We start from the raw sequence: 115,343 nt of genomic DNA, 5'->3' as shown, positions 1-115,343 counted from the left end.
TGCTACACATGTGGTATAATCACCGCAGAGTGCGGCATAACAGTGCCGCACAATTCGTTAGCGTGTTATGATAGACAGGGCCTACGAAGATAAATTGTAGCGAATACCTAAATTCGCAGGTGCCTTCCGTTACAACGTGCCAAAGGGTTGCGCGACACGGGTATGTCGCGCCTGCGGAGACGGAACCGCATGTGTAGCAACAGAGTATCTGGCACTGCGTATAGGCAGGGGAATGGGAGCACATTGTGCTCCCCAACGGAAGAAAAAATCCTCTGCCGTTCCCCTTTTCGGAGCGGTCTCGTCTCTCCGATTTTCGCCGTGCCCTCTAAGGGAAAGAGGAAGATTCACAAGAAGGAGAAAACCGCAGGTTGTCTCCTTCTTGTGCCCTCGCCGGGCAGGCGAGTTAGGTTCGCTTCGCAAGCGACCACACGATACAGCGGCACAATCCAGATTTTATAAATTAAGTATAGAATACATCCACGTTAAACGCAACCGTCAAAACTGTACAAAGTGTCCGTTAAATAAAAATGAACCGGCCTGCCGCTTCGCGGCTCTTATACTCGGGTGCGTCAAAGGACGCGGATTTCACCGAAAATAAAATGAACCGAATCCGGAGTGGCTGCTCTTATATACAGACGCACCCAGGGAAAGGATAGAAAGTTATGAACGATAAAGAGCTTGTCAGCCGCATGCAGCACGGCGATATGCAGGCGTTCGACGAGCTGTACGAGCGCTACAAGGACGATGCATACCGCCTTGCGTGCCTAATCACCGGCAGCAGGACGGACGGCGAGGATCTGGCGCAGGAGGCCTTTGTCACCTGTGCGCAGTCCATCAAATCGCTGCGGGACGGCAGCAAATTCCGGCCGTGGCTGCTCAGAACGCTGTCGCGCGCGGCATGGAAGTACTGCCGCAAAGCCAAGCGGGAAACGCCGGTATCCGAATTTTTCGATGCAGGTGAGAGCGAAAGCGCACTGTCCGCCGTGCTGCGGACGGATGAGCAGCGCCGACTGTATGCCGCCCTCGACACACTGGACGAAAAACGCCGCGTGACCGTGGTGCTGTATTACTTCGATGATCGCTCGGTGCGTGAGATCGCGCAGGCGACCGGCGTGACCGAGGGAACGGTGAAATCCCGCCTTTTTTCCGCTCGCCGCCATCTGCGGCAGGCGCTGACCGAAGAACGGAAGCCGAAGGAGGCTGCAAATCATGGATGAAATCAAAATGGAACGTGAAATCAAGGAAATGCTGCATCAGTGTGCAGATGAGCTGCATGCACCGGATTCGATGCAGACGCGCGTCAAATTCGCACTGAACAATGCACCGGCACGCAAGCGTCATCTGTGGAGCAAACGCTTTGTGGCGGTTGCCGCTGTCGCTGCGATTGCGGTGACCGGCGCATTCGCAGCCGGCGGCATGGGCGGCATTTTCAGTGAGGGCTGGTCTGACCAGCGGCTGGATCTGTCGAGCACGCAGGCGCATCTGGCTGATGCCGGTGTAGTGCTCACGCTGCCGGACAAGATTGGCGAGTATACGTTCAGCTACGGCTCTGATGTGGATACCACCGCACGGAATGGTGTGGGTGAAACGGAGAAAATCGCCGAGGTGGACGCAACCTACACGAAGAATGGCGCGGAGCTGAATCTGTCCGCGCACAAGAGCTACACCGTGTTCACCGAGGACGAGATGGAGAATCCGGTTCCGGCAACGACTGCCGAGGTAAACGGCGTTACGCTGACCTATCGCGATGCACACTACCGCTTCGTACCGGACGACTACGAGAAGTCTGACGAGGAAAAGCAGCAGGAGAAGAACGGCGAACTCGTTATCAGCTATTATGGCTCGGACGAGGTGGAGGATAAGATGTTCCAGTCCGTGCTCTGGGAGCAGGACGGCGTAACCTACCTCATCAGCGGCTTTGATACCGGTCTGGACGCACAGACCATGTTCGATATGGCAGCTGAGCTTGTAAAGTAAATCGCAGCAGACGAAATTTCACGAAAAAAGCATCGGAAACGCAGTTTCCGATGCTTTTTTATGCTTAGAGGATGGTTTACTCCACCGAAATGATGTAGTAGTAAACCGGCTGACCGCCGTCGATGACGTTGATCTCCATCTCCTTGTTTTCCTTATGCAGCAGGTTCTCAACCTCAGCGGCCTGCTCCTCGGTAACGCCCTCGCCGAAGATAACGGTCGCAAATGCACTGTCGTCGGAGACCATCTCGCGAGCCAGCTTTTTGAGGACCGAGGTTTCCTTGCCGTTGGCGCACAGCTTGCCCTCGCACAGCGACAGATACTCACCCTGCTTGATCTTCTTGCCGTCAAACTCGCTGTCGCGGGCCGCGTAAGTCACCTGACCGCTGCGGACGTGCTTTGCCGCGTCCAGCATAGCAAGCGCCAGCTCGCTGTCCTGCTCGGCTTCCGGATCGACCGCCAGCATGGCCGAAATACCCTGCGGGATGGTCTTGGTCGGCACGACGATCACCTTTTTCTCCTCGGAGAGATGAACCGCCTGCTCGGCAGCCATGATGATATTCTTGTTGTTCGGCAGCACGAAAACGATCTCTGCCGGAACGGCATCGACAGCGTGCAGAATATCGTCGGTGGACGGGTTCATGGTCTGTCCGCCCTGTACGACAACGTCCGCGCCGAGGTCGGTAAACAGGGTTTTGAGACCCTCACCGGCCGCAACGGCTACAAAGCCAAACTTCTTCTCTGCCGGAACGATCACGCGCTCCTTGGGCGCGTCTGCCGTGCCCTCGATTACCTTGGCGGTGTGCTGCTCGCGCATGTTTTCGATCTTAACGGTCAGCAGCGGACCGAATTTCAGACCCTCCTCGAGCGCCTTGTTCGGCTGGTCGGTGTGAACGTGTACCTTGACGATATCATCATCCTCGACAACAACCAGCGAATCGCCGATTTCGTTCAGGATAGAGCGCAGACGGGCAACATTGCGCGCCTTGTCCTTGCGGGATGCGATGAACTCGGTGCAGTAGGTGAAGGTGATGTCCTCGTCGTTGATCGCAGCGAAGTCTGCGGTGGACTTGGTCGGCTCTGCCGCAACAGCACGTTCCTTGTGGATGCCGCGCAGCGCGTCCAGCATGCCCTCGAAGATGGTGATAAAGCCGAAGCCGCCGGCGTCAACCACGCCTGCCTTTTCAAGCACCGGATTCTGGTGAACGGTCTCCTCGAGTGCGGTGTGGCCCTGCTCGAGGATCGCTGCCAGAACCTGCTCTGCGGTGAGCGTCGGCTCGGCCTGACACAGCTCGACCGCGTGCTGTGCCGCAACGCGCGATACGGTCAGGATGGTGCCCTCAGCGGGCTTCATAACCGCCTTGTAGGCGGTGTCTACGCCCTCGCGCAGCGCAAGCGCGAGTGTGCGGCCGTCAGCCTCGTCGGTCTCGCGCAGCTTTTTCGCCATGCCGCGGAACAGCAGCGACAGGATAACACCCGAGTTGCCGCGCGCGCCGCGCAGCAGCGCGGAAGCGGTCGCATCCGCCGCTTTGGCGAGGGTCGGCTCAGCGAGCTTTTCCATCTCAGCCATCGCGGAACCCATCGTCATGGACATATTCGTGCCGGTATCGCCGTCCGGCACCGGGAATACGTTCAGTTCGTTTGCCTGTTCCTTCTTTTCGGCAATGGCGAGTGCGCCCTCGATCACCATGGACCGGTACAGCGCACCGTTGATTTTCTGATCTGCCATTTATCTAACTCTCCTAAAAGTAAAAGGTGTTGCCGCAAGCCAAATGCGGCGGAAAAGGGCATAGCGACCCTTTCGATATGGCGGAAGTCAGTCCGCCTTGATGCTCTCTACATAGATATCGACGTTCTTTACGTCCACACCGGTCAGGCGCTCAACGTTGTAGCGTACCTCACCGATGATAGAGCGGCAGACGGTGGCGATATTCACGCCGTGCTCGACTGCAATGTGCAGGTCGATGTTGACACCGCCGTCCACAGCCTCGGTGACCTTTACGCCGCGCGACTGGTTTTCCAGTCCGAGCAGGTGTGCCAGTCCGTCCGACATGGAGCGGATGGTCATGCCTTTGACACCGAAGCAGGAGGATGCTGCGTAACCGGCAATGCCGGCCAGCACCTCGTTGGTAATGTCGATATATCCGAGATCGGTCTTGATGGTCATATAAAAACCTCCCTGCGAGTTAGGGGTGCAGAATGCGGGTCCCCTTGCAATAATCAATACTTTTGCTGTTTATATGATATAACAAAATCATGTAAAATACAAGCAATGCGGTGATGAAACTGCGTTATTTTTCAACACAACGGCAGAAAATGGATAAATTGAAGGATAGTGTCGAATAACGCGGAAAATTCGTGCAGGTTAATGCAAACAAATGTTTGCTTATTGCAGCGGATTGCGGTATAATAAGGATAAAATTACGAACGTATGTTCCGACGGAAACAGCGAGGAGTGCCGAAAATGAAGAAGATTTCCGCCAAACAACAGCAGATACTGGAGTATATAAGCAGTTATTCCCTCGAACACGGCTATCCGCCTTCGGTGCGCGAGATTGGTGCAGAGATGGGACTGCGGTCGCCGTCCACCGTGCATGCGCACCTGAAAAAGCTGCAGGAGGCCGGTTATCTGGAGCCGAATGAGCATAAATCGCGTGCGCTGACGCCGGTCAGCGGCCCTTCCATGGTGCCGCGCGTGCCGATTCTGGGCCGCGTCACCGCCGGTATGCCGATCCTCGCGGTGGAGGAGCATATCGGCTATGTGCCGTTCGAACCGGCAGCGGGAGGCGGCGAGTATTACGCGCTGCGCATTCGCGGCGATTCGATGATCGGCGTGGGCATTATGGATGATGATCTGGTCATTATCCGGCAGGATGTGCAGGCGTGCAACGGCGACATCGTAATCGCGCTGCTCGAGGATGAGGCCACCTGCAAGACGCTCAACATCACGCCGGACGGTGTATGGCTCATGCCGGAGAATCCGGCGTATCCGCCGATCAACGGCACCGGGTGCCAAATTTTAGGCGTGGTGAAGGCGGTTTACCGCGAGTATTAAGAGCAGCCTTTTTCAGTACCGGCTGAGCGGGGGACGCGAACTGCCGCAGGCATGTTCGCCCCTAACGGGCGGGAGGTTTTTCGCTTGAAATCAAGCGGGGGATTTGCCGCTCCCGCAGCGAGGGCAAGAGGGTAGACACCTACGGTTTCTACCCTCTTAACTCCCGTTTCCCTTTGTTTATTAGTCTGGCGCAGACCAGAGAGCGGCGACCGCTTCGAAAAGGGGAACGGCAGTCGGGTTACCACAGCGTGTCTTTCGCAACCTGTTCGCAGTTCACAGATAGCGTACTGCTACGCAGACGGTTCAGTCTCCGCAAGCGCGACATACTCGTGTCGCGCAACTCTTTAACACGTTGTACCGCACGGCACCTACGGATTAGGTGTTTGGTACAATTTATCTTCGCAGAAACTGTCTGTAGCAACGCGCTATCGAATTGCGCGGCACCGTCATGCCGCGCCTGCTGGAAATAGCCGATCTGTGCAGCAGAATGGTATCTGACACTGCGAACAGGTTGAGAAATATACGGAAGAAAAAATCCTCTGTCGTACTCTTATTTTCGAAGCTGTCGCCGGTCTCTGGTCTGCGTCAGGCTATCAAATAAGGGAAAGGTAGGAGTTCAAAGAGGAAGGGCACTCATTTAATCCGCGCACGGCGCGGGAACAATGTTTAGCAGCCTACGGGCAAACCGCAAGTGTCCCTTCCTTTTTGTCCCCGCCGCGGACGCGGCAGTCTCCCGTGCTCCGCAGAGCGCAGCTCCTTCACTGAGGTTCAGCGAAAAACGCTCCGCCCGTTAGGGCGAACCGCCTGAGCGGTTCGTGCGCCCCGGTCAATTGGTGCAGAAAAAGGGTGCCGCCCAGAATGGGCGAACCGCCTGCGCGGTTCGCGCGTCCCGTAAGGCGGGTGCTTTGTAAATCAAAATTCCCAAAGGAGAGTCCACATGCCATCGGTTGATGACAGCATCCAGTTCGTCAGGGGCATCGGCCCGAAAAAGGCGAAGCTGCTCGAAAAACTGCATATTCGCACGCTCCGTGACGCGCTCGAGACCTACCCGCGCGACTATGAGGACCGCACCCACATCACGCCGATTGCGGAAATCGACATGGAGGACAAGTACGCCGTGCGCGCTGTGGTCGGCACCGAACCCAAGGTCAACCGTATCCGCAAGGGCCTGACGTTGGTTAAGTGTACGATTTACGATGAAACCGGCACGCTGAACGTCACCTACTTCAACAATCCGTATGCTGCGGCGCAGCTGCGCGTCGGACAGGAGTATGTGTTCTACGGCAAGGTACAGGGCTATGGACGCGGCCGCACAATGGTTTCCCCGCAGTCCGAGAAGGTCGCACCGGACGCTGACCACCCGGGACGCATCGTGCCGGTCTATCCGCTGACGGCGGGACTGACCCAGCGCGATCTTGAGCGCGTAACCGCTGCCGCGCTCGACACGCTGACCGGTGAATGGCCGGATCCGCTGCCCGAACTTTTGCGGGCGAAATACCGCCTGTCGGACGCAGTAGACGCACTTTCTGCAATTCACCGACCGAAAACCAAGGACGATGTGGCGCAGGCGCGCCGACGCATGGTATTCGAGGAGCTGTTTTTGCTCTGCTGCGGCCTGCAGCAGCTGAAGGAGCGTCGAAAGGCGGATTCCGGCATTGTTTTCACCTCAAATGGATTGGATTCGTTCTTTGAAGCCCTGCCGTTTACGACGACCGGTGCACAGCGGCGTGCGATTATGGAGATTGCGGCAGACTGCGCCTCCGGACGGCCGATGAACCGGCTGGTGCAGGGCGATGTCGGCTCGGGCAAGACAGTGGTAGCGGCCGGATTGTGTGCGCTGGCCGCGCAGAACGGCTGGCAGGCGGCTTTCATGGCGCCGACCGAAATCCTCGCTGCGCAGCACGCGGAGACGCTTGCACCCATGCTGGATAAGCTGGGCATCTCGTGCACGCTGCTTACCGGATCGATGACTGCCGCGCAGAAACGTGCGGCACTGGCCGCCATCGAGACCGGCGCGGCGCAGGTGGTCGTGGGCACACACGCGCTCATTCAACAGGGTGTGCAGTTTCATCGGTTGGGTGCCGTTATCGCGGATGAGCAGCACCGGTTCGGTGTGGCGCAGCGTGCCGCGCTGTCCGCGAAAGGCGGCTCGCCGCATGTGCTCGTCATGTCGGCTACGCCGATTCCGCGTACGCTCGCACTCATCATGTACGGCGATCTGGATGTGTCCGTGCTGGACGAGATCCCGCCCGGCAGAAGTCCGGTTGAGACCTACGCCGTGGGCGAAAACATGCGCAAGCGTATTACTGCCTTCATCGACAAGCAGGTCGGTCTTGGCGGACAGGCTTACGTTGTGTGTCCGCTTATCGAGGACAGCGAAAATGCGGAAACAAAGCTGAAAAGCGCGGAGCAGCATGCAAAAGACCTGCAGAAGCTGCTTCCGCACCGGCGCGTGGCTGTACTGCACGGACGCATGAAAAACGCGGAAAAAGATCAGATCATGCGCGATTTTGCAGCGCAGAAATACGATATTCTGGTCGCAACAACGGTTATCGAGGTCGGTGTGGACGTGCCGAACGCCAATCTGATGGTGGTCGAGGACGCAGACCGGTTCGGTCTGTCGCAGCTGCACCAGCTGCGCGGACGTGTCGGCCGCGGTACACGGCAGTCGTACTGCGTGTTCTTCGGCGCGGATAAGGGACAGGTCGCGCGGGAGCGCCTGCGCATCCTGTGCAAAACCGGCGACGGCTTCGAGGTCGCACGCGCAGACCTCGCACAGCGCGGTCCGGGTGACTTTTTCGGTCAGCGGCAGCACGGCCTGCCCGCACTGCACGTTGCGGATTTGGCGGCTGACCTTGCGCTCATGCAGAACGCCCGCGAGGAAGCGGAAGCGTTGCTGGCTGCCGACCCAACACTCGCCGGCTATCCCATCCTGCTCGACCGTGTGCAGCGCATGTTCGCCGAACAAAATGATGAAGCGTTCAATTAAATAAAAACAGGAGAGAACCTCGGTTCTCTCCTGTTTCAGTCTGTCAATAAAGTCCGGTTTCTCGACAGTTATTTATACGGGTCGTCCGGCTTGAGGTAGCAGCATTTCTTATACTTCTTGCCGCTGCCGCACGGGCACGGATCATTCGGGCCCGGCTTCTTGCCGGCACGCTTGGGCTCTGCCTTGACAGAGCCGTCGGTTGCGCCTGCTGCGCCGGTCTCCTTGGCTACCTGCTCACGCTTGGGTTCCTCACGGGTGCGAACCTGTGCAAGGAAAATCATGCGGACGGTATCCTCGCGGATAGAATCGATCATCGCGTCGAACATATCAAAGCCTTCGCGCTTATACTCGACCACCGGATCGTACTGACCGTATGCACGCAGGCCGATGCCGTTGCGCAGCTCGGTCATAGCGTCGATGTGGTCCATCCACTTGCTGTCTACGTTCTTGAGCAGTACAACGCGCTCCAGCTCACGCATGATGGGCGAGCCGAGGGCCTGCTCCTTAGAGTCATAAACCTTATGCGCCTGATCTGCCAGAATGTTGGTCAGCTGGTCAGCGGTCAGGTCGTCGCACTCCTCGGGCGTGAAGGTGCAGTCCTCCGGACGCAGGAATACGCCGATGAACGGACGGCGCGCCTGTTCAACCATCTCGGTCGAAATCAGGTTATGCTCGCCGATGGCGGCATGAACCGCATGGGCGATGGTCTCGTCGATCATCTTGACGATGTTGTCCTTAACGTCCTTGCCCTCGAGCACCTGCAGACGCTGTGCGTAGATGGTCTGACGCTGGGTGTTCAGCACATCGTCATACTCAAGGACGTGCTTACGAACGCCGAAGTTGCGGGATTCGATCTTCTTCTGAGCATTTTCGATCGCGCCGGACAGAATCTTCTGGTCGATCGGCTCGTCATCGGCAATGCCGAGGGTGTCCATCATGTTCTGGATACGCTCGGAGCCGAACAGACGCATGAGGTCATCCTCCAGCGAAATGTAGAAGCTGGATTCGCCGGGGTCGCCCTGACGGCCGGCACGGCCGCGCAGCTGGTTGTCGATTCGGCGGGACTCGTGACGCTCGGTGCCGAGGATATACAGACCGCCTGCCGCACGAACCTTTTCGGCTGCCGCGTCGGTCTCGGTCTTGAACTTGCTGTACAGCTCCTCAAACTTGGCACGGATAGCGAGAACCTCCTGATCGTCGGTATCGGCATGGCCGTTTGCCTCGTAGATCATATGGTCGATGTAGTCGTGCGCAACGCGCTCGTCCATCTCGCCCTTCTGCACACGGTCCTCGACCTCGTGACGGAGATACTTCTTAATTTCATCCAGCGCCATGGTCTCGGCGTTGCCGCCGAGCATGATATCGGTACCACGGCCTGCCATGTTGGTTGCAATGGTAACTGCGCCCGGCTTGCCGGCCTGTGCAACGATCTCTGCCTCGCGCTCGTGATACTTTGCGTTCAGGACGGTGTGCTTGATGCCCTTGGCCTTCAGGATCTTGCTCAGTTCCTCAGACTTTTCGATGGAAACCGTGCCGACCAGAATCGGCTGACCCTTTGCGTGGCACTGCTCAATGCGGGCAATGGTCGCCATGATCTTGCCGCGCTCGTTCTTATAAACCGCATCCGGATTGTCCTTACGGGCGATCGGCTTGTTGGTCGGGATTTCGATAACGTCCAACTGATAGGTGTGGCGGAACTCCTCCTCCTCGGTCAGCGCGGTACCGGTCATGCCGGACAGCTTACCGTACAGACGGAAGTAGTTCTGGAAGGTGATGGTTGCCAGCGTCTTGCTCTCGTGCTCGACCTTTACGCCTTCCTTGGCCTCGATCGCCTGATGCAGACCCTCGTTGTAGCGGCGGCCGAACATCAGACGGCCGGTAAACTCATCAACAATGATGACCTGACCGTCACGGACAACGTAATCTACGTCGCGCTGCATAACGCCGCGTGCCTTGATGGCCTGGTTGATGTGGTGCTGCAGCGTGGTATTCGCGGGATCGGACAGATTTTCTACCTTAAAGTAAGCCTCGGCGCGCTTCTGACCGTGGGGGGTCAGCGTCGCGGTCTTTGCCTTTTCATCGACGATGTAATCGGCATCGATGTCGTCCTGCTCCTCCTTGGCATCCACTTCCTTGACGCGCAGGCAGGAAAGCTGAGCGGCAAAGCGGTCCGCGATCTCGTACAGCTGAGAGGACTTCTCGCCCTGACCGGAGATGATCAGCGGGGTACGCGCCTCATCAATCAGGATGGAGTCAACCTCATCGACGATGGCGAACGCATGGTCACGCTGAACCATTGCATTTTTGTAGATCGCCATGTTGTCGCGCAGGTAGTCGAAACCGAACTCATTGTTCGTGCCGTAGGTGATATCAGCGGCGTACATCGCCTTGCGGGCCTGCGGCGGAACCTCGTGAATGACAAGGCCAACCTTGAGACCGAGGAAGCGGTATACCTTGCCCATCCACTCACTGTCTCGCTTGGCGAGGTAGTCGTTGACGGTGACAATGTGAACGCCCTTGCCGGTCAGTGCGTTCAGATAAGCGGGAAGGGTAGCCACAAGGGTTTTGCCTTCACCGGTCTTTATCTCTGCGATACGGCCCTGATGCAGGACGATACCGCCGATGATCTGTACACGGTAATGACGCATACCGAGTACGCGCCATGCTGCTTCACGGCAGGTGGCAAATGCCTCCGGCAAAAGCTGGTCGAGCGTTTCGCCGTTCTGGTAGCGCTGCTTGAATTCGTCTGTCTTGGCGCGCAGCTCGTCGTCGGTCAGCTTTTTGAACTGCTCTTCGAGTGCGTCCACTTTATCCGCAATGGGGTAGATCTTTTTCAGCTCGTGCGACGAGTGCGTGCCGAAAATTTTGGTCAAAAAATTAGCCATTACTTTTCTTCAGCCTTTCAAAAGGGCGCAATAGCCCCATTTGTTACATATACGATAATATTATAGCATAAAGTGGACAGGATATAAATAAATTTTTTGTGAATAAGCAAATTACTGATATTATAAAGCTGTTAAAGCGGCGGCTGTGGCGGCAAACACGGCGGCGGACGGGTCGTTTTCCCGTTCGGACAGGGGATGCCACAGGCGGTCTACACGCGCCATGCCGCCGGAAAGCCGGGTGTAGACTACCACCTGCTCCATGCCGAGCCGCACGCCGGTCAGCCGCAGGTGCATCATGCAGCGGTTCTCGCTCAGATAGATGGGCTGGGTGCGGTGCAGTGCAACGTAGCCGCGCACGTTGGCCCAGCGGTAGATTTCGCTTTCAGCGAGGTCGTGGATGCTGCCGTGCTCACCGAGATGGACGGCGGTGCTGCTCAGCACCAGACTGCGGTCCACCGAGGTGACTTCATCGTGACCGGTCAGCGGCCGTTCGTCTGCACCGAGCGTGCACAGCGCGATATTGTTGCGTAACGGGTAAAATCGCAGCGGAAGCGCGTTTGTTTTAGCCGCTGCGGTGAAAACTGCTGTCTGCGTAAAAACTCCTCCGTTGCGGCGTGATTTTGCACGGATTTATCCACAGACTTGTGGATAATTAGATGACTCCATGCCGGTGCCGCGGAGTGTTATTGTATCACGCGGAATGCGCGGGATTTGTCAAAATGGAAATTTCAGCAAGCGGGATTTTCCGGGTGGAACCTTTTCAGCACCGACTGTGCGGGGAGCACGAACTGCGTGAGCGTGTTCGTTCCTAACGGGCGGGGAGTTTTTTGCTTATATCAAGCGGGGGAGTTGCGCTCTGCGGAGCGCGGGAGACTGCCGCGCCCGCGGCTGGGGCAAAGAGGAAGGGACACCTGCGGTTTCCCTTCCTCTTTGAACTCCTACCTTTCCCTTGGGGATAGCACGGCGAAAATCGGAGAGGCGGGACCGCTCCGAAATAGGGGAACGGCAGTCGGGTTACCGCTGCGTGTCTTTCTCCGCCTTTTCGCAGTTCACAGACAGCGTACTGCTACACAGACGGTTGAGTCTACGCAGGCGCGGCATGACCATGCCGCGCAACCCTTTTGCACGTTGTAACGGACGGCACCTGCGAATTTAGACGTTCAGTATAATTTATCTTCGCAGGTGCTGTCTATCATAACGCGCTAACGAATTGCGCGACACTGTCATGTCGCGCCTGCGCAGAGTAGCCGATATGTGTAGCAGTAGGGTAACCGAACTGCGAATAGGTAAAAGAAAAGGACGGACCCGAAGTAGGTCCGTCCTTATGAGAGGAAAAATCCTCTGTCGTTCCTCTTTTTCGAAGCGGTCGCCGGTCTATGGTCTGCGCCAGACTAAGAAATAAAGGAAACGGGATTCACAAGGGTGGAAACCTTGGTGTCCATCCTTGTGCCCACCGCCGTGGGTACGGCGGTAACGCGAAGTGCGGTAAATTACATATTACCGCCCTTGCTGCCTTCCCACACGCCGGTAGCGAGTGCAGACAGGTATGCGTTGATAAAACCGTCAATATCGCCATCCATTACAGCGTTGATATTGGCATTTTCAAAGCCGGTACGCGTATCCTTGGCAAGCGTATACGGCATGAAAACGTAGGAGCGAATCTGGCTGCCCCATTCAATCTTCTGCTGAACGCCTTTGATGTCCGAGATTTTCTCAAGATGCTCGCGCTCCTTGATCTCAACCAGCTTGGAACGCAGCATGCGCAGACAGTTCTCCTTGTTCTGCAGCTGGCTTCGCTCGGTCTGGCAGGCTACAACAATGCCGGTTGCCTTGTGAATCAGTCGAACCGCAGACGAGGTCTTATTGATGTGCTGACCGCCTGCACCGGACGAACGGTAAACCTGCATTTCGTAATCATCCGGCTTGATCTCAAAGTCCGTGGAGGTATCCGGAATATCCGGAACGACCTCTACAGCCGAGAACGAGGTCTGACGGCGGCCGGATGCATCAAACGGAGAGATACGGACCAGACGGTGTACGCCGTTTTCACCCTTGAGGAAGCCGTAGGCGTTTTCGCCCTCAATGAGAATATCGGCGGACTTGATACCCGCGGTATCGCCATCCTGGTAGTCCATGATCTTATAGGTAAAGCCGTGACGCTCTGCCCAGCGGGTGTACATGCGGTACAGCATCGCGCACCAGTCCTGTGCCTCAGTGCCGCCGGCACCGGCGTGGAAGGATACGAGCGCGTTGTGGCTGTCGTACTCGCCAGTCAGCAGCGTGCGCAGCTTCTGCTCGGCAATGCCGTCTTCCAGCTCCTTGTAGCCGCTTTCCAGCTCCTCAAGCATGGATTCGTCGTTTTCTTCGATCGCCATTTCGCAGATGGTGAGCAGGTCATCGCACAGCTCGGTCATCTTGTTGTACGCTTCAACCTTGCCCTTGAGCGAGCCCATGCGGGAGACAATCTTCTGGCTCTCCTCCGGATTATCCCAGAAACCCGGCTGAGAGGACTTGATCTCCAGCTCCTCTACCTCACGCTTCGCCTGCTCCAGACCGAGCGAGGTGTACAGCTCCTCAAGCTCGGGCTTGAGGTTGTTCAGCTTGACCTTGTATTCCTCAAATTCCAGCATGAAAATGCTCCTTCACTTTCAGATTGTTCAAAATTTCAGTACCTTATAGTATATAGGTTCACGAGGGACTTGTAAAGATTTTTTCGTGAATTATAGCAGTTTAGATAAATAATGCGGCAAAAGTAGCGTATAAAGCGCGCAAAGAGCAAGGAAATTTTATGAAGCCATGCTGGGCGCATGGCGAATGAAATTGACGATGCTATTTGCGTGCTGTATGCGCGCACTTGTTGCAGTATTTGTCTGAACTGCTATAAGGGGTTGTCCCGTAAAGATTGTGTACATTTCCACAAGTTCGGCTTGACTAATCGCTTTTTTTCCCATATGATAGTTACTGTAAAAGGGAGTAGCTCACGCGAGAGCGCGTGGTCGGTGCCGACAAGCCCGATTGACGAAAAGTCAATCCGTACCGAGCCGTAAGCAGCAAGACTTTTACCGCAGTATGCGGTAAAAGTCTTTTTTTGTGCTCTGCAGCCGGAAATCGAGCGAAAACTCCCTCGTAAGCATGTACACTGTTGGGGACGAGGGCATTGCCGTGAAGGTGCGGTGCTGCCCGAGATTTTCCGGAAACGAAGGAGGAACCTGTATGCTGTCATTTGTATTTCTGGTGATCGGCTTTGCACTTATGATCTGGGGTGCGGATAAGTTTGTTGCGGGTGCATCCGCACTGGCGCGCAAGCTGGGCGTATCACCGCTGCTGATCGGTCTGACCATCGTTGCGTTCGGCACATCCATGCCGGAGCTGGCGGTCAGTGTCACCGCGGCCCTGCGCGGTGCAAACGAGATTGCGGTCGGCAATGTTGTCGGCTCGAACATTTTTAATCTGCTGGTGGTGGCCGGTCTGTCCGCCGCTGTCTGTCCGCTTGTGATGGATAAAACGCTGCTCCGCCGTGACTGGCCGCTGTCCATTCTCGCGTCTGTACTGCTGTTGGGCGCCATCGCACCCGACCTGACCATCGCCCGTTGGGAAGGCGTTGTACTGCTGATTATATTCGCATTCATTCTGACGCACCAGATCCGCACCGCACTGCAGAACCGCGAGCAGCTTGCTGCCGCAGCAGCAGAAGCTGAGGCCGAGGCAGCGGAAGCACCCATGTCCACTGCGATGATCTGGGTGAATATCCTGCTCGGTCTGGCGTGCATCGTGATCGGCGGTCAGCTGGCCGTAAACGGCGCGACCGGCATTGCTCGTATGTTCGGCCTGAGTGAAACGCTCATCGGTCTGACCATTGTGGCCATGGGCACCAGCCTGCCTGAGCTTGTCACTTCCATCGTGGCTGCACGCAAGGGACAGAACGACATTGCAATGGGCAATGTTATCGGCTCGAACCTGTTTAATATTTTCCTGATTCTCGGCGTTTCGTCGGTTATCACGCCGATTCCGGTGCAGGCGACCTCTATCGTTGACTGCCTGTTCCTGATTGCCATCAGCGCGGTATTTTATCTGCCGGCGCGCAAGGGCAAGCTCGGACGCGTGCCGGGTATCGCCATGGTGGCAATGTATGCTGTCTATACAGTGTATCTTATTATGCGATAAGGTATCGCGGTCTCTTGCCTGCCCGGCAGGGGCACAAGGGTGGACACCAAGGTTTCCACCCTTGTGAATCCCGGTTCCTTTATTTCTTAGTCTGGCGCAGGTCAGAGACCGGCGACCGCTTCCATATAGGGAACGGCAGAGGAAAATTTACCATGACTTTCGGAGAAAAGAACGTAGACAAGCCGATTCGCAGTGCTGCCGTTGAGAAGAAGGGGGCGTCTCAGACTTGGCGCGCTGCCCCGAAAGGTGAACGGATGGATATCCGCGTGTTCAACACCGCACCTGCGATAAAATCTCTCTTAGACATAGAAAACACCCGATAGGATATTCCTGTCGGGTGTTGCCTTAATTGTAACGCAAAATCGTCATTCCGGCGGGCAAGGTGAGTGAGAACCATGCCTGCGCTCAGCACATTGGAGATAACGGTCGCAATCGGCACACCGGCCACACCAAGCTGCAGCGCGAATAAAATCAGCTTGTCCGCCAGACCGCCCTTGTGTTTGGTCTGTGCCATGAAACGATGATTCTCCTTGCATGAGAGCTGCGGCATTATCTTATCATGCGGCGGGCAGCGGCGCAATACGCGGGAAACGGATTTCATCATTGTAATTTTTCCTCGAAAATTGTATAATATTTTTGTATAGAAAAGCAATTTGCGTGCCGAATCTATCGTTTTGCGCCGCAGAGGAGGATAGAGGACATGAAATTTTTTGAAGCCGTGCCGGACGAGCTGTTTTCACCGCTGGCGTCACCGAACCGTGCGCTGTACGCGGATGCGCTCGATGTGCTGTACACGGCGTACCGCGAAAAGCTGAAGCTGCCCGAGGATATGCTGTATTCCATGCTGCGGAGCAGACTGGAGCAGCAGCTGGCCGAGGCTACCTTCGAGGGCGAGGATATCGACGAGGACGAGCTGCGCGATATTTCCGGCCGTGCCCGTTTCCTCATCCGCAAGCTGGGCAGCAAGGGCTGGTTTGAAAAGGAGCGCGGCACAGACTTTCGGGAATATATTACTGTGCCGGGCCACAGCAGCCGTCTGCTCGAGCTGTTCCACGCGCTGCGCGAGGACACGCCTGCACGCGGCTATTCGTATGTGTTCGGCACCTATTCCACGCTCAAGGTCGCGCATGAGTCGGACAGCGTGTATGACAAAATGGCTGCTGTCTACGGCGCATATGACAACACGCGCGCGCTCATCAACCTGCTGCAGATGGTATATCACAACGTCAAGCATTATTTTCAGATGCAGATCGACATGCACAATGTCGGGGAAGTGCTCGCATCGCACTTTGATGATTTCGGGCAGAAGGTGATGGAGGCGTACATCCGTCCGCTCAAGATCAAGGATTCCGTGCCGAAATATCGTGTGCCGATACAAAATGTGCTGACAGACTGGGCGGAGAACGATGATCTGCTCATCGCCATGGCGAATGCCGCTTTGGCTGACCGCCGAGGGGACACGCCGGAGAACTGCCGCGCCGATCTTCTTCGCAAAATTTACTGGATACAGGAGTGCTACGACAATCTCGAGCGTGATTATCTGGATGAGATCGACGCACAGGTGCGCCGCTACACGCGTGCGGCTACGCAGAAGATCGAAAACCTGACCAACCGAGATCAGAATATCCGCGGCAACCTGCACACGGTGCTGACCGCGCTGTCGCGCAACCGGCGAGCCGCCGATCTGGTGGACACGATTCAGCCGGTGTTCCGGCTGTGCGAGCAGACCTATCTGTCCGAGAGCAGCCTGTGGTACCGCAAGCGTCCGGGCAAGCGAACAAAGGCCGCGCCTGTGCTCGTGCAGGAAACCGAAGCGGATACGGCAGCCGCCGCAAAGGCGGCTGCACTTTTGCGCTCGGAGTATGGCCGCGGCGCCATCGCGGCGTATGTGCAGGGCTGGCTCGGTGAAAGCGATGTGTGCCGCTCGGAGGATATTCCGCTCAAGAATGATAAGGACTATGTGATGAGCCTGCTGGCGGTGCTGACCGGCGGCGACCGCTCGGCGGATTTCACGGTGCAGGAGCTGGACGGCGAACGCCGGGAAAACGGCTATGCTATTCCGGAGCTGCAGATCAGCCGGAAGGAGAACAACGAATGAATTTGGAATTTCTGAATACCGCTACCGCAAAGGAGCTGGAGCAGTTCAAAGCGGTGTGCAATCAGCTGCTCAGCCGCACCTATGTGGTGCGCACGCTGTACCGTCCGGGCAGGGGACGGGTGAGCAACCCGGACTACACCTTTTTGTCCATTCATTATGAGTCCGTGCGCGAGTATCTCAGCCTGCTCGACTGGGATTTGCGGCGCGACGACATAAACGGCTACTTTTATGTGCTGAACACAGATGAAGCCAACCGGTGCATCCTGTCCAAACGCGAGACCGCGATTCTGCTCGCTCTGCGCATGCTGTACGACGAAAGCCAGGAGCGCCTGGGACTCGAGCAGGACGCGCTCTGCACCGTGCGCGAGGTGCTCGAAAAGGTCGTAACCGACTACGCTATCCTGCCGGCCAAGCCGAATATGGAGGAGGTCAAGCGGGCGCTGACCGTGTTTGAAAACCACTCGATCCTGCAGCGCATCGAGGGGAAATTTAATCAGGCTGACTGCAGATTTGCCATTCTGCCGACCATTCAGACCGCTGTTTCGAGCGAACGATTGAATGAGGTCGCAGCCGTGCTGCGAAAGGAGGAGACCGCCGATGAAGAAACTGAAGAAGATTCTGCTGATTAACTGGCTGTATTTCAGCAAGGAGATCATCGAGGTCGGCGACGTGAACTTTCTGACCGGCAAAAACGGCGCAGGCAAGTCCACGGTGATTGACGCGCTGCAGATCGTTCTCCTGGGTGAGACCAATGCGCGCAACTTCAACCTGGCGGCGAATGAGCGCTCACAGCGCACGCTGGACGGCTATCTGCGTGCCGATATGGACGAGAATAACCCGTATTCCCGCCGAGGCAAGGACTTTTCGACCTATATTGCCTGCGAGTTTGAGGACGATGTGGAACACAATAGTTTCGTGTGCGGCGTGATGTTCGATTGCCGCAGTGACGGCAGTAAGCACGATCATTTCTTTATCTATGTCGGAAAACTGCCGGAAAACTGCTTTATCGAGGACGGCGAGGCGATGGATATTCACGATCTGCGCAAATTCCTCAAGCAGAATTTCTCCCGCGCCGAGGTGTACGATACCCAGTGGGAGTACCGCCGCAACATGCTCTCGCGGTGGAACGTGCACAACGAGCAGGTGCTCCGCATGATGAAAAAGGCGGTGTCGTTCCGCCCAATCGTGGATATTCAGCAGTTTATCACCGAAAATATCTGCGATATTCCGGATAAGCCGGATATCGAAGCCATGCAGCAGAACATCCGCAACTACAAGCGGCACGAGCAGCTGGCGCAGCAGCAGCAGGAAAAGCTGACCGCGCTGCAGGAGATCAGCACTCTGTACCGCGAAATGACGCGCTCGGTGGACCGCTGGCGCGTACAGTCCTTCCTCGTGCAGTGGGCGCAGAAGGAGGACATGCAGGCGCAGATTGACAGCCGCGAGCAGGAAAAGCGCAGCTGCCTGTCCGAGCTGACCGCGGCGGACACCGCGATTGAGGATTTGGCCGGGCAGGTGCAGGCGAAGGAGGAACGCCGCCGTCAGCTGGACCGCGATTATGCGCAGAGCGACACTTATCAGGAGCGCGAGCGGCTGGAAAATCAGAAGCAGTCGCTGCTGACCGAGCAGAGCAAGCTGGTGCAGGAGATGGAGCGCGACGCACTTGAGATCAAGCGGGAGGCGCTGCGGCTGACGCACCTGTGCGAGACCGCGCTTGCGTGGGACGCCGAGGATGTGCTCGTTCCGGTGCAGCAGGCGGCAGAGCAGGTGCAGCGCACCTACGCACGGCTGTCGAGCGGCGAATGCGCGATCTTCTCGCAGGAGCAGACCGTATTCGAGGACGCCCGGCAGGCGGCAGCGACCCTGTCGGACGCGCTGGCGAAGGCGGCGCATCAGCTTGGCGATAAGGTTGCAGAGCTGCAGCAGCAGCTGACCGAAAAGCAGACTGCGCTTGCCAATCTGCGCAGGAATATCAAGGATTATCCGCGCGGACTGCTGCTGTTCCGTGCCAAACTGGCGGAGGAACTGGAGCAGCAGGCGGGAGTGCCGGTTGCGGTAGATATTCTTGCGGATGTGCTGGAAATTGAGGATGAGCGCTGGCGCGGAGCCGTGGAAGGCTATCTCAACAACCAGAAGTTTTATTTTCTGGTCGAACCGGCGTATTACGAGCAGGCTTTGCGTATTTACAACAAACTCAAGTGGGAAAAGAGCCTGAACGCCTACGGTCTGGTCGATATCGGCACGCTGCGCGAGCGTGAGCATATCGACCCGCAGAGCGGCAGTCTTGCGGAAAAGGTGGAGACCGGGAACGCGCTTGCGCGAACCTACATGGATTATCTGCTCGGGCGTGTGATGTGCTGCGACACGGTTGAGCAGCTGCGCGGGTATCGGACCGCCATCACGGATGAGGGTATGCTGTATCAGGGCTATGTGGCGCGTGCGCTTCGCAGAGACCGTATGGAGGATGCGTTCATCGGCCGTCATGCGGTCACGCTGCGTATCGCTCGTCTGGAGGAGGAGGCCGCTGGTCTGCAGACCGAGATTTCGCACCGGAAACCCATCTGGCAGGCAGTTTCTCAGCAGAAAGCGCCCATGCTGACACCATATTATGTGCGAAACATCGTACCGCAGCGGCAGGCGGATTTTCTGTACCGCGCGGAACTGGAGGAGGAGATCAACGCGATCGACGAGCAGGTCTCCCATCTCGACCTGCTGTGGCTGGATCAGCAGAAGCAGCTGATCGCCGAGATCAGCGACGAGATTGCGGCGCTGAGTCATCAGCGCGAGGTGCAGATCGCGCACAAGGCAAGGCTGGAGGAGCGTATTCGTCAGCTGGACGAGGAAATTCTGCCCGAGCAGTACCGCAGCCGCACCGAAATGGAGCGCAGGCTGGCGGAAACCTTCTCGGAGACCTACCGCGACGATATCGGTCTGCCGCGCTACCGGCAGGAGCTGGAGCGTCTGCACCGGCCGGATATCGTGTACCGCAATTTCAGCAGCCACCATGCACAGGTTGTCAACGAGATGGAGAACGCACGCGCGGCACTCCTGCGGGCGCGCCGAGAATATGTCGAGCGGTTGGGGCCGTGCTCGTTCCGCGTGGAGGCAGATGACAATGCGGAGTTCGATGCGGAACGCCGTGTGCTCGAGGAAAGCGAGCTGCCGCAGTACCGCACCAAAATCCGTGCCGCACGCGAGAGTGCGATGGAGCAGTTCCAGAACGACTTCCTGTCCAAGCTGAAAAGCAGCATCGAGCAGGTGCAGGATCAGGTAAAGAACCTCAATCGGGCACTGCGGCAGGCGCAGTTCGGCACGGACAGCTACCAGTTCCGCGTGGACCGCAATCCGGATTATGCCGAATATTACGACATGATTATGGCGCCGGAGCTGATGGAAGGCGATATTACGCTGTTTTCCGCACAGTTTCAGGAGAAATACGGTCCGCTGATCGACAAGCTGTTCAGCCAGATCACCATGGCGGACGATACCCAGCTCAACGCCCGCAAGCAGAGTGAGCTGCAGGAGAACATCGAGCGGTACACCGACTTCCGCACCTATCTGAAGTTCGATCTGGAGACCACCGATCAGAACGGCTCCAAGCAGCTGCTGTCGCAGACGCTCAACACCAAGTCGGGCGGCGAGACGCAGACGCCGTTCTATATCGCGGTTCTGGCCTCGTTCGCGCAGCTGTATCGCGTGAGCGATACGTCCAGCTTCGGCAACACGGTGCGTCTGGTCGTGTTCGACGAGGCATTCAACAAGATGGACAGTGAGCGTATCATCGAAAGCGTGCGTCTGCTGCGCAAAATGGGTCTGCAGGCGATCATCTGCACCCCGCCGGATAAGGTTTCGGATATCATGCCGATCGCGGATAGAACGCTGCTGGTTGATAAGCATAAGTATCGGATGCACATTCTGCCGTTCAGCAAGGAGAATGCACAGTAAAGAAAAATCCCGCTTTCTCGCGTGAGAAGGCGGGATTTTGTGTTATTTCGGACAGGCTGGCGTATTCTAAATTGTACGCTGCGGGCAGAACATCTTACAATTCACCGCACATGAGTGCGCCGAGCGCGTCCTCGAAGGTACGGCTGCCGAGAGAAATCGCACCGAGTGCTTCGGCACGGCGTCCAACCTCGTATTTGTGCAGGTGTACGCCGCCTTCCAGGCACTGCGTGGTGATATACACGCGCGTGCCGCTTTGGATCAGATCACGCACGGCGGCTTCCAAACGGGCGGGTACGCCGCCTGCGCCGAAGGCTTCGAGTACAACCTTGGGGTAGCCGAGCAGCACGGAGAAGAATGACGGGTCGAGATCGGGGGTCAGGCGCACCGGAAGGATGTGGGTGTCGATGTGTTCTACGAGTTTCGGTTCACCGGAGGGGACAGACGCAGGTGTGTTCCAGTGTACTTCACTCTCACGGATTTCGCCTGCCGGTGCGGCATTTGCCGAGAGAAATGCGTTAATCTCGGTCGAATGCTGCTTGAAAACGTGGCTGCCGTGCAAAATCTGACCGTTCATTACGGCGTACACGCCTGCGCGTCCGTCTGCCGCAGTGCGGAACGCATCCAGCAGATTGCGCGGCGCATCCGAGTCCGACACGCCCATTGGCAGCATGGAGCCGGTCAGCACGAGCGGCTTATCGAAATGCGGCAGCAGGTGGGTGAGCAGCGCGGCGGTGTATGCGAGCGTGTCCGTGCCGTGCGTGAGTACAAAGCCGTCGAATTCCTCACGGTTTTGCCAGACCGCCCGGGCCATGCGCTGACGGTCGGCGGCGGTCACGTCGGTCGAGTCCAGCTGCATAAGATCGAGCGTTTCAACTGTGCACAGTGCAGACAGTTCGGGCAGTGCGCCGAGCAGTGCGGCGCTGTCCAGAGCGGGGGAAAGACCGTGTGCGGTCTCACAACATGCAATTGTGCCGCCGGTGGCGATCATTAAAATATGAGGCATGATTTTCCTCCTGAAAGTTGTTTTTACGGATAGAAAGCCGGATTAACGGCACTGTGCCTGATAATTTTCTCCCCATTTCCACAGAGCGTCCATCACGGGTTTCAGGCTGTACCCGAGTTCGGTCAGCGTGTATTCTACACGCGGCGGCACCTCGGCATAGACTTTGCGTGTCAGCAGACCGCTGGCCTCCATCTGGCGCAGCTGTGCGGTCAGAACCTTCTGCGTGACGTGCCCGATGGATTTTTTCAGTTCGCCGAAACGCAGGGTGCCGTTCATCAGGTCACGCAGGATGAGCACCTTCCATTTATCGCTGATGAGCGTCAGCGTGGTCTCGACAGGGCAGGCGGGCAGCTCCTGTTTTGCGGTCGATTCGGTCAGTTCCATGAGAAAAACCTCCTTGTTAACGCGATTTTCGCCAATAGTATCTTTTAGGTAACTACACCACAATATTGTGCTTACTTTACAGATTGTCACTACGGCTTTATTATAGAATCACCGAAAGGGAAAAGCAATCCCAATATAGAAAAAGAAAATAAAATTTTCATGGAGGTATTTATCATGAGCAAGGTCGTAGAATTTCTGCAGGCAAATCCGGTACAGTATCTGGCAACCGTAGGCCGTGACGGTAAGGCAAAGTGCCGTCCGTTCATGTTCTCGGGCGAGATGGACGGCAAGCTGTGGTTCTGCACGAACAACACGAAGGACGTTTACAAGGATATGCAGGCAAATCCGGAGATCGAAATCTCGGTTTCCAGCCCGGAGTACGCATGGATTCGCCTGCACGGCAAGGCTGTTTTCGAGAACAACATGGCTGCCAAGGAGATGTGCATCGCAAATCCGATCGTCAAGAGCCAGTACGGCGAGGCGACCAACCCGATCTTCGAGGTGTTCTATCTCGAGGATGCACACGGCAGTATCGCTGATTTCTCCGGAAATCCGCCGTATGAATTCTAAAATCTGCTGAAACCCTCTGAATCAGCCTGTACACAGCGTACAGGCTGATTTCTTTTGCCCTTTGCCGAAACTAAGTATTGAACTGCACCGCCGAGATAGTGTATACTGGTATTCGGCTTATGAAAGGGGTAAAACAATGGAATTTCTTAAGAAAAACGGCGCCGGACTGTTGCTGTGCCTGTGCATTGCGATTCCGGCATGGCTGCTGGGACAGGCGGTGCCGGTTGTCGGCGGACCGGTATTCTCCATCCTGATCGGCATGGTGCTCACGCTGTTCTGGAAGGACAAGACCAAGGTGCAGCCGGGTATCGGCTTTACCTCGAAAAAGGTGCTGCAGTACGCGGTTATCCTGCTCGGCTTCGGTCTTAACCTGTCCGAGATTGCCAAGGTCGGCGCACAGTCGCTGCCCATCATCGTTTCAACCATCGGCACCTCGCTGATCGTGTCGTTCGTGCTGTGCAAGGCAATGAAGGTACCGTCCAATATCTCAACGCTGGTCGGTGTCGGCTCGTCCATCTGCGGCGGCTCGGCAATCGCGGCAACCGCTCCGGTCATCGGTGCGGACGATGAGGAGATCGCGCAGGCGATTTCGGTCATTTTTCTGTTCAACGTCATCGCGGCGCTGACCTTCCCGACGCTCGGCGGCATGCTTGGCATGACCGACCACGGTTTCGGTCTGTTTGCGGGCACGGCGGTCAACGATACCTCGTCCGTAACGGCAGCCGCTTCCGCGTGGGACGGCATTCACGGCAGCAATACGCTGGAAATCGCCACCATCGTCAAGCTGACGCGCACGCTGGCAATCATTCCGATCACGCTCGTACTGGCGCTGTGGCGCACCCACAAGGCCAAGACCGAGCAGAGCAAGGGCGGCGAAGCCTTCTCGCTCAAGCGCGCGTTCCCGATGTTTATTTTGTATTTTGTGCTCGCGTCCATCATCACCACGGTGTGCACCACGGTCGGCGTACCGGCAGGCGTGTTTACGCCGCTCAAGACGCTGTCCAAGTTCTTCATCGTTATGGCGATGGCGGCTATCGGCATGAATACCAATATCGTAAAGCTGGTCAAGACCGGCGGCAAGCCGATTTTCATGGGCTTTTGCTGTTGGGTCGCTATTGCGTGCGTCAGCATTGCAATGCAGCATTTGCTTGGTTTTCTCTAAGCGGAATGAAAAAGCACAAAGGACTAATGTCCTTTGTGCTTGAGGCTGTCGAAAAACTAACGTTTTCCGAACAGCCTCTCGATCGAAACCACGTTTTCGATCGAATTCCGAAGAAAAACCGCGTCCTCCGGACACATTTCTTCTTCCCTTGTATAAAAACCGAGGTACACGCCCCCGGTTTTTATGAATTTGCTGCGCAAATTCTATTTTATGCGTGCTGTCGCACGAAGCACAAAATAGAAATCTGACTTTTTCGACAAGCTGAGCACAAAGGACTAATGTCCTTTGTGCTTTTCGCGTTTTTGCTGCTGTTTGAGTGCATAAAGCCGTTTGGCATCGGCCTGTTTGCGCGCACGGCTCCGGCGCTTGCGCACCTGCTTGTTCTGCTCCTGCTGGAGCTGCAGCGCCTGCTGCGATTTGGTGCCGATGCCGACTTGCGCGGTCTGCCGTCCGGCTTCCCGCTGTGCCCGTTTGGGATTGCGGTGTGCAGGCTTTACGGCAGTCTCAACAGCCGGACTGAATTGCAATCGGTAGTAGTGCCGCAGCAGGTACATCAGCAGCTCCGGCTCCTTCGGCTCTGCGCCGAAGGTTACCTTTGCCGCGGATAACCTGCCGTTTTCGATCCGCTCGAATACACCGACCCAGAACGGGTCCTCAAAAAATACGGTCAGTTTGCCAATTACTTTGTCCATTGTTTTTCCCTCCTGAAAAATAAATGAACAAAGAATGGACAACCCGGAGGGGCAGGTTACTTACCCTGCAAAAGCAGGACGGCCGGGCTACCTACCGGCTCTGGTGCACGGAGTGCACGTTGCGTTTTTATCTTTGCGGTTTTTATTATAGCATGAAAATGCAGAGTGCGGTCAAAGATTTTGATTTGCGGATTCTATCAGCCTGTGTATGGTATCGCAGGGGCGGACCGGTGTGTTCGCACTGTCAGTCGGAACGTCAATCCCTCGAAAGGACGCGCAATGTGCGCCCCTGCAAAAAGCTGATATGACCGAATGCCTGCTTCATAGTATAACAGAAGTCCCTGTACCATACAGCACAGGGACTTGAAAGAAAGAGAGATTTAGGCGTTTTCCATGATGGCCTTAACGGCAGCTGCGGTATCGGTCAGCGGGAACAGCTCATAGCCGACACGGCCGGTGTAGCCGCACTCCTCGAGGTGACGGATAACCTTCTTATAGTTGATCTCACCGGTGTCCGGCTCATGACGGCCCGGAGCATCAGCAACGTGAATGTGGCCGAAGGTGTCGCCGTAGTTGGAGATGGTATCGCAGATGCAGCCCTCGTTGATCTGCATGTGGTATACATCATACAGCAGCTTGAGACGCGGAGAGCCGATCAGACGAACGATTTCAGCGCCCATCTGGGTGGTAGCGAGGAAGTTGCCGACGTGGTCGGTGGTGATGTTCAGCGCCTCGAGGTTGAGGTTGATCTCTTCCTTCTCAGCCAGCTCAGCGCAGGCGAGCAGCGTGTCGTACATCGAGCACAGCTTTACGGTGTGGGAAAGGTTATCGTAGTGGTTTACTACAATGCCGCCATCACCCAGTGCGTTGGAGTGGATGGTAACGCTGGCTGCGCCAACCTTCTTAGCCGCCGCGATGGACTCCTTCAGGTAGTCCAGATACTTCTGCTTGTGGGTCGGGTCTACGAGCGAGTAGTCCGCATCGCCGTTGAAGCCGGAAATGGCAATGCCGGCCTTCTCAGCAGCCTCGCGGGTCGCATCCAGATCGCGGATACGCCAGTCCCAGAACTCTACGGCCTCAAAGCCGTCGTTCTTTGCAGCCTGGAAACGGTCGAGCCAGTCCAGCTCGGTGTAAAGGGTATCAATGCAAGCGCATTTTCTCAGTGCCATAATAAATTACCTCCAAATTTTCTTGTTTCGGTTGTCTTACTCTTTTAAATTGATGATACATCAAGCGCAGCGGATATGCAACGCTGTTTTCCAAAAATTATGCTCCGATGCCGAGCGGCGAGAATGCCAGATAAACCAGCACAACGCATACGATAACGATCACGCTGACGATATTGCGGTACTTCCACGGCGTCAGGTCTACCGCGCCGACGTCCTGCTGAACCCAGACCTCAGCACCCTTGCGCTTATTGTGACGGTGCATGAGGTACATGATCAGCATTTCAAGCGGCCACAGAACGGATACGGCGTACAGATAGTGCATGGTGCCCTCGTTGCCGCCGAACAGCGAATAGCTGGGAGACAGGAGCATGAAGCCGCCATAGCAGATGATGTGGAATACCATGATGAAGCGTGCGCTGTACTTCGGCAGGCAGTTGAAGAAGAAGCCGCCGAATACACCGGACAGGACCGGCAGACCGACCAGCATAACGAACGAATCGAGGAAGGTCTTGAGTCCGGCAGGGAAGAAGTAGACCATCGGACCGACGATCATCGAGAAGATCGCGAACACAATGCCGATATTCTTGCCGACCGAGACCAGCTTTTTATCGCTGGCGTTCTTGTTGATGAATTCCTTGTAGATGTCCATCGTGAACATGGTGTTTACCGAGTTGAGCACCGAGTTGAACGAGGACAGGATCGCGCCGAACATAACGGCTGCGAAAAAGCCCATGACCGGCTGGGGAACAACGCGGGTGATCAGTGCCGGATATGCGTCATCCATCATGGATACCTGCGTGCCCTCGATGTTGAAGATTGCGTAAGCGATAACGCCCGGCAGCGCAAGGAACATAAAGCCGAGGATTTTCAGGAACGCGCAGTAGAGTGCACCCTTCTGCGCCTCCTTGAGGTTTTCAGCAGCGAGCACGCGCTGGATGAACGACTGATGCGTGCACCACGACTGGAAGCCGAGGAATACCAGACCGAGGAATACGGTCGGCCACGGAACCGCCGGTGCTTCGCTCTGTGCGGGTGCGATGGAGTTGAGCATATCGGCGTGGTTGTGGATCAGGTAGCGCACGCCGTCCATGATAGCAACGCTGCTTTCACTGCCGGAGGCATGGCCGAGCACGTTGAGCGCGAGGAACGGGATCATCAGTCCGCCGATCAGCAGACCGACGCCGTTGATGGTATCCGATACCGCAACCGCCTTCAGACCGCCGAAGATGGCGTAGATCGAACCGATGATGGTGATCAGAATGCAGAGAATAACGATAGACTGGAACTTGGTAATGCCGAGCGTGCCGGACAGGTTGAAAATGTTTTCAAATACCAGCGAACCGGAGTACAGAATGACCGGAATCTGCACGAACAGGTATAGAATAATGTACGCGATGGAGAACCACAGCTTGGTGGGGCGGTCGTAGCGCTCGCCGAGCAGCTGCGGAATGGTGGTGATGCCGCTTTTGAGATAGCGCGGCGCGGCAAACAACGCCAGCACGATCAGCGCAGTGGCTGCCATGACCTCGAATGCCATCGGGCTCATGCCGATCGCCCAGGTCTGTCCGTTCGTACCGACAAGCTGCTCTGCGGAGAGGTTGGTCAGCAGCAGCGAGCCTGCAATGACAATGCCCGGTAGACCGCGTCCTGCCAGAAAATAGCCGTCGGCGGTGGTCTGGTCATCGCCCTTGGTCTTGACGTAGGAGATGACCGCAACTAAAATGGTAAAAAATACAAAGGTTACGCAAGTGAATATCATTTTCTCTGTTCTAACTCCCTCGATTTGCATAAAAAACCGTTGGTGCATAGCGCACCAACGGTTTTAGCACATTGCTTAGACTGTGTGCGTGGTGTGAAAATGAAGCTGTGATTAAGCCTCGATCTCGGAGATCTTGACCGGGCGGCCCTCATGCAGCGACTTGGTAGCAGCTGCTGCCATCAGTACCGGATACAGACCGTCCTCGCCGGTAACCGGAGTCTCCTTGTCGTTGATAACGGCATCTGCGAATGCCTGCATTTCTGCAACGAATGCGCCGGTGTAGCGGTCCCACATTACCTTGTAGGCTACGCCGTGTACCGCGCCGTCTGCGGTGGACAGAACAGCGGTGTTCGGGGTGTCGTTCTGGTCCTCGGCACAGCCTTCGGAGCCGAATACCTCAACGCGCTGGTCGTAACCGTAAACTGCCTTGCGGCTGTTGTCGATCACGCCGATCGCGCCGTTTGCGAACTTGAGGGTAACGAGCGCGGTGTCAACGTCGCCGGCCTCACCGATGCCCGGATCGACCAGAACGGAACCAACTGCATTTACCTCGGTAACTTCGCTGCCTGCGAGGAAGCGGGCCATATCGAAGTCATGGATCATCATATCATAGAAGATACCGCCGGAAACCTTGACATAGGATACCGGAGGCGGCTCCGGATCGCGGGAGGAGATCTTGATGATGTTGACCTTGCCGACCTTGCCGTCACGAACCATGTCGTAAACTGCGCGGTGGTTGTGGTCGAAGCGGCGGCAGAAACCGATCTGCAGCTTTACGCCGGCTTCCTTGGCTGCGTTGATGGCAGCGTGAACCTTCTCCAGATCATAATCGATCGGCTTCTCGCAGAAGATGTTCTTGCCTGCGTGAGCAGCCTCGATGATGTACTTGGAATGGGTGTCGGTAGAGGAGCAGATGAGAACTGCCTCGATCTCGGGATCGTTGAGAATGTCATTTGCGTCCTTGGTGGTGTTCGGAATGCCGCAGGACTTGGCAAATGCCTCGGTCTGCTCATTCATAAACGGGTCAGCGATGGTCTTGATCTCCATCTCCGGTACGAACATGGAAATGTTCTTTGCGTGTACCTTACCGATACGACCCGCACCGATAATACCTACTTTCATGGGTGTTCCTCCTTAAATGAACATTTGGAATAAAAAGAGAGGTTTGTATGAAGCGTTGGAGCGCGTTTCCATACATAATTTCCGCCGCAGGCGGTATTAAATCGTGAAGGCGTTGCCTTCACAAAAAAACGCGGAGCATGTATCTGCGTTTTTTTACAAGTAAGAAAATCGGTGTGCCGCTGTGCGACGCGCTGATTTTCGCCCGGGAATCATCCGCGGCAAAGCCGCGGTGTTTCCCATCTCCTTGAAATGCGTGCCTTTCAAGGAATTATTTCAGCCAGTTTGCGAAGTTGTCCAGACGAGCCTGTGCGTTGTCCTTGGTGATGATCTCGGTGCCGGTGTCTACGTCGCCGTACTCCTCGCCGTTCAGGATCTTCACGATGGTCTCAACTGCCTTGTAGCCGATGTCGAAGTTGTTCTGTGCAGCGGTCATGGTCAGCTCGCCGTTCAGAACGGCTTCTACTGCGGACTTCTGGCCGTCAAAGCCGAGGAAGATGGTTTTTGCGTAGTTCGGATTGTCCTTTGCGGTACGGGCAGCTGCCAGCGCCATATCGTCGTTGTTGGAGCAGATGATGGCAACGCCTTCCGGATACTTGCTCATGATGCCTTCCATCGCGGTTACAGCGAGGTCAGCGGTTGCGTTAGCGTACTGGGTTTCGTTATCAAGGAACTCGCCGCCGGCTTCGTTTACGCCTTCGCGGTAGCCTTCCATGCGGGCGGTGTTGGTTGCGTCACCCTGAACGCCTGCAATCTCGATGCACTTGATATCGGTCCAGCCGGCTGCCTTTGCAGCTTCAACAGCGGCCTTGCCGCCTTCCTTGGCTGCTTCCTTGTTGCCGGTGCCGACGAATGCGAGGCACTTGTCGGAATCAATGCGGGTATCGTATGCTACGACCGGCTTGTCGGTGTTTGCGATAGCGGTTGCAACAGCCTCGGACTGCAGCGGAGCGATCAGGTAGCCATCGTAGGACTCAACCGCAAGGTCGGTCTGGATGGTGTTGAGCTGCTCCTCGTAGTAGGTCTCAGCCGGAGGACCCTTGATGTCCAGGCTGACCTGATCTGGATGCTCATCCTCATAAGCCTCTGCGCCTGCCTGAACGATGTTCCAGAACTCGGCAGCGTTGGTCTTGAGCACCATGCTGATCCTGTACGGGCCGTCATGGGTGGAGGCGGTGTCGCCGCCGTCGGGTGCTGCAGAAGAATCGGTGCTGCCGCCGCAAGCGGTCAGGCTGAGTGCGAGGGCGCTGGTGAGCAGGGCTGCTAACAGTCTCTTTTTCATAGTGAGTCTCCCTTTCTTTTCTCGTTTTTCTTCTCGTGTCTCTCTTTCAGCACTGTGCGTTTGTGTGCTCTGTGCTGTTTATGTGCTTATTATAGCGAGCGGGTACGGGAATGTCAACAGGCAATTTGCCTGTGTGAAAATCGTTAAAATGGAAATAACGTCAAAATAAATGGATAAAATGCGTGTAAATGCGTATAAACTGAGAAATACAAAACAAATATGTGGAAAGCGAGGGTGGTCACAAGGTTTGGTGTGTGCAATTGTATATGTCGCACAAAGCACACATTCTGTGAAAAACACAGAATATCGCACATGGTTTTGGAAAAATGGAAAATAGAGCATAAAACACAAAATATATCGGAAAATTCGTACCGAAAACTATGTGTGCAAATGCACGGAAAGAGGGAAGGCACAGATTGCGTCTTCACAAAGCACAGAAATATGGTATAATAAGCACAGAGAAAAGAAACATTGCAGAGAGATGCAGGATAGTATAAAGAGCAATTACGAAAAGGTGAAGGATTATGAACAAAAGACCAACCATTCAAACGGTTGCCGAGCTTGCGGGCGTCTCCCGCGGCACGGTAGACCGTGTATTAAATAATCGTTCGTATGTGCGCGCGGATGTGCGTGCGCGCGTGCTGAACGCCATTCAGGAGACTGGTTATCTTTCTCCGAAGGAGGCACATCGGCAGGCCGCAGAGGCAAAGCTGCCGCTCAAACCTGTGCGTTTGGGTGTGCTTTTGCCAAACTGGAGCGGCCCGTTCCACGAGGACGTCCCGAGAGGCATTCAGGCTGCGCGTTCTGAGCTGGAAAAGCGCGATGTCGAGGTGCGTGTGTGCACTTGTGATACAGATATTCCGCGCGAGACCATCGAACTGCTGGACGAGCTGGTAAACTGGGGCGCGCAGGGCATCGCACTGTGTGCATTAAATGATATTTCGATCGAAGCACGCATCGGAGAACTGGCCGAACGGGGCATTCCGTGCATCACGTTCAACTCTGATCTGCCGAACAGCCGCCGCTTGTGCTTTGTGGGTCAAAATTACGCACAAAGCGGCCGTATCGCCGCCGAGCTGCTCAGCAAGTGCGTGCCGAAAAACGCGCGTGTGCTGGCGATGGCGGGGAATCTGGAGTACGACGGCCACCGAACCCGTTTAGACGGCTTCTGCGAGCATCTTAAGAAAAAGGGCTTCTCTTCCTCGCAGATCGAGATTGAGGAGACCTATAACGACTACCGTTTGACCTATAACCGCGTCACGGCGGCGCTGCAGTCGGACAATCCGCCGGCGGCCATCTATATGGCAAACCGCAGCGTTACCGGCTGCGTGGACGCGCTCAAAGCTGCAGGCATGGATCAGCAGGTGCGTGTGATCGCACATGATATGTCGCTGAGACGCAAGCAAATGCTGCTTGACGGCTCGCTTGATCTGACCATCACACAGGATATGTTCCGGCAGGGCAGCCAGCCGCTGCGTCTGCTCGCAGATCTGCTGCAGAAGAATATTCAGCCGGAAAACAGTAATAAGGGGTCGGAAATTTCCATTATCTGCGCACAGAATATCGAATAACGCAAAAAAGACGCTGTATCAAGCTGATACAGCGTCTTTTTTGCTTGTTCGGGGTGTTTTTGCTGTTATGCGATAAGAACTCCGCCAAATGAGGCGGGCTGAGGGCAGCCCGCCCTACGGGATTGCAGAACCGGCTTTTATCGCGGATTCTGCGGCATCTGCCAGGCGAAATGGTCGCAATGCAGCAGCTCCTCCGCTCTGTGCGAGCACGGCTCATCCAGATACTCGCGGTACAGTGCCTGAACCGCCGGATTTTCATGCGAAAAACGCAGCGGTGCATTCTGATCGAGTCGGAACAGAACCTTGCCGCGGTCGGCGGCCTTTTCGCGGTCGGTGCCGTCCACCGGCTGACCGCCGCCGCCTGCACAGCCGCCCGGGCAGGCCATAATCTCCACAAACTCATAGTGTACCTCACGGCGCTGCAGCGAGCGCAGAAGCTGACGCGCGTTGCCCAGTCCGCTCGCTACCGCGCAGCGCACAGTCCGGCCTGCCAGCTCGAACGTCGCTTCGCGCCACGGCAGCGGAGAGATCGTGCCGTCGTCACGTACCTCGCGGAACGCATCCGGAGACGGATTTTCGCCGGTGGTGAGGAAGTACGCCGAACGCAGCGCAGCCTCCATAACGCCGCCGGTCGCGCCGAAAATAACGCCTGCGCCGGTGCCGTCACCCAACGGAGAATCAAACGCGGATTCCGCGATGTTTTCCACATCGAGGTGCTCGGCACGCGCCATGCGCGCCAGCTCTCGGGTGGTGATGACCAGATCGACATCGCTGCCGTGACCGGCCGAATCCATGCTCGGCAGCTCGCGTTCGGCCTTTTTTGCGATGCACGGCATGATGGAGATGCTGTAAATTTTGTCCGCATCCACGCCGAGGTTGTGTGCCAGCCAGGTCTTGCCGACCGCGCCGAACATCTGCTGCGGCGACTTAGCGGTGGACAGACGGCCGGTCATTTCCGGAAACTGCGACTTCAAAAAGCGCACCCAGCCCGGGCAGCACGAGGTAAACATCGGCTGGTTGTCCAGATCGCCTGCCTGCAGGCGCTGGAGCAGCTCGGTGCCCTCCTCCATGATGGTCAGATCGGCGGAAAACGTGGTGTCGAACACATAATCCGCGCCTAATTTGCGCAGAACGGACACCAGCTGACCGACGGTTGCCTTGCCGGTCGGCATGCCGAAGGCTTCGCCCCATGCAGCGCGCACGGCCGGAGCAATCTGCACAATGGTCACGCGGTCCGGATCACCGAGCGCAGCATACGCCTTCTGCGTGTCATCGCGCTCGCGCAGAGCGCCGGTCGGGCAGTGCGTAATGCACTGACCGCACAGCGAGCAGTCCGCCTGCTTGATTACGCGGTTTTCCGAAACATCAATGGTGGTGCGCGCACCCGAGCCGCTGATATCCCAGACGGACAGCGACTGCACCTTGTCGCATACCTGAATGCAGCGCATGCACTTGATGCACTTGTTTACATCGCGGTAGAGCGGGAACGTGGTCGTCCAGTCGGCCTTTTTGCCGCGTGCAAGGTCGGTGGGGTAGGAAACACCCAGAATGCCCATATCGTTTGCAATCTTCTGCAGCTGGCAGGTGCCCGAGCGGATACAGGTCGCGCACTTGTTGTCGTGCTGCGAGAGGATAAGCTCCATATTGACACGGCGCGCCTCGAGTGCACGCGGAGAATTGGTGCGGATGACCATGCCTTCACGCACAACGTTGTTGCACGAGGGAACCAGCTTGCCTTCGCCCTCTACCTCGACACAGCAGACGCGGCAGGCGGAGATTTCGTTCAGCTCTTTTAGGTAGCACAGGCTGGGAATTTCGATATCGACAGAGGCGGCGGCATCCAGAATGGTGGTGCCTTCCGGTACAGTCACCGGGATAGAATTGATCGTCAGATTTACCATTTAGAAGAACGCCCTCCCTTGAAAATACCGTAGCCGAAGTGGTCGCAGCGCAGACAGCGGGAGGTCTCCTGATGAACCTCCTGCTCGGTCATGCCGCACTTTACCAGATCAAAGTTGCCGACGCACTCCTCGGCGGGTCTGCTGCGCAGCTCGATGCGGCCGCAGGCCGGCATATTGGTCAGATGCGGTGCCGGAATCTCAACATCGCTCTTGATAACGTGACGGAAGCCGAGGTGTGCGTCAATGTTGGCCGCAGCCACCTTGCCGGCGGCTACCGCGCGGATAACGGTCGCCGGACCGGTAACGGCATCGCCGCCCGCGAATACATGCGGGGTGTTCGGCACAAATGCGTCGGATTCGGCCTGAATCTTGCCGCGCACGACCGGAGCGATCTGCTCGAACGGCTTTGCGTCGATGGACTGGCCGATGGCTACGATAACGACATCGCACGGTGTGCGGAGCAGCGGCTGATCGGCATCGTAGGGACGCGGACGACCGTCCTTGCCGTAGGCACCGATGACCTGCGGACGCGTCCACAGAGCGGTAACGCGGCCCGTTTCATCGGTCTCAATGTGATCGGGTGCCTGCAGCGAGAGAATCTGGCAGCCTTCGCTCTGTGCTTCCTCGATCTCCTCTGCGAGTGCGGTCATATCGGTCACGCGCCGGCGGTAGACGCACGTTACTGCGGAGGCACCGAGACGGATTGCGGTTCGGGTTGCATCCATCGACACGTTGCCGCCGCCGATGACGCAGACGCGCTTGCCCTTGAAGTCCGGCACGCGGCCCTCGCCGATGTCGCGGAGCAGCTGCACCGCGGAGTGTACGCCGACTGCGTCCTCGCCGGGAATGCCGATCTTCTTGTCGTTATGCGCACCGATGGAGATGTAAACCGCGTCGTACTGGTTCTCAATCTCAGCGAACGAAATATCGCGGCCGATGGAAACGTCGGTATGCACCTCAATGCCGGTGGACAGGATGAAGTCGATATCCGCATCCAGCTTGTCCTGCGGCAGACGATAATCCGGAATGCCGTAGCGCAGCATGCCGCCGAGCTTGGGACGCTGGTCATAGACTACGACCTGGTGACCCATCAGCGACAGGAAATACGCCGCCGACAGACCGCCCGGTCCGCCGCCGATGATGCCGATGCGCTTGCCGGTCGAAGGTGCGGAATCCGGCGGCGTGGTGTTGTCCGCGTGGTCGCACGCGAAGCGCTTGATGCCGCAGATGTTGACCGCATCGTCCACCATACTGCGGCGGCAGTGTGCCTCGCACGGGTGCTCGCAGACATAGCCGCATACGGTCGGGAAGGGGTTGTCCTTGCGGATCAGGCGCACGGCGTCGTTGTAGCGGCCGGCACGCACGAGTGCAATATAACCCGGAATATCCACACCGGCAGGGCACAGTGCTACACACGGTACCGGATGATCCCAGCCGAACAGACAGCGGCCGCTTTCCACATGGGAGAGGTAGTCATCGCGGAAGCCCTGCACGCCCTGCAGAACCATGCGGGCAGCCTCATAGCCGATGGCGCAGTCCGCCGTATCCTGAATGACACGGGCGGTTTTCTCGATCAGGTCAATGGTCTCCGGTGTTGCGGTGGAGTCCAGCACCTGCTCGAGCAGAGTGGTCAGCTGCCCCAGACCGATGCGGCACGGAACACATTTGCCGCAGGTCTGTGCATGGCACAGACGCAGGAACGACAGCGACATATCCACCGGACACAGGCCCGGAGGACTGGCGCTGATGCGCCGCTCGATATCGCGGTACAAGCCGGCAATGACGGTCTCAGCCTTGCCCGGCGTTTCAATGGATAAACGACTCAAAAAAGTCCCCTCCCTTTCTTGTAAAAACATATAAAAAATAATAGAACTTTTGGGCGGGTAAGTCAATTGCAACTCAGTGATTTTGGAGAAAATACCAATAAAAAGCTGCTTGCAGTGGCAGCTGGAGGACGGATATGCTATACTGCCAGAAAAGAGAAGGAGAGCGAAGCTGTGCGCATCATCAATTTCGGTTCGCTGAATATAGATAAGGTATATCGGGTGGAGCAGTTTGTCCGGCCGGGACAGACCATCACCGTGAAGGACTGCGCCGTAGCTGCGGGAGGCTTCGGCGGTATCCGCCATCGCTGTCTCGCGCGCAGGAACGCATAAATCATCGGAAACGGGGCAAACTGAATCTCCGAAAGGAGTGTATCGGTATGCACATTACAATCGAACGAGGCGGCTGTATTTCCTGCGGCCTGTGTGAAGGAACCTGTCCTTCCGTGTTCCGCATGGCGGAGGATGGCCTTGCCGAAGTCCATCATCAGCCGGAAACCGCAGAGGAGCAGGCGGGCGCGCAGGAGGCTGCAGGCGGCTGTCCGGTGGCCGTCATTCATGTCAGCTGAACAACGTAAGCGTAAAGGCAGACCGTCGGGTCTGCCTTTTTGCATCGACCGCAAGAATTTGAAAGTTTGCCCGGGAGTCCCGCTCATATCCCGCAAATAGGGGCGTTCTTTTCGCAAGAATGCTCTGTTTTTTCAGCCCCCGAAACGCTACAATAAAATCATCAAATGGAGAGCGGCAAAACCGCCGCGTAAGAGTGAGAGTTACATATAAAAGGAGAGAATATACCATGAAAACTGTTAAGGTTGGTTCGGTAGGTCTGGGTCGTCTGGGTTATGAGCACGCAAAGAACCTTGCAACGCAGGTTCCGGGCTGTGAGCTGGCAGCCATCTGCGACGTAGATGCGAACCGCGTAGAGGAAGTTGCGGCAGAGCTCGGCGTGCCGAATACTTACACCGATTTTGAGGAAATGTGCAAGAATCCAGAGCTGGACGCGATCGTTATCGTTTCCCCGTCCTTCCTGCACTGCCAGCAGATTGAAATTGCCATGAACCACGGTAAGCACGTTTTCTGCGAGAAGCCGCTCGGCACGGATGTTGCACAGTGCAAGGCTGCCGAGAAGGTCATCGAGGCACATCCTGACCTGATTTTCCAGCTTGGCTTCATGCGCCGCTTTGACAAGTCCTACGCCGAGGCAAAGCGCAAGATTGACAACGGCGATATCGGCAAGGTTGTTCTGGTTCGCTCCTACACGCAGGACCCGCGTTCCACCATCGAGTCTACCCTCAAGTTTGCACCGCACTCCGGCGGTCAATACCTCGATATGTGCGTACATGATATCGACCTCATCCGCTGGTTCACCGGCTCGGATGTCAAGAATGTATGGGCAATCGGCGGCGTATTCGAGTTCGACCTGTACAAGGAGCTGAACGATGCGGACAACGCAGCTGCTACCATCCAGATGGAGAACGGCGCAATGGGCTTCATGTTCACCAACCGCACCCATGCCGCAGGCTCCAACGTTGAGACCGAGATCATCGGCACCCACGGCACGCTGCGCATTGCAAACGTCGGCGCAAAGAACCTGCTGAATATCGTGGATGAGCACGGCTCCCGTGAGGAGTATTATCCGGACTTCATGAGCCGCTGGCACGAGGCTTTCGTAGCCGAGATGGTTGCCTTCACCGGCCATGTCCGCGACAACACCAAGCCGGCGGACCTCACCGTTTATGACGGCACCGCCGTTTCCGAGGCTGCTTACCGCTGCAAGGAGTCCTTCGAGACCGGCAAGATGCTGCCGATTCGATAAAATCAGCATAGAGAAAGCCTGTCACCGTAGTGGCAGGCTTTCTTTTATCCGCAGCCCTGCCGGGCTGCAGTGGGCGAAGCGCTGCATTGAGTTTTCATCACAGGAGCGCTATAATAAATTTATCTTAGTATGCAGGTGATTCTATGTACCGCGATCTGACAAAAGGCAGTATCGCCAAAGGTTTGCTCTGGTTTGCGCTGACAGGGCCGGTCGGTGAGATCGGTATCCGGATTGCTATCCCGACCGGCTGGTTTTTCGCGGATACTATCTCCGCCGCAGAAAGGCGATTTTGCCGCAGAATTGAGGAAAAAGGAGCGTTTTTATGATTCAATGCTTTGTGAAAAAGGAATATGAAGCGCCATTCGGCCTGACGCAGATGCCGCGTCTGTTTTCGGTCAGCCGCACGGACGAAAAGGCATCGGCGCATCCGCGCGTTATGCACGCGCATGACGATTTAGTGGAAATCGTGCTCGTGAGAGGCGGCGAGAGCCGCTATTTTGTCGGCGGCACGCCGTATGAGGCACGCCGCGGCGATCTGTTCATCTTCAACAGCCGCGTCGTGCACGATGAGCCGTCCGGACCGGATCGTCCGGTGGCAACCTCGAGTCTGGCGCTTGGCGGACTGGCTGTGCCCGGACTGCGCGAAAATACGCTGATCGCGGAGGATTCGTGTCCGGTGTGCCGCCTGACCGAGCCGCAGACCGTGCGGCTGGAGCATCTGTACGACGTGCTTTACGATGAGCTGACCGAGGGCAACGACGACGGTGCGCATCATCTTCTGCTTGCGATCCTGACGCTCGTGCAGCAGTTCCGCGCAACCGCAGCCGAGGGCAGTACGCACAGCGGCAACGCCTTTGCACAGCGCATCAAGGACTACATTGACAAGCATTTTGCGGACGAATTTTCTTTGCAGCAGATGGCGGATGCGCTGCACGTCAGTCCGTACTATCTGGCGCATATCTGCAAGGAAGTGACCGGATATTCGCCGCTGCAGTATGTTCTGCGCCGCAGGATTGGCGAAGCGCAGACGCTGCTCATCACAACTGATTTGCCGGTAACACGGATTGCATCGCAGGTGGGGTATGACAACCCGAGCCATTTCAATGCGCAGTTTTCCAAGGCGGTGGGTATGGCGCCGAGGACTTTCAGAAAAGAGTATGTTTTCCACAAATGAGTTTGTTTGCCGGGTGTAAACGGTGGTTTGCCGTTCGCCTCTCAGGCGAAAACCCTGCGTATCAGCACAGACGATATGGTATACAAAAGACTCCCGTTCCAATCGGACGGGAGTCTTTCTATATAAAATGTGCAAAGAGTATGCATTATTCGGTCTTCATATACAGCATGCGGATCGAATTGAGCACGCACAGCATAGCCACGCCGGTATCAGCGAATACGGCCAGCCACATGGATGCGATGCCGAACAGGCCGAGGAGCATAACAAGAATCTTGATCGCGAGTGCAAACGCGATGTTCTCCTTGGAGACGATATTCGCCTTGCGGGCGATCTTGATCGAGATCGGGATGGAGGCCAGGTCGGCGTTCATGAACACCACGTCTGCAGCCTCGATTGCCGCGTCTGCGCCGCTGCCCATTGCCGCGCCGACATCTGCACCGGCGAGTACGGGAGCATCGTTGATGCCGTCACCGACGAACATAACCGCACCGCGCTTCTCGCGGATATCGGTCAGCGCCGACAGCTTATCCTGCGGGAGTAGGCGGGCACGCACTTCGTCGATACCGACTTCCTGTGCGACTGCATCCGCGCTGGCCTGACCGTCACCGGTCAGCATGGCGGTGGTGAGTCCCTGAGCCTTCATGCGGCTGATTGCGGATTTGGCATCTGCCTTAATGGTATCGGCAATGTCAACATGACCGAGGAAGTGACCGTCCATCGCCAGCAGCACTTCCGTGCTGCCCGGGGTGCCGTGGTAGCCGGAAAGGTCGATATTATTGCGTTCCATCAGTTTTACGTTGCCGCAGAGTATAGTTTTGCCTTCCAGCTCGGCGGAAATGCCTTCGCCGGCCTGCTCGCGGATGTTCTCAACCGTTGCACCAACGGCAACAAGAGAAAAGTCGCCGGCCTTTGCCGCGGACGTTTTGCGCTCCTCGTAGGAGTTGATGATGGACTTGGCGATCGGGTGGGTGGAAGCGCCCTCGCAGGCGGCAGCCAGCCACAGAAGCTCATTCTCATCGAGCGGAACGCCCTGCGCCGGAACGACCTTCTGTACCACAAAGTTGCCCTTGGTGATGGTGCCGGTCTTATCCATAACAATGGTCTTAACGTTATTCAGTGCTTCCAGAGAAGCGCCGCCCTTGAACAGGATACCGCGTCTGGAGCCTGCGCCGATGCCGGAGAAGTAGGTCAGCGGTACGCTGAGTACCAGTGCGCACGGGCAGGAGATTACAAGAAAGGTCATCGCGGTGTAGACCCACTTGTGCCACTCGCCGGTAACAAGGCTCGGGATAATGGCGGTCAGCAGGGCAATCGCAACAACAGCCGGGGTGTAAACGCGGGAGAAACGGGTGATAAAGCGGTCAATCTTCGGCTTGCGGGCCGCTGCATTCTCCACGCTGTCGAGAATGCGCTGTACCATGCTCTCAGCGAGAATGTGGGTGACACGCAGCTTGATCGCGCCGTCGGTGTTGACACAGCCGGAGGTTGCCTTGTCGCCGGCAGCGACACGAACCGGAACCGGCTCACCGGTAACAGCCGAGGTATCCAGACGGCTTTCGCCTTCGACAACCTCGCCGTCCAGCGGAACGCGGTCGCCCGGGCGCACCAGAACAATGTCGCCCTCCTGTGCGTCCTCAGCGGGAATAACCTCGATTTTGCCGTTGTCCTTGACCAGATTTACCGTCTCGGGACGCAGGTCGATCGCGTCCATGATCTGCTTGCGCGAACGGTCAACCGCACGATCCTCAAAGTATTCGCCGACACGGTAGAACAGCATAACGCCGACGGCCTCGTCGAACGAGCCGACCGCCCATGCGCCGATGGTTGCAACAGCCATCAGGAAGTTTTCGTCAAATATCTGACCGCGGCCGATGTTCTTGACAGCCGTCAGCAGGACATGGCGGCCGAGCAGCAGGTAAGCCGCGATGAGCAGCACCAGCTTGACAGCCATGGCCGGAATGAGCAGACCGGCAACGAACAGCGCTGCACCGATGAGCATTTCGGCAAGCGGATGGCTGCTGCTTTCTTCCTTTTCCTCCTCGGGAGCGATTACCTTGACTTCGCTCTCGATATTTGAGCAGATTTTACGGATTTCGGGAAGCAGTGCATCAGGATTGTCGCCCTTGACGCGCAGCTGCTTGGTCTCGTAGACCAGCACGCAATCGTCGATGCCGTCCAGCTGGCTGATCTGGTGCTGCATTTTCGCAGCGCAGTGTGCGCAGCCGAGGTTTTCGAGCGTGTAAACGCGCTGACCGTCCTTGCCGTAGTGCTTGGACTTGGGTGCAATGACCTTGGCTTCACTCTCAATGTCGGAGCAGATTTTGCGGATTTCAGGCAGGAGTGCATCCGGATTTTCGCCGGTTACGCGCAGCTGCTTGGTCTCAAATACGAGAACGCAGTCCTCCACGCCCTCGAGTTCGCTGATGCGCTGCTCCATTTTTGCCGCGCAGTGTGCACAGCCGACATTCTGCAGCGTGTAAACGCGCTTGACGCTGTGCGCGCCTGCAGAATGTTCGTGGTGATGGTGGTGCTCGTGTTCATCCTCATCGTGGTGGTGATGGTGTCCGCAGCCGCAGTCGCAGTCATCGTCGTCGTCATGATGGTGGTGGTGCTCGTGCTCCTCGTCCTCATCATGGTGGTGATGGTGTCCGCAGCCGCAGTCGCAGTCATCGTCGTGGTGGTGGTGCTCGTGCTCCTCGTCCTCATCATGGTGGTGATGGTGGCCGCAGCCGCAGTCGCAGTCATCGTCATGATGATGGTGATGCTCGTGCTCCTCATCCTCGTCGTGGTGATGATGGCCGCAGCCGCAGTCGCAGTCATCGCCATGATGATGGTGATGCTCGTGCTCCTCATCCTCGTCGTGGTGATGATGGCCGCAGCCGCAGTCGCAGTCATCGCCATGATGATGGTGATGCTCGTGCTCCTCATCCTCGTCGTGGTGATGATGGCCGCAGCCGCAGTCGCAGTCATCGTCATGATGATGGTGGTGGTACTCGTGCTCCTTATCCTCGTCGTGGTGGTGATGGTGACCGCAGCCGCAATCGCAGTCATCGTCATCGTGGTGATGATGGTGATGCTCGTGCTCCTCATCCTCGTCGTGATGATGATGATGGCCACAGCCGCAGTCGCAGTCATCGTCATCGTGGTGATGGTGGTGCTCGTGCTCCTCATCCTCGTCGTGGTGGTGATGATGGCCGCAGCCGCAGCCGCAGTCATCGTCATGATGATGGTGATGCTCGTGCTCCTCATCCTCATCGTGGTGATGATGATGCCCGCAGCCGCAGCCGCAGTCATCATCGTGTTCGTGATGATGATGTTCGTGCTCATGCACTTCTTCATTTAATAAGGTATCCTCATGCTTGTGTTCGTCTGCCATTTCGGATCGCCTCCTGTCGGTGATAGTCAATAACATATGAACGATTGCTCATATGTTCATGTATTCATATTATAACCGAAGAAAGGGAAAGTCAATAGCGGTATACGAAAAATGTGCACAAAAGGCAGAGGGCAAAACTTCGCATTTTGCGCGCATTTCAGCCGGTTTTGCGAAAAATGCAAGCCGGAAAGGGAATACCTGCATCCGTCTAAACTGACCGAACCCGAGCGTTATTCACAAAGAAAAAGCGGATAAAAATGATAGACTTAACAAGATGTACAAAGTTTCCCTGTATTTTATTCGATTTTTTTTTGCTTTTGGTCTTGCCAATACTGTACAAAAACCAGTATAATCTATACTGTAAGGCTATGCTTCATGCGTAGCCAGCCAATTTCTGAAGAAGAGGAAGCCGGGCGTGCGTCCGGTTCTTCTTGCGCAAAATATTAGAGAGGTGAAAGAAATGGCGTATTCGTTCCGTGGCGGCATACACCCGGGTACTCACGCAGACCCGGGCTATAAATCCGCGACAAACACCAAGCCGATCGAGAAGCTGGCATTGCCCGATGAGGTAATCCTGCCGGTTTCCATGCACATCGGCGCACCGGCAAAGCCGATCGTTTCGGTTGGCGACACCGTGGACCTGGGACAGCCTATCGCGGAAGCCGGCGGCTTTGTCAGCGCTCCTGTCCATGCTACCGTTTCCGGTAAGGTAAAGGCAATCGAGCCTCGCCTGCATCCGAACGGCAGCAAGGTTCTGTCCATCGTAATTGAAAATGATGGCGAGGACCGCAAGCACGAGTCCGTGCATCCCTACGACTTCGCTTCCATGAGCAATGAGGAGCGTATCGAGTGCATCCGTTCTGCCGGTATTGTCGGTCATGGCGGTGCAACCTTCCCGACCCATGTCAAGATCCAGTCCGGTATCGGCAAGTGCGACACGGTCATCATCAACGCTGCAGAGTGTGAGCCGTACATCACGTCCGACCATCGCCTGCTGCTCGAGCGTCCGGAAGAGACCATCGGCGGCCTGAAGATGCTGGCCGACATCATGGGCGTACAGACCGCGATCATTGCAATCGAGGAAAACAAGAAGGATACCTTCGCCAAGATCGAGGAGCTGATCGCGGACGATTCCCGCCTCAAGCTGTATCCGCTGACCTGCAAGTACCCGCAGGGCGCTGAGAAGCAGCTGATCAATGCCTGCACCGGCCGTGAAGTTCCGTCCGGCAAGCTGCCGGCAGACGCCGGCTGCGCGGTATTCAACGTAGATACCGCAGGTGCGGTTTACCGCCGCTTCACCACCGGTATGCCGGTCATCCGCCGTATCGTTACCATCTCCGGTTCCGCTGTTGCTGAGCCGAAGAACCTCGAAGCACGCATCGGCACCCCGATCGAAAAGCTGATCGATGCCTGCGGCGGCTTCAAGGAAGCTCCGAACAAGCTCCTTGCCGGCGGCCCGATGATGGGCAACGCCCAGTTCTCTCTGGATGCCCCGGTTGTCAAGGGCACCAACGCATTCCTCGCCTTTGCAGGCAATGAGGATAAGCGCGTTAAGGATCCCCAGTGTATCCGCTGCGGCAAGTGCATCAACGCCTGCCCGATGCACCTCCTGCCGATCTACATGAATGTATACGGCAAGCAGGAGGATCTGGACAACGCCGTTGACTGCGGCATGATGGACTGCATCGAGTGCGGCTCCTGCGCTTACGTCTGCCCGGCTCGTATCCCGCTGGTTGCACAGTTCCGTCTGACCAAGGGCAAGATCCAGGCAAAGCGTGCTGCAGAGCGCGCCAAGGCTGAGGCTGAGAAGAAAAAGGCCGAGGCGGAGGCTGCTGCAAAGGCAGAGGCTGAAAAGCCCGCAGAGAACAAGTAAGGAGGAAAACGAAAATGGCTTATGATCTTAGCAAAGTAGTCGTAACCTCCTCGCCGCATATCAAGGCGGATGATGACACCCGGAGCCTTATGCTCGATGTGCTCATCGCACTTGTTCCGGCACTGGCGGTTGCAGTTTACACCTTCGGCGCTCGTGCGCTGATCCATGTTGTTATCGCAATGGTGGCAAGCCTTGTGTTTGAGACCATTTACAACAAAATCGTTCATCACCCGAACACCGTAGGCGACCTGTCCTGCCTGGTTACGGGCGTACTTATCGCATTCAACATTCCGGTTGCAGCTCCGCTGTGGCTGAGCGCTTTCGGTGCTCTGTTCGGCATCATCGTTGTTAAGATGCTGTTCGGCGGCATCGGCAAGAACTTTATGAACCCGGCACTCGGTGCCCGTGCGTTCATGATGGCATCCTGGGCCGGTTTCATGACCACCTGGACTGCTCCGCATGCAAACCTGCCGCTGTTCGGCAACGTAACCGTTACCGACGCGATTTCCACCGCAACTCCGCTGGCTACCCTCAAGACCGGTGCTGTACCGGCTGACACCGGCCTGCTGGAGATGCTGCTCGGTCAGACCGGCGGCGTTATCGGTGAGACCTCCGCGCTGGCTCTGCTGGCAGGCGGCGTTTACCTGCTGTGGCGCAAGGTTATCACCATCAACATTCCGGCAGCTTACATCCTTACTGTTGCTGTCATCACCTTCCTGTTCCCGCTGTCCGGCGATGTTTCCCGCGTACAGTGGATGCTCAGCCAGGTACTGTCCGGCGGCCTGATGCTCGGCGCGATCTTCATGGCTACCGACTACGTTACCAGCCCGGTTACCCCGAAGGGCCAGATCATCTTCGGCGTTGGCTGCGGTCTGCTGACGGTATTCATCCGCTACTTCGGCGGTCTGCCGGAGGGCGTATCCTACTCCATTCTGATCATGAACACGCTGGTTTGGGCAATCGACAAGAAGACCCATCCGCGCAAGTTCGGCTATCAGCTTGACAAGGCTAAGAAGGAGGCGCAGTAAATCATGGATAACAGCAAAAAGGAAGGCGGCATCGTACAGCTTGTCGTCGTACTGGGCCTCATCACGTTCATCTGTGCACTGCTGCTGGGCGTTATCAACGGTGTAACCGCGGATAAGATCACCCAGAACGGTATCGAAACCCGAAACGCAGCAATGGCAGAGATCATCCCGGACGCTGATTTCGAGGATCTCGACACCGCACTGTCCGCTGAGGACGTTGCAGCCGCTGGCGTAACCCTGCCGGCAGGCCGTACCGCTGCTCAGATCGACGGCGTTTACAAGGCAACCAAGGACGGCGAAGAGATCGGCTACTGCGTACAGGTAGAGCCGAAGGGCTTCGGCGGCAACCTGACGATGATCGTCGGCATCAACGCGGACGGCACCGTTGCAGGCGCAAAGGTAACCTCTCACGCTGAGACCCCGGGCCTCGGTGCGAAGAGCCAGGCAGACCCGAACTGGATCACCCAGTTTGCAGGTCAGACTGCTGACGGTCAGCTCAAGGTGACCAAGGACGGCGGCACGATCAATGCGATCACCGGCGCTACCATCACCTCCCGTGCTGTAACCGACGGCGTTAATACTGCGGCAGCATATGTCGCTACTCTGGGTTAAGGAGGAAAAGCCACTATGAAATTTTCTGAACAGCTGAAATCGGGCGTTATCCTCGATAACCCGGTTTTCATGCAGACGATCGGTCTTTGCCCGACGCTGGCAACCACCACTTCTCTGCAGAATGCGATCGGCATGGGCGCGGCGGCTACCGTCGTTCTCATCTGCTCCAATATCGTTATTTCCGCGATGCGCAGAATTATCCCGGATAAGATCCGTATCGCAGCATTCATCACGATCATCGCAACCTTCGTAACCATGATCGACCTGTCCATGCAGGCATTCCTGCCGTCGCTGGCATCGTCCCTTGGTCTGTTCCTGCCGCTGATCGTAGTAAACTGCATCATCCTCGGCCGTGCCGAGGCGTATGCTTCTAAGAACAAGGTTCTGCCGTCCGCACTCGACGGTGTTGTAATGGGTCTGGGCTTCACCTTCGCTCTGGTACTCATGGGCTTCTTCCGTGAGCTGCTCGGCGCAGGCACCATCCTGTCCGGTTACGTTAACGGCGTAAACGGCATCGCAGTTCCGTTCTTCCACTCCAACCCGATGGTCATGATGATCCTGCCGGCCGGCGGCTTCCTCATGATGGGCTTCATCCTGGCTGCGATCCAGAAGATCATGGCTCGAAAGGAGGACAAGTAAGTGTTTAATTTACCTGCCTCTATGGGTTTGACCGATATCCTGTCGCTCGCAATCGCGGCAATCCTGGTCAACAACTACATTCTCGTTCAGTTCCTCGGCTGCTGTTCGTTCTTCGGCGTATCCAAGAAGACCGACACCGCGCTCGGCATGGGCATGGCGGTTATCTTCGTTATGGCGATTGCTTCCGCAGCATCCTGGGCTGTACAGTACTTCATTCTCGAACCCCTGGGTCTGGGCTACATGCAGACCATCGCGTTCATTCTCGTAATTGCAACGCTGGTTCAGTTCGTCGAGATGTTCATGAAGAAGGCTATGCCGTCGCTGTACTCTGCGCTCGGTATCTTCCTGCCGCTGATCACCACCAACTGTGCGGTGCTCGGTGCTGCTAAGACCAACATTTCCAACAGCTATTCTTTCATCGGCTCTCTGGTATACGGCGTTGCAGCCGGTGTCGGCTACACGCTGGCAATCGTGCTGTTCGCTTCCATCCGTGAGCGTCTGGACGCTACTTCCAAGTGCCCGAAGTGCTTTGAAGGCTTCCCGATCTCGCTGGTTGCAGCAGCGCTGCTGGCTATGTCCTTCATGGGCTTCTCCGGCCTGTCGATTTGGTAAGGGAGGACACAAGAAATGGATATGCAAAATGTTATTTACGCGGTAGCGGTACTGTTCATCATGGGTATCGTTTTCGCAATCCTGCTCGGCGTTGCCGCTAAGGTTTTCGCCGTAGAGGTTGACGAGCGCATCCCGCTGGTACGCGAGTGCCTGCCGGGCGCTAACTGCGGCGGCTGCGGCTTCCCAGGCTGTGACGGTCTGGCTGCTGCAATCGTAGAGGGCCGTGCGCCGGTAAACGGCTGCCCGGTCGGCGGTGCTGCTGCGGCTGAGAAGGTCGCAAAGGTACTCGGCGTTGAGGTTGCTGCCGGCGACCGTCAGGTTGCACACGTTTACTGCAACGGCGGCTGCAACGCAAAGGACAAGGCAAACTACGAGGGTCTGCAGGACTGCAACGCTGCAATGCGTGTAGCAAGCGGCCCGAAGGCATGCTCCTTTGGCTGCATGGGTCTCGGCTCCTGTGTAAAGGCCTGCGCATTCGACGCAATCCACATTGTGGACGGCGTTGCAAAGGTTGACACCGACAAGTGTGTTGCCTGCGGCAAGTGTGTTTCCACCTGCCCGAAGAAGATCATCAACCTGGTATCCGAGGTCAAGAAGGTTCACGTTAACTGCGTGAACAAGGACAAGGGTCCGGAAGTAATGAAGGTTTGCTCCAACGGCTGTATCGGCTGTAAGATGTGCGAGAAGACCTGTAAGTTCGATGCAATTCACGTAGTAGACGGCGTTGCCAAGATCGACTACGACAAGTGCAAGAACTGCAAGATGTGCACCAAGGTTTGCCCGAAGGGCTGCATCGAGCCGGTTCCGACCGAGGAAGAGAAGGCCAAGTTCAAGGAAATGCAGGCTAAGCAGGCTGCTGCTGCCAAGGCTAAGGCTGAGGCTGCAAAGCAGGCCGCTGAAGCAAAGGCTGCTGAGGACAAGTAATGACCGATCATCTGCACCCTGTGCTGGATGACGCTGCGATCGCCCGCATGACGAGTCTTGCACTCGCCCATGTGGGCGACGCTGTTTATGAGATACTCGTGCGCACGCATCTGGCGTGCGGCGGCACTCAGACCGCGAAAAACCTGCACAGCCGTACGATCCAGCTCGTTCGTGCGTCCGCGCAGGCGGAAGCGGTAAAGCGCATTCAGCCTATGCTCGATGAAGACGAGCAGACCGTTCTGCGTCACGGACGCAACGCAAAGCCAAAATCCGTGCCGAAGTCGGCCTCCGTGGCAGAGTATGCCTACGCGACCGCACTCGAGGCGCTGTTCGGCTGGCTGTACCTCAAGGGACGCTATGAGCGTATCAATGAGCTGTTTGAGGTTATCTGTCAAGGGTTTGACGCGAAATGAACAAAGAGAACCGCGGAAGCGGTTCTCTTTTTGTTTGCAGTAATTGAGAATGGAAAATGAAGAATGGAGAATTGACCAGATGGTTTTCATTCTCCATTTTTGCATTTTACGGGTGTTTTTTCGTTAGAAAAGGTGCGCCGAGTCGGCGCACCCTACGGTATAACATTTATCATCAGATGAAATTCGCAGGTGCTGTCTGTAGCTGCCAGGCCAATGAGTTGCGCGACACGGGTATCCCCCAGGGGACCTTCTCTTGCCTTTCGGGCAATTCACCTCGTGTCGCGCCTGCGGAGAGTAAACCGCCTGTGTAGCAGTAAGCTATCTGTGAACCGCGAATATTTCACGAAAGATACGCAAGAGTAACCCGACTGCCGTTCTCCTTCTCGAAGCGGTCGCCGGTCTCCGGTCTGCGCCGGGCTAAGAAACAAAGGAAAACGGGAGTCAAGAGGGTAGAAACCGCAGGTGTCTACCCTTTTGCCCCTGCGGCGTGGGTACGCCGTCCCCAGCGGGCAGCGAAAATTGTGATGTTTCTGTGTTTTCGCTTGTGCCTGTTCCGAAATAGTGTTATACTGATAGCGTTCGTAAAATACAGAAAAGGGAGCATAGTAATATGAGCAAGTTAGTGCAGCGCATCGTTGCGCTGGTCGTTATGCTGGCTGTCGTTATGAGCGCAACTGCATACGGCGCATCCACCTTTGTGGTGGATTATCAGGAGCTGAAAAGCGATGCACCGGTCGTTATGACGGTCAACGGTGAGGAAATCCACGCAGATGAGTATGCAAGCTATATGATGAGCCAGATCATCAATTATCAGCAGATGTACGCTATGTACGGTCTCTCTGAGAAGAATATGGCATCTACATTCGGCGATGCCGCAAAGGAGTCCGCAAAGCAGCAGGTCGCTCTGATCCATATCGTTAAGCAGAAGATGGATGAGCTGGGTCTGTCCCTGTCGTACAGCCAGAAGAAGAACATTGTTACGGCAAACAAGCAGAATGCGGAGCAGCTCGGCGGCGAGGACGCTTATCTGCAGCGTCTGGCTTCGATCGGCTTTGACATGGATAACTACAATAACTACCAGTATGTCAGCGCATGCGCACAGGTGCTGAAGGATTACTACTTCGGTGAGAACGGCGTAAATGTTCCGAGTGATGACGAGCTGCAGAAGTATTTTGATGACAACTACATCACTGCAAAGCACATCCTCATTTTGACTAAGAATCCGTCCACCGGCGAGACCACCCGCACCGATGAGGAAGCAAAGAAGGAAGCACAGGCTGTTCTGGATCGCCTGAACAACGGCGAGGACTTTGACGCGCTGCTGACCGAGAAGAACGAGGATGCAGGCGAAGCACAGTATGCCAAGGGCTATACCTTCACCGAGGGTCAGATGGTAGACGAGTTCTACAACGCTGCCAAGGCTCTGCAGGAAGGCGAAGTTTCCGGCCTGGTTAAGAGCAAGTACGGCTACCACATCATCAAGCGCTGCGAGCTGAATCAGGATGAGTTCGAGAACATGCGCGACGCGATCATCGCAGCGGTTGCTTCCGAAAAGGGAACTGCCGGCTCGATCGACGAGATGATGCAGCAGTGGATCGACGAGGCTGACATCCAGACCACCGATGCTTACGACGAGATCACCTACAATAACACCAAGGACTATCTGCCGGCTGACGTGCAGGCTGTTCTGAACAGCAATGTATCTGATGATGACGGCAATGCGCAGACTGAGGACGCGCAGAGCGAAGACCAGACCTCGACCGACAGCCAGACCGCGACTGACGATGCGCAGACGGCTACTACCGAGTCCGCTCAGTAAAACCGCAAAACAGAAAGGACGCTCCTTGAGCGTCCTTTTTTCATGCTTATATGGGGATTTAGAACCCAAACGCCGCATAATCCTCCGGCGTAAAGCGATGATAGACGGCATCACCGTCATCATCCAGCTTGATGCAGTAGCGGTAGCTGTCCGGTGTGCCGTCCTCGAAGTACACGAGGTAGTCAAACTCCTCGTTGCCCTCGAGCTTCTCACAGTGTACCTTGTCGGAAAACTGATGGAACACCGCAAGAATATCGTCAAAGCTGACCGTCAGACCGCGCATTACCTGCAGAAATGCACGCAGAAACGCGGGTTCCGGCAGCTGTTCATGCACATACTGTGTGCCTTCTGCGGAAATGTGGAAGCAGAAACGCTTGGCATCGCGGGTGACTTCGATTGCGCCGAGCGTGTCGGCGGTGTGCGCGGAAAGGGAAGCGAGCGCACGCTCGGTGCTATCCGCGTCCTCCTCCGGTGTGCCGAGCAGACGTGCCACGGATTCCGTGGGATAATACAGCGTGATCGGGTGGTGGTCGTAGCCAATCTTGAGCTGTGCTTCCTGAATGACATCGGTCAGGCTCTTTTCCAGTCGTTTATAATTCACAGAGTTCATAGAGAACACCTCGATAGTTTTTGATTCTATACGATTATAGCATACGATAAGAGAACGCGCAATATCCCGTCAAATGCCGGAAAAGTGTCGAATACGCTCGAATATGCTTGCATATTTTCGGAAAATTCGATATAATATAAGCCTGCGACGCTTATCCGAACAGAATGGGGGTAAGCGCCTTCTCTTGTCCGAAAGAGAAGAAAAGTGAGGAAGGAATCGGATACATGGAAGTATTTGTTGCATTAATGAACAAAATCGACAGCTGGATCTGGGGTCTGCCCATGCTGGTGCTGCTGTGCGGTACGCATATTTTTATGACGTTCCGCACGGGCTTCATCCAGCGCAAGACCTTCACCGGCATTCGCTTGTCGGTGACAAAGGACCCGGATTCACCGGGTGACGTCAGTCAGTTTCAGGCACTGACGACTGCACTCGCATCGACCATCGGCACGGGCAACATCATCGGTGTCGGCACGGCCATCTATCTCGGCGGACCGGGTGCTGTGCTGTGGTGCTGGCTGACCGGCGTGTTCGGCATTGCCACCAAGTACGCGGAGAGCCTGACCGCGGTCAAGTACCGCGTGCAGACCGCGGACGGCCGCATGATGGGCGGTGCGATGTACGCGCTTGAGCGCGGCCTCGGGTGGAAGAAGTTCGGCAAGGTGATGGCGGTGCTGTTTGCGCTGTTCGCTATGCTCGCCTCGTTCGGCATCGGCTGCGGCACGCAGATCAACGCGATTGCCGAGGTACTGGAGACCAACCTTCCCATCAGCCTGCCGCGTATCGCAATCGGCATTGTTTTCGGCATTATCACCGCGATTATCATTATTGGCGGCATTGAATCCATTGCAGTTGTGTGCGAAAAGCTGGTGCCGCTGATGGCGCTGTTCTATGTGGTCGGCTGCATTGTTATTCTGTGCACCAATTACGATTTTCTGCTGCCGGCTCTCAAGGCTATTTTCGTGCTGGCGTTCAAGCCGGGCGCTGTGACCGGCGGACTGGTCGGCGGCGGCATCCGTCTGGCGCTGCAGTATGGCGTGGCACGTGGCCTGTTCTCGAATGAGTCCGGCATGGGTTCGGCGCCGCTGGTTGCCAGCGCGGCACAGACGCGCAATCCGGTGCGGCAGGCGCTCGTTTCTGCGACCGGCACCTTCTGGACGACGGTTGTCGTGTGCCTGATGACCGGTCTGGTGCTTGTCTCCTCGATGATGAAAAATCCGGCGGTCAGCGTGGAAAACATGGCAAACGGCGGTCAGATGACCACGGCGGCATTCGCACAGATTCCGTATATCGGTCCGCTGATTTTGATGATCAGCATCATTACGTTCGCGTACTCCACCATCCTCGGATGGTCGTACTACGGCGAGCGTGCCGCTGAGTATCTGCTCGGCAAAAAGGCAATTCTGCCGTATAAGGTGTTGTTTATCGCGGTCGTTGTGTGCGCACCCGTGCTTGCGCTCGACCTTGTGTGGACCATTGCGGACGTGCTCAATGCCTTCATGGCCATCCCGAACCTGATCGCTGTGCTGCTGCTCTCCGGCGTGATCGCGGCAGAGACAAAGCATTATCTGAAGCATCTGGATGAAAAGGATGAGTCTGAGATTCCGGTTGTGGATCGGTAAGTAATGGAAAATGGAGAATGAAATCATTTCATTCTCCATTTTTTCGTTTTGCGATTCGTTTTCGCCCACCATATGTACGAATGAATAACATGGACAAATGCAATTCGCAGGTGCCGTCCGTAATATCCAGATAAACGAGTTGCGCGACACGGGTATGTCGCGCCTGCGTGGAGTAGCCGATATGTGTAGCAGAATGGTATCTGACACTGCGTATAGGTAGAGAAATGGGCGCACACTGTGCGCCCCTACGGTAGAAAAGCTCCTCTGCCGTTCCCCGTTTCGAAGCGGTCGCCGGTCTCTGGTCTGCGTCAGATTAAGAAATAAAAGGAAACGGGAGTCAAGAGGGTAGAAACCGTAGGTGTCTACCCTTTTGCCCCCACGCCGTGGGTACGGCGAACTCCCGCCGCCCGCAGGCGGTAACTCTTCGATCGGCAACAACATACCGCTTGCGCGCTTCGCGTACCCAGTCTTGTGGGTGCACAAGTTTTCTTCTGAGGGCATTTCCCTTGCGTAAACGCGCAAAAAGAGGTATACTAACTCTATCTGGACTATCCCACTGGAAGGAGCATCACCGATGCGAGATGGATTTATCAAAATTGCCGCGGCAACGCCTGATCTGCACGCTGCGGACTGCGCATATAATACCTCTGAGATCGTAAAGCTGGCGAAGGAGGCCGCTGCCAAAGGCGCGAAGCTCATCACGTTCCCTGAGCTGTGCCTGACCGGCTATACTTGCGGCGACCTGTTTTTGCAGGAGACCCTGCTCGAGGGCGCGATGCAGGCGCTCGAGACCGTCTGCCGCGAGACCGCAGAGCTTGCGGCTGTCATCGTAGTCGGTCTGCCGCTGCGCGTGCGCGGCAAGCTGTATAACGTGGCCGCTGTCGTCAATGCCGGTGACGTGCTGGCGTTCGTGCCGAAAACCCATCTTCCGAACTACTCCGAGTTCTACGAGCAGCGCCATTTCGTATCGGCAGATGCGTTGGGTTCGATTGAGAGCGTAACGCTTACTGATACAGCCGGTGAGCCGCGCTATGTACCGATTGTGACCGACAGCATTTTTCAGTGCGATGAGCAGCCGCTGTTCACCTTCGGCGTAGAAATTTGCGAGGATCTGTGGGTGCCGAATCCGCCGTCTACTACGCTGGCGCAGATGGGCGCGCACATTATCGTCAACCTGTCCGCATCGGATGAGATCATCGGCAAAGCGGGCTATCGCCGCGACCTTGTTCGTCAGCAGTCCGGACGACTGCTGTGCGCGTACCTGTACGCGGACGCCGGCTTCGGCGAGTCCACGCAGGACCTTGTTTTCGCGGGTCACGACCTCATCGCGGAGAACGGTGCGCTGCTGGCCGAGAGCAAAATGTTCTCGCAGGGCATCATTTACGCGGATATCGACCTCCAGCGTCTGGCGCACGAGCGTCAGCGTATGAACACGTTCGAGTCTATCGAGGGCGGCGTGTTCTCGTTCTCGCTCGAGCCGGTGGAAAACGACCTTGCCGACCGCACGTTCCCGCGCACGCCGTTCGTTCCGGCGAACAAGGCGCTCCGCGATGAACGCTGCGAGGAGATCCTGACGCTTCAGGCGACCGGCCTTGCCACCCGTCTGCGCCATACGCACGCCAAGACGGCAGTTGTCGGCCTGTCCGGCGGCCTGGATTCCACGCTGGCTCTCATCGTGCTCGTACACGCATTCGATATGCTGGAGCTCGACCGCAAGGGCATTCTGGCTGTCACCATGCCGTGCTTCGGCACAACCGCCCGCACCAAGGGCAACGCAGAAAAGTTGGCGGAAGCCTACGGCGTTACGCTCAAGACCGTGGACATTAAGGCGGCGGTCGATCAGCATTTCATGGACATCGGCCAGTCCAAGGACGATCTTTCCGTCACCTTTGAGAACGGTCAGGCGCGTATGCGTACACTGGTGCTGATGAACCTCGCCAACAAGAACGGCGGCATGGTGGTCGGCACGGGCGACCTGTCCGAGCTGGCGCTCGGCTGGGCGACCTATAACGGCGACCACATGAGTATGTACGGCGTCAACGGTTCGATTCCGAAAACGCTGGTGCGCTACCTTGTCGCTTACGAGGCAGACCGCACCCTCGGGGAGCTGTCCGACGTGCTGCAGGATGTGCTCGATACCCCGGTATCGCCCGAGCTGCTACCGCCCAAGGACGGCGAGATCAGCCAGAAGACCGAGGACCTGGTCGGCCCGTATGAGTTGCACGACTTTTTCCTGTATTATATGCTGCGCTTCGGTTATCCGCCGCGCAAGATCTTCCGCGCCGCGCACAAGACCTTTGCAGGCGTGTATGACGATGCGACCATCAAGAAGTGGCTGACGACCTTTATGCGCCGCTTCTTTACGCAGCAGTTCAAGCGCTCCTGCCTGCCGGACGGCCCGAAGGTCGGTACCGTAACGCTTTCGCCGCGCGGCGACTGGCGTATGCCGTCCGATGCCGTATCCGCGCTGTGGCTCAGAGAAGCGGAGAGCCTGTAACAGAATTTTTGACATAGGGCGGGTACTCCCGCCCTATGATATTCCAATACAAAGGAGAATCTCCTTTTGAAGAATTTAATTCGCGGCATAGCAGTACTGCTGACAGCGGTATTTCTGTGCTTCAACATCTATTATGAGTTAGCACCCGGAATCACCGTTGCACCCGAGCAGAAATTCATGTTTGCAGCGATTTTTGCGGTGCTTTTGCGTGCTGCGCTGTTCTGCGGCGTGCCGGACAATACGCGTCCGACACGGCGGCGGCTGTACATGCTGGCGCTGTTTCTGTACTACATATGGGTGCTGCTGAATGTGCTGTTTTTCGATAACGCATTCGGCCGCGGATTTGGCCATACCTCGCTCGATATGGTAAATCTGGAGCCGCTCCGCACGGTGAAAAATTACCTGTTAGCCTACGGCTACGGCAATATCTCACTGCGGCTTGTGGTGCTCAATCTGGCAGGCAACCTGATTGCGTTTGCACCGATGGGCGTGTTCCTGCCCGCATTGTTCCGCTGGCAGAGAAGCATTTTCTTCTTCACGGCGTCGCTCACGCTGAGCATCACGGCAGTGGAGGTGCTGCAGATCTACACCGGCACCGGCTCGTGCGATGTGGATGATCTCATTCTCAATCTGGCAGGTGCGCTGCTTGTGTTCGTTATCTGCCGGATTACGCCGTTGTGGCACCGGATTTGCAGTGTCAATCCAAGACCGAAGAAATGATGAAATGACAACCGGCTGCAAACGCAGTCGGTTTTTCATTGACAAACCCTGTCTGCCGTTATAAACTTTAACTGAATAAAAAACAAAAGACAGGGGGAACCCATTCATGTTTGATACCGTACTCATCGCCGGTCTGGGCCTGATGGGCGGCTCGATGGCGAAAACCATCAAGGCGCGCACGCTCAGCCGCGTTTTGGGCTGGAACCGCACGCGTGCAACCGCAGAGCAGGCACTGGCTGACGGCTCGATTGACGCGATTGCGACCGAAGCGCTGTACAAGGAGGCTGACCTTGTTATCATCGGTCTGTATCCGCAGGCAACGGTAGACTGGCTGCTCGAGAACATGCCGAAGATGAAAAAGGGCTGCGTGATCGTGGATATGGTCGGCGTCAAGCAGTTTATGGTCGATCATCTGGAGCAGGCGGCGCTCGACGCCGGTGTGCACTACGTCGGCGGCCATCCGATGGCGGGCCGTGAGTTCTCCGGTCTGGATTTTGCCCTGTCGACCCTGTTTGACGGTGCGAGCATGATCTTTGTGCCGACAAAGAGCAGCACCGAGCGTGTGCTTGAGCAGCTGGAAGCGTACTTCATGTCGCTCGGCTTCGGTCAGACCGTGCGCTGCACCGCGCAGCAGCACGATCACATGATCGCGTTTACCTCACAACTGGCGCATGTGGTTTCCTCGGCGTACATCAAAAGTCCGGAGGCGGACAAGCACAACGGCTATTCGGCGGGCAGCTACAAGGATCTGACGCGTGTTGCCAAGCTGAATGAGACCATGTGGAGCGAGCTGTTCCTGTGCAACGCAGAGCCGCTTGCGCAGGAGATTGATGAGGTCATCAAGCACCTTGACGAATACCGCAAGGCCATCCGTGCAGGAGACCGCGAGGAACTGACCATTCTGCTGAGAGACGGACGTGAGCGCAAGGAAAGACTGGGTTAATCAGGAATTCGGAACGATACGAAAGGGACAATGCCTGTGTGCGTTGTTCCTTTCCTTTTTCGCAGATTCGGGAAATTGTTAAGGAAACAGGTCGCAGAACGTAAATTTTTGCGCATACCTCCAAAATCCTGCGGCTGTCCGCGCAATCCATTTACATAGGAATTTGTTTTTGTTATAATTTATTTGCATGAAATCAGAAAGTGTTTTGCTAAGGGGAATGAATGGCACGGCACTTTACAGGACAACACAAAGGAGTGTGGGTATGCAAGAGAAAATTTCTATGGACGCGGCGCACGATTTTGAGGCAAAAATGCCTCTATCGCGCAAGATTCCGCTGGGACTGCAGCACGTTTTTGCGATGTTCGTCGGCAACCTGACGCCGCTGCTCATCATTATGGGTGCGTGCGGCATTGCAGGCGGCGAGTTCGCGGACCTGCAGGTAAGCGTTCTGCAGAACGCGATGTTCGTAGCCGGCGTGGTAACGCTGGTGCAGCTGTTTTCCATCGGCCCGATCGGCGGCAAGGTGCCGATCATCATGGGTACAAGCTCGGGCTTTATCGGCGTATTCAACAGCGTTGCAGCTACCATGGGCGGCGGTGTGATTGCGTATGGCGCGATTATGGGCGCGTCCATTCTCGGCGGTCTGTTTGAGACGGTACTTGGCTTTTTCCTCAAGCCGCTGCGCAAATTCTTTCCGGCGGTCGTTACCGGCACGGTCGTGCTGAGTATCGGTCTGTCGCTGATCTCGGTCGGCATCAATTCCTTCGGCGGCGGCAATTCTGCGAAGGATTTCGGCTCGATGGAAAATCTGCTGTTGGCGCTGTTCGTGCTGGTGGTTATTCTGGTCGTCAAGCACGGCTGCAAGGGTTTCCTTGGTTCGTCCGCGATCTTTGTCGGCATTATTGCAGGCTACATTGCGGCAATCATCATGGGTCTGGTTCTGCCGACCACCGCAGTTGACGCGGACGGTGTAGAATTCACCAAGGCATGGGTACTCAACTGGGACAAGGTAGCACAGGCCAGCTGGTTTGCCATCCCGAAGCTGATGCCGGTAAAGCCGGTGTTTGATCTGCGCGCCATCCTGCCGGTGCTGGTTATGTTTATTGTTACCGCAGTCGAGACCGTCGGCGATATTTCGGGCGTTATGGAAGGCGGCATGGGCCGTGAGGCAACCGACAAGGAGCTGTCCGGCGGCGTAGCCTGCGACGGTATCGGCTCGTCGTTTGCGGCGCTGTTCGGCGTACTGCCGAATACCTCGTTCAGCCAGAACGTAGGCCTTGTTACCATGACCAAGGTTGTCAACCGCGGTGCCCTGTCCGTCGGTGCAATCTTCCTCATTCTGTGCGGTCTGATTCCGAAGCTGGGCGCGATCGTGTCCATTATGCCGCAGTCCGTGCTCGGCGGTGCGGCTGTTATGATGTTCTCGTCCATTGTTATCAGCGGTATCCAGCTGATCACCAAGGAGGAGATGACGCCGCGTAATCTGACCATCGTGTCGGTTGCTCTGGGTGTCGGCTACGGCATGGGTGCCAATATGACAATTCTGGCACAGGCGCCGCAGGCGGTTCAGCTGATTTTCGGCGGTTCCGGTATTGTACCGGCAGCGTTTGTTGCGATTCTGCTGAATATCGTGCTCCCGAAGGATAAGAAAACCGAAGCATAATGCAAAACCCCGGAAAGAAGTTCTTTCCGGGGTTTTTAACTGTGAATGGAGAATTGAGAATGGAAAATGATTGTAACGGTCAACCATTCGCCATTCCGATTGAGAGAGGCGTAAAATGATACTGCAGGGTGCGACGACCTCGGCGCACCGTGTAAACCGACTGCACAAACGTAACCGTAGGGGCGCACAAGGTGCGCCCACATAACGCCACATCAAATGGTTGGCATTATCGATAAAATGAATCGTTTTGAAAAATCGTTTTTAATTCTGCGAGAACGTCCGGCGTATCCGCGTCCATCAATTCCGCCGGATGCTTTACGGGAAACAGCGCAACCTGTTCCGCATGCCGTTTGACAACTACGCCGCCGCCCTTGCCTTCGGGAAGAGAACGCAATTCCTCAAAATAATCCGCGCCGAACAGCACGGGACTGCCCGGCGTACCGCTTTGCGGTTCGCACAGACGAAAAATCCGTGATCGTTTCCTCGGTTCCGCGCAGAATGCCGATATCATATCGCAGAGCGTTTCCCTCGTCAGCAGCGGCTGATCGCCCGGCAGAAATACGCAGCCGGACATGGCCGGAAACCGCGGCAGCAGGTACTCCAGTCCAAGCCGCACGGTGTCGCTGCGAAAGGGAAGGGCATGGTGCAGGACGGGAATGCCGCATTCCTCACACAATGTCTGCACCTCGGTCGAGCGGGTAACGACCACGCGGTGCAGCCCCTCTGTCACAGCAAACGCACGGCAGAACAGCGGTTTTCGGTCAAATTCGGCGAGCAGCTTGTTGGAGCCAAACCGTTTTGCCAGTCCGGATGCCATGATCACACATCCGATTTCACTTTTCGTCGGGGAAAAACTGCGGGTAGAGCTGTTTTCCTGCTTGTTTGCAGGCGTCACGATACTGCTCATAGCGATAGAGAAACTCCTTTGCTTCATCGGTAAGTACGCTGCCGCCGCCGCCTTTGCCGCCGATTTTGCGCTCGGTGAGCGCAAACCCAAGCACCTGCTCGGCGTGGCGGACGAGTCCGAGCGCCTTGGTGTATGCCATCTGCATGGATTGCGCGGCGGCGCGAAGCGACCCGGTCTGCTCGATGGCATGCAGCAGGCGGCACGGTCCCTCACCGAAAAAGCGTTCGCCGTTCTCATCGAACAGCATCACGCGGATATTTGGCTGCATGGAGGCTCCTTTCCCACAACTTTTTCTTTTCCGTTGTATTTTGATATTCACAACGGCATTATAGCAGATTTTGTGGTAAAATAAAAGTAGTATACTGAAAAGATAACACATTCCCCTGAAAGAGAGAGGATATAACGTATGTTGACGATACGGGAATACAAAAAAGCCGAGTCGCTCGAGGAAGCGTATGCGCTCAACCAGAAAAAGTCCAACCGCGTGATCGGCGGCATGATCTGGCTCAAAATGGAGACGCTGAATGTCGGCACGGCAATCGACCTGTCCGGTCTGGGACTGGACACCATCGAGGAGACCGACACCGAGTTCCGGATCGGTGCAATGGCCTCGCTGCGCGCGCTGGAGCTGCACGAAGGACTGGCAGCCTACACGAACGGCGCTATGCGCGAGTCTGTGCGCCATATTGTCGGCGTGCAGCTGCGCAATCTTGCGACGGTCGGCGGCAGCCTGTACAGCCGGTTCGGCTTTTCCGATGTGCTGACCATGTTCCTCGTGTTGGACGCACAGGTAGAGCTGTACAAGGGCGGCATTGTGCCGCTTTCCGAGTACGCCGAAAGACCCAAGGACCGCGATATTCTGGTGCGCGTGATCGTTCCCAAGAGAAAGGCGAAGTTCAATTACCAGTCTGTGCGCATCAGCCAGACCGATATTCCGGTGCTGACCTGTGCGTCTGTCAAGGATGAGAACGGCTATCGGTTCGCTATCGGTGCCCGTCCGGCGCGCGCACAGATTTATGCACAGCCTGTGGATAAAACGGCGGAGCAGATGGCGGAAGCCGTTCGGGCGGAAATCAAGACCGGCAGCAGTCTGCGCGGCAGTGCGGAATATCGCAGACACCTCGCGGGTGTGTTGGTGCGCCGCGCGGCACACGCACTCGATGCAGAGTAAGGGGGAACGGATATGCTGATCACAATGACATTGAATGGAAAGAAAGTAGCAGACGATGTGGCGGCGGATACGCTGCTCATCGACTTTGTGCGGGGGCATGGCTGCCTGAGCGTCAAGCGCGGCTGCGAGACCGCAAACTGCGGTCTGTGCACCGTATTTATGGACGAAAAGCCGGTGCTGTCTTGCTCGGTGCTGGCAGCGCGTGCAAGCGGACATACGATCACGACCTTGGAGGGCTTGCAGGGCGAAGCCGCCGAATTCGGCGCGTTCATCGCGGATCAGGGTGCGGAGCAGTGCGGCTTCTGCAATCCCGGCTTTATGATGAACGCGATCGCGCTGTTCCGCGAAAAGCAGGACCCGACCGATGAGGAGATCAAGGAATATCTGGCGGGCAATCTGTGCCGCTGCTCGGGGTATGAGGGACAGTTGCGCGGTATCCGCGCATATCTCGACTGGAAAAAGCAGAGAGAGGAGGACGCACAGTGAAGGTAGTCAATCAGCCGCTCCGTAAAAAGGATGCAATGCAGCTTGTGACCGGTCAGCCGGTGTATGTGGACGATGTAACGCCGCGCGACTGCCTGTGCGTCAAGCTGCTGCGCTCGCCGCACGCGAACGCCATCGTCAAGTCTATCAACAAGACCGCCGCGATGAAAGTCCCCGGCATGGAGGCCATCTTCACTTGGGAGGATGTCGATCAGGACGGCCGCCGCTATACGCAGGCCGGTCAGACTTATCCGGAGGCCAGTCCGTATGACCGCCTTGTTATCGACCGTCATGTGCGCTTTGTCGGTGATGTGGTTGCCATCCTTGCCGGTGCGGACGAAAAATGCGTGGATAAGGCAATGAAGCTGGTCAAGGTGGAGTACGAGGTGCTCGAACCGGTGCTCGATTTCCACACGGCAAAGGACAATCCGGTGCTCGTGCATCCGGAGGACAACTGGGAGAGCCTTGCACCGGTCGGCGCGGACAACAGGCGCAACCTGTGTGCGCATGACGAGTGCGGCAACGGCGATATTGACGCGGTCCTCACGGACTGCGATGTTGTTATCGACCGCGTGTACCACACGCAGGCATGTCAGCAGGCGATGATGGAAACCTTCCGCACCTACTGCGAGATCGACACTTACGGCCGTCTGCACATCATCAGCTCGACCCAGATCGTGTTCCATACCCGCCGTATTGTGGCGAACGCACTGCATATTCCGAAAAGCAAGGTGCGCGTCACCAAGCCGCGTATCGGCGGCGGCTTCGGCGCCAAGCAGACCGCAGTCAGCGCGGTGTATCCGGCGTTTGTCACCTGGATGACAAAGAAGCCGTCCAAGATCATCTTCAGCCGCGTGGAGAGCCAGATTGCCTCCTCGCCGCGCCACGAGATGGAAATGCACGTCCGTCTGGGCGCAAACAAGGACGGCATCGTGCGCGGCATCGACCTGCACACGCTGTCCAACACCGGCGCGTATGGCGAACACGGCCCGACAACGGTCGGTCTGTCCGGTCATAAGTCGATTCCGCTGTACGGCAAGGCCGAGGCGTTCCGCTTTACGAGTGACGTTGTGTACACCAATCACATGTCGGCGGGCGCGTACCGCGGCTATGGTGCGACGCAGGGCCTGTTCGCGGTGGAGAGCGCGGTGAACGAGCTGGCGAACATTCTCGGCATGGACCCGTTCAAAATCCGAGAGATGAATATTACGCACGAGGGCGAGATCATGCCCGCGTACTACGGCCAGCTGAACACAAGCTGTGCGCTCGACCGCTGTCTGGCGCGCGTACACGACATGATCGACTGGGATAACAAGTATCCGTGCCGCGACATGGGAAACGGCAAGATTCGTGCGGTCGGCATGGGCATGGCAATGCAGGGCTCGGGCATCACGAGCATGGACGTCGGCAGTGCGACGCTCAAGGTCAACGATGAGGGCTTTTACACGCTGCTCATCGGCGCGGCTGATATGGGCACCGGCTGTGATACCACGCTTGCGCAGATTGCGGCAGAGGTGCTTGAGTGTCCGCTTGACAACATCACCACGCTGAGTGCGGACACCGACTGGTCGCCGTATGATTCCGGCTCGTATGCCTCGAGCACGACCTACGTCACCGGCAAGGCGACCGAGAAGTGCGCGCTCGAGCTGCGCGGCAAAATCTGTGCGCTCGGTGCAAAGCTGCTCGGCTGCGATAAGGAGCAGGTCAGCTTCGACGGCAGGGAAGTCCGCGTAGAGGAAGGCGAAAATGCAGGCAAGACCATTAACCTGAGTGATATTGCGACGGCTTCCATGAACGGCAACAGCATCGAGCTGCAGGCGACGGTTACGCATTCGTCCGAGATTTCGCCTCCGCCGTATATGGTCGGTGCGGCTGAGATCGAGGTGGATACCGAAACCGGCGAGGTAACCCTGCTGGATTACGCTGCGGCAGTGGACTGCGGTACGCCCATCAATCCGAACCTGACGCGCGTGCAGGCCGAGGGCGGCATTGTGCAGGGCATCGGCATGACGCTGACCGAGAGCGTCACCTACGACGACCGCGGCTATCCGATGGAAAATTCGCTTTTCCAGTATAAGATTCCCGCACGCGTGGACATCGGCAAGATCCGCGTGGAGTTCGAGAACAGCTACGAGGGCGAAGGCCCGTTCGGTGCGAAATCCATCGGCGAGGTTGTTATCAATACACCGCTGCCGGCGATTTCGGATGCAATCCGAAATGCCGTAGGCAAGCGGTTCTATGAGTTGCCCATCACGCCGGAAAAGATTGCGATGGCAGCGATGGAGAAGAAATAAGCATGCAAAAAGAACGTATCCGATCGGATACGTTCTTTTTCTTTGCCGCAGATGTCAAAATCTGTAGGGCGCGACGACTCGGCGCGCTGTTGTAACGGGTTGCAGATGGTTTACACGGCGTGCCGAGGTCGTCACGCTCTACGGCAAACATATTAAATCACGTTAAAATATCAACCCAAAGGTCGTTGTAATACTGGTTGATTTCCGTCGGCAGATTGGTATACGCCTCAGTCGGATACTGCGTAATATCCGGGAAATACAGCGGGTCGCTGGTGATCTCCTCGTCCAGTTCCTTATAAACCTCGGTCTGCGGACTAGAATAGCCGACATACTCCCAGTTTGCCATCGCCGCCTCGGTCGAGCACATGAAGTTGATGAACTTCTCCGCACCCGAAACGTTCTTCGCGTTCTTCGGGATGCACATGGCATCGACAAACAGGTTGGTGCCCTCCTTCGGAACGTAGAATGCGAGGTCGGGATTTTCGTCGATCATGGTGACGGCATCGCCGTTATAGTACGGTGCAGCCACAATTTCCTCACTCGGCAGTTTTTCGAGAATCTGGTCCATCCAGATGCCCTGATATACCGGTTTTCCGGCGATGATAAGGTCAGCCGCCTCGCGCAGCTCGTCCTTGTCGGTGGTGTTGAGCGAATAGCCGAGGTACATCAGCGCAATGCCGAGCGCGTCGCGCGAGTTGTTGAACATCGCGGTGCGGTTGGTGTATTTGGGGTTCCACAGCAAATCCCACGAGCCAATATCCGCTTCATCGACGTACTTGGTGTTGTACACGACGCCGACCACGCCCCAGGTGTAGGGCACGGAATACTTCTGCTCCGGATCGAAGTCGAGGTGCGTGTATTTCTCGTCGATCAGCTTCATGTTGGGAATGTGGTCGTAGTTGAGCGGCTGGAGCATATCCTCGTCGATAAAGCGCGAGATGGCGTAGTCGGACGGGATGATAACGTCATAGCTCGTGGTCTGGATGCGCGAATACAGGTTTTCGTTGGAATCGAAGGTGTTGTAGATAACCTTGATGCCGGTTTCCTCCTCGAACCGGTCGATAAGGTCGGTGTCGATGTACTCACCCCAGTTGTATACGTTGAGCACCTCCGCCGAGGATGCATTGCCGCAGCCGGAGAGAAGTCCGGTGCACATCGCGCCGCACAGCAGCAGGGAAAGCATACGTTTTTTCACGGCTGCATCGCTCCTTTCCGACGGGCGGCTTCGCGGCGTTTCTCGTCGCGGGACTGACGCATATTGATGACGATGAGCAGTGCGAGCACGATCAAAAACAGAATGGTCGAGATGGCGTTGATCTTCGGTGTCATGCGGTGGCGGGTCATCGAATAGATCACGACCGACAGCGGCTGACTGGTCGTACCGGCGGTAAAGTAGGACACCACGAAATCGTCGATCGACATGGTGAACGCCATGATAGCGCCCGTGACGATGCCCGGCATGATCTCCGGCAGGATGACCTTGTGGAGCGCCTGATGCGGTGTAGCGCCGAGGTCGAGCGCGGCCTCATAGGCGTTTTTATCCAGCTGGCGCAGCTTGGGCATGACGTTGAGAACGACATACGGTGTGCAGAACGTAACGTGCGCGAGGATAAGGGTCAGGTAGCCCTTGTCCAGACCGATGGCGGCAAACAGCAGCATGAACGTCACGCCCATGATGGTATCCGAGGAGGACATCGGGATGTTGTTGACGGTCAGGTAAGCCGCCTTGGCTCTGCGGCTCATGTTGTGGATGCCGATGGCGGCAATCGTGCCGAGCACGGTTGCAATCGCGGCAGCGGCAACAGCCACGAGCAGCGTGACATACAGCGAGTGCAGAATATCCGCATCCTGAAACAGCTCGACGTACCAGCGGGTCGTGAAGCCGTTCCACAGGCGGCGCGACTTGGAATCGTTGAACGAAAAGATCATCAGCACAACGATAGGCGCATACAGAAAGAGGAAAATCAGCAGCAGATAGAAGTTTTTGAAAAACTTTTTCACAGCAGCAGACCTCCTTCCTCGGAGGAGCCGTCATCGAACTTGTTCATGATCCACATACAGATAAAGATGAGGATGATCATGACGAGCGCGATTGCTGAGCCGAGGTGCGGGTTGTACGCACCGCCCATGAACTGCAGGTCGATAAGGTCACCGACGAGCAGGTTTTTGCCGCTGCCGAGCATCTGCGAAATAACGAACGTGGACACGGACGGCACAAATACCATTGTAATGCCGGAAATCACACCGGGAATGCTCAGCGGGAAGATGACGCGGCGGAACACCAGATGGGTCGGCGCGCCGAGGTCCTGCGCGGCTTCGATCAGCTTGCGGTCGAGCTTGATGAGAACGGTATAGATCGGCAGCACCATGAACGGCAGAAAGTTGTACACCATGCCGAGCACGATCGCGCCCTGCGTGTTGATGAGCGGAATGTAATCGAGCGAATAGCCGAAATGGCTCTGCAGGAAGGATATTAAGCCGATGAAACGGAAAAACTGGTTGATGAAGCCGTTGTTCTCCAGAATGGACATCCATGCGTAGGTGCGGAGCAGGAAGTTGATCCACATCGGGAGCATAATCAGCATCATGCACAGGCTTTGGCGGCTGGCGGACAGGCGGCTCATCAGATACGCCATCGGGTAGCCGAGCACGAGGCACACCACTGTTGACAGGAACGCCAGCCAGAACGACCGTCCGAAAATCGGCAGGTAGCCGGGCAGATAGCTGAAATTATGCAGCGTAAAGCCGCCGTCCGCATTGTGGAACGCGTAGACCACGACCATCAGAATCGGTGCGAGGATAAATACGGCGAGCCATACGCCGTAGGGATAGGCAAAGGACTTTTTCACGCTTGCGCCTCCGCACTCTTGTGCATGATGTGGATGTCAAACGGAATGACGGACAGACCGACCGTCTTGCCGACCGACTCCGCCATGGTGGAATGCACCATGAAGGTGAAGAACTGGGTGCGAACCATCATCTCGTAGTGCACGCCCTTGAATACGATGGACTCAACAACGCCCTGCAGCAGACCGTCGCCGGCGTAAACGATTTTAAGATCCTCCGGACGGATAACAACATCGACCGGCGCATTCGTCTCGAAGCCCTTGTCCACGCACTCGAAGGTGCGGCCGCAAAACTCGACCTTGCAGTCCTCGAGCATCACGCCGTCAATGATATTGGATTCACCGATGAAATCCGCAACAAAGGCGTTGACCGGCTCGTTGTAGATATCGGTCGGGCTGCCGACCTGTTGGATAACGCCGTGGTTCATAACGACAACGCGGTCACTCATCGTCAGCGCTTCTTCCTGGTCGTGTGTGACGTAGATAAAGGTGATGCCGGTGCGCTGCTGAATACGCTTCAGCTCGATTTGCATGTCCTTGCGCAGCTTGAGGTCGAGGGCGCCGAGCGGCTCGTCGAGCAGCAGCACACGCGGCTCGCATACCAGCGCACGCGCGATGGCAACACGCTGCTGCTGACCGCCGGAAAGACTGGTCACATCGCGGTTTTCAAAGCCGCGCAGACCAACCAGCTCGAGCATTTCTGCGGTTTTGCGCTTGATGTCTGCGCGGTCCAGCTTTTTGATGTGCAGACCGAATGCAATATTCTCCGCAACATTCAGGTGCGGGAACAGCGCATAACGCTGGAATACGGTGTTGATCTCGCGCTGATACGGCGGTACGTCGTTCAGGCGCTTGCCGTCGAAGAATACATCGCCGGAATCCGGCTGCTCAAAGCCGCCGATGATGCGCAGTGTGGTCGTTTTGCCGCAGCCGGACGGACCGAGCAGGGTCACAAACTCGCGGCGCTTGATGGACAGCGAAATGCCGCGCAGCACAGGCGTTCCGTCAAATTCTTTTTTCAGGTTTTGCAGATCGACCAGATTTTGATTCAATCCTCATCACTCTCCCAAAACAGTCAGCAGCCCCAAACCGAGCGGGTCAGGCTCTGTTTGGGGTTGCTCTATATCTATATTGTAGCAAATAATTTTTATCATATAAATAGTATAGGGAAATGCCGTAAAAGTCAAGGTGATACGCAGATTCTGCTCGCCAAAAAGCAGGGAAATTCGAGGGGAGGATGCTCGATTTGGAGGATTTGCCAGCTTTGTTATGTAAAACATACAAGCTGAAATAGTTTAATTTGTACACTTCGCAAACGGACACTGTTAAATATGCACAAAAAGATGGTGCATCGATTGGTGAAGGTTCATAAAATATAGCTCTTGTAACAGAGGCGGTTATCGTGTATTATAATACCTGTGATCAGGAAATGATCCAAACACAAAAACGTAATTTAGTCATTAACTTTTAAGGAGTTGTATATATCATGATGAAGGGTTTCTTTAATGGTCTGGTAAGCGCACGCATGATGGAGCTGGATAACGGCCGTTCTTTCGCTAAGGCTCGCAAGGCAGAGCGCACTGCTAAGTAAGCGGTAATCAAACCGAATTTATAAAGGCTTCCCGGAACAGATGGCCGGGAAGCCTTTTTCTTTGTGTGACAGGATTGTGTTGGCTTTTACCGATAGAATGTGGTACACTTAAAAACATACGATATTCAGGGGTAAAGGGGATAGGACGTTGCAGTTTATCAAACGGTTTCGGGTAGGTCAGCGCGCCATCAAGACTGCGGTATCGGTCGGTCTGGCGCTTGCACTGGCGATGGTGCTGGGTTCCAGCCTGCCTATTTTTGCAGCTATTGGTGCGATCTCGGTGATGAGCCGTACCTGGGTGGATTCACTCAAGGAGAGCCTTAATCAGATAGCGGGTACATTTCTCGGCTATCTGATCGCATGTGTGTTTGTTACCGTGTTGCCCAATCCAACGTTTTTCGTGTGGATGGCGCTCGGCGTGCTGTGTGTGATTTCGCTGTGTATCGGTCTCAAGCTGAATTTTGCGATTCCGCTGGCGAGCATCGTGTTTGCGGATGTGTGCCTGTATACCGGCGGAGATTCAATCGTGTATGGCTTCCACCGCTTCACGGATACACTGGTCGGTCTGGTGGTGGCGCTGCTCGTCAATGTGGTGATTCGGCCGTATAACAACCGCCAGAAGATCATCAATACAATGGATGAGATTCAGAAAATGTTTCTGCCGCTGCTGCAGTCGCGTGTGCTCGAGCATCGTTATCCGGATCTGACGCCGCTGACTGAGAAAATGACCTCGCTTGCGTCCGAGCTGCGTATTTTCGAGAAGCAGCCGGTAGCGCTGTGGCAGCATGCAGTGCGTGTTGCCGCCCGACGGCAGGAGGCCGCCTATCTGCGCGGCTGCGAGCAGCTGCTTGCCAAAATGTGCGGTGAGCTGGCGGCGCTGTGCAATATGGACTCCAATCCGGCACCCGGAGAGGAGAGTATAGAGCGGCTGGAGGCACATGGTCTTACCGCGCCGGAAAACCTTAAGGATTACTGCCGGTGCTCGCCGGTGGATGCACAGGTTATGGATTTTCATATCGGCAATCTGCTCGATGCGTATGATTTTCTGACCGCGTTTCATCATGTGTAAAAATATACCGCAGGTGCACGAACTGTTAAAATCGTGCACGCTGCGGTGTTTTTATAGTCATACAGCGCATAGACAAAATACGCCTTAATCCGCTATACTGTTGTTTAAGGATATATACACGCTGTTTTTGTATGGCGGTCAGCCCTTTCTTTCCAAGCGGTCTGCGGTGGAAAGGAGGTGGGCGCAGATGAAGAAGAAAGCACTTCAGCTTTTTATTTGTGCGGTCATTGTACTGTACATTTTCTTCGTAAAAGCGCGATGACCGCTCGGCTGGTCCCCGAACGGTCATTAGCATAAAACTTTTGATTCGATAAAGGGCTGACTGCATAGATAGCGTCCCTGTATATCCATAGTATACCGCGGAAAGCGCTGTTCGTCAAGATGGTGCTCTCTGCGGTGTATTTAATTTTGCGGAAAGCTGTGGTCTGTATCGGTCGGCTTGACTTCTCCTCACAAAATGGTTATAATAAAATCACTATAATCGTTATTTATGCGATGACGCAGGAAAAGTAACCGGCTCGCCTTGCGCGAAAGAGAGAAGCTCCTCGGCTGAAAGGGCTTTGCGCGGGAAACGGTGAAGTGCGCCTGCCGAGCAACAGGGTCAAACGCCCTGCGGGAAGTGCCCGTTACCGCACTGCACGAGCGAAAAATCGGAGTGGAACCGCGTTTGTACGCCTCCCGAGGGAAGAATATCCCGTGGGAGGCTTTTTTATTCCCGAAACTCCGCATAGCTTTCCTGAAAACCATCAAAAGGAGATAAAAATCATGAAACTCTACAACACGCTGACCCGTCAGAAGGAGGAATTCGTTCCGATCACGCCGGGCGAGGTAAAGATGTATTCCTGCGGTCCGACGGTATACAACTATTTCCATGTCGGCAACGCACGTCCGTTCATCATTTTCGATCTGCTGCGCCGTTACTTCGAGTACCGCGGCTACAAGGTTGAGTTCGTTCAGAACTTCACCGACATTGACGACAAGGTAATCAACAAGGCGAACGAGGAAGGCGTGGACTTCAACACCATCGCTGAGCGTTATATTAAGGAATATTTCGTTGATGCACAGGGTCTGGGCGTCAAGAAGGCGACCGTGCACCCGCGTGCGACCGAGACCATGGACGCTATTATTGATATTGTTGAGCGCCTGATCGAGAACGGTCACGCTTATGTTGCTGAGAACGGCGACGTATACTTCCGCACCAAGTCCTTCCCCGAGTATGGCAAGCTGTGCCACCAGCCGATGGAGGAGCTGCAGGCCGGTGCCCGCATCTCGGTCGGCGAGGTAAAGGAAGATCCGATGGACTTCGCGGTCTGGAAGGCTGCAAAGCCGGGTGAGCCGGCTTGGGATACGCCGTGGGGCAGCAAGGGCCGCCCGGGCTGGCATATTGAGTGCTCGGCTATGGCGAACAAGTACCTCGGCAAGACCATCGACATCCATTCCGGCGGTCTTGATCTGATTTTCCCGCATCACGAGAACGAGATCGCACAGTCCGAGTGTGCAAACGGCTGCACCTTTGCGCATTATTGGCTGCACAACGGCTTCCTGACCATCGACAATGAGAAAATGTCCAAGTCCAAGGGCAACTTCTTCATGGTCCGCGACGCAGCAAAGCAGTTCGGCTATGAGACCATCCGCATGTTCATGCTGAGCGCGCACTACCGCACTCCGCTTAACTACTCCGCTGAGTCGCTTGAGATGAACAAGGCCTCCCTTGCCCGTCTGTACGAGGCCCGCAATAATATGGAGTTCCGCATCGAGAAGGCATCCGGCGACACCATGACCGCCGAGGAGACCGAGAAGCTGGAGGCTCTGAAGGGCTACAAGCAGAAGTTCATCGACGCAATGGACGACGACCTGAACACTGCAGACGCACTGTCCGCCATCTTCGAGCTGACCCGTGAGATCAATGCGTACAACGGTGCACATCAGGATGCAACCAAGGCATTTCTGGCCGCAGCGCATGATCTGTTCATGGAACTGACCGGTGTGCTCAATCTGGTGCAGAACCGTGACGATGCGGTTGATCCGGACGCAGAGAAGATCGAGGAGCTGATCGCGCAGCGCGCCGCAGCTAAGAAGGAGAAGAACTTCGCTGAGGCAGACCGTATCCGCGGTGTGCTGGCTGATATGGGCGTTACCATTAAGGATACCCGTCAGGGCACGCAGTGGAGCCGCAATTAAATCGCAAATCCTGACTATTTGATAGAGAAAGTCCTCTGTTCGCATGTGGATAGAGGACTTTTTGCGTGTTTCCGCACTGGCAGGGCATCTTGCTGACGCAGCCCGCGTGTACCGGTCAACCGGTGATAAGGCAACACTGCAGGCGACTTTTTCGCTTCAAATTGATAAAATCTTTGCACGCTGCAAATAAAAATCTTGCGTGATATCAGGATGAACAAGCGGAAAACCTGCAAAAAAACGGTTTTTGTCGGTTTATACAAGTGTCGTTGATTGACATTTTTGCAGGATTGCGGTACAATATATTCATTATATAATTTATTGGGATGGAAAGGAGAAGGCGGAATGACGATTCAGCCTGATTATGTAAAGGAAGAACTTTTGCATGAACTGAGTGAGAGCTTTCGTATGCACAACCAGCTCCCACCCGATCTGTTTACGCGCTACCGCATCAAGCGCGGCTTGCGTAACGCGGACGGTACCGGTGTTCTGGTCGGTGCTTCTCATCTGGGCAATGTACACGGTTATATCGTCAATGAGGGCGAGCGTGAGCCGATCGAAGGCCGCCTGACCTATCGCGGATATAATGTATATGACCTGATTCACGGTCTGGAGCAAGAAAACCGCTTCGGCTTTGAGGAGATCGGTTATCTGCTTATGTGCGGCAAGCTGCCGAGCCGCCGTCAGCTGGCGGAATTTCAGCATACCATTGGTCTGGAGCGTGCCCTGCCGGACAACTTCACCGAGGATATGATCATGCGTGCGCCGAGCCGCGACATCATGAACAAGCTGGCAAGCGCAACGCTGGCACTGTATTCCTATGATGCGAACCCGGATGAAACCACGGTCGAGAACATTATGCGTCAGGGCATCAGCCTGATGGCCAAGTTCCCGGTTATCATTTCGCATGCGTATCAGGCAAAACGCCGCTACTTTGATAATGATTCCATGTTCCTGCATGTGCCGGATTCGAACCGTTCGACTGCAGAGAATATTCTGCACCTCATCCGTCCGACCGGCGAATTCAACGATGACGAGGCTAAGCTGCTCGACCGCTGTCTGATCCTGCACGCCGAGCATGGCGGCGGTAACAACTCGTCTTTCACCGTGCGTGTTACTTCTTCGTCCGGTACGGATACCTATTCGGCAATCGCGGCTGCGGTTTCCTCGCTGAAGGGCCCGCGCCACGGCGGTGCAAACCTGCGCGTCGTCAAGCAGTTTGAGGAGATGAAGGAGAATATCCACAACTGGAAGGATGAGACCGAGGTCGGCAATTATCTACGTAAGATTTTGAATAAGGAAGCCGGTGACGGCTCCGGCCTGATCTACGGCATGGGCCATGCGATTTACACCTTGAGCGACCCGCGTGCCGTTGCACTGAAGAAGGCTGCTCGTCCGCTGGCGGAAAAGACCGGCTATTCGGACGAGATGGATTTGATCGAGCTGGTAGAAAAGCTGACGCCGGGTGTCTTTGCCGAAATCAAGGGCAGCGACAAGCCGATGTGCGCGAATGTCGATATGTATTCCGGCTTTGTTTACAAAATGCTCGGACTGCCCAAGTCGCTGTATACGCCGCTGTTCGCTACCGCGCGTATCGTCGGCTGGATGGCACATCGCCTTGAGGAAGTTACCACCGGCGGTAAGATCATCCGTCCGGCGTATAAGCCTGTTGCGAAGAATGTCGAGTACGTTAATATTGATGAGCGGAATGACGGTCCGATCAACGACTGATTTTTAAGGCAATACTGCATAATTGAACAAGAGCGATTTGCGAGCAAATTTTGCGTGCTGACAAGGCGCGGTTTGCGGTAATACTTGATGTATTGCCGTGAAATCTCGGCAGCGCGGACGGAACTCGCGCAAGGAACCGAAGCCAAAGTCAGGACACAAAATTTCCGCAAAGCGCCGCAGCTTTAATTGTGCGGTGTTGCCTTGATTTTTAGTTTTTTTGAAAAAAAAGTGTTGACAACCCGCTCTATATGCGTTATACTAAATGAGCTTGGTCAAAGACAGCTGGCGCCGCAAGGCTTAAATGGCGATTTGTTCGCCGCCCGCCGAGGTCAACACAGACATGTTTATTATCATATTTGATTATGTTTTCTGTGTACCCTCCCTGTGTCTTTGCACCGGGAGGGTACTTTTATTTTACAGGAGGTGAAAATGATGCCGAACGCAAAGATTCTGGAAGAGAAGAAGGCTCTGGTCGCTTCCCTGGTAGAGAAGATCAAGAATTCTCCGGCAGGTGTACTGGTCGACTACAAGGGCATCAACGTAGAGGATGATACCAAGCTCCGCAAGCAGCTCCGTGAAGCTGGCGTTGAGTATGCTGTCATCAAGAACACTCTGATCCGCTTTGCAGCTAAGGAACTGGGTTTTGACGAGCTGGATGCGTGCCTGCACGGTACCACCGCTCTGGCAATCTCCACCACCGACGACGTTGTCGCTCCGGCGAAGATCCTGGCTGACTTTGCTAAGACCCACGAGAACTTCACCCTGAAGGCTGGTTACCTGGAAGGTAAGGCCATCGGTGAGGACGAGGTCAAGAAGCTGGCTGCTATGCCGAGCAAGGAAACCCTTATCGCTCAGGTACTGTACAGCTTCAACTACCCCATTATGCAGCTCGCTATTGCTTGCGATGCTATCGTTAAGAAGGCAGAGGGCAATGAGGAAATGAAGGTTGCTGAACTGGTAGCCCCGAAGGAAGCTGCAGCAGAAGAAGCTGCTGAGTAATTTCCCCGCACTGACTGATTTATTCGGTCAGGAACACATTTTAACTTAAAAATTATCTAAAATTGGAGGTTTAATCCCATGACTATCGCTGAGATTATGGAAGCTGTAAAAGAGCTCAAGGTTATGGAGCTCTCTGAGCTGGTAAAGGCTCTCGAGGAAGAATTTGGCGTATCCGCTACGCCGGTAGCTGTTGCAGGTGCTGTAGCAGGCGGCGACGGCGCAGCTGCTGCTGACGCTAAGACCGACTTCGACGTAGTTCTGGTTGACGCTGGCTCTTCCAAGATCAACGTTATCAAGGCTGTTCGCGAGATCACCGGCCTGGGCCTGAAGGAAGCTAAGGAGAAGGTTGACTCCGCTCCGCAGACCATCAAGGAGGCTGCTCCGGAGGCTGAGGCTAACGAGATCAAGGAGAAGCTCGAGGCTGCTGGCGCTAAGGTTGAGCTGAAGTAAGGTTTCCTTACCGAACCAACTGCTTGCAATCAAGCAATTCCAAAGACGCAGAGTGTTTGCTCTGCGTCTTTTTCTATGCCAAATTTTCCGTCAGTCAGTGGTGACAAACCCGAAATTGTGCGGTATAATAAAATAGAATAATAATGTGGACAAGAAGGAGAATCTCATGCCGAAATTAGGACTTATTTCGCTCGGCTGCGCGAAAAACCTCGTGGACAGCGAGCACATGCTGGCCCGGCTGCGGGACGCAGGCTGGGAGATCACCGAGGATATGACCGAAGCAGACGTTGGCGTTGTCAACACCTGCGGCTTCATCGAAGCCGCTAAGACCGAGGCTATCGAAACCATTCTGGAGACCGCCCAGAATAAGCAGACCGGCAATATGAAGGGTCTGGTCGTGACCGGCTGTCTGGTGCAGCGCTATGCTGACGAGATGCGCGCTGAGCTGCCCGAGATCGACGTATTCTGCGGAACGGGCAGCTATGATAACATCGTGGACGCGGCCAATGCGGCGCTCAAGGGTCAGCAGGCGGCGTACATGGCAGATATGACCTCTGCTGCACTCGACGGCAGCCGCGACCGCCTGACACCGTCCTACACCGCATACTTTAAGATTGCGGAGGGCTGCTCGAACACCTGCGCGTACTGTATCATCCCCAAGCTGCGCGGCCGTTACCGCAGCCGTGAGATGGCATCGCTGCTCGAGGAAGCGCGTGCGCTCTCTGACGCAGGCGTAAAGGAGCTGATCGTTATCGCGCAGGACATCACCAAGTACGGTATGGACCTGCCCGAGCACAAGCGTCTGCTGCCCGAGCTGCTGCGCGAGCTGTGCAAGCTGGACTTTACCTGGATTCGTCTGCACTATCTCTATCCCGACCAGATTACGGACGAGCTGATCGACGTGATTGCCGATGAGCCGAAAATCGTAAAATACCTTGATATTCCGCTGCAGCACGTTTCGGGGCGTATTCTGCGTGCTATGCACCGTCCGGGTGACGGCGCGGAATTTACCAGGCTGATCGAGGATATGCGCGAGCGTATTCCGGGTCTGGTACTGCGTACAAGCCTGATCGTCGGTCTGCCGGGCGAGACCGAGGATGAGTTCGCGGAGCTCTGTGAGTTCCTGCAGAATGTCGGCATTGAGCGCGTCGGTGTGTTCGAGTATTCGCCGGAGGAAGGCACGGAAGCTGCAGAACTGCCCGACCAGATCGATGACGAGACCAAGCAGAATCGCCGTCTGATCGTCGAAGAGCTGCAGTCCGGTGTGCTCGATGACTACAATACCTCCCGCCACGGTGAGGTCATGCAGGTGCTCTGCGAGGGGTTTGACGAGGAGCAGGGCCTGTGGTATGGCCGTACCTACGCGGATTCGGTCGAGGTAGACGGCCACGTCTACTTTGACGCGGCGGATAACGAACCGGCGGAAGGCGATTTCGTGTCCGTGCTCATCACTGAAAGCCTTGGCCCCGACCTGCTCGGTGTCCGTCAGAAGGAGGCATAATTTCCTATGACAACCGCAAATAAAATCACGCTGACCCGCATTGCGATGATCCCATTCTTCATCTATTTTGCGGCGCAGCCTATGCTGAATGTGGATACGACCGCCGCACAGGTGTCGTTTCCGACCTGCACGCTGATTGCGCTCATTCTGTTCTGCGTGGCATCGTTCACGGATTTTCTGGACGGCTATGTGGCGCGAAAGTACAATCAGGTGACGGATTTCGGCAAATTTGTCGATCCGCTGGCTGATAAGCTGCTCGTAGCCTCCGCGCTCATCCTGTTCGTGGAGCAGAAGGCAATGGCAGGCTGGATGGTCTGCGTTATCCTCGCGCGTGAGCTGATCATCACGTCTCTGCGCGTGGTTGCAGCCAATAAGGGCGTTGTTATGGCTGCAACGTGGACGGGCAAGGTCAAGACCTGTGTGCAGATTGGCGGCATCATCGTCATTTATCTGTATTATATCATCATGGGTGCGCTGGCAAACGGTATCGCTTTCGCGGACGGCGATGGTGTTACCGCTGTTATGTTCATCCCTCATGCGGATGGTATGCCGCTGCTGCTGACCATCGTCGGCTGGGTGGTAACGCTGGTTACCATTTACTCCGGCTATGATTATCTCAAGAAAAACTGGGATCTCATCAAGGACGGCGCGGTAAAGGCAAAGTAAAACCGCATACTGTTTCAGCCTCAGAGGTGCACTTCGGTGCACCTCTTTTTTATTATTTTCTCTGGTGCGGGAACAGAATAAATGTGAAAATCTTCTTATTTTGAAAGACTTTTCTACGCTAAATCGGTATTCGTTCAAGGTGTGCAAACGCACACATCCGGCTCTGTGCAAGCTGTACAAGAGGGGAAATAAAAGAGTAATTTTTGTATAGAACAGAGTTACACAGTGCATTGTTATATAACCTATTCGCGGATATAATATAGTCAAACAAACGAAAATACAGAAAGTTAAAACAAAACAAAAACTTCTGGTAAATCGTGAAAAGAGTATGTCTAAGACTTAAATGTCAAGGAGGAAATTATCATGAAAGAAATCCGTATTGGTCTGGTAGGTTCCGGCTGGATGGGCAAGGCTCATTCCTCTGCACTGGCTGACGCTGAGATGCTGTTTGGCCCTGACTACGGCACCGCATCCTTCGAGATCGTAGCTGACGCTAACGAAGAGGCTGCAAAGTCCGCTCAGAAGAAGATCGGCTTCAAGCGCATCTCCACCGATTGGCACGATGTAGTTACCGACCCGAACGTAGACCTGGTTGATATCGCTACCCCGAACGCTTTTCACTATGTAGTTGCTAAGGCTGCTCTGGAGAACGGCAAGAACGTATACTGCGAGAAGCCGCTGTCCATCTCCGCTGAGGAGTCCAGAGAGCTGGCTGAGCTGGCTGCCAAGAAGGGCGTAGTTAACTACGTTGGCTTCAACAACACCCAGAACCCGGCAAACGCTTACGTTCGTGAATTGGTTCAGTCCGGCGCTCTCGGTAAGATCATGCGCTTTACCGGCACCTACGATCAGGACCAGCTGCTCGACGAGTCCCTCCCGATCACCTGGCGCCACATCAACAAGCTGGCTGGCTGCGGTGCTCTGGGCGACCTCGGTTCCCACCTGCTGTCCATCTCTCAGTTCATCATGGGCGACATCACCAAGGTAAACGCAGTTGCTACCACCGTATTCCCGAAGCGTCCGAAGTCTGCAGGCTCCACCGAGATGGTTGACGTTGAGAACGAGGACATCATGACCTTCATGGCTGAGTATGCTAACGGCGCTATCGGCCAGATTGCTTGCTCTCGTGTTGCTACCGGCCGCAAGAACTACCTGACCTACGAGATTCAGGGTACCAAGGGCTCTGTTCGCTACGATCTGGAGCGCATGGGCGAAGTTCAGGTTTACTTCCAGTCTGACAACGAGCGCGACCGCGGCTTCCGCACCGTACTGCTCAACCCGCTGATGAAGGGTTACTCCGCATTCCAGCCGGCAGGCGGCATCTCCATCGCTTACAACGACATGAAGATCCTCGAGGTTCATGCTCTGTTCGACGCTATCACCAATGGCGCTGACTATGTAACCGACTTCGAGTTCGGCTACAAGATCGACCGCACCGTAGCTGCTGTTATCGAGTCCTCCAAGACTCACGAGTGGGTTGACGTTAAGTAAGTTGCCCGTTTACATCAATTAAAACATAATGCCGAAACGGTCTCCGGCGGGAGTGATTCCGCCGAGACCGGAAAGGCTGACAGTTTCCTGAATAATTTGACAGGGAGGATAAAATTATGGCTATCAAGATTGGTATTGCACCGGACTCCTGGGGCGTCTGGTTCCCGGCAAGTGATCCGAACAATGCAAAGCAGCCCCAGTGGTGGCGCTGTCTGGACGAAATGAAGGTTGCCGGCTACGAGGGCTGCGAGATCGGTCCGTGGGGCTATATGCCGAACGACGATCCCAAGGTGCTCAAGAACGCTATGGACGCGCGCGGCCTGACTCTGGTAGGCGCTACCGAGGGCGGCAACTTCCTTGATGACGCGGCTGTTGAAGGCATGCTCAAGGACATCGACGATATCTCCAAGCTGCTGAAGGCTTTCCCGAGCGCGAAGTATATCGTTCTGCTGCCTCCGATGTACACCAACCTCGCTACCGGTGAGCTGGAGATGAATCCGGAGCTGACCGACGAGGAGTGGTCTACTTACTGCAAGAACGTGCAGAAGTGCGCGGACCGCTGCGCAGCGAACGGCTTTATCGGTCTGTTCCACCCGCATGTAGACAGCCACGTTCAGACTGAGGAGCAGATCGAGCGCTTCCTGAACGACACGACCGTCGACCTGTGCTTCGACACCGGTCACCATGTGTACGGCGGCGGCGAGCCGATTTCCTTCTACAAGAAGTGGGCGAAGCGCATCCCGTACATCCACTTCAAGGACTGCGATCTGGCAGTCAAGGCTAAGATGGACGAAAACAAGTGGTCTTTTGCCAAGGCTGTAACCGAGGATATCATGGTTGAGCCGGGCAAGGGCAGCATCGACTTCACTGCAATGCATAAGGCACTCGACGAGTGCGGCTATGACGGCTGGTGCGTTGTTGAGCAGGACCTGTTCCCGGTAAAGTCCTTCGACGTACCGCTCGAAAAGGCGACCATCGGTCGTGAGAACCTCCGCAAGGCGGGTTTCTAATTAAGTAGTAATCGCAATACCCATTTTACAATCGCATCTACACCATTCCCGTTTTCATTATTTTGTTATCCGGTCCCTCTTGAATTTCCGCTCCAACAGAAAATCAAGAGGGACTGCTGATAAAGAGTACACGCAAGTGCGAAATACACAAGCGTAAAAGGGCGCTGAGAGAGCAGGGCCCGGAAAAAGAAAGGAGAAAAATTATGAACAAGAAGAGAGTGTTAGCGATGTTGCTGGCAGGTGCGATGGCATTATCGATGACCGCATGTGGCGGCGGTAATTCTGCCTCGACCGATGGCAGCAGTAATGACGGTGGCGCATCCGCTTCCGGCGGCAGCTACAAGGTCAGCGTTATCCTGAAGACCCTGGCGGCCGAGTACTGGCAGTATGTAAAGTCGGGCGCTGAGGACTATGCTTCCGAGCATTCGGGCAAGGTTACGGTAGAGGTTAAGGGTCCAAGCTCTGAGACCGCTTTCGATGAAATGCAGAACATGATCGAGACCGACCTCAGCTCCGGCAGCTATGACGGCATTGTTATTTCTCCGCTGCAGTCGGATACCGCGGCGCAGCTGGTCAGCGGCACCAAGCTGCCGATCGTTGCGATCGACACCAACTTCACGGCACCGGAGGTTAAGTCCTTCGTAGGTACCGGCAACGAAGCTGCTGCCAAGAAGGGCGGCGAGGCTGCTGTAGAGGCTGCCAAGGCTGCCGGCTGGACCGATATCAAGTGCATTGAGATCGCAGGCGTACAGGGCGACCAGACCAACACCGCTCGCATGAACGGCTACAAGGCTGGCGTTGAAGAAGCAGGCGGCACCTTCCTGAGCGACGAAGTACAGTACGCAGACGCAACTGCTGACCGCGCTACCACCGCTATGGAAGCTATCATGCAGACACATCCGGAAGGCATCGCAATCATTTGCGCAAACAACGACGATATGGCTATGGCAGCAGCCCGTGCAGCGCAGGGCCATGACGCATACAAGAACACAATCTTCCTCGGCTTCAACGGTGACCGCGCTGCTTGTGAAGCAATCCTGGCCGGCCAGATGACGATGTCTGTCGCCCAGATGGCTTACGAGATGGGCTACAAGGCTGTTGAGACCATGGTTCAGGTTCTGGACGGCGAGACCGTTGACGAGTTCGTTGACTCTGGTTCTGACGTAGTTACCCCGGACAACGCGCAGGAGCGCCTGGATACCCTGAAGACGCAGCTCCACTAAGAAAACTGCATTTCGCACAAACGCAGATTGTGCGATAATGTTCATGCGTAAGATCCTCTCTCCGGATCGGCAGGAAAACGCTCCAACGTTCTGCTAATCCGTAATGGATATAACGCAAATTTCAAAGATCCTTTCTCTCATTCTATTTCTCTGTATGGTGGTGCCCCCTGCTCCTGCCCAAGCAGGATCAGGGGGCATTGCTATGGAATGAAGTTGGATGAGATAGACAAAATTAGCAATTCCGTACAGGTTATCCTGCAGGCTGCAGAGAAAAAGAGGGACACGCTGCTGCAAACACCCGTGGCAGCGTATTTACACAGCAAACAAGAGGGATTTCGAGAAAATGGTATTTACGCTGGGTTCATTTGTGCTTGTCACTGTAGCGGTGGCATTTGTAAGCTGGCTTAAAACCAAGGGAACGGACGAGACCAGCAAAGACGGTTACTTCCTTGGAGGCCGAAGCCTGAGCGGTCTGGTTATCTTTGGTTCTCTGATGATGACCAACCTGTCTGCGGAGCAGCTGGTAGGCCGCAACGGTCAGGGCTATGCAGCCGGCATGACTGCAATGGGCTGGGAGACCATGTGCCCGATCGCATTGACGCTGATGGCGCTGTTCTTCATCCCGAAGTATTTCAAGCTCGGCATTTCCGCTATCCCGGAATTTCTGGAAAGCCGCTTTGACCGCGCAACCCGCGTCATTGTATCGTTCATTTTCCTTGTCGCTTATATTGTAACCATGCTGCCGCTGGTGCTGTACGCAGGCTCGGTAGCGATGTAGCGTATCTTCGGCATTACCGCACTGATGGGCGGCAACCGTTTCATGGCAACCACCGTAATGTGCGTTGCACTCGGCGTAATCGGCGGTATCTATGCAATCTTCGGCGGCTTGAAGGCCGTAGCCGTATCGGACTCTCTGAACGGCATCATCTTTATCATCGGCGCGGTCATCTTGATCCCGGTTCTGGCGTTTATCGCACTGGGCGACGGCAGCATCGCAGAAGGCATCCGCATTTTCGCTACATCCTCTCCGGAGCACCTGAATGCGATCCAGCCTGCTGACGCACAGCCGCCGTACATTCCGTGGCCGATGATCGTACTTGGCTGTGGTATCAACCACATCTCTTACTGGTGCACCAACCAGTCCATCATGCAGCGCGTACTCGGCGCTAAGAACCTGAAGGAAGCACAGAAGGGCTCTCTGCTGACCGGTCTTACCTGCGTATTCTGCCCGATCTTTCTGGTAGCGCCCGGCGTTATCCAGTTCATCTATTATCGCACCGTTCCTGCTGTATCTGCCGGCCGGCATCAGCACCTTCCTCAATCAGATGTGGGGTTACTACGGCGTTCCGGTTCTGGCCATCGTTGTTATGGGTATTCTGGCTCCGCGCATGCCGAGCTTCGCACCGAAGGCTGCCATCATTGTCCATATCGTATGCTATGGCCTGATGATGAACCTTCTGCCGTTCCACTTCCTGTACTTTGAAGTAGGCGCATTCGTAATTGACCTGATCCTGATGGCGATTCTGACCAAGGCTGCACCGCGCAAGGAAGCATATGTACTGCCTGATCTTGAGGTTGTTGATATGACCCCGTGGAAGTATCGCAAGCCGGTCATTGCAGTTACGTTCATCCTGCTGGCAGGCATTTATGTGCTGTTCTCTCCTCTGGGTCTGGGCGGCTAAAGGCTTCGCCTCGATTGAAACCACGGTTTCAATCGAATTTCGACGAAAAAACGCGTCCTGCGAACACATTTTTTCGTCCCTTGTATAAAAAGGCAGGCGCTATCCTTGCGCGACTTCTCGGTCGCGCTGTGCGTACACGCCCCGCCTTTTTATGAATTTGCTTCGCAAATTCGATTGAATGCGTGCTGCCGCACGAAGCACATTGCGGACAGCCGGAATTACGATTTACAAGAAGAAAAGACAGACCGTTTTGCGGTCTGTCTTTTTTGTGCGTTTAGAAGGAAATTGACCGGAACGCCGTCGGTGAAATATCCGTTTCCTGCCGGAATGCCCGCGCAAAGTGCGATGCACTGTTGAAGCCGCAGTCCTCGGCAATCTGCTCAACGGTCAGGTCGCTGGACAGCAGCAGACGCTTGGACTGACGCAGACGGTACTGCAGCAGATACTCATGCGGCGTACAACCGACGTATCGCTTGAAGCTGCGGATAAAGTGGGATTTGCTGATGCCGCACATCTCAGCAAGGTCGTCCAGCGAAATGTCATCAGCAAAATGACCGTGAATGTACGCCAGTGCCGGTGCAAGCAGCTCGCTGATGACGGTGGTTCGCACGGTCTGCGATGCCAGACCGCCCAGAATGCTGTGGACGGCAATGGAAATCTGGTGCTCGTTCATGGAGGCAAACTGCGTGCTCATGCCGTACTGCGCCGAGTGCACAACCGTGCGGAACTGGTCCTTGAGCGACAGCATCGGCTGCTTTTCGTGCACAAGGCCAAAGCGCTCGGTCAGATATTCGGTGTACTGCTTGCTGCTTGCACCGTTGAAGTGAAACCAGTAGAAGTCAACCTTGTCCGGACACCAGTAGCAGTGCGGCTTGCGGCAGTCGAACAGCGCTATTTCACCCTCATGCGCCTCAGCGGTCATACCGTCTGTGCGGATGCAGAGCGAACCGCTGTTGATGTAGATCAGCAGGTATTGGTCAATGCCGTTTCGTTCGATCCGGTAATCGCTGTTGCAGATGAACTGACCGAACTGCGGGCAGTAATACAGCGCACTTTTCGCAAATTCGGACGGCAGTGAGAAGTCCATGAAGGACGGGGTCAGTACGCCGGTATCTACAATTTGCATAAAATCCCTGCTTTCATTTGTTCTCGATAGCGATGAGATACAGGGGGCGGCTGCTGCACAGCCTTCCCTTCGCAGCTGTTACGCTTATTGCACTGCCTTTGTCACAGGCGGTTTTACTCCGCCAGCTTATAAATCTCGATGATAGCCTGTTCATCAAGTGCGGAATAGCTCTTGACCGGACCCTTGACCGTGCGGACGGTATTTGCGGCCAGCTGTGCGTAATTCTCCGGCTTGATGCCAAGCTGCGACAGATGCGTCGGCATGCCGATCTCCTCAAAGAAGCGCTTCATGGTCAGGATGCCTTCGCGTGCGGTGCGCTCGGGATGGTGGAAATCCATCTCCACGCCAAATACGCGGTTCGCCAGCTGAGCAAAGCGCGGAAAGTCGTTCTTCATCTCGTACAGCGCCCAGGCCGGGAACAGCACGGACAGACCGGCACCGTGTGCAATCTCATCGCGGAACGCGGACAGCTCATGCTCAAGCTTATGCACCGGGAACAGGCGCTTGCGGCCGCAGCCGGTGTAATCGTTATGCGAAACGCTGCCGGCCCACATCAGGGACGCACGCGCCTCATAATCGCGCGGATTGGCGATTGCCCGGCGGCCGGCATCGCGCACGGCAATGAGCAGACCTTCGGCAATGCGGTCGGTAATGTCGCTTTCGCCGCCTTCCGGCGTGAGGTAACGCTCGAGTGTGTGCATCATGATGTCCACAATGCCGCAGCCGGTCTGGAATTTGGACACAGTATAGGTGTTCTCCGGATCAAGGAAGCTGATGCGCGGACGGTTGGTCTCGCTCGTGATACCGCGCTTCTCCTTGGTCTCCTCGTTGGTGAGTACGCAGGAGTTGCTGCTTTCCGAGCCGGAGGCTGCCAGCGTCAGCACAGTGCCGACCGGCAGCGTGGTATCCGGCTTTGTGCCGGTGGATGCAAACTGCCACGGATCGGTTTTGGTGGCAACGCCCATAGCGATGGCCTTTGCCGAGTCGATTACCGAGCCGCCGCCGACTGCCAGTACAAAGTCGATGCCCTCTCGCTCTGCCAGTGCAATGCCCTTGCGGACAAGCGATACCTTCGGGTTCGGCGATACACCGCCCAGTTCAACAAAGGCAAGACCCGCCGTAAACAGGCTCTTTTCCACACGGTCCAGCAGACCGGAGGTACGGGCGCTCGAGCCGCCGAAGTGCACTAAAATGCGGTGTGCTCCCAGCTCTTTCAGACGCGGGCCGATCTGTTCCTCAATATCTTTACCAAATACAATCTCAGTCGTGGTGTGCAGATTAAAATTCAGCATTAGGCGTTCCTGCCCTTCCTATTAAAATAGTATGATTCTATTATATCGTTCCCCTTGCAAAAAGTCAAAAAATTCGATAGAATAAATAGATGCGAAATCCAAATCATGAGGAGTGAGAGCGTGTATTACAGTTATTCCGCTGCCCAGTGGCTGCTGGTTTTCTACCTGTACTGTATGCTCGGCTGGTGCTTTGAGTCCACCGTGGTCTCGGTAGGACAGCGCAGACTGGTCAACCGCGGCTTCCTGCGCGGCCCCATGCTGCCGATTTACGGTTTCGGCGCCGTGATCCTGCTGCATGTTTCTCTGCCGTTAAAGCAGCATCCGGTGTGGCTGTATCTGGCGAGCATGATCGCGGCGACTGTGTTTGAATACATCGTCGGCGTGGTGATGGAAAAGATATTCAAGGTAAAATACTGGGATTACTCCAAGCAGAGATTCCAGTTTCAGGGCTATGTCTGCCTGCGCTCGTCACTGTGCTGGGGCTTTCTCGGCCTGATCCTGACGAGCGTCATTCATCCGCCGATTGAAAAGCTGGTGCTCGGTCTGCCGTTTATCGGACTGATCGTGATCGACGTTCTGTTTTCGGCGGCATTTATCAGCGATGTGATCGTATCCGTACGCAGCGCACTCGATCTCGCCAAGGTGCTCGAGGAACTCGACCGTCTGCGCGAGCAGGGAGCCGAGCTGCGACAGCAGCTGTCCGAGACTGCGCTTGTTGGTCTGACCAACCTGTCCTACCGTGTAGAGGAAGCGCACGGCGAATTCACTGAGAAGGTGGGCGAGGCGAAGGCGCAGTTTGCCGAGCGTGTGGGCGATGCCAGGGAGCAGCTTGCCGACGCGAAAGCGCAGCTCTCCGAAAAAATGGACGATGCGAAGGAACAGCTTGCCGCCATGCATGAAATGCGCTCCGATGAGCGCAGGGCGCAGACCGAAGCTGCACGCGAGCAGCTGCAGGCTAAGCTCGACGAGCTGCAGCGCCGCTTTGACGAGCGGGCAGCCGCACTCGGCCGCACCCGCAAGAGCCTGCTGCGCGGCAACCCGACCGCCCGCTCCGAGCGTTACACTGAGGTGCTCGAACGGCTGAAAAAACGCCTCGATACACACACGCACCGGTAAAACGCAGCTAACTTCCTTATAAAACTACACAAAATGCACAAACTAATGCAAAATGCAGCAGGATATGCTTGCTGTTTCGTCAGTTTTTCACTTGCTAAAATACCCGTTTCGGGTGTATATTAGTAGTACCCGCTGAACCTATCATTTTACTCGGGTTTTCGCACGTCGAAAACCGCCTGTTCAGCTTGTGTTTAAGACAACCTTTTTGGACAAAGAAAGGCAGATATACTATGGAAAAGAGATTCGTATATGCGGATAACGCGGCGACGACCCCGATGTCCGAAACTGCGTTTAACGCTATGAAGCCGTGGCTGACCGAGAACTACGGCAACCCGTCTTCGCTGTACCGCATCGGCCGTGCGGCAAAGGAAGCGCTCAACGATGCGCGTACCGTTGTCGGCAAGTGCCTGAACGCGGCAGAGCCGGTAAACGAGAAGAACGACTATGCACCGGGTGAGATCGTATTCACCGGCGGCGGTTCGCAGGCGGACAACCTTGCGATTCGCGGCTTTATGCACGGTCCGTCCTCCAAGGGCCGCAAGCACATCATCACCTCCAAGATCGAGCATCATGCAGTGCTTTACACCTGCGAGGCGCTTGAGAAGGAGGGCTACCGCGTTACCTATCTGAATGTGGATAAGGAAGGCCGTGTAGACCTTGAACAGCTTAAAGCAGAACTGTCCGAGGACACCGCACTGGTTTCCGTTATGGCGGCAAACAACGAGATCGGCACGATTCAGCCGATCAAGCAGATTGCCGAGCTGGCGCATTCGGTTGGCGCAAAGTTCCACACCGACGCGGTTCAGGCTGTTGGCCATATGCACATTGACGTGCAGGAGATGGGCATCGACATGCTGTCCCTGTCCGGTCATAAGTTCCGCGGTCCGCGCGGCACCGGCGTGCTGTATGTGAAGAAGGGCATCACTCTTGAGCCGCTGGTATACGGCGGCGGTCAGGAGCGCGGCCTGGTTTCCGGCACCGAGAATACCGCAGGCTGCATCGGTCTGGCAGCAGCGATGAAGGAGGCCGTTGAAGGTCTGGACGAGAAGATGGGATACGTTAAGAAGCTGACCGATAAGCTGGTTAAGGGCATTATGGAAAACATTCCGTACTCCCACTATACCGGCGATCCCGTAAACCGTCTGCCGGGCACCGCTTCGTTCGTCTTTGAGGCGATTGAGGGCGAGGGCCTGATCCTGCGACTGGATAACGCAGGCGTATGCGGCTCCACCGGTTCGGCGTGCTCGACCGGTTCGCTCGATCCGTCTCACGTTCTGATGGCGATCGGTCTGCCGCACGAGATCGCGCACGGCTCTCTGCGCCTGACTCTGGGTGAACAGAACACCGAGGAGGACGTTGATTATATCATCGAGACGGTCACCGATGTTGTTAAGACCCTGCGCTCGATGAGCCCGGTTTGGGAGAACGGTCATCCTAACCTGACCGCTGCAACCGAGCTGCACGCACATTAAGATAAGCGGAAACGTATCCCGTAGGGCGCGACGACTCGGCGCGCCGGGGTTGTCGCGCCCTACGATTGATTTTCCTGCAATATATTCATTTGATTGGACAAAAAGGAGATAGATTTTATGCAGTACAGTGAAAAGGTGCTCGACCACTTTACGCATCCGCGCAATGTTGGCGAGATTGAGGATGCAAACGGTGTCGGCGAGGTCGGCAACGCAAAGTGCGGCGATATTATGAAGATTTACCTCAAGGTGTCGGACGACGGCATCATCGAGGACGTTAAGTTCAAGACCTTCGGCTGCGGTGCAGCGATCGCAACCAGCTCGATGGCTACCGAGATGGTAAAGGGCAAGAGCCTGGAGGAAGCGCTCAAGCTGACCAACAAGGCCGTTGCTGAGGCGCTGGACGGTCTGCCGCCGGTAAAGATGCACTGCTCCGTGCTGGCAGAGGAAGCGCTGCGCTCTGCAATTTCCGACTATTACAAGCGTCTGGGCAAGGACCCGGCGGAGATTCTCGGCTGCAATGCAGACTGTGAGACCTGCCACAAGGCAGACTAACACGCATATTCCGCAAAAAATACGCATAACATTAGGGCAGATTGAGAAATCTGCCCTTTTGGTGTCTCAATAATTAAGAATGAATAATGGAGAATTGAGAATTAGCGCTATCCTTGCGCAGACTTCAGTCGCGTTGCGCTCGTATCACGCTTTGCGCGATTATTCAATAACCGCTTTTACAGGCGGACTCCTCCATTTTCCATTACGAAAGGGAGGTGAACCTCTTGAACGAAATTACAAAAAGTATAACTTTTCTAAAAGAATACAAACAGTTAAAACAAGCCGTTGATGAGGGCAAAACTCCGGTGCTGGCGGTTGGCTTATCAGCCATCCACAAGGCGCATCTGGCGGCGGCGTTAGGACTGGATACAGGCCGTCCGGTACTGGTTTTGACCGACGATGATAACGCTGCGAATCGATTTGCTGCTGATCTGCGCGGTTTTTCCGAGCGTGACATTGTACAGCTGCCCTCTCGTGAGCTGGTGATGGCGGATGTAGTCGGTGTGTCGCGCGGCTACGAGCAGCGCCGTCTGGCAGCACTGGACGAGCTGGCGGAAGCGCATTTTGCGGTCGCGTCCGTGCAGGCGGCAGCCCAGCGCACCATGCCGCCGGAGGCGCTCAAGGCGGCAATCGTGTCGCTGGCCACCGGTGAAACCGCGCCGCTGGATGAGCTGGCACAGTCGCTCACGCGCGCAGGCTACGAGCGCTGCGTACAGGTCGAAGGCATCGGTCAGTTTTCCATTCGCGGCGGCATCCTCGATGTATTTCCGCCGCAGGCAGAGCACCCATACCGTGTGGAATTCTGGGACGATGAGATTGACTCAATCTCCACGTTCGACGTCGGCAGTCAGCGCCGGTTGGAGCAGTGCGAGTGCCTGCGCTGTCTGCCGTGCATGGAATCCATTCCTGCACTGGCGAAGGGCGGTGCGGCAGGACTGGCAAAGGCTGTTCTGGCACTCACCTCGACCCGCCGGAAGAAGCAGCACGCGGATTTGCAGACTAACCTCGAACGGGACGCGGAACGTCTGCGCGAGACCGGTTCGCTGCTCGCAGCGGACAAGTATATGCCGCTCATTTATCCCGAAATGGCGACCGCGTTCGACTATCTGCCCGAAAATGCCATTGTCATCATCGAGGACACGCCGCGTCTGCGTGACGCTGTCCGCGATTTCCACGCGCGTGTAGCCGACGATGTAACCGCGCTGCTCGAGCGCGGTGAAATGCCGCCGAATCTGGGAGAATATGCGCTCGATTTTGTCGGCGTATGCAGCATGAAACGCCAGATTCTGCGTCTGGACAGCTTTCTCAACAATGTGGCCGAGCTGACGCCGCAGCATCTGGAAAACTTTATTGCCAACCAGATGAACGCCTACGGCGGCAATCTCGACATGGCGTCTGCCGACATCCGCAGCTACACCGAGCAGGGACGCGCGGTGGCGGTCGTGTGCGGCAGTGCGCTGCGCTGCCGGAACATGCTGGATGCGCTGACCGACACCGGTCTCAACGTAAAAATCAGCGACCTGCTGCCCAAGGGCGGCTGCGTCAACATCATGGAGGGCACGCTGTCTGCCGGTTTTGAGTATCCCGATCTCGGCCTTGTTGTCATGACCGAGGGACAGGTTCTTGCCCGGCGAAAGAAAACGCAGGTCAAGAAGTCCAACCGTGACAAGGTGAAGTCATACACCGACCTGACGCCGGGTGATCTTGTCGTGCATGAGCACCATGGTATCGGTCGGTTTATCGGCATGGAGCGCATGACGGTGGACGGTTCCGAGCGCGATTTCATCAAAATTGCGTTTGCGGGAACGGATTTTCTGTATGTTCCGGCGACTTCGCTCGACCTCATCTCCAAATACATCGGCGGCGGTGACAACGAGCGCGTGCGGCTGAACAAGCTCGGCGGCGCGGACTGGAGCAAGGCGAAAGCACGCGCCAAAGCGGCTGCGAAGGAGCTGGCCGAGGGTCTCATCAAGCTGTACGCCGAGCGCGCCAAGGTCAAGGGTTACGCCTTCCCGCCGGATGACGCGTGGCAGCGCGAGTTCGAGGAGGATTTCCCCTACGAGGAGACCGACGACCAGCTGCGCTGCATTGCCGAGATTAAGGACGATATGCAGTCCGACCGTCCGATGGACCGCCTGCTGTGTGGTGATGTCGGCTTCGGCAAGACCGAGGTCGCGCTGCGTGCCGTGATGAAGTGCATTCTCGCGGGCAAGCAGGCGGCGATCCTCGTACCGACGACCGTACTCGCGCGGCAGCATTACCTGACCGCGATGCAGCGTTTTCAGGGTCACCCGATCACGATCGAGCTGCTCACGCGCTACAAGACCGGCTCGGAGCAGACTGCGCTGCTCAAAAAGCTGGAGGCGGGCTCGGTCGATCTGGTTATCGGCACGCACAAGCTGTTCAACAAGAAGATCAAGTTCAAGGATCTTGGTCTGCTCGTCGTGGACGAGGAACAGCGGTTCGGCGTTGGACACAAGGAAACGCTCAAGGAAATGAGCAAAAACGTGGACGTGCTCACGCTGTCGGCAACGCCAATCCCGCGCACGCTCAACATGGCGCTGTCCGGTATCCGCGATATGTCCTCCATCGAGGAGCCGCCGCAGAACCGCCATCCGGTGCAGACGTTCGTGCTTGAGCAGAACGACGGCGTGCTGCTCGATGCCATCCGGCGTGAGCTGGGACGCGGCGGGCAGGTGTACTACCTGCACAACCGCGTGGAGTCCATCGAGCGATGTGCGAACATGTGGCAGCAGCGGCTTCCGGATGCGCGAATCGGCATCGTTCACGGCAAAATGGGTCAGAAAGAGATCGCAAAGGTTATGAACGAGATGGCGGACGGCGAGATTGATATTCTGGTCTGCACCACGATTATTGAAACCGGCATTGATATTCCGAACGCGAACACGCTCATTATTGAGAACGCAGACAATATGGGTCTGGCGCAGCTGCACCAGATTCGCGGCCGTGTCGGTCGTTCGTCGCGCCATGCGTATGCGTACCTGTGCTATCGGCATGGCAAAGCGCTCAGCGAGATTGCGCAGAAGCGCCTTGGTGCGATTCGTGAGTTCGCAGCGTTCGGCTCGGGCTTCAAGATTGCCATGCGTGATCTGGAAATTCGCGGTGCAGGCAATGTGCTCGGTCCCGAGCAGTCCGGCCACATGATGAGCGTCGGCTATGATCTGTACCTCAAGCTGCTCGAAGAGGCTGTGCAGGAGGAGAAGGGAGAAACACCCAAGCCGCGTGTCGATTGTGCGGCCGAACTGCTGATTTCCGCCAACCTTCCCGCCGATTATGTTGCGGATGCGGGGCAGCGTGTCGATCTGTACCGCCGTATTGCGCTCATCCGAACGGACGAGCAGCGCAGTGATATGCTTGACGAGCTGATCGACCGCTTCGGTGAACCGCCTGCGGAGGCCATCGCGCTGCTGGATATCGCGCTGCTGCGTGCCAAGGCCAGTGAGCAGGGGATTGCGGAGATCAAGCAGCAGGACGGACGGCTGCTGCTCACCTTCTCCGAGACCGATTTCGCGCGCCTGTCCGCGCTCTGCGGTGACAGTGAATTCAAGGGCCGCCTGCTGCTCAACGCCGGTTCGACACCGTATCTGTCGCTGCGCTTGAATAAGGGCGAGAAGGCGATGGAAATGGCACAGACGCTGGTTGATAAGTACGCTGCCACGGCAAAATAAGCAGGAGAATGGTAGAAAGCATGATTCATTGAAGTCAGTTTCCTTCGATGAGCTTGCAGATAGGGGAGCGGCTGTAGTTGCGCAAAAAAAGAGCGAAACCATGCGGTTTCGCTCTTTTTGAGACTGTCGAAAAACTACAGTTTTTCCGACAATCTGTGTTTTGACTTTGCAAAACACGGACGTCCGAAAGTTCCCATGCGGAAACTTTCTCCCTCTGAAAGTATGAAAACCGAGGTACACGCCCTCAGTTTTCATGCATTTGCGCCGCAAATGCTATTTCATGCGCGCTGCCGCGCGGCAGCGTCAGCATCGTGAAAACGGACTTTATTGACAGACTGAAAAAGAGCGAAACCATGTGGTTTCGCTCTTTTTCTCATTCTTCGCCGGAATTCGGTTCCGGAGCACCGTTTTCGCCATTCGGTTTGCGGCGGCGTCTTCCGCCTCTGCGGCGGCGACGGCGCGGCGCACCTTCACCGTCCGGAGACAGCTCATTCTGAGCATCTTCGGGCAGTTCGTCTGCGGCAGTCTGCTGCGGGGCAGGCTTGCGCGGCGGACGCGGCTGCTGCGGCTTCTGATGCAGAGTCTCGCTCTTTTTCGGTGCATCCTTTTTAGGTGTGGGAGCGGCAGCATCCTCCTGATCCTCGCGCTTGCGGCGTTCCTCGGCCATAGCGGCGGCATTCTGACGGTTGCGGCACGCACCCTTTACCATGCAGCACTGCGTGCACTGGAACTCGGTCAGCGAGTGCTCCGGACTGTCGTCCAGCTGCACCTTGCAGGTGCCGCGCAGCATCTGGGTGGAAATCACCTTGCCGCGGCCTTCCGGCGTATCGACCACGCTGCCCTGACGCGGCGTGACCTTCTGCAGCTCGGCGTAGGCCTCGTGCTCATACTTGAGACAGCACATCAGGCGGCCGCACACACCGGAAATCTTCGCCGGATTGAGCGACAGGTTCTGATCCTTTGCCATATTGATGGAGACCGGATGGAAATCATCGAGATACGAGCTGCAGCACAACTCGCGGCCGCAGCAGCCCAGACCGCCGATCATCTTTGCCTCATCGCGCACGCCTATCTGGCGCAGCTCAATGCGGGTGCGGAACACGCTCGCAAGGTCCTTAACCAGCTCGCGGAAGTCCACGCGGCCGTCTGCGGTGAAGTAAAACAGCAGCTTGTTCATATCAAAGGTGCATTCCGCGGTGACAAGGTTCATTTCCAGACCGCGGTCCTCGATCTTCTGCTTGCAGATAATAAACGCCTCGTCGGCACGCTTTTTGTTGCGCTCGAGCGTTTTCATATCGGTCTCGGTTGCCACACGGACCACGCGCTTGAGCGGCTGCACGACCTGCTGATCGGGCACATCGGTGTTGCCCTGCACGCAGTCGCCGTATTCCACGCCACGGGCCGTTTCGACGATCACACCCGTACCGGGTGCGATTTCCAGACCCTGCGGGTCGAAATAATACATTTTTCCGTTCGATTTGAAACGAACTCCGATTATTGTTGTCAAAAAGTTTTCCTCCTGTATGATGGAAACGCTTAGGAAGCGTAACAGATGCGGTAGATATCGCTTGTTAATGCACAGGTGACAGCCGCGGATGCCGCGTTGCGCGACACACGGTCGATCAGCACATCAATAAAATCGTAGACCGCCAGCAGACGTTCCGTACTGACGGCGCCGGCGAGTGCCTGCGTCTGCTTGCGGAGTGCAGGCTGCAGCGGCTTTTGCGGCAGAGCCTTCGAGACGAAAATCGCGTCCCGGACAGCGGCCTGCAGAATGCCGAGCACGCCTGAGAGTGCGCGGCGCGGCGTTTTTTCCAGACCCATTGCACTGAGCATCATGCGGTCCTCGCGCCGTTCGGCAACCGCAGAGAGATAGGGTGCAAGCAGGCTTGCCGCTTCCTCGTCCGACACCGCCGCCTGCGACGGCTCGAGCGCAAATTTAGTGCAGCGCGAGCGCACGGTCTGCAGCAGCGAATCCGGCTGCTCGGCGGTCAGAATGAAGAACGCATATGCAGGCGGCTCCTCCAGCTCCTTGAGCAGCGCATTCTGCGCCATGGGATTGAGATTCTGTGCATGGTGAATGACTGTCACACGGCGTTCGCCGTCATTCGGGATAATGGCGTTTTCCGCCTTGAGCTGACGCGCCAGATCGACCTTGAGTTCGGCCTCTCCTTCGTCCACGATCATCAGATCCGGGTGCACACCCTGCTCCACCTTGCGGCACGGCAGACAGTTTCCGCACGGATGACTGCCCGTGCCTTCGCATAAAATACCGGCCGCGAGTACAGTCGCAAGGGTTTTGAGCGCCGCCGGATCGTCACCGGACAGCAGCACGGTCTGCGGAAACCGCTCGTTCAGCGCATGCTTCAGGCTGTTTTTGAGCGCATTGTTGCCCGCAAGTGCGTCAAATGAAATCACAGCTTTTCAAAACGCTCGACGTTGAGTACAAATACGGTTGCGCCGCCGACTTCGACCTGCACCGGCGTGGACGGGAAAAAGCCCATGCCGAGCTCAGCTGTTGCCGGCATGATCTGCTTGCGGGAGGAGGAGTGCTCGCGGATGATGTCAAAGCACTCATCCAGCTTGCTTTCGTCCAGACCGATCAGGATCGTGACGTTGCCTGCTTTGAGGAAGCCGCCGGTGGTCGCCAGTTTGGTGATGGAAAAGCCTGCTTTCATCAGGCTGGAGATAACATCCTGCGAATCATCGTAATTGATGATAGCCAGTACCATTTTCATAATAGTAACCCCCTATTCGCATTGCTGCGCGGAAACATATCGTTTGCTTGGATGAGACGCGTTATTGATGGACAACAACGGTTATTTCATCTATTATATTGTACCATCTTTCACGGATAAGTGCAATGTGCGCTCCTGTAATTTTCTCGCCGGGCCAGAGCAGCGGCACACCGGGCGGATACGGCGTGACCGGACGGGCGCAGACCAGACCCTCGGCAGCGGCAGGCTGGACTCTGCCGGTCTGTGAGAACCATGCGTCGCGCACGCTCATCACGCGCTCGGCGGGCGGAAACGGTGCGGACAGGGACGGCAGGGGAATCAGCTCGCGCCGTCTGGAAATGCGCCGCAGACCGCGCTTCAGACGGCTGATCGCACCGTTCGGGTCGGAGCCGGTGAGGATGAACACAACATTGCGGTCGTCCGCCATCTCGCACGCCACGCCGCATTCGCTCCACAGCGTATCGGCCAGCTGGTGACCGGTGATGTCGGTTCCGGCGGTGCACACCGTCAGACGGCATGGGTCAAGCGCCGGAAAATGATCCTCGGTCAGTGCGGTGAACATGGTCCGGTGCTGCACATAGGTACGCAGTTCGGCGCAGGTTTCTGCCGAGCGGCGGTACTCCGCGTGACCGGGACCCTCGGTGTAGGCACGCGCAAGGTCAATGGACGCCATAATGGGGTAGGACGGACTGGACGTGCCGAACAGCATGGTGTTTTCGCGCAGTGCGCGGCGGTCCACGCCTGCCGCGGAGAGCAGAACGGCGCCCTGTCCCATGCACGGCAGCGTTTTGTGCATGGAGAGCACGGCCATATCCGCACCTTCCGCGACCGGCGTCGGCAGGCCGACGGCAGGGAAGTGCGCACCGTGTGCTCCGTCTACGAGCAGCAGCTTGCCGTGCGCGCGGCACAGATCGGCAAACTCGGGAATCGCCCGCCGGATGCCGTAATAGGTCGGAGAAGTCAGAAGGATTGCCTTGATCTCCGGATGCGCGATCAGCTGTGCTTCCGCATCCTTGACCGGAAGCGCACCGGAAACCGCGAATGGCTCGATCAGCGGTGCAGAAAAGAAATACGGCGTAATGCCGAGCAGCGCACAGCCGTAGCAGACGGACTTGTGTACTTCACGGTCGAGCAGGACAGCGCCGCCGCGTCCGACCGCTGTGCCGAGCATGGCCAGAATGCCCTGTGTCGAGCCGCCGGTCAGAAAAAAGCAGTCCTCCGCGCTGAAATACCGCGCGGCGGCAACCTCCGCATCGCGGATAGGGCCTTCACCGGTGTACAGGTTACCGGTGCCGTAGGTTTCGGTAAAGTCGATGGAAAAAATATCCGCATAGGTGTTGAAAACCGGCTCACCCTTGTGCCCGGGCATGTGAAACCGCGCGGAGTCGCCGGTCTCGAGCAGCTGCAGAGCATGGAACAGCGGCGCCGTCGTGAACGGCATCAGGCGGTTGATCTGTCTGTGATTGGGACGGTGGCTGTGCGGCGCAGCCGGTCGGCGGTGGTGCATAGTTGAGTTGGCTCCTTACATTATTGTGCTATAATACAGTATAACACATAATTAGGAATTAGGAATTAGGAATTGCCGTGATTCACAGGTATGCATTCACCTATCACAAAAAATTACTGATTTTTGATTACGCATTACTAATTTTCATGAACTGTCCACAATGTGCAGACATTCGTTTATTCATTACGGATTTTTTGGGACATTTTTCGGTAGCCAACGGCAGGGCTTTGTATTATAATAAATAATACGTTCCATTCATAAAAGTAATATCACCGCGACAGACCGTGATATGTAAACTGGGAACGTCTTTACGCTTATATTTGAAAGGCAGGCTATTCACTATGGCAGACAATCGTATCTACAATTTTTCCGCAGGCCCCTCCATGCTTCCAGTTCCGGTGCTTGAGCGCTGTGCAGCCGACATGCTGAACTATCAGGGCTCCGGTATGTCAGTCATGGAGATGAGTCACCGTTCAAAGGTATATGACGGCATTATCAAGGAGACCGAGGCTACTCTGCGCCGCGTACTCTCCATTCCGGATAACTACAAGGTTCTGTTCCTGCAGGGCGGCGCCACCACCCAGTTTGCAGCGATCCCGATGAACCTGCTGAAGACCGGCAAGGCTGACTATGCGCTGACCGGCAGCTTCGCTTCCAAGGCTTACAAGGAAGCGCAGAAGTTTGGCGACATGCACGCTGCATTTTCCTCCAAGGAGACCAACTTCGACCACGTTCCGACGCAGGATGAGCTGGATATTCGTCCGGATGCCGATTACTTCTACATCTGCGCCAACAACACCATCTACGGCACTGAGTATCAGTACGATCCCGAGACCCCGGCAGGCGTTGAGCTGGTAGCGGATATGTCCTCCAACATCCTGTCCAAGCCGGTTGATGTTTCCAAGTACGGCGTTATCTACGCCGGCGCACAGAAGAACATGGGCCCGGCCGGTGTTACCGTTGTCATCGTCCGCGAGGATCTGCTCGGCAACTATCCGCTCGAGAAGTACCCGGTTATGCTGGACTGGAAGACCATGGCTGACAAGGATTCCATGTACAACACGCCTCCCACGTACGGCATCTATGTACTCGGTCTGGTTGCCAAGTGGGTTGAAGACATGGGCGGCGTAAAGGCTATGCAGGAGCGTGCTGAAAAGCGTTCCTCCATGCTGTACAATTACCTCGATTCTCAGGACTTCTACAAGACTGTAGCCGCAAAGGATTCCCGCAGTCACATGAACGTAACCTTCCGCACCGGCAACGACGAGCTGGACGCAAAGTTTGCCAAGGAGTCCATGGCAGCCGGCATGTCCAACCTGAAGGGCCACCGTTCGGTAGGCGGCATGCGTGCTTCCATCTATAACGCAATGCCGATCGAGGGCGTTGAGAAGCTCATCGACTTTATGAAGAAATTCGCTGAAGAAAACAAGTAACAATAATTGAGAATTGATAATGGAGAATGGGAAATTGCGGTATCGCGCAAGGATAGCGACATTTTCCATTTTCAATTCTCCATTTTTCATTGGAGGATAATCCCATGTATAACGTAAAACTCTACAACAAGATCTCGAAGGTAGGTCTGGACGATCTCGATCCGGCAAAGTACACCTGCTCCGAGGATTTCACCGATTATGACGCCGTTCTGGTTCGTTCTGCCAAGCTGCATGACGTCGAGTTCCCGAAGAACCTGCGCTGCATCGCGCGTGCAGGCGCCGGTGTCAACAACATTCCGATCGACCGCTGCTCCGAGGAAGGCATCGTAGTCTTCAACACGCCGGGTGCAAACGCTAACGCCGTTAAGGAGCTGGTTATCTGTGCACTGCTGCTGGCTTCCCGCAAGGTGGTACAGGGCGCAAACTGGGTTAAGGGCCTCAAGGGCACGCCGGATATCGGTCCTGCTGCAGAGAAGGGCAAGTCCACCTACGCAGGCCCGGAAATCGCCGGCAAGAAGCTGGGCATCATCGGTCTGGGTGCGATCGGTGTTAAGGTTGCAAACGCGGCTGTTGGTCTGGATATGGAGGTCTGGGGCTATGACCCGTACCTGTCGGTTGACGGCGCACTCAAGCTGTCCCGCTCCGTCAAGCACGTTACCGAGCTGGACGAGATTTTCGCAAACTGCGATTATATCACCATCCATGTTCCGCTGAACGCTGACACGAAGAACACCATCAGCGAGGAAGCCATCGGCAAGATGAAGGACGGCGTTCGCGTCATCAACCTCGCGCGCGGCGAGCTGGTTGACACCAAGGCAATGGCGAAGGCACTCGAGAGCGGCAAGGTTGCAGCATACGTTTCCGACTTTGCTTCCGACGAGATTCTTGAGCAGGAGAATGCCATCACGCTCCCGCATCTGGGCGCATCCACGCCGGAGAGCGAGGACAACTGCGCTAAGATGGCCGTTTACGAGATTACCGAGTACCTCGAGAAGGGCACCATCCGCAACTCTGTCAACTTCCCGAACCTCAAGGTTCCGTACGAAGGCGGCTACCGCATCTGCATGATCCACAAGAACATCCCGAACATGATCGCATCCATCACCTCCGTTGTTCGCTGCAACATCGAGAATATGGGCAACCGTTCCAAGGGTGACTATGCGTACACCATCATCGACACCGCAGAGGCTCCGACCGAGGCTAACCTCGACGAGCTGCGCGCGATCGAAGGCATGATCTCTGTTCGCACGATCTAATTGCCATAAAACCGATAAAACCGCTCTGAATGCAGATTCGGAGCGGTTTTTTGTTGCTTTTCTGTGCAAATTGAATATTGTCGAATTTGGTCGAATTTTCGTAAAATATGGAAATGCAGGACAAGACAGCACCGCAGCTTTCATTGTGCGGTGCTGCCGAATACTGCAGGATGACTATTTTTACAGGAGGCTTCTCAATGGAGAACATACGCATTTACGAGGAGGACGGCTACATTCACTTTATTATGCGTCCGGAGGACCTGATGCGGCTGCGCTACTCGACCGAAGCGAAAACGCCGTTTGCAGACTTCATGGACCGCTGGCTGACCCAGATGAAAACGCAGGTGCGCGAAAACACGATGGACGGCTACCGCTACGCATTTGAAAAGCACATCAAGCCGTTTTTCACCGCACGAGGGACAACGCTTGCTACGGCACGGCCGATGGATTTTCAGGATTTTGTCAACCTGAAATTCGATCAGGGGCTTTCACCGACTTCGATCGTTAAGTTCCATTCCATTATGCATAAGTGCCTGAAATACGCGGTAGCACTGCAGATTATCCCGACGAATCCGTCGGATAATGTCATGCTGCCCAAGCGGACGCGCTTTCGAGGACAGGTGTACGACCGGACGCAGATCAACATTTTTCTGGCAGCGGCGCTGCAGTCGCCGGCAGAGGCGGCGTTCGTGCTGGCGGCAACCTATGGTCTGCGCCGCAGCGAGTGCGCCGGTCTGCGCTGGTGTGCCGTGGATTTTCGGGCACGGAGCATGATTATCAATCATACGGCGGTGCTGTCCTCCGGACGCGTGATCTACGCGGACAGCGTAAAGACCAAATCCAGCTATCGGACGCTGCCGCTGTCCGACTCGCTCCGGCGGTATCTGACCGATCTGCGCCGCAGACAGAACGCCAACCGCAAAAAGTACGGCAAAGCCTACTGCCAGAGCGATTACGTCTGCTGCCGTGAGGATGGTTCGCCGCTCCGGCCGGATTACATTTCGCGTGAGTTCGAGCGGGTGTGCCGCCGTGCGTGCCTGCCGCGTATCCGGTTTCATGATTTACGGCATTCGGTTGCAACGATTCTGCTGCAGCAGGGCTTTTCGCTCAAGCAGATTCAGGACTGGCTGGGGCATTCCGACATCTCCACCACAGCCAACGTTTACGCACATGTGCCGTATGTGGAAAAGGTATCTATCGCCAAGAGCGCAACACCGATTATCGGCAACTGATGTGCATTCTGGGAATGTAACATAATCGTAACATTCCGGCGGGTTGTTTCACCATTGTTACACTTTGCCGCCTGACCTTGTATGAGAGTGCGTGAGTGCTTATAATGTATATTGTATAAGAATAACAAGGATAGAGAACTTTACACAATATACAGGTGAAGCATATGTTCAAAAAAACACTTTCCGCGCTGGCGGTTGCGTGTGTGATGCTGGTGAGTGCGGCTGCGGCCGGCACTATTTTTCCGGCAGAGTGCACCGACATTGACGGCGTGACACGCGCAGGCTATCTGGATGAGGACGGCATGACCGTTCTTCCGTTTGCCTACGCACAGGCAGGCGATTTCGCGGACTGCGGACTCGCTGCCGTAGAAAACGAGCAGTGGCAGACGGCGGTGATCGACCGCACGGGAAAACTCGTCATTGCATACACGGATTCGCCGGTTTCGGTGGATTTTTCGGATACGATAGTTGCGTATCGTTACACTGACCACAGCGTGTATTATGCGACTGACGGCAAGCGCATTGGCTCATATCCGGGCGCGGTCGGCTTCTTTGAGGACGGACTGCTGCTGTGCAGAAATGCGGATACCGGTCTGTATTCCTATGTCAAGCAGGATGGTTCGACTGCATTTTCGGGCAGCTACCGTAAGGCTGGCGCGTTCTCAAACGGCAGAACGCTTGTGCAGACGCAGGACGGCGATTATCAGGCAATCGACACCGAGGGCACGGTGCTGTACACTCTGCCGAATGACGTAACGCCTTCCTACATGGCGATTTACGGCGAGAGCACGGTGGTCGTCACCAACGGCACCAATCAGGCGCTGTATTCGCTTTCGGAGGGCAAACTGCTGACCGAGTTTCTGTACAACACCATCTCGGAGTTTCACGATGGCGAAGCCATGGTTCGTCAGATCAACCGCTGGGGCATTATGGATACCACCGGCAAGCTGCTGACGGCGCCGACGTATTACTATCTGTCCTACATGGGCGAGGGTCTATACGCGGCCCGCAGTGAGGACGGTTCGGTTTCCGCGGTGGATGCGGGCGGCAGCCTGTCTTACCGCACACTGAGCTACATCAGCGGCTTCTCCGAGCTGCGCTACGGTCTGTCGTGGCACAACACCGCAGACGGCACACTGATTTTCTTCCGCAAAAACGGCGGCTTTGCAGCGTCCGTTAAAGAGGCGGAGAACCCGACCATTCTGACCGAAAACGTGGTCTGCGTCACGCAGGACGACACCCGCAAATATATTGATCTGCGCAGCGGCAAAACGCTGTTCGAGCAGCCGAAGTCGTTCGACCTTGGCGGCGGCATCACCGCAAGGACTGTGCATTACGAAAAGTTCATGGGCTATCAGCAGGACGGCACGGAGCATGGCTGGGATGTCGATTTTCCGGAGATCAGCGGTCTGAGCGACAAAAAGGTGCAGAGCACCATCAACAGCGAAATCCGTTCGTTCTTCCTCAAGGGACCGTCCGTTACCGCAGAGTATGATGCGCTCGAGGGCAGCTACGGTGCGTCCGTGGAAGGCTCGGTGCTCGTTGTCTGGGCCAACTGCGTGAGCGGTAAAGGCGCCGGTTCATCGGTCTGGAATAACTGTCTGGCATTTGATCTGTACACCGGCACGCAGTACACACTGAACGACCTGCTGACCGATGACTACATCGAGACGGTCAAGCAGCTGCTGCCGGACGATCATGCGATTTATCTGTACAGCTATCCGCGCATCAGCACGAAAGGCGTAACCTATTTTTACAACGAATACGAGAGCGCTTCCCGCCGAGCTTATACAGAGGAATATCTGCTGACGTTTGAGCAGCTTTCCGGTGTGCTGAACTGCAACAGCGCATGCTATAAGGCGTTGATGACACCGTATTCGCCCAAAGTTTCGGCTGCTGCGACTGGCTACAGCGATGTGAGCAGTACCTGCTGGGCACTGCAGTATATCAATACAGTGACCGAGCGCAAGCTGATGACCGGCGCGAACGGTAAATTCCGTCCGAACGATAAGATCACGGCGGCTGAGGTCTGCACGACCATCGCGCGTCAGCGCGGTCTGTCCGGCAGCGGCGCACTGCCCGCAGGCGTTCGCGCAGGCGAGTGGTACTCGGATGCGGTCAGCGCGGTGTACGCAAACGGTCTGCTCGAGGGCCTGAGCGATAACTTCCGGCCGACAGCTGCCATGACCCGCGAGGATGCGATGCAGCTTTTTGCAAATCTGCTGCAGGCGGACGGCACAGCGGCCATGAGTGATACCGAAACCGCACAGACGCTGGCGTCTGTCAAGGGCGCAGGCTCTATCTCGGCGGACCGCCGAAATGCGGTTGCACTGTGTATGCAGAAGGGTTTGGTGCAGGGCTTCAGCGACGGCACGATCAAGCCGCAGGGTACGTTCACCCGTGCGGAGTTTGCAAAGCTGCTGACGACGATTTGATTGAAAATGAAGAATGGAGAATGGAAAATGCTCATGCAGCATTCCGTTCTCCATTTTTGTTTAGGCATGAGAAAACCCCGGAGACTACCACTCTCCGGGGTTTTCGCAGCTCATGGCTGTGTCACATCGTTGTTAATAGTTATAGCACCGATCTTGCGATAATGCAAGCACTCCGCCGATTATTTTACCGGAATCGTAGTATCACCGATGGTGACGGACGCCACTTCATCAAGCGGGAGAATGGTATCGAACGTGCCCTGGCGGGTGCAGACGGTCTTGCCGTCATGCGGGTCCATGCTGCCGCCGTTGCCTGGCACGTCGATTACAGTGCCGTCCTTCTTATTGATAAGCAGTTTTGCGGAAAATGCGTCCCATGTATCGCGGTGGCTGGCGGGTTCCTGACCGCTTTCGGCATTCTCAAACGGTGCTTTGCCATCAACCGTGTAGACAAAGTTATAGCCGATAGGCGAGAGCAGGACTTTATTGATCGTTGCGGTTTTGCCACCTACTTGAATAGACTGACCGGCAGGCAGTTCAACCGCGCTGTTATCGGCCTCCAGCTTGAACTTGAGATGCCAGGTACCGTCGGCGATGGTTTTGGTTTCAGCGCCGTTATCAGTTACTGCTGTCAGGTCGCCGAGCATAATCTTTGCTGTACCACCGGTCGTAACTGCGTCAGTGTACGACATGGTTTCAACATACTGAATGGCATTATCATTCGGATTTTCGTCATAGAAATAGCTACTGCCGATTGCGCCTTGCGCATTCAGGCCGATATTGCTGTCTGCACGATTCCAGTACACATTCAGCAGACCGGTATCCGGGTTTTTCGTGCAGTCGAACGCCGAACCGTCCTCCTTCTCCAAGGTGTAGGAAATGAGGTAGTTATAGCCGTCGAACAGAATCGCATCCGCGGTGACGGTCACGCCGTTCGAGGTATCGCTCGCGCCGATCGGGCGGCCAATCTGGTCGATGATTTCGGTGTCTGCTGTCGGACCGAATACGCCGGCAAATGCGTCGCTCGCGGACTTGAATACGCCGGTTGCGCCTGCACCGATGCTCAGCACCAGAGCGGCAGCCACGCCGACCGCCGCGATGCGCGGAAAACGGCGTACACGATGAATGGCAACCGGCTGCTCCGGCTGCTCGGCGGCAGTCATCAGGCGATCAACCATGCGGCTTTTCGCTTCTTCGGAGAAGCGCAGCTCGTCCAGTGCGGAATTATACATTTTGTTATCATTATACTCTCTGTTCATAAAGATCCCCTCCCAAGGTGGTGCGCAGGCTTTTGCGCCCGCGGCTCAGGTGTGCGGAAACGGCAGACTCGCTCTGACCGAGCAGAGATGCGATTTCACGCACGGAATAGCCCTCGTAGTAGTGCAGATAGACTGCTTCACGGTATTTGCGCGGCAATGCCATCACCGCATCGAGCACATTGGAATCCGGTGCGGCAGGCGCGGGTGTCGCGGCAGCGGCCTCCAGACCGACGTTGCGCCGGTGCGCGGCGCGCAGACTGTCTTTGCAGGCGTTGGCGGTCGCGCGGATGATCCACGCTTTTTCGTGCGCCGGACTGTCAAAGGTTTGACCGCCGGTCAGCAGCTTGAGGAAGATATTCTGGCAGATGTCCTCGGCATCGTGCGTGGACTTCAAATAGGTGTAAGCCAGCCGCAGGATTAGGTCGGAGTACGTCTGCACCAGACGTTCGGCGTCTGCCCTGTCAAATTGTTTCATTGGTTTCAGCTCCTTTGGAAAGCAACGTTGCTTCACCTATAATACGATTGCGGATTGCGTATCCTGACAGAGAGGATAAATTTATTATAACATAAATGCGTTAGCGGGCACCGTTCCCGCGCGCCGCAGCGTGCATCGCCCGCTTTTCGTCAAGCGTAAAACCTTCGATTTTGCAAGGGATAGAAAGACACCTGTCCGTCTGCGCGTTGTTTTTCAACAGAATGCCCAAAAAATGCAGGTAAAATTGTAACAAAGTAATTGTTAAAAAATCTACAAATACTCTTTGCAGAAAGCCCTGTTTATGGTATCCTGTTAAAAGAGCACATGCGCTCTGCCGGGAGCGCTCATAAGATAGTATAAAGGGAAGACCCGCTCAACGGGTCGCAAAGGAATTCAGGAGGATAAAACAAGCTATGGCTATGAGAGGTGTAGAAACCCGTATTCAGGAGATCCGCCACCGCATTTTCACCGAGGTTGCCCGTATGGCGTACCATACCGAGTGGCCGACCGACCGCCGTATCGAAGCACTGCCGTACGATATCATGCCGGGTGAGGTTGGCAACATCCGCAATGATATTTTCCTCGAGCGCGCTATCGTTGGCGAACGCCTGCGTCTGGCGATGGGTCTACCGTGCCGCAGCGCCGCCGAGCACGCGCCGCTGTCCGACAACATCGAGGCTGCCACCCGCGAGGAGACCTACTACACGCCGCCGCTGATCAACGTCATCAAGTTCGCATGCCATGCCTGCAAGGAAAATGAGGTCATGGTCACGGACGGCTGTCAGGGCTGCATGGCGCATCCGTGCGTTGAGGTATGTCCCAAGGGCGCAGTATCGCTCGATCGCTTCAACGGCCGTTCTGTTATCGATCAGGAGAAGTGCATCAAGTGCGGCCGCTGCATGGATGTCTGCCAGTATCACGCCATCATCCGTCAGGAGCGCCCGTGCGCGGCAGCCTGCGGCATGGATGCCATCCACAGCGACTGCAATGGCAGAGCCGATATTGATTACGAGAAGTGCGTTTCCTGCGGTCAGTGTCTGGTAAACTGCCCGTTCGGCGCGATTGCCGATAAATCGCAGATTTTCCAGATGATTCGTGCAATTCAGGCAGGCGAGCGTGTTTATGCGGCCGTAGCACCGGCATTTGTTGGCCAGTTCGGTCCGAAAATGACCCCGGGCAAGCTGCGTGCGGCTATGAAGCGCCTCGGCTTTGCCGATATTATCGAGGTTGCCATCGGCGCTGACCTGTGTGCGGCACAGGAAGCCGAGGACTTCGTTAAGGAGGTACCGGAAAAACTGCCGTTCATGGCAACATCCTGCTGTCCGGCATGGTCCGCAATGGCGAAAAAGCTGTTCCCGGATCAGGCAAACTGCATCTCGATGGCCCTCACCCCGATGACGCTGACCGCTCGACTGGTCAAGCACCATCAGCCGGGCGCAAAGGTTGCGTTTATCGGACCGTGCGCGGCAAAGAAGCTCGAAGCAATGCGTTCGGACGTGCGAAGCGAGGTCGATTTCGTGCTGACGTTCGAGGAGATGGCCGGTATTTTCGCCGCACGCCATATCGACGTGGAAAATCTCAAGGAGGACCCGCACGGCATCAACGATGCATCCACGGACGGCCGTAACTTTGCGGTATCCGGCGGTGTAGCAAATGCGGTTGTCAACGTCATCAACGAGAAGCACCCGGACCGCGAGATCAAGGTGGCAAACGCCGAGGGTCTGCGCGACTGCCGCAAGCTGCTGATGGCCGCCAAGGCCGGCAAGTACAACGGTTATCTGCTCGAAGGCATGGCATGCCCGGGCGGCTGTGTAGCCGGTGCGGGCACGATGCAGTCCATCAAGAAATCCGCTGCGGTAGTCGGCATGTATGCCAAGCAGGCGGAACACCAGACTGCAACCGGCACGCATCATGTTGCCGAGCTGGATAAGCTGGTTGATTAAGGCAACACCGCACAATTAAAGCTGCGGCGCTTTGCGGAAATTTTGTGCCCTGACTTTGGCTTCGGTTTCTTGCGCGAGTTCCGTCCGCGCTGCCGAGATTTCACGGTAATACGTCAAGTATTACCGCAAAACCGCGCCTCGTCAGTACGCAAAATTTACTCGCAAATCGCTCTTGTCCAATTATGCGGTATTGCCTTAAAAAATAATGCTATAAAAGCCACTGTATCGACTGATATGGTGGCTTTTCTCTTGAATACAGCAGGTGAATGGTGATGAACAAGTAACTGTTCTGGACAAAAAACTGTATCCGGAGCTGCAGCAGCAGTATTGCGCCGACCCGTCCTTCGGCGTGTGCCCCTGTTACAACGTGGGAGATGAATTTGAATTCTACCGCGATGATGTGCGGGACGATTTCTGGCACATGGGTATCAACACGCTGACCAAAACCACCGGTGATGCTGATGCCGTTGCAGGCGGTCCGAAACTGTCGTTCTGCTCCGAGGCCTGGGATGCGATTTCGTGCTGTATCTATACCGGACTGCAGGGCGGCTCGATTATGAAGGGCTGGATGAAGCGCGAAAACGAGATGATAACCTGCTGTTCGGACGGAACACGGCCGGTTATCTTCAAAATCGAGAGAATCGACTGCGAATAAAATGCAAAAGCGGCAGAGGCTGTGCCTCTGCCGCTTGTTTTTACTTCTCCGGAGGCGTAATTGCCACCTTCATTACACCGTCGCGGCGCTTCTCAAACAGATCGTACGCCGCTTCAATCTCATTCAGCGGAAAAATATGCGTGATGAGCGGTGTGGTATCCAGCTGACCGTTTTCAATCAGCCGCAGGATTTCTGCGGTGTCGCAGCCATCCACGCCGCCGGTCTTGAAGATCAGGTTTTTGCCGTACATATCGGGCAGGGGAAGCACCTGCGGCTTGTCATACAGTGCAACAACGGTGACAACGGCGTTCGGACGGGCGCACTCCCATGCAAGACGGAAGCTTTCGTTCGAGCCTGCCACCTCGCAGACCACATCCGCGCCGCCGTGCGGGCTGTTCAGCTGCACGAACTCCTGCGCGTGGTCGGGCGTGATGGTGAGCACATCGGGATAGCGCTCGCGCACAAAGCGCAGCCGTGCCGGATCGGGGTCGCAGATGATGATCCTGTGCGGGTGATGCAGCATGGTGCACAGCATGGTGCAGATGCCGGTGGGCCCGGCACCGAGGATAAGCACGGTGTCGCCCTGCCTGATCTCGGAAATCTTGGCGGCCCAGTAGCCGGTGGCGAGCACATCGCCGGCAAACAGCGCCTGCCGGTCGGAAACGCGATCGGGAATGACGGTCAGACCCTGATCGGCATACGGCACGCGGGCGTACTCCGCCTGACCACCGTCAATCCGACAGCCGAGTGCCCAGCCGCCGTTGGGATCGGTGCAGTTGTTGACAAAGCCGTGCTGACAGAAAAAGCAGTGTCCGCAGAACGTCTCCACGTTGACGGCTACACGGTCGCCGGGTTTGACGGTTTTGACTGCCGAACCGACCTGCTCGACTACGCCGACCATCTCATGGCCGACCGTAATACCGGGTACGGCACGCGGCACCGAGCCGTGCTTGATGTGCAGATCGCTCGTGCAGATGCTCGACATGGTAACGCGCACTACCGCGTCTCCTGCATGCGTGAGAACGGGTTCCGGCTTGTTCTGCAGGGCAAACTCACCCTGTTTTCGATAAGTGTAAGCGAGCATAGTTTACGGCTCCGTTTCGTTAAATGTTGTATCCATTATACGGGAGGGCGAAAAGAAAGTCAAACGGTGTCGATTTTATAAGGTGCCGAGAGTCGGGAAAAACTGCGCCAGAAAGAAAAACAGCACCGGCAGGAAGATCGCAGGCAGCAGATTGCCGACGCGCAGCTTGCTGTTGAAGATGAGATTCAAGCTAATGGCAAAAATCAGCACGGAGCCGACACACGACATTTGACCAATCAAGACATCGGTCAGCCAGGGACGGATGAATCGTGCCATCAATGTAATGCCGCCTTGATAGAAGAAAATCGGCACAATAGACAGGTATACGCCCTTGCCGAGAGATGCGGCGAAGAGAATCGAGGCAACACCATCCAGAATAGCCTTGGCAATCAGCATGGTTGGGTCACCATTCAGACCATCGTTTAATGCACCGACAATTGCCATTGCACCGACACAAAACAGAAGAGATGCGGTAACGAAGCCTTCAACAAATCGGCTGTCCCCTTTGGCAGCAAAGTGTGATTGACAGAATGCACCGAAATCCTCCAGTCGCTGCTCGATATTCAGCGCTTCACCGATGACAGCGCCGAGTGCCAGACAGAGTATAAGCAGCATGGTATGCCGGGTGCCGATTTCGCCATCCTGTATGGTCAATACTTCGCTGAGTGTTCCGCCTATACCGATAAAGCAGGTGGTTAGTCCCAGTCCCTGCATGACCGTTTTTTCAAAGCGTTTCGGCAGACCGTTTTTTAACAGTATACCGATAGTAGTGCCGATAAGCACCGTGCCAACATTTACAATGGTTCCAAGACCAATCATAAAATCCCCTCGTTTCACTTTACAACGCTAAAGTTTATTGTAAAGCAAAATGAGAGGATTGTCAATTCAGCGCAGACAGAACGGCGTTTTGCGGAAATGCCCACCGCCGATTCTCCGTTCGGGATCGGGAAGCGCAAGCGCAAACAGGTCGTCCGCGAAGGCATCGCGGCAGAGTGCCGCTTGCAGATTTGCGGGCAGCCGTTTTTCCGTTGCCGGTTTGACAATAACGGGCAGGGCAGCCTGCCTGAGCGCCGCACGTCCGCGCACGCCGAGTGCCAGCACGCGCAGATAAGCAGGGGAGACGGGTGCGTCTGCCTCCACACCGAGCACCGCGCGCAGCAGCGTGCGGCGCACCCGCGCCGCCGGAAAACGGCGTGTCCGTGCCTTTTCTACGGCATCCAAGAACGAATGTGACGTATAGACCGCCTTGCACAGCCGCTCATCAAAGCCGTCTGCCGAGCCGGTCCGCAGTCTGCCCTGATAGAGTGCCGTCCGCAGCAGCGCGAGCAGTGTGTCCTCCGGCAGAGCGACCGGCGCTTCACCGCAATCTGCGGCTTTCGTCCACACGGCGCGAGACGCAGGCGGCAGGAACGGTGCGCAGAACGCAAAATCGCCGTTTCGCAAATGCGCTCTCAGCAGACTCGCCGAGGCAAAGCCACTGTGCGGCGCGCATGCATCGTGGGCCGCGCCCTGCCGGAGCACCGCAAGCGGATGCATCCCGAGCGGGAGCAGGAAGCGGCAGTATTCCACGGCAAGCGTGTTGTTTGGATTGTCTAAAAGAGCTGCAGCCTGTTTGTGAACTTTCGATAATTCCTCTTGCCGTCTGGCGGCGTAGGACAGGTGCGGAGAACCGGATTCACCCTCCATCGGCAGGCTGTTCAGGAGTTCTGCCGCCTGTAAAAGCAAATCCGTATCCGCAGTCTCCGCGCCGAACGATACCGTGCCGCACCCGAGTGCGTGCAGCGTCTGCACCGCACCCTTGGCGAAGCCCTCCGCCGAGGACAGCGCCGCAGCAAGCGGCAATTCAACCACGAGGTCAGCGCCGCAGCGCACGGCCATTTCGGCACGCGCGTACTTATCCAGCACGGCAAAATCGCCGCGCTGGACGAAATTGCCGCTCATCACGCACACAATCACGGCGTTTTCGCCGAGGCTGCGCCGGGTTTCGGCAATATGGTGCAGATGGCCTGTGTGAAACGGATTATACTCGGCGGTGATGCCGCATACGGTCATGACGGTGCTCCTTTCAGCGAGATGACAGCGGTCTGCAAGGTAAAAACCTCGAAAAAGGGGTTGTACATTTGCAAAGAATCGTGTAGAATAAAAATATAGCATTATTATATAGGCTTCCGCGGCTTTATGCAAGCCGCCAAATACGGCATAAGGGAGTTTTCACAAATGAAAGTATTGGTAATCAACGCTGGCAGTTCTTCGCTGAAGTACCAGCTGCTCGACACCGAGTCGGGCGAGGTAATGGCGAAGGGCCTGTGCGAGCGCATCGGCATCGACGGTGTGCTGACCCACACCGGCAACAAGTCCGATGAGAAGTTCAAGTTTGACATCGCAATGCCCACCCACAAGGAAGCGATCCAGTCTGTTATTAACATTCTGCTCGATCCGGAAAAGGGTGTCATCTCCTCTATGAGCGAGATCGACGCAGTAGGTCACCGCGTTGTACACGGCGGCGAGTTCTTCTCGGACAGCGTTATCATCACCGAGAAGGTCCTCAAGGCTATCGAGGACTGCGTACCGCTGGCACCGCTTCACAATCCGCCTAACCTGACCGGCATCGAGGCTTGCCGCGAGGTTATGGGCCCGGATGTTCCGATGGTCGCAGTATTCGATACTGCATTCCACCAGACCATGCCGCAGTCCCACTACATGTACGCTGTACCGTACGAGTACTACGAGAAGTACAAGATCCGTCGTTACGGCTTCCACGGCACCAGCCACAAGTACGTTTCTCAGCAGGCTGCTGAGATGCTCGGCCGTCCGCTCGAGGAGCTGCGCCTGATCACCTGCCATCTCGGCAATGGTTCTTCTATCTGCGCAATCAACGGCGGTAAGAGCTTCGATACCTCCATGGGCTTCACTCCGCTGGACGGTCTGCCGATGGGCACCCGTGCCGGCAACATCGACCCGGCTATCATCGAGTTCCTGGCTGAGCACGAGCACATGGACGCACACGAGGTCATCAATATCCTGAACAAGAAGTCCGGTATGCTGGGTATCTCCGGCGTATCCTCCGACTTCCGCGATCTGGATGCTGCTGTTGCTGACGGCAACGCGCGTGCTGCTCTGGCGAAGGATATGTTCAACCTGTCCGTTAAGAAGATCATCGGTTCCTACGTTGCTGAGATGGGCGGCGTAGACGCTATCATCTTCACCGCAGGCGTAGGTGAGAACGACCGTTCGGTTCGCTGGGATGTCTGCGAGCACCTCGAGTACCTCGGCATCAAGATCGACCCGGAGAAGAACAAGTACCGCGGCAAGCAGATGGATATCTCCATCGACTGGGCACGCGTTCGCGTTCTGGTTATTCCGACCAACGAGGAGCTTATGATCGCCAAGGATACCGAGCGTCTGGTAAACGAGGCCAAGGCTCAGTAAGCCTTTCGTCAATTAGACAAATATGGGGGCGGAGCATAGGCTCCGCCTCTGTTTTTGCCCGGAGAGGAAACTTTTATGGAGCAAATTGATATCCCGCAGGAGCGCCGCTACTGCTCGAAGCTGGGATTTTCCGTGCTGGCGATCATGCTGTGGTCGATCCTTTGGCAGTTCGGCCTGTACTGGCTGGATGGTTGGATCCTGCCGTTCCGCATACCGGAAACGCTGTATTACCTGCTGCTGCTCGTCGGACATTATGCGGTATCGCTGCCGATTGTGTTCTGTTTGTGGCGCAAAACACCGCCGATGCCGTTCTGCAGGGAGCGGGCAGGCGCAAAGCGCATGGGCCGGTGGTTTGTCATCGGCTGTGCGCTGATGTGGCTCGGTTCGCTCATCGGCACGAATATCAACGACATGGTCTACACCTTGACCGGACGCGATCCGGTCGGCATGGTGGACGAGAGCTTTTCGCAGATGTCCATGACGGCCATCGTTCTCGGTGCCTGCATTATCGGTCCGCTGTGTGAGGAGCTGGTGTTCCGCGGCCTGCTGGCCGGCCGTCTCGCGCGGTACGGGCAGAAGCCGGGCGCCTTCATTTCTGCGCTGCTGTTCGGACTGTATCATGCCAATCTGGAGCAGTTTTTCTACGCCTTTGCGCTCGGTCTGCTGCTGTCCTATGCGTACTACCGCACCGGACTGCTGCGCACCTCGGTGCTGCTGCACATGCTGTTCAACATCATCGGCTCAGTGGTGCCCATGCTGCTGCTGGATACCATAGCCGCGCAGTCGGCGCTCGGTCTGTTCTGGATGGCAATGCTGGTGATCGGCATGATCCTGCTCGTTCGCGGCAGAAAACAGCAAGTCTGGCTGCACGGACCCTGTGCGCCGTCGCTCAAAGCCGTTTTGCAGAATGCAGGCATGTTTCTGCTGATCGTCGCCTGCTTTGTGCAGACCGTGTTCAATTATCTATAAGGAGGAACGTCCATGCGGGTAGACCTGCATATGCACACCGGATATTCGGCCGATGCCCAGTATCCGCAGTCCATCGACGATAAAATCCACGCCTGCGAGCAGGCCGGACTGGACATCATCGGCATTACCGATCATCTGGATTTTCTGCGTTCGGGCAGCACGCGCGACAACCGTGACCCGGAAGCCTGTGCGCGCGAGGTATGGGAAAAGCGCCGTCCGGCAGGGAACGGCGGTATTGAGGTTCTGGCGGGTATGGAGATCGGCCAGCTGCACGCCACACCGGATGCGGACGATTTTGTCCGCACGCATCCGTTCGATATGGTCATCGGCTCGCTGCATGCCATGCCGAACGATCTGGATATCTACTTTCACGACTTTCCCAATATGGACTGCGACAAGTTCCTGCACGAGTATTTCGATCAGCTGCTGCTGCTCGAGGAGCACGGCGGCTTTGATGTGCTGGCGCACATTGACTATCCGCTGCGAGTGATGAAGCACGGCGACTATATCCCGTCGTTTGACAATTATATGAACCGCGTACAGCAGGTGCTGCGCTCGTGCATCGACCACGGCTACGCGCTTGAGCTGAATGCTGCCGGCATTGCGGGCTGGCAGAAAAAAGTCGGTCCACCGCAGAATATTCTGTACGAATACAAGCGCATGGGCGGCGAGCGCATCTCGATCGGTTCGGATTCGCATACGCTGGACACTATGGCACGCGGCGTAGACGACTGCGTGAAGAATGCACTCGACGCAGGCTTTACCCACGTTACCGTGTTCCGAGAGCGCAAACCGGTGCAGATCGCACTGAAATAAATGTAGAGGCTGAAATAACATGTTTTTTGGAAGAAAGCAGGAAATTACACACACGGATACGACTGTTCGTGCCCGTGCAAAGATCAACTTGACGCTTGACGTCACCGGACGGCGGGAGGACGGCTACCACACGGTGGAGATGGTCATGCAGTCGATCGCACTGCACGATACCGTGCGCGTTACCACCATTCACGGCGAGAAAAAGCCGCGCGGCATCGTGCTGAGCTGCAGCCTGCCGTTTCTGCCGACCGACGAGCGCAATCTGGCGTATCGTGCGGCGGAGCTGTTCTACAAGGAGACCGGCGCACTGCTCGAAACCTGCGAGATTCATATCGAAAAGCGCATTCCGGTTGCGGCGGGTCTGGCAGGCGGCTCGACGGACGCGGCGGCTGTACTGCGTGCGCTCAACGCATTGCATACAGCCGGTCTGACCGACGACGAGCTGTGCGAGATGGGACTTAAACTGGGTGCCGATGTGCCGTTCTGCCTGCGCGGCGGCACCATGCTGGCGCAGGGCATAGGCGAGGAGCTGAGCCTGCTGCCCGATATGCCGCACTGCTGGGTCGTGCTGTGCAAGCCGCCGTTTGCGGTGCCGACCAAGGAGGTCTATCAGGAAATCGACAGCGTGGATATCCTCGAGCATCCGGACAACAAGGGCATGATGGCCGCACTCGATCAGGGAGATTACGAGGGCGTGTGCGCGTACCTGTCCAACGTGATGGAGACCGTTACGGCGGCAAAACGCCGTCAGATCGGCGAAATCAAGTCGTTTCTCGCAGAAAACGGTGCGGACGGTACGCTGATGAGCGGCTCCGGTCCGACCGTGTACGGCCTGTTCTCGGATGAGAGCCGCGCCAAAACGGCAGCGAAAATGCTGCGCCGCCGTTTCGCGGACACGTTCCTGACCGAAACCTGCAATTAAACGGGTATAGAAAGCCGCCTTTCGGGCATACTGGGTACACCGGATGCAGAAAGGCGGTTTTGTTATGCAGAAACAGGATAGAAAGGCTCTCGCGGCAGTGCTGACAGCGGTTTATGTGCTGTTCTGGTCGGCGTTTGCGCCGCAGAGTCCTCGTGCGGCATGGTGGTGTACGGCATTTTCCATCACCTGCGAGGAGGCGGCAGCAGGAAAGGACGCGGGAAACAGCGAGAAAATCGAGTTCCGCTCTTTCCTTGTTGATTTGTTTCGACACAAAGATAACACTTAACTTTTAACGCTCCCTATGGTATAATGACACAGTGAAACACGAAATTCATTTGCCAACGGAGGAAATTTATGAAGATCATTAACGAAAAGGGCAAGCTGTTCGGCATCATCAATGTTGTCGATCTGCTGGTGCTGGTCGCTGCGATCGCTGTCGTAGCGGGTGTCGGCTACAAGCTGTTTGCCAAGCAGATCAAGGAGGTTGCGTCTCCGCAGGTCTCCCTGACGATGACCGTCCGCGTACGCGGTGCAACGCCGTTCCTGGTAAACGAGGTGCAGCGCAACAGTCAGGTAGGCAAGTCGCTGGTAAACGGCAACAGCTATGTCAATGCGCAGATCACCGATATGAAGATCGAGGATTACAATCAGCAGGTTACCACCGCTGACGGCCGCATTGTAACGGCAACCGATCCGGAGAAGAAGGATCTGGTATTCACCATCACGACCAAGGTTTCCAAGGGCACGCCTGCACCGGCCATCGGTACGCAGGAGGTGCGCGCAGGCCGTACATTCATTGTAAAGACCAACGATTTTGAGACGACCGGCAACATTGATTCGGTCGATATTGCGGATAATTAAAGCCTATGAAAGCGTTATTTGAAAACAGTCTGTTCGTGCGGCTGTTGATGTGTCTGCGCGCATGGTACCACGAGGGCGCTATCGCGGGATTCTTTAACCGTATCCGGCAGGCGTACCCAAGCTCAGTGTTCTGCCGTCTGTGGAATAAATTCTGCGCGGCACCGATATGTACCTCGGCGAACAGCATCTATGCGCGGATTCTGGCAGCGCTGCGCCGGTTTGTCGAAAAACTGGGCGGAATTGCGGCAAACAGCCTGATCTACCGCATCTGCCTTGCCGTCTGGCGGCCGATTGAGCGTGTCGCAGGCGGCGGCCTGATCGGCAGAGCCTGCAGGTTCGTCGGCATGCGCGGTCTGCTGCTGATTTGTCTGGCGATGTATCTGCCGCTCGATTCCGCTGTCCGCTGGGTGTCGGATGCCGGCTATCTGCCGTCGTTTGTGGCATCCGTGTGGGATGAGTGCCTGATGCTTGCTGCATTTGCGTACATCCTGTGGCACATGGCGATGAAGCGTGCGCCGCTCGGATCGCGTGCTACGCCGGTGGATGCCTATCTGCTGCTGTTCATCGCGGTCGGCTTTTTCCTGATGTGTGCGGTTTCGCCGAATACGCATATCGCGGTAGCGGGCTACCGTGCGGTTGTGGAGTACCTGTTCTGGTTCTTCCTCGTCACCCGCCTGATTGAAAACGACCGCGATTTCGCGGTATTCTACGGTGCGCTCGTCGTGATGGCGCTCTGCATTGCGGCACACGGCATTTATCAGTATATCGTAGCCGCGCCGATCCCGTCGAGCTGGGTCTCCCAGACCGAGGCCAGCGTGCGTACGCGTGTGTACTCGCTCACCGGCAGCCCGAATATCATGGGCAGTCTGCTGGTGCTGTTTGCCCCGATGGTGGCAGGACTTGCATATTACAGCAGTAAAATGTGGGTCAAGGTGCTGGCTATCTGCGCGACCGGCATGATGTGCCTGAGCTGCATTTTCACCTTTTCCAAGGGTGCCTGGGGCGGTCTGGCAGTAGCCGTTGTGATTTTCGCCATCTTTCTGGACCGTCGTTTGATCGCTCTGATGGGCGTGGCCGGTGTCGGTGCACTGCTGGCAATCCCGTCTATTGCGAACCGCATTACCTATCTGTTTACCGCGGATTACCTTGCAGCAAGCCGCCGCGCAGGTCGTGTCATTCGCTGGTCCAAGGGTCTCAAGCTGCTGCAGGAGAGCAATCCGGTGCTCGGCTTCGGCCTCGGCCGCTTCGGCGGCGCGGTTGCCATGCAGAACAAGGTCATCGAGGAGACCAAGGATTTCTCCTACTTCTACATGGATAACTATTATCTGAAAACGCTGGTTGAGATGGGTTATCTCGGTCTGGCGTTCTTCATCCTGCTGTTGTTCGGTCTGGTGCTGTGGAGCCTGCGCTCGATCGGCCGTACCGGCTACACCAAGGGCGACCGCACGCGCGTGCTGGCAGTTTCCATGTTCGCAGGTATGTGCGGCGTGCTGGTGCACTGCTACTTCGAGAATATCTTCGAGGTGCCGTATATGATGGCGTATTTCTGGAGCATGGCGGCAGCGGTTATGTACCTCGGGTACTTCCGAAAACGAAAAACCTGATTTTTTAGAGAACCTTCGTGAGAGGGTTCTCTTTTTTTCTCGGCACCGACTCGGCGGGGCATACGAACTGCGTTAGCGTGTTCGCCCCTGACGGGCGGGGAGTTTTCGCTTGCGATCAAGCGGGGAGTTGCGCTCTGCGGAGCGCGGGATTCGCCGCGCCCCGCGGCGGGGCAAGAGGGTAGACACCTACGGTTTCTACCCTCTTAACTCCTGTTTCCCTTTATTTCTTAGTCTGGCGCAGATTGCCTACATGTGACCGCTTCGAAATGGGGGAACGGCAGAGGATTTTTTCTACCGTAGGGG

At 56.1% G+C, this 115,343-nt stretch carries 92 protein-coding genes, 3 pseudogenes and 1 other annotated feature; of the genes and pseudogenes, 61 read left to right on the top strand and 34 right to left on the bottom strand.

From position 1 onward, the window contains the following. Positions 1–662: 662 nt before the first annotated feature. Together DW088_RS05830 and DW088_RS05825 are read left to right on the top strand one after the other, a co-directional pair. A complete protein-coding gene (locus DW088_RS05830; RefSeq protein ID WP_116704761.1) occupies positions 663–1,217 on the top strand; it encodes an RNA polymerase sigma factor in 555 nt (184 codons plus the stop codon). Next, positions 1,210–1,977 carry a hypothetical protein gene (locus tag DW088_RS05825; RefSeq protein WP_118360096.1) on the top strand — a complete coding sequence of 256 codons (768 nt, stop codon included), beginning with the start codon at positions 1,210–1,212 and terminating at the stop codon, positions 1,975–1,977. The genes DW088_RS05830 and DW088_RS05825 overlap by 8 nt, the downstream gene beginning before the upstream one ends. A gap of 76 nt (positions 1,978–2,053) precedes the next feature. Here the strand turns inward: DW088_RS05825 and DW088_RS05820 are convergent, their stop codons facing one another. After that, positions 2,054–3,703 carry a DAK2 domain-containing protein gene (locus tag DW088_RS05820; protein WP_118360095.1) on the bottom strand — a complete coding sequence of 550 codons (1,650 nt, stop codon included), beginning with the start codon at positions 3,701–3,703 and terminating at the stop codon, positions 2,054–2,056. Positions 3,704–3,790: 87 nt separating this feature from the next. Continuing rightward, complete coding sequence (locus DW088_RS05815) at positions 3,791–4,141, bottom strand: Asp23/Gls24 family envelope stress response protein (RefSeq protein ID WP_118360094.1); 351 nt, start codon at positions 4,139–4,141, stop codon at positions 3,791–3,793. A 297-nt stretch (positions 4,142–4,438) separates the two neighbouring features. On the opposite strand from DW088_RS05815, the gene lexA reads away from it, so the two are divergent. Continuing rightward, on the top strand, positions 4,439–5,029 hold the full coding sequence (gene lexA / locus DW088_RS05810; protein ID WP_118360093.1) for a transcriptional repressor LexA: 591 nt from the start codon (positions 4,439–4,441) through the stop codon (positions 5,027–5,029). Between the two features lie 934 nt (positions 5,030–5,963). Continuing rightward, a pseudogene (gene recG, locus DW088_RS05805) lies at positions 5,964–8,018 on the top strand (ATP-dependent DNA helicase RecG); the annotation flags it as partial. Between the two features lie 68 nt (positions 8,019–8,086). On the opposite strand, the gene secA reads toward recG, so the two are convergent. The 3 genes from secA to prfB all read right to left on the bottom strand — a co-directional run bounded on the left by secA (position 8,087) and on the right by prfB (position 13,533). Next, a complete protein-coding gene (secA, locus tag DW088_RS05800) occupies positions 8,087–10,903 on the bottom strand; it encodes a preprotein translocase subunit SecA (RefSeq protein ID WP_118360091.1) in 2,817 nt (938 codons plus the stop codon). Positions 10,904–11,023: 120 nt separating this feature from the next. Further along, complete coding sequence (locus tag DW088_RS05795) at positions 11,024–11,359, bottom strand: hypothetical protein (protein ID WP_116704759.1); 336 nt, start codon at positions 11,357–11,359, stop codon at positions 11,024–11,026. Between the two features lie 1,034 nt (positions 11,360–12,393). After that, positions 12,394–13,533, bottom strand: a complete 1,140-nt coding sequence (gene prfB, locus DW088_RS05790) for a peptide chain release factor 2 (protein WP_110435513.1) — start codon at positions 13,531–13,533, stop codon at positions 12,394–12,396. A gap of 583 nt (positions 13,534–14,116) precedes the next feature. On the opposite strand from prfB, the gene DW088_RS05785 reads away from it, so the two are divergent. Next, a complete protein-coding gene (locus tag DW088_RS05785) occupies positions 14,117–15,067 on the top strand; it encodes a calcium/sodium antiporter (protein WP_118760733.1) in 951 nt (316 codons plus the stop codon). Positions 15,068–15,287: 220 nt separating this feature from the next. On the opposite strand, the gene DW088_RS05780 is transcribed toward DW088_RS05785, so the two are convergent. Then, complete coding sequence (locus DW088_RS05780; RefSeq protein ID WP_147356552.1) at positions 15,288–15,671, bottom strand: hypothetical protein; 384 nt, start codon at positions 15,669–15,671, stop codon at positions 15,288–15,290. A 96-nt stretch (positions 15,672–15,767) separates the two neighbouring features. Here DW088_RS05780 and DW088_RS05775 point away from each other — a divergent pair, with 96 nt between their 5' ends. The 3 genes from DW088_RS05775 to DW088_RS05765 are packed head-to-tail and all read left to right on the top strand — an operon-like array spanning position 15,768 to position 21,110. Beyond that, positions 15,768–17,165: a Wadjet anti-phage system protein JetA family protein gene (locus tag DW088_RS05775; RefSeq protein ID WP_118360089.1), complete on the top strand. Its 1,398-nt coding sequence runs from the start codon at positions 15,768–15,770 to the stop codon at positions 17,163–17,165. After that, positions 17,162–17,794 carry a DUF4194 domain-containing protein gene (locus tag DW088_RS05770; protein ID WP_118360088.1) on the top strand — a complete coding sequence of 211 codons (633 nt, stop codon included), beginning with the start codon at positions 17,162–17,164 and terminating at the stop codon, positions 17,792–17,794. The genes DW088_RS05775 and DW088_RS05770 overlap by 4 nt, the downstream gene beginning before the upstream one ends. Continuing rightward, positions 17,763–21,110, top strand: coding sequence for an ATP-binding protein (locus DW088_RS05765; protein WP_118360087.1), 3,348 nt, complete (start codon positions 17,763–17,765; stop codon positions 21,108–21,110). The genes DW088_RS05770 and DW088_RS05765 overlap by 32 nt, the downstream gene beginning before the upstream one ends. Positions 21,111–21,204: 94 nt before the next feature. On the opposite strand, the gene DW088_RS05760 is transcribed toward DW088_RS05765, so the two are convergent. Both DW088_RS05760 and DW088_RS05755 read right to left on the bottom strand, forming a co-directional pair. Further along, complete coding sequence (locus DW088_RS05760) at positions 21,205–22,113, bottom strand: asparaginase (RefSeq protein ID WP_118360086.1); 909 nt, start codon at positions 22,111–22,113, stop codon at positions 21,205–21,207. A gap of 42 nt (positions 22,114–22,155) precedes the next feature. Beyond that, positions 22,156–22,497: a winged helix-turn-helix transcriptional regulator gene (locus DW088_RS05755; RefSeq protein ID WP_110435506.1), complete on the bottom strand. Its 342-nt coding sequence runs from the start codon at positions 22,495–22,497 to the stop codon at positions 22,156–22,158. A 174-nt stretch (positions 22,498–22,671) separates the two neighbouring features. Here DW088_RS05755 and DW088_RS05750 point away from each other — a divergent pair, with 174 nt between their 5' ends. Further along, on the top strand, positions 22,672–23,067 hold the full coding sequence (locus tag DW088_RS05750) for a pyridoxamine 5'-phosphate oxidase family protein (protein WP_118360085.1): 396 nt from the start codon (positions 22,672–22,674) through the stop codon (positions 23,065–23,067). A gap of 136 nt (positions 23,068–23,203) precedes the next feature. Continuing rightward, positions 23,204–24,229, top strand: a complete 1,026-nt coding sequence (locus tag DW088_RS05745) for a YeiH family protein (protein WP_118360084.1) — start codon at positions 23,204–23,206, stop codon at positions 24,227–24,229. 275 nt (positions 24,230–24,504) lie between these two features. On the opposite strand, the gene DW088_RS05740 is transcribed toward DW088_RS05745, so the two are convergent. From DW088_RS05740 to DW088_RS05720, 5 genes are all read right to left on the bottom strand, one after another. Further along, entirely contained in the window at positions 24,505–24,921 is a 417-nt protein-coding gene (locus DW088_RS05740; RefSeq protein ID WP_118360083.1) for a YjdF family protein, read from the bottom strand. Positions 24,922–25,301: 380 nt separating this feature from the next. Next, a complete protein-coding gene (locus tag DW088_RS05735; RefSeq protein ID WP_118360082.1) occupies positions 25,302–26,090 on the bottom strand; it encodes a TIM barrel protein in 789 nt (262 codons plus the stop codon). Positions 26,091–26,187: 97 nt separating this feature from the next. After that, a complete protein-coding gene (locus tag DW088_RS05730; RefSeq protein WP_158574622.1) occupies positions 26,188–27,849 on the bottom strand; it encodes a solute:sodium symporter family transporter in 1,662 nt (553 codons plus the stop codon). Between the two features lie 111 nt (positions 27,850–27,960). Next, a complete protein-coding gene (gene iolG / locus DW088_RS05725; RefSeq protein WP_118360080.1) occupies positions 27,961–28,971 on the bottom strand; it encodes an inositol 2-dehydrogenase in 1,011 nt (336 codons plus the stop codon). 268 nt (positions 28,972–29,239) lie between these two features. Continuing rightward, complete coding sequence (locus tag DW088_RS05720; protein WP_118360079.1) at positions 29,240–30,250, bottom strand: sugar ABC transporter substrate-binding protein; 1,011 nt, start codon at positions 30,248–30,250, stop codon at positions 29,240–29,242. Between the two features lie 524 nt (positions 30,251–30,774). Here DW088_RS05720 and DW088_RS05715 point away from each other — a divergent pair. After that, positions 30,775–31,821, top strand: a complete 1,047-nt coding sequence (locus DW088_RS05715; RefSeq protein ID WP_118360078.1) for a LacI family DNA-binding transcriptional regulator — start codon at positions 30,775–30,777, stop codon at positions 31,819–31,821. Between the two features lie 137 nt (positions 31,822–31,958). On the opposite strand, the gene DW088_RS05710 is transcribed toward DW088_RS05715, so the two are convergent. Together DW088_RS05710 and DW088_RS05705 are read right to left on the bottom strand one after the other, a co-directional pair. After that, positions 31,959–33,722 (bottom strand): [FeFe] hydrogenase, group A, encoded by a 1,764-nt coding sequence (locus DW088_RS05710; RefSeq protein WP_118360077.1) that lies wholly within the window; start codon positions 33,720–33,722, stop codon positions 31,959–31,961. Beyond that, complete coding sequence (locus DW088_RS05705; RefSeq protein WP_118360076.1) at positions 33,716–35,548, bottom strand: NAD(P)-binding protein; 1,833 nt, start codon at positions 35,546–35,548, stop codon at positions 33,716–33,718. Before DW088_RS05705 ends, DW088_RS05710 begins: the two co-directional genes overlap by 7 nt. Before the next feature lie 171 nt (positions 35,549–35,719). Between DW088_RS05705 and DW088_RS15830 the strand changes: the two genes are divergently transcribed. From DW088_RS15830 to DW088_RS05685, 5 genes are all read left to right on the top strand, one after another. Next, positions 35,720–35,878 carry a hypothetical protein gene (locus DW088_RS15830; RefSeq protein ID WP_158574621.1) on the top strand — a complete coding sequence of 53 codons (159 nt, stop codon included), beginning with the start codon at positions 35,720–35,722 and terminating at the stop codon, positions 35,876–35,878. A 47-nt stretch (positions 35,879–35,925) separates the two neighbouring features. After that, positions 35,926–36,114 carry a ferredoxin gene (locus DW088_RS05700; RefSeq protein WP_118360075.1) on the top strand — a complete coding sequence of 63 codons (189 nt, stop codon included), beginning with the start codon at positions 35,926–35,928 and terminating at the stop codon, positions 36,112–36,114. A gap of 227 nt (positions 36,115–36,341) precedes the next feature. After that, on the top strand, positions 36,342–37,361 hold the full coding sequence (locus DW088_RS05695; RefSeq protein WP_118360074.1) for a Gfo/Idh/MocA family oxidoreductase: 1,020 nt from the start codon (positions 36,342–36,344) through the stop codon (positions 37,359–37,361). A 143-nt stretch (positions 37,362–37,504) separates the two neighbouring features. Further along, a complete protein-coding gene (locus tag DW088_RS05690; RefSeq protein ID WP_118360073.1) occupies positions 37,505–37,687 on the top strand; it encodes a hypothetical protein in 183 nt (60 codons plus the stop codon). Next, positions 37,684–38,535, top strand: a complete 852-nt coding sequence (locus DW088_RS05685) for a helix-turn-helix transcriptional regulator (RefSeq protein ID WP_117491843.1) — start codon at positions 37,684–37,686, stop codon at positions 38,533–38,535. The genes DW088_RS05690 and DW088_RS05685 overlap by 4 nt, the downstream gene beginning before the upstream one ends. Positions 38,536–38,680: 145 nt before the next feature. Here the strand turns inward: DW088_RS05685 and DW088_RS05680 are convergent, their stop codons facing one another. After that, positions 38,681–41,911 (bottom strand): heavy metal translocating P-type ATPase, encoded by a 3,231-nt coding sequence (locus DW088_RS05680; RefSeq protein ID WP_199720413.1) that lies wholly within the window; start codon positions 41,909–41,911, stop codon positions 38,681–38,683. A 460-nt stretch (positions 41,912–42,371) separates the two neighbouring features. Between DW088_RS05680 and rsxC the strand changes: the two genes are divergently transcribed. The 8 genes from rsxC to DW088_RS05635 all read left to right on the top strand — a co-directional run bounded on the left by rsxC (position 42,372) and on the right by DW088_RS05635 (position 49,831). Continuing rightward, a complete protein-coding gene (gene rsxC, locus DW088_RS05670) occupies positions 42,372–43,784 on the top strand; it encodes an electron transport complex subunit RsxC (protein WP_117750996.1) in 1,413 nt (470 codons plus the stop codon). Between the two features lie 14 nt (positions 43,785–43,798). After that, positions 43,799–44,812: an RnfABCDGE type electron transport complex subunit D gene (locus DW088_RS05665; protein ID WP_110435488.1), complete on the top strand. Its 1,014-nt coding sequence runs from the start codon at positions 43,799–43,801 to the stop codon at positions 44,810–44,812. Positions 44,813–44,815: 3 nt separating this feature from the next. Then, positions 44,816–45,424 (top strand): RnfABCDGE type electron transport complex subunit G, encoded by a 609-nt coding sequence (locus DW088_RS05660; protein WP_118360072.1) that lies wholly within the window; start codon positions 44,816–44,818, stop codon positions 45,422–45,424. Positions 45,425–45,439: 15 nt separating this feature from the next. Continuing rightward, positions 45,440–46,063, top strand: a complete 624-nt coding sequence (gene rsxE / locus DW088_RS05655; RefSeq protein WP_110435486.1) for an electron transport complex subunit RsxE — start codon at positions 45,440–45,442, stop codon at positions 46,061–46,063. Between the two features lie 21 nt (positions 46,064–46,084). Continuing rightward, positions 46,085–46,675 (top strand): electron transport complex subunit RsxA, encoded by a 591-nt coding sequence (rsxA, locus tag DW088_RS05650; protein WP_110435485.1) that lies wholly within the window; start codon positions 46,085–46,087, stop codon positions 46,673–46,675. 21 nt (positions 46,676–46,696) lie between these two features. Continuing rightward, the gene (locus DW088_RS05645) at positions 46,697–47,599 is read left to right on the top strand and encodes an RnfABCDGE type electron transport complex subunit B (protein ID WP_199667369.1); all 903 of its coding nucleotides are present in this window, start codon (positions 46,697–46,699) and stop codon (positions 47,597–47,599) included. Continuing rightward, positions 47,599–48,012 (top strand): Mini-ribonuclease 3, encoded by a 414-nt coding sequence (locus DW088_RS05640; RefSeq protein ID WP_110435483.1) that lies wholly within the window; start codon positions 47,599–47,601, stop codon positions 48,010–48,012. The genes DW088_RS05645 and DW088_RS05640 overlap by 1 nt, the downstream gene beginning before the upstream one ends. A 610-nt stretch (positions 48,013–48,622) precedes the next feature. After that, complete coding sequence (locus DW088_RS05635) at positions 48,623–49,831, top strand: peptidylprolyl isomerase (RefSeq protein WP_118360071.1); 1,209 nt, start codon at positions 48,623–48,625, stop codon at positions 49,829–49,831. 58 nt (positions 49,832–49,889) lie between these two features. Here the strand turns inward: DW088_RS05635 and DW088_RS05630 are convergent, their stop codons facing one another. Next, entirely contained in the window at positions 49,890–50,441 is a 552-nt protein-coding gene (locus DW088_RS05630; protein ID WP_118360070.1) for a DUF3877 family protein, read from the bottom strand. 224 nt (positions 50,442–50,665) lie between these two features. Here DW088_RS05630 and DW088_RS05625 point away from each other — a divergent pair, with 224 nt between their 5' ends. The 5 genes from DW088_RS05625 to DW088_RS05605 all read left to right on the top strand — a co-directional run bounded on the left by DW088_RS05625 (position 50,666) and on the right by DW088_RS05605 (position 57,886). Next, complete coding sequence (locus DW088_RS05625) at positions 50,666–52,063, top strand: alanine/glycine:cation symporter family protein (RefSeq protein ID WP_118360069.1); 1,398 nt, start codon at positions 50,666–50,668, stop codon at positions 52,061–52,063. Positions 52,064–52,637: 574 nt separating this feature from the next. Continuing rightward, positions 52,638–54,560, top strand: coding sequence for an NAD(+) synthase (locus DW088_RS05620; protein ID WP_118360068.1), 1,923 nt, complete (start codon positions 52,638–52,640; stop codon positions 54,558–54,560). A 66-nt stretch (positions 54,561–54,626) separates the two neighbouring features. Further along, entirely contained in the window at positions 54,627–55,280 is a 654-nt protein-coding gene (locus DW088_RS05615; protein ID WP_118360067.1) for a VanZ family protein, read from the top strand. 106 nt (positions 55,281–55,386) lie between these two features. Then, positions 55,387–56,223: a prephenate dehydrogenase gene (locus DW088_RS05610; RefSeq protein ID WP_117488142.1), complete on the top strand. Its 837-nt coding sequence runs from the start codon at positions 55,387–55,389 to the stop codon at positions 56,221–56,223. A 262-nt stretch (positions 56,224–56,485) separates the two neighbouring features. After that, positions 56,486–57,886, top strand: a complete 1,401-nt coding sequence (locus DW088_RS05605) for a uracil-xanthine permease family protein (RefSeq protein WP_117488144.1) — start codon at positions 56,486–56,488, stop codon at positions 57,884–57,886. A 226-nt stretch (positions 57,887–58,112) separates the two neighbouring features. Here the strand turns inward: DW088_RS05605 and DW088_RS05600 are convergent, their stop codons facing one another. Further along, the gene (locus DW088_RS05600) at positions 58,113–58,793 is read right to left on the bottom strand and encodes a nucleotidyltransferase family protein (protein WP_243029798.1); all 681 of its coding nucleotides are present in this window, start codon (positions 58,791–58,793) and stop codon (positions 58,113–58,115) included. Further along, positions 58,720–59,061: a winged helix-turn-helix domain-containing protein gene (locus tag DW088_RS05595; RefSeq protein ID WP_118360065.1), complete on the bottom strand. Its 342-nt coding sequence runs from the start codon at positions 59,059–59,061 to the stop codon at positions 58,720–58,722. The genes DW088_RS05600 and DW088_RS05595 overlap by 74 nt, the downstream gene beginning before the upstream one ends. A gap of 138 nt (positions 59,062–59,199) precedes the next feature. Between DW088_RS05595 and DW088_RS05590 the strand changes: the two genes are divergently transcribed. Genes DW088_RS05590 through DW088_RS05580 form a run of 3 tightly spaced genes read left to right on the top strand, consistent with a single transcriptional unit; the run spans position 59,200 to position 62,741 of the window. Continuing rightward, a complete protein-coding gene (locus DW088_RS05590) occupies positions 59,200–59,964 on the top strand; it encodes an FAD binding domain-containing protein (protein WP_118360064.1) in 765 nt (254 codons plus the stop codon). A 12-nt stretch (positions 59,965–59,976) separates the two neighbouring features. Then, on the top strand, positions 59,977–60,450 hold the full coding sequence (locus DW088_RS05585) for a (2Fe-2S)-binding protein (RefSeq protein ID WP_118360063.1): 474 nt from the start codon (positions 59,977–59,979) through the stop codon (positions 60,448–60,450). Then, positions 60,447–62,741 (top strand): xanthine dehydrogenase family protein molybdopterin-binding subunit, encoded by a 2,295-nt coding sequence (locus DW088_RS05580; RefSeq protein ID WP_118360062.1) that lies wholly within the window; start codon positions 60,447–60,449, stop codon positions 62,739–62,741. The genes DW088_RS05585 and DW088_RS05580 overlap by 4 nt, the downstream gene beginning before the upstream one ends. Before the next feature lie 157 nt (positions 62,742–62,898). Here the strand turns inward: DW088_RS05580 and DW088_RS05575 are convergent, their stop codons facing one another. From DW088_RS05575 to potA, 4 genes are read right to left on the bottom strand one after another with little or no spacing between them, the layout of a single operon-like run. Continuing rightward, positions 62,899–63,936 carry an ABC transporter substrate-binding protein gene (locus DW088_RS05575; protein ID WP_118360061.1) on the bottom strand — a complete coding sequence of 346 codons (1,038 nt, stop codon included), beginning with the start codon at positions 63,934–63,936 and terminating at the stop codon, positions 62,899–62,901. After that, positions 63,933–64,742: an ABC transporter permease gene (locus DW088_RS05570; protein ID WP_243029796.1), complete on the bottom strand. Its 810-nt coding sequence runs from the start codon at positions 64,740–64,742 to the stop codon at positions 63,933–63,935. The genes DW088_RS05575 and DW088_RS05570 overlap by 4 nt, the downstream gene beginning before the upstream one ends. Next, on the bottom strand, positions 64,739–65,590 hold the full coding sequence (locus tag DW088_RS05565) for an ABC transporter permease (protein WP_243029793.1): 852 nt from the start codon (positions 65,588–65,590) through the stop codon (positions 64,739–64,741). Before DW088_RS05565 ends, DW088_RS05570 begins: the two co-directional genes overlap by 4 nt. Next, complete coding sequence (gene potA, locus DW088_RS05560) at positions 65,587–66,639, bottom strand: spermidine/putrescine ABC transporter ATP-binding protein (protein WP_118360060.1); 1,053 nt, start codon at positions 66,637–66,639, stop codon at positions 65,587–65,589. Before potA ends, DW088_RS05565 begins: the two co-directional genes overlap by 4 nt. A 687-nt stretch (positions 66,640–67,326) precedes the next feature. Here potA and DW088_RS05555 point away from each other — a divergent pair. From DW088_RS05555 to DW088_RS05495, 12 genes and pseudogenes are all read left to right on the top strand, one after another. After that, positions 67,327–68,247 (top strand): FUSC family protein, encoded by a 921-nt coding sequence (locus DW088_RS05555; protein WP_158574620.1) that lies wholly within the window; start codon positions 67,327–67,329, stop codon positions 68,245–68,247. A 765-nt stretch (positions 68,248–69,012) separates the two neighbouring features. Next, entirely contained in the window at positions 69,013–70,428 is a 1,416-nt protein-coding gene (gene cysS / locus DW088_RS05550; RefSeq protein ID WP_118360058.1) for a cysteine--tRNA ligase, read from the top strand. Between the two features lie 342 nt (positions 70,429–70,770). Next, positions 70,771–72,156: a citrate/2-methylcitrate synthase gene (locus DW088_RS05545; RefSeq protein WP_118360057.1), complete on the top strand. Its 1,386-nt coding sequence runs from the start codon at positions 70,771–70,773 to the stop codon at positions 72,154–72,156. A gap of 254 nt (positions 72,157–72,410) precedes the next feature. Next, positions 72,411–72,578, top strand: a sequence feature (ribosomal protein L10 leader region). 10 nt (positions 72,579–72,588) lie between these two features. Then, entirely contained in the window at positions 72,589–73,155 is a 567-nt protein-coding gene (gene rplJ / locus DW088_RS05540; protein WP_110435457.1) for a 50S ribosomal protein L10, read from the top strand. Between the two features lie 78 nt (positions 73,156–73,233). Beyond that, positions 73,234–73,605, top strand: coding sequence for a 50S ribosomal protein L7/L12 (rplL, locus tag DW088_RS05535; protein ID WP_118360056.1), 372 nt, complete (start codon positions 73,234–73,236; stop codon positions 73,603–73,605). 166 nt (positions 73,606–73,771) lie between these two features. Continuing rightward, a complete protein-coding gene (rimO, locus tag DW088_RS05530; protein ID WP_118360055.1) occupies positions 73,772–75,106 on the top strand; it encodes a 30S ribosomal protein S12 methylthiotransferase RimO in 1,335 nt (444 codons plus the stop codon). A 6-nt stretch (positions 75,107–75,112) separates the two neighbouring features. Further along, the gene (pgsA, locus tag DW088_RS05525) at positions 75,113–75,772 is read left to right on the top strand and encodes a CDP-diacylglycerol--glycerol-3-phosphate 3-phosphatidyltransferase (RefSeq protein ID WP_118360054.1); all 660 of its coding nucleotides are present in this window, start codon (positions 75,113–75,115) and stop codon (positions 75,770–75,772) included. Between the two features lie 363 nt (positions 75,773–76,135). Continuing rightward, a complete protein-coding gene (locus DW088_RS05520; protein ID WP_118360053.1) occupies positions 76,136–77,263 on the top strand; it encodes a Gfo/Idh/MocA family protein in 1,128 nt (375 codons plus the stop codon). 116 nt (positions 77,264–77,379) lie between these two features. Beyond that, a complete protein-coding gene (locus DW088_RS05515; RefSeq protein ID WP_118360052.1) occupies positions 77,380–78,273 on the top strand; it encodes a TIM barrel protein in 894 nt (297 codons plus the stop codon). A 203-nt stretch (positions 78,274–78,476) separates the two neighbouring features. Beyond that, positions 78,477–79,496: a sugar ABC transporter substrate-binding protein gene (locus DW088_RS05510; RefSeq protein WP_118360051.1), complete on the top strand. Its 1,020-nt coding sequence runs from the start codon at positions 78,477–78,479 to the stop codon at positions 79,494–79,496. Positions 79,497–79,839: 343 nt separating this feature from the next. Continuing rightward, a pseudogene (locus tag DW088_RS05500) lies at positions 79,840–80,979 on the top strand (sodium:solute symporter family transporter). Further along, positions 80,942–81,178, top strand: a complete 237-nt coding sequence (locus tag DW088_RS05495) for a hypothetical protein (RefSeq protein ID WP_118360048.1) — start codon at positions 80,942–80,944, stop codon at positions 81,176–81,178. Before DW088_RS05500 ends, DW088_RS05495 begins: the two are co-directional and overlap by 38 nt. A gap of 274 nt (positions 81,179–81,452) precedes the next feature. Here the strand turns inward: DW088_RS05495 and DW088_RS05490 are convergent, their stop codons facing one another. Both DW088_RS05490 and DW088_RS05485 read right to left on the bottom strand, forming a co-directional pair. Further along, on the bottom strand, positions 81,453–82,304 hold the full coding sequence (locus tag DW088_RS05490) for an AraC family transcriptional regulator (protein ID WP_118360047.1): 852 nt from the start codon (positions 82,302–82,304) through the stop codon (positions 81,453–81,455). A gap of 113 nt (positions 82,305–82,417) precedes the next feature. After that, entirely contained in the window at positions 82,418–83,596 is a 1,179-nt protein-coding gene (locus tag DW088_RS05485; protein ID WP_118360046.1) for an iron-containing alcohol dehydrogenase, read from the bottom strand. A gap of 120 nt (positions 83,597–83,716) precedes the next feature. Between DW088_RS05485 and DW088_RS05480 the strand changes: the two genes are divergently transcribed. The 4 genes from DW088_RS05480 to mfd all read left to right on the top strand — a co-directional run bounded on the left by DW088_RS05480 (position 83,717) and on the right by mfd (position 90,425). Continuing rightward, the gene (locus DW088_RS05480; RefSeq protein WP_158574618.1) at positions 83,717–84,712 is read left to right on the top strand and encodes a putative ABC transporter permease; all 996 of its coding nucleotides are present in this window, start codon (positions 83,717–83,719) and stop codon (positions 84,710–84,712) included. Between the two features lie 230 nt (positions 84,713–84,942). Continuing rightward, positions 84,943–86,184 (top strand): cysteine desulfurase family protein, encoded by a 1,242-nt coding sequence (locus DW088_RS05475; RefSeq protein ID WP_110435446.1) that lies wholly within the window; start codon positions 84,943–84,945, stop codon positions 86,182–86,184. Positions 86,185–86,301: 117 nt separating this feature from the next. Next, positions 86,302–86,736 carry a Fe-S cluster assembly scaffold protein NifU gene (nifU, locus tag DW088_RS05470; protein WP_118360044.1) on the top strand — a complete coding sequence of 145 codons (435 nt, stop codon included), beginning with the start codon at positions 86,302–86,304 and terminating at the stop codon, positions 86,734–86,736. Positions 86,737–86,960: 224 nt separating this feature from the next. Further along, the gene (gene mfd, locus DW088_RS05465) at positions 86,961–90,425 is read left to right on the top strand and encodes a transcription-repair coupling factor (RefSeq protein ID WP_118360043.1); all 3,465 of its coding nucleotides are present in this window, start codon (positions 86,961–86,963) and stop codon (positions 90,423–90,425) included. A gap of 700 nt (positions 90,426–91,125) precedes the next feature. Here the strand turns inward: mfd and DW088_RS05460 are convergent. From DW088_RS05460 to DW088_RS05445, 4 genes and pseudogenes are all read right to left on the bottom strand, one after another. Continuing rightward, positions 91,126–91,932: pseudogene (locus tag DW088_RS05460) on the bottom strand (PSP1 domain-containing protein); the annotation flags it as partial. A gap of 29 nt (positions 91,933–91,961) precedes the next feature. After that, positions 91,962–92,843: a hypothetical protein gene (locus DW088_RS05455; protein WP_118360041.1), complete on the bottom strand. Its 882-nt coding sequence runs from the start codon at positions 92,841–92,843 to the stop codon at positions 91,962–91,964. Beyond that, the gene (locus DW088_RS05450) at positions 92,840–93,163 is read right to left on the bottom strand and encodes a cyclic-di-AMP receptor (RefSeq protein ID WP_110435421.1); all 324 of its coding nucleotides are present in this window, start codon (positions 93,161–93,163) and stop codon (positions 92,840–92,842) included. Before DW088_RS05450 ends, DW088_RS05455 begins: the two co-directional genes overlap by 4 nt. A gap of 61 nt (positions 93,164–93,224) precedes the next feature. Further along, positions 93,225–94,670, bottom strand: coding sequence for an aminotransferase class I/II-fold pyridoxal phosphate-dependent enzyme (locus DW088_RS05445; protein WP_118360040.1), 1,446 nt, complete (start codon positions 94,668–94,670; stop codon positions 93,225–93,227). Positions 94,671–95,011: 341 nt separating this feature from the next. Between DW088_RS05445 and serC the strand changes: the two genes are divergently transcribed. The 4 genes from serC to DW088_RS05425 all read left to right on the top strand — a co-directional run bounded on the left by serC (position 95,012) and on the right by DW088_RS05425 (position 101,026). After that, positions 95,012–96,103: a 3-phosphoserine/phosphohydroxythreonine transaminase gene (gene serC, locus DW088_RS05440; RefSeq protein ID WP_118360039.1), complete on the top strand. Its 1,092-nt coding sequence runs from the start codon at positions 95,012–95,014 to the stop codon at positions 96,101–96,103. A gap of 104 nt (positions 96,104–96,207) precedes the next feature. Then, entirely contained in the window at positions 96,208–97,359 is a 1,152-nt protein-coding gene (locus tag DW088_RS05435) for a 3-phosphoglycerate dehydrogenase family protein (RefSeq protein ID WP_118360038.1), read from the top strand. 197 nt (positions 97,360–97,556) lie between these two features. Further along, a complete protein-coding gene (locus DW088_RS05430) occupies positions 97,557–98,591 on the top strand; it encodes a tyrosine-type recombinase/integrase (protein WP_158574617.1) in 1,035 nt (344 codons plus the stop codon). A 164-nt stretch (positions 98,592–98,755) separates the two neighbouring features. Further along, complete coding sequence (locus DW088_RS05425) at positions 98,756–101,026, top strand: S-layer homology domain-containing protein (protein WP_118360036.1); 2,271 nt, start codon at positions 98,756–98,758, stop codon at positions 101,024–101,026. 179 nt (positions 101,027–101,205) lie between these two features. On the opposite strand, the gene DW088_RS05420 is transcribed toward DW088_RS05425, so the two are convergent. Continuing rightward, positions 101,206–102,282 (bottom strand): DUF4179 domain-containing protein, encoded by a 1,077-nt coding sequence (locus tag DW088_RS05420; protein WP_118360035.1) that lies wholly within the window; start codon positions 102,280–102,282, stop codon positions 101,206–101,208. Next, a complete protein-coding gene (locus tag DW088_RS05415; RefSeq protein WP_118360034.1) occupies positions 102,266–102,757 on the bottom strand; it encodes an RNA polymerase sigma factor in 492 nt (163 codons plus the stop codon). The genes DW088_RS05420 and DW088_RS05415 overlap by 17 nt, the downstream gene beginning before the upstream one ends. A 419-nt stretch (positions 102,758–103,176) precedes the next feature. Here DW088_RS05415 and DW088_RS05410 point away from each other — a divergent pair, with 419 nt between their 5' ends. Next, positions 103,177–104,700, top strand: coding sequence for a 4Fe-4S dicluster domain-containing protein (locus DW088_RS05410; RefSeq protein WP_118360107.1), 1,524 nt, complete (start codon positions 103,177–103,179; stop codon positions 104,698–104,700). Between the two features lie 262 nt (positions 104,701–104,962). Beyond that, entirely contained in the window at positions 104,963–105,355 is a 393-nt protein-coding gene (locus DW088_RS05405; protein WP_118360033.1) for a TIGR04076 family protein, read from the top strand. A 40-nt stretch (positions 105,356–105,395) separates the two neighbouring features. Here the strand turns inward: DW088_RS05405 and DW088_RS05400 are convergent, their stop codons facing one another. From DW088_RS05400 to DW088_RS05390, 3 genes are all read right to left on the bottom strand, one after another. Beyond that, positions 105,396–106,439, bottom strand: coding sequence for an alcohol dehydrogenase (locus DW088_RS05400; RefSeq protein ID WP_118360032.1), 1,044 nt, complete (start codon positions 106,437–106,439; stop codon positions 105,396–105,398). A 75-nt stretch (positions 106,440–106,514) separates the two neighbouring features. After that, positions 106,515–107,258: a DUF554 domain-containing protein gene (locus DW088_RS05395; RefSeq protein ID WP_118360031.1), complete on the bottom strand. Its 744-nt coding sequence runs from the start codon at positions 107,256–107,258 to the stop codon at positions 106,515–106,517. Between the two features lie 66 nt (positions 107,259–107,324). Beyond that, positions 107,325–108,491 (bottom strand): tRNA(Met) cytidine acetate ligase, encoded by a 1,167-nt coding sequence (locus tag DW088_RS05390; RefSeq protein WP_158574616.1) that lies wholly within the window; start codon positions 108,489–108,491, stop codon positions 107,325–107,327. A gap of 165 nt (positions 108,492–108,656) precedes the next feature. Between DW088_RS05390 and DW088_RS05385 the strand changes: the two genes are divergently transcribed. From DW088_RS05385 to DW088_RS05355, 7 genes are all read left to right on the top strand, one after another. Further along, positions 108,657–109,868, top strand: a complete 1,212-nt coding sequence (locus tag DW088_RS05385) for an acetate/propionate family kinase (RefSeq protein WP_118360029.1) — start codon at positions 108,657–108,659, stop codon at positions 109,866–109,868. Positions 109,869–109,943: 75 nt separating this feature from the next. Beyond that, positions 109,944–110,837, top strand: coding sequence for a CPBP family intramembrane glutamic endopeptidase (locus tag DW088_RS05380; protein WP_118360028.1), 894 nt, complete (start codon positions 109,944–109,946; stop codon positions 110,835–110,837). Between the two features lie 12 nt (positions 110,838–110,849). Beyond that, positions 110,850–111,653, top strand: coding sequence for a PHP domain-containing protein (locus DW088_RS05375; protein WP_118360027.1), 804 nt, complete (start codon positions 110,850–110,852; stop codon positions 111,651–111,653). A gap of 19 nt (positions 111,654–111,672) precedes the next feature. Beyond that, positions 111,673–112,575 (top strand): 4-(cytidine 5'-diphospho)-2-C-methyl-D-erythritol kinase, encoded by a 903-nt coding sequence (gene ispE, locus DW088_RS05370; protein WP_118360026.1) that lies wholly within the window; start codon positions 111,673–111,675, stop codon positions 112,573–112,575. Between the two features lie 64 nt (positions 112,576–112,639). Then, a complete protein-coding gene (locus tag DW088_RS05365; protein WP_118360025.1) occupies positions 112,640–112,861 on the top strand; it encodes a hypothetical protein in 222 nt (73 codons plus the stop codon). A 68-nt stretch (positions 112,862–112,929) separates the two neighbouring features. Continuing rightward, positions 112,930–113,436: a DUF4330 domain-containing protein gene (locus DW088_RS05360; RefSeq protein ID WP_116704737.1), complete on the top strand. Its 507-nt coding sequence runs from the start codon at positions 112,930–112,932 to the stop codon at positions 113,434–113,436. Between the two features lie 5 nt (positions 113,437–113,441). Beyond that, positions 113,442–115,040, top strand: a complete 1,599-nt coding sequence (locus DW088_RS05355; protein WP_118360024.1) for an O-antigen ligase family protein — start codon at positions 113,442–113,444, stop codon at positions 115,038–115,040. Positions 115,041–115,343: the final 303 nt, after the last annotated feature.

Origin of the sequence: Butyricicoccus sp. AM05-1 (assembly GCF_003474415.1) — a bacterium.
In the GTDB taxonomy this organism is placed as follows: Bacteria; Bacillota; Clostridia; order Oscillospirales; family Butyricicoccaceae; genus Agathobaculum; species Agathobaculum butyriciproducens.
Note: the sequence above shows the minus strand (reverse complement) of the source record. Positions and strands in the feature narration are given on the sequence as shown.

Excerpts from the sequence above, each read along its gene's own strand:
- DW088_RS05660 (WP_118360072.1), top strand. The coding sequence starts at position 44,816 with ATGGATAACAGCAAAAAGGAAGGCGGCATCGTACAGCTTGTCGTCGTA.
- DW088_RS05475 (WP_110435446.1), top strand. The coding sequence starts at position 84,943 with ATGGAAAAGAGATTCGTATATGCGGATAACGCGGCGACGACCCCGATG.
- DW088_RS05625 (WP_118360069.1), top strand. The coding sequence starts at position 50,666 with ATGGAAGTATTTGTTGCATTAATGAACAAAATCGACAGCTGGATCTGG.
- DW088_RS05630 (WP_118360070.1), bottom strand. The coding sequence starts at position 50,441 with ATGAACTCTGTGAATTATAAACGACTGGAAAAGAGCCTGACCGATGTC.
- DW088_RS05415 (WP_118360034.1), bottom strand. The coding sequence starts at position 102,757 with ATGAAACAATTTGACAGGGCAGACGCCGAACGTCTGGTGCAGACGTAC.
- DW088_RS05365 (WP_118360025.1), top strand. The coding sequence starts at position 112,640 with ATGCAGAAACAGGATAGAAAGGCTCTCGCGGCAGTGCTGACAGCGGTT.
- rplJ (WP_110435457.1), top strand. The coding sequence starts at position 72,589 with ATGCCGAACGCAAAGATTCTGGAAGAGAAGAAGGCTCTGGTCGCTTCC.
- DW088_RS05375 (WP_118360027.1), top strand. The coding sequence starts at position 110,850 with ATGCGGGTAGACCTGCATATGCACACCGGATATTCGGCCGATGCCCAG.
- DW088_RS05620 (WP_118360068.1), top strand. The coding sequence starts at position 52,638 with ATGCGAGATGGATTTATCAAAATTGCCGCGGCAACGCCTGATCTGCAC.
- DW088_RS05355 (WP_118360024.1), top strand. The coding sequence starts at position 113,442 with ATGAAAGCGTTATTTGAAAACAGTCTGTTCGTGCGGCTGTTGATGTGT.
- rsxA (WP_110435485.1), top strand. The coding sequence starts at position 46,085 with ATGGGTTTGACCGATATCCTGTCGCTCGCAATCGCGGCAATCCTGGTC.
- DW088_RS05685 (WP_117491843.1), top strand. The coding sequence starts at position 37,684 with ATGATTCAATGCTTTGTGAAAAAGGAATATGAAGCGCCATTCGGCCTG.
- secA (WP_118360091.1), bottom strand. The coding sequence starts at position 10,903 with ATGGCTAATTTTTTGACCAAAATTTTCGGCACGCACTCGTCGCACGAG.
- DW088_RS05600 (WP_243029798.1), bottom strand. The coding sequence starts at position 58,793 with ATGAGCAGTATCGTGACGCCTGCAAACAAGCAGGAAAACAGCTCTACC.
- rimO (WP_118360055.1), top strand. The coding sequence starts at position 73,772 with ATGCCGAAATTAGGACTTATTTCGCTCGGCTGCGCGAAAAACCTCGTG.
- DW088_RS05585 (WP_118360063.1), top strand. The coding sequence starts at position 59,977 with ATGCTGATCACAATGACATTGAATGGAAAGAAAGTAGCAGACGATGTG.
- DW088_RS05700 (WP_118360075.1), top strand. The coding sequence starts at position 35,926 with ATGCACATTACAATCGAACGAGGCGGCTGTATTTCCTGCGGCCTGTGT.
- DW088_RS05815 (WP_118360094.1), bottom strand. The coding sequence starts at position 4,141 with ATGACCATCAAGACCGATCTCGGATATATCGACATTACCAACGAGGTG.
- DW088_RS05665 (WP_110435488.1), top strand. The coding sequence starts at position 43,799 with ATGGCTTATGATCTTAGCAAAGTAGTCGTAACCTCCTCGCCGCATATC.
- DW088_RS05450 (WP_110435421.1), bottom strand. The coding sequence starts at position 93,163 with ATGAAAATGGTACTGGCTATCATCAATTACGATGATTCGCAGGATGTT.
- DW088_RS05510 (WP_118360051.1), top strand. The coding sequence starts at position 78,477 with ATGAACAAGAAGAGAGTGTTAGCGATGTTGCTGGCAGGTGCGATGGCA.
- DW088_RS05635 (WP_118360071.1), top strand. The coding sequence starts at position 48,623 with ATGAGCAAGTTAGTGCAGCGCATCGTTGCGCTGGTCGTTATGCTGGCT.
- DW088_RS05640 (WP_110435483.1), top strand. The coding sequence starts at position 47,599 with ATGACCGATCATCTGCACCCTGTGCTGGATGACGCTGCGATCGCCCGC.
- DW088_RS05720 (WP_118360079.1), bottom strand. The coding sequence starts at position 30,250 with ATGAAAAAGAGACTGTTAGCAGCCCTGCTCACCAGCGCCCTCGCACTC.
- DW088_RS05380 (WP_118360028.1), top strand. The coding sequence starts at position 109,944 with ATGGAGCAAATTGATATCCCGCAGGAGCGCCGCTACTGCTCGAAGCTG.
- pgsA (WP_118360054.1), top strand. The coding sequence starts at position 75,113 with ATGACAACCGCAAATAAAATCACGCTGACCCGCATTGCGATGATCCCA.
- DW088_RS05730 (WP_158574622.1), bottom strand. The coding sequence starts at position 27,849 with ATGATATTCACTTGCGTAACCTTTGTATTTTTTACCATTTTAGTTGCG.
- DW088_RS05595 (WP_118360065.1), bottom strand. The coding sequence starts at position 59,061 with ATGCAGCCAAATATCCGCGTGATGCTGTTCGATGAGAACGGCGAACGC.
- DW088_RS05820 (WP_118360095.1), bottom strand. The coding sequence starts at position 3,703 with ATGGCAGATCAGAAAATCAACGGTGCGCTGTACCGGTCCATGGTGATC.
- DW088_RS05605 (WP_117488144.1), top strand. The coding sequence starts at position 56,486 with ATGCAAGAGAAAATTTCTATGGACGCGGCGCACGATTTTGAGGCAAAA.
- ispE (WP_118360026.1), top strand. The coding sequence starts at position 111,673 with ATGTTTTTTGGAAGAAAGCAGGAAATTACACACACGGATACGACTGTT.
- serC (WP_118360039.1), top strand. The coding sequence starts at position 95,012 with ATGGCAGACAATCGTATCTACAATTTTTCCGCAGGCCCCTCCATGCTT.
- DW088_RS05385 (WP_118360029.1), top strand. The coding sequence starts at position 108,657 with ATGAAAGTATTGGTAATCAACGCTGGCAGTTCTTCGCTGAAGTACCAG.
- DW088_RS05830 (WP_116704761.1), top strand. The coding sequence starts at position 663 with ATGAACGATAAAGAGCTTGTCAGCCGCATGCAGCACGGCGATATGCAG.
- DW088_RS05515 (WP_118360052.1), top strand. The coding sequence starts at position 77,380 with ATGGCTATCAAGATTGGTATTGCACCGGACTCCTGGGGCGTCTGGTTC.
- DW088_RS05745 (WP_118360084.1), top strand. The coding sequence starts at position 23,204 with ATGGAATTTCTTAAGAAAAACGGCGCCGGACTGTTGCTGTGCCTGTGC.
- DW088_RS05710 (WP_118360077.1), bottom strand. The coding sequence starts at position 33,722 with ATGGTAAATCTGACGATCAATTCTATCCCGGTGACTGTACCGGAAGGC.
- DW088_RS05495 (WP_118360048.1), top strand. The coding sequence starts at position 80,942 with ATGATGAACCTTCTGCCGTTCCACTTCCTGTACTTTGAAGTAGGCGCA.
- DW088_RS05420 (WP_118360035.1), bottom strand. The coding sequence starts at position 102,282 with ATGAACAGAGAGTATAATGATAACAAAATGTATAATTCCGCACTGGAC.
- DW088_RS05430 (WP_158574617.1), top strand. The coding sequence starts at position 97,557 with ATGGAGAACATACGCATTTACGAGGAGGACGGCTACATTCACTTTATT.
- DW088_RS05390 (WP_158574616.1), bottom strand. The coding sequence starts at position 108,491 with ATGACCGTATGCGGCATCACCGCCGAGTATAATCCGTTTCACACAGGC.
- DW088_RS05545 (WP_118360057.1), top strand. The coding sequence starts at position 70,771 with ATGACGATTCAGCCTGATTATGTAAAGGAAGAACTTTTGCATGAACTG.
- DW088_RS05715 (WP_118360078.1), top strand. The coding sequence starts at position 30,775 with ATGAACAAAAGACCAACCATTCAAACGGTTGCCGAGCTTGCGGGCGTC.
- DW088_RS05750 (WP_118360085.1), top strand. The coding sequence starts at position 22,672 with ATGAGCAAGGTCGTAGAATTTCTGCAGGCAAATCCGGTACAGTATCTG.
- DW088_RS05645 (WP_199667369.1), top strand. The coding sequence starts at position 46,697 with ATGCAAAATGTTATTTACGCGGTAGCGGTACTGTTCATCATGGGTATC.
- DW088_RS05395 (WP_118360031.1), bottom strand. The coding sequence starts at position 107,258 with ATGATTGGTCTTGGAACCATTGTAAATGTTGGCACGGTGCTTATCGGC.
- DW088_RS05590 (WP_118360064.1), top strand. The coding sequence starts at position 59,200 with ATGTTGACGATACGGGAATACAAAAAAGCCGAGTCGCTCGAGGAAGCG.
- rsxE (WP_110435486.1), top strand. The coding sequence starts at position 45,440 with ATGAAATTTTCTGAACAGCTGAAATCGGGCGTTATCCTCGATAACCCG.
- rsxC (WP_117750996.1), top strand. The coding sequence starts at position 42,372 with ATGGCGTATTCGTTCCGTGGCGGCATACACCCGGGTACTCACGCAGAC.
- DW088_RS05775 (WP_118360089.1), top strand. The coding sequence starts at position 15,768 with ATGAAATTTTTTGAAGCCGTGCCGGACGAGCTGTTTTCACCGCTGGCG.
- rplL (WP_118360056.1), top strand. The coding sequence starts at position 73,234 with ATGACTATCGCTGAGATTATGGAAGCTGTAAAAGAGCTCAAGGTTATG.
- DW088_RS05765 (WP_118360087.1), top strand. The coding sequence starts at position 17,763 with ATGAAGAAACTGAAGAAGATTCTGCTGATTAACTGGCTGTATTTCAGC.
- DW088_RS05740 (WP_118360083.1), bottom strand. The coding sequence starts at position 24,921 with ATGGACAAAGTAATTGGCAAACTGACCGTATTTTTTGAGGACCCGTTC.
- DW088_RS05780 (WP_147356552.1), bottom strand. The coding sequence starts at position 15,671 with ATGATGAAATCCGTTTCCCGCGTATTGCGCCGCTGCCCGCCGCATGAT.
- DW088_RS05520 (WP_118360053.1), top strand. The coding sequence starts at position 76,136 with ATGAAAGAAATCCGTATTGGTCTGGTAGGTTCCGGCTGGATGGGCAAG.
- DW088_RS05695 (WP_118360074.1), top strand. The coding sequence starts at position 36,342 with ATGAAAACTGTTAAGGTTGGTTCGGTAGGTCTGGGTCGTCTGGGTTAT.
- DW088_RS05755 (WP_110435506.1), bottom strand. The coding sequence starts at position 22,497 with ATGGAACTGACCGAATCGACCGCAAAACAGGAGCTGCCCGCCTGCCCT.
- DW088_RS05400 (WP_118360032.1), bottom strand. The coding sequence starts at position 106,439 with ATGCTCGCTTACACTTATCGAAAACAGGGTGAGTTTGCCCTGCAGAAC.
- DW088_RS05760 (WP_118360086.1), bottom strand. The coding sequence starts at position 22,113 with ATGCCTCATATTTTAATGATCGCCACCGGCGGCACAATTGCATGTTGT.
- DW088_RS05610 (WP_117488142.1), top strand. The coding sequence starts at position 55,387 with ATGTTTGATACCGTACTCATCGCCGGTCTGGGCCTGATGGGCGGCTCG.
- DW088_RS05490 (WP_118360047.1), bottom strand. The coding sequence starts at position 82,304 with ATGCAAATTGTAGATACCGGCGTACTGACCCCGTCCTTCATGGACTTC.
- prfB (WP_110435513.1), bottom strand. The coding sequence starts at position 13,533 with ATGCTGGAATTTGAGGAATACAAGGTCAAGCTGAACAACCTCAAGCCC.
- DW088_RS05735 (WP_118360082.1), bottom strand. The coding sequence starts at position 26,090 with ATGGCACTGAGAAAATGCGCTTGCATTGATACCCTTTACACCGAGCTG.
- DW088_RS05825 (WP_118360096.1), top strand. The coding sequence starts at position 1,210 with ATGGATGAAATCAAAATGGAACGTGAAATCAAGGAAATGCTGCATCAG.
- DW088_RS05485 (WP_118360046.1), bottom strand. The coding sequence starts at position 83,596 with ATGCTGAATTTTAATCTGCACACCACGACTGAGATTGTATTTGGTAAA.
- DW088_RS05690 (WP_118360073.1), top strand. The coding sequence starts at position 37,505 with ATGTACCGCGATCTGACAAAAGGCAGTATCGCCAAAGGTTTGCTCTGG.
- DW088_RS05785 (WP_118760733.1), top strand. The coding sequence starts at position 14,117 with ATGCTGTCATTTGTATTTCTGGTGATCGGCTTTGCACTTATGATCTGG.
- lexA (WP_118360093.1), top strand. The coding sequence starts at position 4,439 with ATGAAGAAGATTTCCGCCAAACAACAGCAGATACTGGAGTATATAAGC.
- DW088_RS05425 (WP_118360036.1), top strand. The coding sequence starts at position 98,756 with ATGTTCAAAAAAACACTTTCCGCGCTGGCGGTTGCGTGTGTGATGCTG.
- DW088_RS05435 (WP_118360038.1), top strand. The coding sequence starts at position 96,208 with ATGTATAACGTAAAACTCTACAACAAGATCTCGAAGGTAGGTCTGGAC.
- DW088_RS05770 (WP_118360088.1), top strand. The coding sequence starts at position 17,162 with ATGAATTTGGAATTTCTGAATACCGCTACCGCAAAGGAGCTGGAGCAG.
- DW088_RS05445 (WP_118360040.1), bottom strand. The coding sequence starts at position 94,670 with ATGCACCACCGCCGACCGGCTGCGCCGCACAGCCACCGTCCCAATCAC.
- DW088_RS05680 (WP_199720413.1), bottom strand. The coding sequence starts at position 41,911 with ATGGCAGACGAACACAAGCATGAGGATACCTTATTAAATGAAGAAGTG.
- cysS (WP_118360058.1), top strand. The coding sequence starts at position 69,013 with ATGAAACTCTACAACACGCTGACCCGTCAGAAGGAGGAATTCGTTCCG.
- DW088_RS05410 (WP_118360107.1), top strand. The coding sequence starts at position 103,177 with ATGAGAGGTGTAGAAACCCGTATTCAGGAGATCCGCCACCGCATTTTC.
- DW088_RS05360 (WP_116704737.1), top strand. The coding sequence starts at position 112,930 with ATGAAGATCATTAACGAAAAGGGCAAGCTGTTCGGCATCATCAATGTT.
- nifU (WP_118360044.1), top strand. The coding sequence starts at position 86,302 with ATGCAGTACAGTGAAAAGGTGCTCGACCACTTTACGCATCCGCGCAAT.
- iolG (WP_118360080.1), bottom strand. The coding sequence starts at position 28,971 with ATGAAAGTAGGTATTATCGGTGCGGGTCGTATCGGTAAGGTACACGCA.